The organism is Microbacterium limosum (assembly GCF_036324365.1).
Lineage (GTDB): Bacteria > Actinomycetota > Actinomycetes > Actinomycetales > Microbacteriaceae > Microbacterium > Microbacterium limosum.
The window spans coordinates 395,328-506,033 of the sequence record NZ_CP137080.1; the positions used below are offsets into that span (position 1 = coordinate 395,328).

At 71.2% G+C, this 110,706-nt stretch carries 112 protein-coding genes and 3 pseudogenes (2 of these 115 running past the window's edge); 80 read left to right on the forward strand and 35 right to left on the reverse strand.

All coding sequences use genetic code 11. The annotated features are described in order from the left end of the window. Positions 1-840, reverse strand: the 5' portion of a protein-coding gene (locus RYJ27_RS01935) for a DegT/DnrJ/EryC1/StrS family aminotransferase (protein WP_330171110.1). The gene continues 285 nt to the left of window position 1, outside the view; 840 of the gene's 1,125 nt are visible here — the first part of the coding sequence; its start codon is at positions 838-840; the stop codon falls past the left edge of the window. A gap of 3 nt (positions 841-843) precedes the next feature. Next, positions 844-1,833 (reverse strand): UDP-N-acetylglucosamine 4,6-dehydratase (inverting), encoded by a 990-nt coding sequence (gene pseB / locus RYJ27_RS01940; protein WP_330171111.1) that lies wholly within the window; start codon positions 1,831-1,833, stop codon positions 844-846. A 454-nt stretch (positions 1,834-2,287) separates the two neighbouring features. On the opposite strand from pseB, the gene RYJ27_RS01945 reads away from it, so the two are divergent. Further along, positions 2,288-3,478 (forward strand): bifunctional UDP-2,4-diacetamido-2,4,6-trideoxy-beta-L-altropyranose hydrolase/GNAT family N-acetyltransferase, encoded by a 1,191-nt coding sequence (locus RYJ27_RS01945; protein ID WP_330171954.1) that lies wholly within the window; start codon positions 2,288-2,290, stop codon positions 3,476-3,478. Here RYJ27_RS01945 and pseI read toward each other — a convergent pair. After that, the gene (pseI, locus tag RYJ27_RS01950) at positions 3,459-4,520 is read right to left on the reverse strand and encodes a pseudaminic acid synthase (protein ID WP_330171112.1); all 1,062 of its coding nucleotides are present in this window, start codon (positions 4,518-4,520) and stop codon (positions 3,459-3,461) included. The two genes, RYJ27_RS01945 and pseI, sit on opposite strands and share 20 nt — an antisense overlap. A gap of 223 nt (positions 4,521-4,743) precedes the next feature. Next, positions 4,744-6,291: a sugar transferase gene (locus tag RYJ27_RS01955; protein WP_330171113.1), complete on the reverse strand. Its 1,548-nt coding sequence runs from the start codon at positions 6,289-6,291 to the stop codon at positions 4,744-4,746. Positions 6,292-6,524: 233 nt separating this feature from the next. Here RYJ27_RS01955 and RYJ27_RS01960 point away from each other — a divergent pair, with 233 nt between their 5' ends. Next, positions 6,525-6,848, forward strand: coding sequence for a putative quinol monooxygenase (locus tag RYJ27_RS01960; RefSeq protein WP_330171114.1), 324 nt, complete (start codon positions 6,525-6,527; stop codon positions 6,846-6,848). A 65-nt stretch (positions 6,849-6,913) separates the two neighbouring features. Here the strand turns inward: RYJ27_RS01960 and RYJ27_RS01965 are convergent, their stop codons facing one another. Genes RYJ27_RS01965 through RYJ27_RS01975 form a run of 3 tightly spaced genes read right to left on the reverse strand, consistent with a single transcriptional unit; the run spans position 6,914 to position 8,051 of the window. After that, positions 6,914-7,348, reverse strand: a complete 435-nt coding sequence (locus tag RYJ27_RS01965) for a type II toxin-antitoxin system VapC family toxin (protein ID WP_330171115.1) — start codon at positions 7,346-7,348, stop codon at positions 6,914-6,916. Further along, positions 7,345-7,590, reverse strand: coding sequence for a hypothetical protein (locus RYJ27_RS01970; RefSeq protein WP_330171116.1), 246 nt, complete (start codon positions 7,588-7,590; stop codon positions 7,345-7,347). Before RYJ27_RS01970 ends, RYJ27_RS01965 begins: the two co-directional genes overlap by 4 nt. Positions 7,591-7,631: 41 nt before the next feature. Next, the gene (locus RYJ27_RS01975) at positions 7,632-8,051 is read right to left on the reverse strand and encodes a hypothetical protein (RefSeq protein ID WP_330171117.1); all 420 of its coding nucleotides are present in this window, start codon (positions 8,049-8,051) and stop codon (positions 7,632-7,634) included. Positions 8,052-8,302: 251 nt separating this feature from the next. Between RYJ27_RS01975 and RYJ27_RS01980 the strand changes: the two genes are divergently transcribed. Together RYJ27_RS01980 and RYJ27_RS01985 are read left to right on the forward strand one after the other, a co-directional pair. Beyond that, a complete protein-coding gene (locus RYJ27_RS01980; RefSeq protein WP_330171118.1) occupies positions 8,303-9,136 on the forward strand; it encodes an aldo/keto reductase in 834 nt (277 codons plus the stop codon). Between the two features lie 72 nt (positions 9,137-9,208). Continuing rightward, positions 9,209-9,448 carry a PQQ-dependent sugar dehydrogenase gene (locus RYJ27_RS01985; protein WP_479691275.1) on the forward strand — a complete coding sequence of 80 codons (240 nt, stop codon included), beginning with the start codon at positions 9,209-9,211 and terminating at the stop codon, positions 9,446-9,448. A 58-nt stretch (positions 9,449-9,506) separates the two neighbouring features. Here RYJ27_RS01985 and RYJ27_RS01990 read toward each other — a convergent pair whose 3' ends face one another. Next, on the reverse strand, positions 9,507-10,292 hold the full coding sequence (locus tag RYJ27_RS01990) for a siderophore-interacting protein (protein WP_330171119.1): 786 nt from the start codon (positions 10,290-10,292) through the stop codon (positions 9,507-9,509). A gap of 75 nt (positions 10,293-10,367) precedes the next feature. On the opposite strand from RYJ27_RS01990, the gene RYJ27_RS01995 reads away from it, so the two are divergent. The 4 genes from RYJ27_RS01995 to RYJ27_RS02010 are packed head-to-tail and all read left to right on the forward strand — an operon-like array spanning position 10,368 to position 14,128. Continuing rightward, on the forward strand, positions 10,368-11,318 hold the full coding sequence (locus RYJ27_RS01995) for a siderophore ABC transporter substrate-binding protein (protein ID WP_330171120.1): 951 nt from the start codon (positions 10,368-10,370) through the stop codon (positions 11,316-11,318). Positions 11,319-11,323: 5 nt separating this feature from the next. Then, positions 11,324-12,328 carry an ABC transporter permease gene (locus RYJ27_RS02000; RefSeq protein WP_330171121.1) on the forward strand — a complete coding sequence of 335 codons (1,005 nt, stop codon included), beginning with the start codon at positions 11,324-11,326 and terminating at the stop codon, positions 12,326-12,328. After that, on the forward strand, positions 12,318-13,373 hold the full coding sequence (locus RYJ27_RS02005; RefSeq protein WP_330171122.1) for an iron chelate uptake ABC transporter family permease subunit: 1,056 nt from the start codon (positions 12,318-12,320) through the stop codon (positions 13,371-13,373). The genes RYJ27_RS02000 and RYJ27_RS02005 overlap by 11 nt, the downstream gene beginning before the upstream one ends. Then, the gene (locus RYJ27_RS02010) at positions 13,370-14,128 is read left to right on the forward strand and encodes an iron ABC transporter ATP-binding protein (protein ID WP_330171123.1); all 759 of its coding nucleotides are present in this window, start codon (positions 13,370-13,372) and stop codon (positions 14,126-14,128) included. Before RYJ27_RS02005 ends, RYJ27_RS02010 begins: the two co-directional genes overlap by 4 nt. Positions 14,129-14,150: 22 nt before the next feature. Here RYJ27_RS02010 and RYJ27_RS02015 read toward each other — a convergent pair whose 3' ends face one another. From RYJ27_RS02015 to RYJ27_RS02030, 4 genes are all read right to left on the reverse strand, one after another. Next, positions 14,151-14,369, reverse strand: a complete 219-nt coding sequence (locus tag RYJ27_RS02015) for a hypothetical protein (RefSeq protein WP_330171124.1) — start codon at positions 14,367-14,369, stop codon at positions 14,151-14,153. 504 nt (positions 14,370-14,873) lie between these two features. Then, entirely contained in the window at positions 14,874-15,824 is a 951-nt protein-coding gene (locus RYJ27_RS02020; RefSeq protein ID WP_422732876.1) for a DNA-3-methyladenine glycosylase family protein, read from the reverse strand. 113 nt (positions 15,825-15,937) lie between these two features. Further along, positions 15,938-16,702 (reverse strand): winged helix-turn-helix domain-containing protein, encoded by a 765-nt coding sequence (locus tag RYJ27_RS02025; RefSeq protein WP_330171126.1) that lies wholly within the window; start codon positions 16,700-16,702, stop codon positions 15,938-15,940. Positions 16,703-17,066: 364 nt separating this feature from the next. Next, positions 17,067-18,047: an acetylxylan esterase gene (locus RYJ27_RS02030; RefSeq protein WP_330171127.1), complete on the reverse strand. Its 981-nt coding sequence runs from the start codon at positions 18,045-18,047 to the stop codon at positions 17,067-17,069. 185 nt (positions 18,048-18,232) lie between these two features. On the opposite strand from RYJ27_RS02030, the gene RYJ27_RS02035 reads away from it, so the two are divergent. Next, a complete protein-coding gene (locus RYJ27_RS02035) occupies positions 18,233-19,666 on the forward strand; it encodes a GH1 family beta-glucosidase (RefSeq protein ID WP_330171955.1) in 1,434 nt (477 codons plus the stop codon). A 56-nt stretch (positions 19,667-19,722) separates the two neighbouring features. After that, positions 19,723-20,022 carry a GNAT family N-acetyltransferase gene (locus RYJ27_RS02040; RefSeq protein ID WP_330171128.1) on the forward strand — a complete coding sequence of 100 codons (300 nt, stop codon included), beginning with the start codon at positions 19,723-19,725 and terminating at the stop codon, positions 20,020-20,022. 305 nt (positions 20,023-20,327) lie between these two features. Here RYJ27_RS02040 and RYJ27_RS02045 read toward each other — a convergent pair whose 3' ends face one another. Beyond that, entirely contained in the window at positions 20,328-21,410 is a 1,083-nt protein-coding gene (locus tag RYJ27_RS02045; protein WP_330170536.1) for an IS110 family RNA-guided transposase, read from the reverse strand. Between the two features lie 125 nt (positions 21,411-21,535). Beyond that, entirely contained in the window at positions 21,536-22,759 is a 1,224-nt protein-coding gene (locus tag RYJ27_RS02050; protein WP_330171956.1) for an IS110 family RNA-guided transposase, read from the reverse strand. A 252-nt stretch (positions 22,760-23,011) separates the two neighbouring features. Between RYJ27_RS02050 and RYJ27_RS02055 the strand changes: the two genes are divergently transcribed. The 3 genes from RYJ27_RS02055 to RYJ27_RS02065 all read left to right on the forward strand — a co-directional run bounded on the left by RYJ27_RS02055 (position 23,012) and on the right by RYJ27_RS02065 (position 23,992). Next, complete coding sequence (locus RYJ27_RS02055; protein ID WP_330171957.1) at positions 23,012-23,440, forward strand: DUF1622 domain-containing protein; 429 nt, start codon at positions 23,012-23,014, stop codon at positions 23,438-23,440. A 79-nt stretch (positions 23,441-23,519) separates the two neighbouring features. After that, positions 23,520-23,750 (forward strand): hypothetical protein, encoded by a 231-nt coding sequence (locus RYJ27_RS02060; protein WP_330171129.1) that lies wholly within the window; start codon positions 23,520-23,522, stop codon positions 23,748-23,750. Continuing rightward, positions 23,747-23,992, forward strand: coding sequence for a hypothetical protein (locus RYJ27_RS02065; RefSeq protein WP_330171130.1), 246 nt, complete (start codon positions 23,747-23,749; stop codon positions 23,990-23,992). The genes RYJ27_RS02060 and RYJ27_RS02065 overlap by 4 nt, the downstream gene beginning before the upstream one ends. A gap of 24 nt (positions 23,993-24,016) precedes the next feature. Here the strand turns inward: RYJ27_RS02065 and RYJ27_RS02070 are convergent, their stop codons facing one another. Then, positions 24,017-24,829 carry an alpha/beta fold hydrolase gene (locus RYJ27_RS02070; protein ID WP_330171131.1) on the reverse strand — a complete coding sequence of 271 codons (813 nt, stop codon included), beginning with the start codon at positions 24,827-24,829 and terminating at the stop codon, positions 24,017-24,019. A 68-nt stretch (positions 24,830-24,897) separates the two neighbouring features. On the opposite strand from RYJ27_RS02070, the gene RYJ27_RS02075 reads away from it, so the two are divergent. Further along, on the forward strand, positions 24,898-26,415 hold the full coding sequence (locus RYJ27_RS02075) for an MFS transporter (protein ID WP_330171132.1): 1,518 nt from the start codon (positions 24,898-24,900) through the stop codon (positions 26,413-26,415). Here RYJ27_RS02075 and RYJ27_RS02080 read toward each other — a convergent pair whose 3' ends face one another. Beyond that, entirely contained in the window at positions 26,416-26,904 is a 489-nt protein-coding gene (locus RYJ27_RS02080; RefSeq protein ID WP_330171133.1) for an 8-oxo-dGTP diphosphatase, read from the reverse strand. Positions 26,905-27,023: 119 nt separating this feature from the next. On the opposite strand from RYJ27_RS02080, the gene RYJ27_RS02085 reads away from it, so the two are divergent. The 3 genes from RYJ27_RS02085 to RYJ27_RS02095 are packed head-to-tail and all read left to right on the forward strand — an operon-like array spanning position 27,024 to position 31,380. Beyond that, a complete protein-coding gene (locus RYJ27_RS02085) occupies positions 27,024-28,181 on the forward strand; it encodes an exonuclease SbcCD subunit D (RefSeq protein WP_330171958.1) in 1,158 nt (385 codons plus the stop codon). After that, a complete protein-coding gene (locus tag RYJ27_RS02090; RefSeq protein ID WP_330171134.1) occupies positions 28,178-31,204 on the forward strand; it encodes an SMC family ATPase in 3,027 nt (1,008 codons plus the stop codon). The genes RYJ27_RS02085 and RYJ27_RS02090 overlap by 4 nt, the downstream gene beginning before the upstream one ends. Beyond that, positions 31,201-31,380 carry a hypothetical protein gene (locus RYJ27_RS02095; RefSeq protein WP_330171135.1) on the forward strand — a complete coding sequence of 60 codons (180 nt, stop codon included), beginning with the start codon at positions 31,201-31,203 and terminating at the stop codon, positions 31,378-31,380. The genes RYJ27_RS02090 and RYJ27_RS02095 overlap by 4 nt, the downstream gene beginning before the upstream one ends. 30 nt (positions 31,381-31,410) lie before the next feature. On the opposite strand, the gene RYJ27_RS02100 is transcribed toward RYJ27_RS02095, so the two are convergent. Continuing rightward, entirely contained in the window at positions 31,411-31,968 is a 558-nt protein-coding gene (locus RYJ27_RS02100; RefSeq protein ID WP_330171136.1) for a phosphorylase family protein, read from the reverse strand. Positions 31,969-32,031: 63 nt separating this feature from the next. On the opposite strand from RYJ27_RS02100, the gene RYJ27_RS02105 reads away from it, so the two are divergent. From RYJ27_RS02105 to RYJ27_RS02115, 3 genes are all read left to right on the forward strand, one after another. Next, on the forward strand, positions 32,032-32,643 hold the full coding sequence (locus tag RYJ27_RS02105) for a nucleoside deaminase (protein WP_330171137.1): 612 nt from the start codon (positions 32,032-32,034) through the stop codon (positions 32,641-32,643). Positions 32,644-32,729: 86 nt separating this feature from the next. Further along, a complete protein-coding gene (locus tag RYJ27_RS02110) occupies positions 32,730-33,308 on the forward strand; it encodes a hypothetical protein (protein ID WP_330171138.1) in 579 nt (192 codons plus the stop codon). A gap of 25 nt (positions 33,309-33,333) precedes the next feature. Beyond that, positions 33,334-34,755: a dihydrolipoyl dehydrogenase family protein gene (locus RYJ27_RS02115; RefSeq protein ID WP_330171139.1), complete on the forward strand. Its 1,422-nt coding sequence runs from the start codon at positions 33,334-33,336 to the stop codon at positions 34,753-34,755. 19 nt (positions 34,756-34,774) lie between these two features. On the opposite strand, the gene RYJ27_RS02120 is transcribed toward RYJ27_RS02115, so the two are convergent. Beyond that, a complete protein-coding gene (locus RYJ27_RS02120; protein ID WP_330171140.1) occupies positions 34,775-36,853 on the reverse strand; it encodes an NAD(+) synthase in 2,079 nt (692 codons plus the stop codon). 62 nt (positions 36,854-36,915) lie between these two features. On the opposite strand from RYJ27_RS02120, the gene RYJ27_RS02125 reads away from it, so the two are divergent. Continuing rightward, positions 36,916-40,413, forward strand: coding sequence for a TM0106 family RecB-like putative nuclease (locus RYJ27_RS02125; RefSeq protein ID WP_330171141.1), 3,498 nt, complete (start codon positions 36,916-36,918; stop codon positions 40,411-40,413). Here the strand turns inward: RYJ27_RS02125 and upp are convergent. Beyond that, positions 40,398-41,030 carry a uracil phosphoribosyltransferase gene (gene upp, locus RYJ27_RS02130; RefSeq protein WP_330171142.1) on the reverse strand — a complete coding sequence of 211 codons (633 nt, stop codon included), beginning with the start codon at positions 41,028-41,030 and terminating at the stop codon, positions 40,398-40,400. The two genes, RYJ27_RS02125 and upp, sit on opposite strands and share 16 nt — an antisense overlap. A gap of 34 nt (positions 41,031-41,064) precedes the next feature. On the opposite strand from upp, the gene RYJ27_RS02135 reads away from it, so the two are divergent. Then, on the forward strand, positions 41,065-41,532 hold the full coding sequence (locus RYJ27_RS02135; protein WP_330171143.1) for a nucleoside deaminase: 468 nt from the start codon (positions 41,065-41,067) through the stop codon (positions 41,530-41,532). A 6-nt stretch (positions 41,533-41,538) separates the two neighbouring features. Here RYJ27_RS02135 and RYJ27_RS02140 read toward each other — a convergent pair whose 3' ends face one another. Then, a complete protein-coding gene (locus RYJ27_RS02140) occupies positions 41,539-42,651 on the reverse strand; it encodes an alpha/beta fold hydrolase (RefSeq protein ID WP_330171959.1) in 1,113 nt (370 codons plus the stop codon). Between the two features lie 84 nt (positions 42,652-42,735). On the opposite strand from RYJ27_RS02140, the gene proC reads away from it, so the two are divergent. The 21 genes from proC to RYJ27_RS02245 all read left to right on the forward strand — a co-directional run bounded on the left by proC (position 42,736) and on the right by RYJ27_RS02245 (position 61,778). Then, a complete protein-coding gene (gene proC, locus RYJ27_RS02145; RefSeq protein WP_330171144.1) occupies positions 42,736-43,578 on the forward strand; it encodes a pyrroline-5-carboxylate reductase in 843 nt (280 codons plus the stop codon). 51 nt (positions 43,579-43,629) lie between these two features. Next, positions 43,630-43,995, forward strand: a complete 366-nt coding sequence (locus RYJ27_RS02150; RefSeq protein WP_330171145.1) for an A24 family peptidase — start codon at positions 43,630-43,632, stop codon at positions 43,993-43,995. Between the two features lie 67 nt (positions 43,996-44,062). Beyond that, positions 44,063-44,212: a hypothetical protein gene (locus RYJ27_RS02155; protein ID WP_330171146.1), complete on the forward strand. Its 150-nt coding sequence runs from the start codon at positions 44,063-44,065 to the stop codon at positions 44,210-44,212. Positions 44,213-44,281: 69 nt separating this feature from the next. Beyond that, positions 44,282-45,373: a LacI family DNA-binding transcriptional regulator gene (locus tag RYJ27_RS02160; RefSeq protein ID WP_330171147.1), complete on the forward strand. Its 1,092-nt coding sequence runs from the start codon at positions 44,282-44,284 to the stop codon at positions 45,371-45,373. Between the two features lie 115 nt (positions 45,374-45,488). Then, a complete protein-coding gene (locus RYJ27_RS02165) occupies positions 45,489-46,565 on the forward strand; it encodes a sugar ABC transporter substrate-binding protein (RefSeq protein ID WP_330171148.1) in 1,077 nt (358 codons plus the stop codon). A gap of 55 nt (positions 46,566-46,620) precedes the next feature. Further along, the gene (locus tag RYJ27_RS02170; protein WP_330171149.1) at positions 46,621-48,102 is read left to right on the forward strand and encodes a sugar ABC transporter ATP-binding protein; all 1,482 of its coding nucleotides are present in this window, start codon (positions 46,621-46,623) and stop codon (positions 48,100-48,102) included. Positions 48,103-48,109: 7 nt separating this feature from the next. Continuing rightward, positions 48,110-49,120 (forward strand): ABC transporter permease, encoded by a 1,011-nt coding sequence (locus RYJ27_RS02175; RefSeq protein ID WP_330171150.1) that lies wholly within the window; start codon positions 48,110-48,112, stop codon positions 49,118-49,120. Next, complete coding sequence (locus RYJ27_RS02180; protein ID WP_330171151.1) at positions 49,117-49,911, forward strand: enoyl-CoA hydratase/isomerase family protein; 795 nt, start codon at positions 49,117-49,119, stop codon at positions 49,909-49,911. The genes RYJ27_RS02175 and RYJ27_RS02180 overlap by 4 nt, the downstream gene beginning before the upstream one ends. Further along, positions 49,908-51,446, forward strand: a complete 1,539-nt coding sequence (locus tag RYJ27_RS02185) for an aldehyde dehydrogenase family protein (RefSeq protein ID WP_330171152.1) — start codon at positions 49,908-49,910, stop codon at positions 51,444-51,446. Before RYJ27_RS02180 ends, RYJ27_RS02185 begins: the two co-directional genes overlap by 4 nt. After that, positions 51,443-52,228 carry an SDR family NAD(P)-dependent oxidoreductase gene (locus RYJ27_RS02190; protein ID WP_330171153.1) on the forward strand — a complete coding sequence of 262 codons (786 nt, stop codon included), beginning with the start codon at positions 51,443-51,445 and terminating at the stop codon, positions 52,226-52,228. The genes RYJ27_RS02185 and RYJ27_RS02190 overlap by 4 nt, the downstream gene beginning before the upstream one ends. After that, positions 52,225-53,823: an acyl CoA:acetate/3-ketoacid CoA transferase gene (locus tag RYJ27_RS02195; RefSeq protein WP_330171154.1), complete on the forward strand. Its 1,599-nt coding sequence runs from the start codon at positions 52,225-52,227 to the stop codon at positions 53,821-53,823. The genes RYJ27_RS02190 and RYJ27_RS02195 overlap by 4 nt, the downstream gene beginning before the upstream one ends. After that, positions 53,820-55,439, forward strand: a complete 1,620-nt coding sequence (locus RYJ27_RS02200) for a GMC family oxidoreductase (RefSeq protein ID WP_330171155.1) — start codon at positions 53,820-53,822, stop codon at positions 55,437-55,439. Before RYJ27_RS02195 ends, RYJ27_RS02200 begins: the two co-directional genes overlap by 4 nt. Continuing rightward, positions 55,436-56,587 (forward strand): dihydrodipicolinate synthase family protein, encoded by a 1,152-nt coding sequence (locus RYJ27_RS02205; RefSeq protein WP_330171156.1) that lies wholly within the window; start codon positions 55,436-55,438, stop codon positions 56,585-56,587. Before RYJ27_RS02200 ends, RYJ27_RS02205 begins: the two co-directional genes overlap by 4 nt. Further along, positions 56,584-57,474 carry a sugar phosphate isomerase/epimerase family protein gene (locus RYJ27_RS02210; protein ID WP_330171157.1) on the forward strand — a complete coding sequence of 297 codons (891 nt, stop codon included), beginning with the start codon at positions 56,584-56,586 and terminating at the stop codon, positions 57,472-57,474. The genes RYJ27_RS02205 and RYJ27_RS02210 overlap by 4 nt, the downstream gene beginning before the upstream one ends. Next, positions 57,471-58,475: a glycerate kinase gene (locus RYJ27_RS02215; RefSeq protein ID WP_330171158.1), complete on the forward strand. Its 1,005-nt coding sequence runs from the start codon at positions 57,471-57,473 to the stop codon at positions 58,473-58,475. The genes RYJ27_RS02210 and RYJ27_RS02215 overlap by 4 nt, the downstream gene beginning before the upstream one ends. A 210-nt stretch (positions 58,476-58,685) precedes the next feature. Further along, on the forward strand, positions 58,686-58,829 hold the full coding sequence (locus RYJ27_RS02220) for a hypothetical protein (protein WP_330171159.1): 144 nt from the start codon (positions 58,686-58,688) through the stop codon (positions 58,827-58,829). An 11-nt stretch (positions 58,830-58,840) separates the two neighbouring features. Then, complete coding sequence (locus RYJ27_RS02225; protein ID WP_330171160.1) at positions 58,841-59,413, forward strand: type II toxin-antitoxin system HicA family toxin; 573 nt, start codon at positions 58,841-58,843, stop codon at positions 59,411-59,413. Positions 59,414-59,444: 31 nt separating this feature from the next. Further along, positions 59,445-59,762 (forward strand): transposase, encoded by a 318-nt coding sequence (locus RYJ27_RS02230; RefSeq protein WP_330170253.1) that lies wholly within the window; start codon positions 59,445-59,447, stop codon positions 59,760-59,762. Further along, positions 59,759-60,709 carry an integrase core domain-containing protein gene (locus RYJ27_RS02235; protein ID WP_330170254.1) on the forward strand — a complete coding sequence of 317 codons (951 nt, stop codon included), beginning with the start codon at positions 59,759-59,761 and terminating at the stop codon, positions 60,707-60,709. Before RYJ27_RS02230 ends, RYJ27_RS02235 begins: the two co-directional genes overlap by 4 nt. Beyond that, on the forward strand, positions 60,706-61,035 hold the full coding sequence (locus RYJ27_RS02240) for a transposase (protein WP_330171161.1): 330 nt from the start codon (positions 60,706-60,708) through the stop codon (positions 61,033-61,035). Before RYJ27_RS02235 ends, RYJ27_RS02240 begins: the two co-directional genes overlap by 4 nt. A gap of 8 nt (positions 61,036-61,043) precedes the next feature. Further along, positions 61,044-61,778 (forward strand): IS3 family transposase, encoded by a 735-nt coding sequence (locus RYJ27_RS02245; RefSeq protein WP_330171960.1) that lies wholly within the window; start codon positions 61,044-61,046, stop codon positions 61,776-61,778. Here RYJ27_RS02245 and RYJ27_RS02250 read toward each other — a convergent pair. Then, the gene (locus tag RYJ27_RS02250; protein WP_422732878.1) at positions 61,675-63,051 is read right to left on the reverse strand and encodes an IS30 family transposase; all 1,377 of its coding nucleotides are present in this window, start codon (positions 63,049-63,051) and stop codon (positions 61,675-61,677) included. The two genes, RYJ27_RS02245 and RYJ27_RS02250, sit on opposite strands and share 104 nt — an antisense overlap. A 37-nt stretch (positions 63,052-63,088) precedes the next feature. Here RYJ27_RS02250 and RYJ27_RS02255 point away from each other — a divergent pair, with 37 nt between their 5' ends. Beyond that, on the forward strand, positions 63,089-63,415 hold the full coding sequence (locus RYJ27_RS02255) for an integrase core domain-containing protein (protein ID WP_422732854.1): 327 nt from the start codon (positions 63,089-63,091) through the stop codon (positions 63,413-63,415). Between the two features lie 430 nt (positions 63,416-63,845). Here RYJ27_RS02255 and RYJ27_RS02260 read toward each other — a convergent pair whose 3' ends face one another. Next, positions 63,846-64,109, reverse strand: coding sequence for a YHS domain-containing protein (locus tag RYJ27_RS02260; RefSeq protein WP_330171162.1), 264 nt, complete (start codon positions 64,107-64,109; stop codon positions 63,846-63,848). Between the two features lie 18 nt (positions 64,110-64,127). After that, positions 64,128-65,687: pseudogene (locus RYJ27_RS02265) on the reverse strand (heavy metal translocating P-type ATPase); the annotation flags it as partial. Between the two features lie 12 nt (positions 65,688-65,699). On the opposite strand from RYJ27_RS02265, the gene RYJ27_RS02270 reads away from it, so the two are divergent. The 7 genes and pseudogenes from RYJ27_RS02270 to RYJ27_RS02300 all read left to right on the forward strand — a co-directional run. After that, positions 65,700-66,221, forward strand: a complete 522-nt coding sequence (locus RYJ27_RS02270; RefSeq protein WP_422732855.1) for an FAD-dependent oxidoreductase — start codon at positions 65,700-65,702, stop codon at positions 66,219-66,221. 139 nt (positions 66,222-66,360) lie between these two features. Further along, positions 66,361-66,597, forward strand: a complete 237-nt coding sequence (locus RYJ27_RS02275; protein ID WP_146222129.1) for a hypothetical protein — start codon at positions 66,361-66,363, stop codon at positions 66,595-66,597. A gap of 59 nt (positions 66,598-66,656) precedes the next feature. Further along, entirely contained in the window at positions 66,657-67,115 is a 459-nt protein-coding gene (locus tag RYJ27_RS02280) for a DUF6153 family protein (RefSeq protein WP_330171164.1), read from the forward strand. Positions 67,116-67,206: 91 nt separating this feature from the next. After that, positions 67,207-67,812 (forward strand): DUF305 domain-containing protein, encoded by a 606-nt coding sequence (locus tag RYJ27_RS02285; RefSeq protein ID WP_422732856.1) that lies wholly within the window; start codon positions 67,207-67,209, stop codon positions 67,810-67,812. A gap of 161 nt (positions 67,813-67,973) precedes the next feature. After that, positions 67,974-68,819, forward strand: a complete 846-nt coding sequence (locus tag RYJ27_RS02290) for a F510_1955 family glycosylhydrolase (RefSeq protein WP_330171165.1) — start codon at positions 67,974-67,976, stop codon at positions 68,817-68,819. A 657-nt stretch (positions 68,820-69,476) separates the two neighbouring features. Further along, positions 69,477-70,193 (forward strand): annotated as a pseudogene (locus RYJ27_RS02295) (potassium transporter TrkG); the annotation flags it as partial. Beyond that, positions 70,186-70,299, forward strand: a pseudogene (locus tag RYJ27_RS02300) (TrkA family potassium uptake protein); the annotation flags it as partial. The pseudogenes RYJ27_RS02295 and RYJ27_RS02300, both read left to right, overlap by 8 nt. A gap of 39 nt (positions 70,300-70,338) precedes the next feature. Here RYJ27_RS02300 and RYJ27_RS02305 read toward each other — a convergent pair. After that, complete coding sequence (locus RYJ27_RS02305; protein WP_330171166.1) at positions 70,339-71,283, reverse strand: helix-turn-helix transcriptional regulator; 945 nt, start codon at positions 71,281-71,283, stop codon at positions 70,339-70,341. 114 nt (positions 71,284-71,397) lie between these two features. Between RYJ27_RS02305 and RYJ27_RS02310 the strand changes: the two genes are divergently transcribed. After that, positions 71,398-72,096, forward strand: a complete 699-nt coding sequence (locus RYJ27_RS02310; RefSeq protein ID WP_330171167.1) for an alpha/beta hydrolase — start codon at positions 71,398-71,400, stop codon at positions 72,094-72,096. A gap of 18 nt (positions 72,097-72,114) precedes the next feature. Here RYJ27_RS02310 and RYJ27_RS02315 read toward each other — a convergent pair whose 3' ends face one another. Then, positions 72,115-72,786 (reverse strand): potassium channel family protein, encoded by a 672-nt coding sequence (locus tag RYJ27_RS02315; RefSeq protein WP_330171168.1) that lies wholly within the window; start codon positions 72,784-72,786, stop codon positions 72,115-72,117. Continuing rightward, a complete protein-coding gene (locus RYJ27_RS02320; RefSeq protein ID WP_330171169.1) occupies positions 72,779-74,218 on the reverse strand; it encodes a TrkH family potassium uptake protein in 1,440 nt (479 codons plus the stop codon). Before RYJ27_RS02320 ends, RYJ27_RS02315 begins: the two co-directional genes overlap by 8 nt. A gap of 67 nt (positions 74,219-74,285) precedes the next feature. On the opposite strand from RYJ27_RS02320, the gene RYJ27_RS02325 reads away from it, so the two are divergent. The 6 genes from RYJ27_RS02325 (at position 74,286) to RYJ27_RS02350 (ending at position 77,564) form a co-directional block, all read left to right on the forward strand. Continuing rightward, complete coding sequence (locus RYJ27_RS02325) at positions 74,286-74,696, forward strand: ArsR/SmtB family transcription factor (RefSeq protein ID WP_330171170.1); 411 nt, start codon at positions 74,286-74,288, stop codon at positions 74,694-74,696. A 117-nt stretch (positions 74,697-74,813) separates the two neighbouring features. Then, a complete protein-coding gene (locus RYJ27_RS02330) occupies positions 74,814-75,005 on the forward strand; it encodes a helix-turn-helix domain-containing protein (protein WP_330171171.1) in 192 nt (63 codons plus the stop codon). 93 nt (positions 75,006-75,098) lie between these two features. Then, complete coding sequence (locus RYJ27_RS02335) at positions 75,099-75,197, forward strand: 30S ribosomal protein bS22 (protein ID WP_003792170.1); 99 nt, start codon at positions 75,099-75,101, stop codon at positions 75,195-75,197. Between the two features lie 109 nt (positions 75,198-75,306). After that, positions 75,307-75,588 carry a metal-sensitive transcriptional regulator gene (locus tag RYJ27_RS02340; protein ID WP_330171172.1) on the forward strand — a complete coding sequence of 94 codons (282 nt, stop codon included), beginning with the start codon at positions 75,307-75,309 and terminating at the stop codon, positions 75,586-75,588. Further along, entirely contained in the window at positions 75,575-77,302 is a 1,728-nt protein-coding gene (locus RYJ27_RS02345; protein WP_330171173.1) for an FAD-dependent oxidoreductase, read from the forward strand. Before RYJ27_RS02340 ends, RYJ27_RS02345 begins: the two co-directional genes overlap by 14 nt. Further along, positions 77,271-77,564, forward strand: a complete 294-nt coding sequence (locus RYJ27_RS02350) for a rhodanese-like domain-containing protein (protein WP_330171174.1) — start codon at positions 77,271-77,273, stop codon at positions 77,562-77,564. The genes RYJ27_RS02345 and RYJ27_RS02350 overlap by 32 nt, the downstream gene beginning before the upstream one ends. On the opposite strand, the gene RYJ27_RS02355 is transcribed toward RYJ27_RS02350, so the two are convergent. Then, on the reverse strand, positions 77,546-78,754 hold the full coding sequence (locus RYJ27_RS02355) for a mechanosensitive ion channel family protein (protein WP_330171175.1): 1,209 nt from the start codon (positions 78,752-78,754) through the stop codon (positions 77,546-77,548). The genes RYJ27_RS02350 and RYJ27_RS02355 overlap by 19 nt on opposite strands. Positions 78,755-78,846: 92 nt before the next feature. On the opposite strand from RYJ27_RS02355, the gene RYJ27_RS02360 reads away from it, so the two are divergent. Next, complete coding sequence (locus RYJ27_RS02360; RefSeq protein WP_330171176.1) at positions 78,847-79,131, forward strand: glutaredoxin family protein; 285 nt, start codon at positions 78,847-78,849, stop codon at positions 79,129-79,131. After that, the gene (locus RYJ27_RS02365; protein WP_330171177.1) at positions 79,128-79,430 is read left to right on the forward strand and encodes a Dabb family protein; all 303 of its coding nucleotides are present in this window, start codon (positions 79,128-79,130) and stop codon (positions 79,428-79,430) included. The genes RYJ27_RS02360 and RYJ27_RS02365 overlap by 4 nt, the downstream gene beginning before the upstream one ends. A gap of 14 nt (positions 79,431-79,444) precedes the next feature. Here the strand turns inward: RYJ27_RS02365 and aspS are convergent, their stop codons facing one another. Next, positions 79,445-80,788, reverse strand: coding sequence for an aspartate--tRNA(Asn) ligase (aspS, locus tag RYJ27_RS02370; protein ID WP_330171178.1), 1,344 nt, complete (start codon positions 80,786-80,788; stop codon positions 79,445-79,447). 120 nt (positions 80,789-80,908) lie between these two features. Here aspS and RYJ27_RS02375 point away from each other — a divergent pair, with 120 nt between their 5' ends. Genes RYJ27_RS02375 through ccsB form a run of 6 tightly spaced genes read left to right on the forward strand, consistent with a single transcriptional unit; the run spans position 80,909 to position 86,576 of the window. Further along, positions 80,909-81,886: a DUF368 domain-containing protein gene (locus RYJ27_RS02375; protein WP_330171179.1), complete on the forward strand. Its 978-nt coding sequence runs from the start codon at positions 80,909-80,911 to the stop codon at positions 81,884-81,886. Positions 81,887-81,895: 9 nt separating this feature from the next. Next, positions 81,896-82,525, forward strand: a complete 630-nt coding sequence (locus RYJ27_RS02380; RefSeq protein WP_330171180.1) for a histidine phosphatase family protein — start codon at positions 81,896-81,898, stop codon at positions 82,523-82,525. An 8-nt stretch (positions 82,526-82,533) separates the two neighbouring features. After that, positions 82,534-83,115, forward strand: coding sequence for a TlpA family protein disulfide reductase (locus tag RYJ27_RS02385; RefSeq protein ID WP_330171181.1), 582 nt, complete (start codon positions 82,534-82,536; stop codon positions 83,113-83,115). Beyond that, complete coding sequence (locus RYJ27_RS02390; RefSeq protein ID WP_330171182.1) at positions 83,112-83,861, forward strand: cytochrome c biogenesis CcdA family protein; 750 nt, start codon at positions 83,112-83,114, stop codon at positions 83,859-83,861. Before RYJ27_RS02385 ends, RYJ27_RS02390 begins: the two co-directional genes overlap by 4 nt. A 4-nt stretch (positions 83,862-83,865) precedes the next feature. Further along, the gene (gene resB / locus RYJ27_RS02395) at positions 83,866-85,533 is read left to right on the forward strand and encodes a cytochrome c biogenesis protein ResB (protein WP_330171183.1); all 1,668 of its coding nucleotides are present in this window, start codon (positions 83,866-83,868) and stop codon (positions 85,531-85,533) included. Positions 85,534-85,556: 23 nt separating this feature from the next. Continuing rightward, the gene (gene ccsB, locus RYJ27_RS02400) at positions 85,557-86,576 is read left to right on the forward strand and encodes a c-type cytochrome biogenesis protein CcsB (RefSeq protein ID WP_330171184.1); all 1,020 of its coding nucleotides are present in this window, start codon (positions 85,557-85,559) and stop codon (positions 86,574-86,576) included. 36 nt (positions 86,577-86,612) lie between these two features. On the opposite strand, the gene RYJ27_RS02405 is transcribed toward ccsB, so the two are convergent. Together RYJ27_RS02405 and RYJ27_RS02410 are read right to left on the reverse strand one after the other, a co-directional pair. After that, entirely contained in the window at positions 86,613-88,613 is a 2,001-nt protein-coding gene (locus tag RYJ27_RS02405) for an ABC transporter permease (protein ID WP_330171185.1), read from the reverse strand. After that, entirely contained in the window at positions 88,610-91,408 is a 2,799-nt protein-coding gene (locus RYJ27_RS02410; RefSeq protein ID WP_330171186.1) for an efflux RND transporter permease subunit, read from the reverse strand. The genes RYJ27_RS02405 and RYJ27_RS02410 overlap by 4 nt, the downstream gene beginning before the upstream one ends. A gap of 118 nt (positions 91,409-91,526) precedes the next feature. On the opposite strand from RYJ27_RS02410, the gene RYJ27_RS02415 reads away from it, so the two are divergent. Next, on the forward strand, positions 91,527-92,171 hold the full coding sequence (locus RYJ27_RS02415; RefSeq protein WP_330171187.1) for a TetR/AcrR family transcriptional regulator: 645 nt from the start codon (positions 91,527-91,529) through the stop codon (positions 92,169-92,171). Here RYJ27_RS02415 and RYJ27_RS02420 read toward each other — a convergent pair. Next, positions 92,149-93,159 carry an o-succinylbenzoate synthase gene (locus RYJ27_RS02420; RefSeq protein ID WP_330171188.1) on the reverse strand — a complete coding sequence of 337 codons (1,011 nt, stop codon included), beginning with the start codon at positions 93,157-93,159 and terminating at the stop codon, positions 92,149-92,151. The genes RYJ27_RS02415 and RYJ27_RS02420 overlap by 23 nt on opposite strands. Before the next feature lie 34 nt (positions 93,160-93,193). Here RYJ27_RS02420 and RYJ27_RS02425 point away from each other — a divergent pair, with 34 nt between their 5' ends. From RYJ27_RS02425 to RYJ27_RS02435, 3 genes are read left to right on the forward strand one after another with little or no spacing between them, the layout of a single operon-like run. Then, positions 93,194-94,000 carry an LLM class F420-dependent oxidoreductase gene (locus tag RYJ27_RS02425; protein WP_330171189.1) on the forward strand — a complete coding sequence of 269 codons (807 nt, stop codon included), beginning with the start codon at positions 93,194-93,196 and terminating at the stop codon, positions 93,998-94,000. Further along, complete coding sequence (locus tag RYJ27_RS02430; protein WP_330171190.1) at positions 93,997-94,902, forward strand: 1,4-dihydroxy-2-naphthoyl-CoA synthase; 906 nt, start codon at positions 93,997-93,999, stop codon at positions 94,900-94,902. The genes RYJ27_RS02425 and RYJ27_RS02430 overlap by 4 nt, the downstream gene beginning before the upstream one ends. Continuing rightward, entirely contained in the window at positions 94,890-96,005 is a 1,116-nt protein-coding gene (locus tag RYJ27_RS02435; protein WP_330171191.1) for an AMP-binding protein, read from the forward strand. Before RYJ27_RS02430 ends, RYJ27_RS02435 begins: the two co-directional genes overlap by 13 nt. 57 nt (positions 96,006-96,062) lie before the next feature. On the opposite strand, the gene RYJ27_RS02440 is transcribed toward RYJ27_RS02435, so the two are convergent. Next, positions 96,063-97,391, reverse strand: coding sequence for an HNH endonuclease signature motif containing protein (locus tag RYJ27_RS02440; protein WP_330171192.1), 1,329 nt, complete (start codon positions 97,389-97,391; stop codon positions 96,063-96,065). A 187-nt stretch (positions 97,392-97,578) separates the two neighbouring features. Here RYJ27_RS02440 and RYJ27_RS02445 point away from each other — a divergent pair, with 187 nt between their 5' ends. Next, positions 97,579-98,556, forward strand: a complete 978-nt coding sequence (locus tag RYJ27_RS02445) for a 1,4-dihydroxy-2-naphthoate polyprenyltransferase (protein WP_330171193.1) — start codon at positions 97,579-97,581, stop codon at positions 98,554-98,556. On the opposite strand, the gene RYJ27_RS02450 is transcribed toward RYJ27_RS02445, so the two are convergent. Then, the gene (locus RYJ27_RS02450) at positions 98,503-98,829 is read right to left on the reverse strand and encodes a DUF4229 domain-containing protein (RefSeq protein ID WP_330171194.1); all 327 of its coding nucleotides are present in this window, start codon (positions 98,827-98,829) and stop codon (positions 98,503-98,505) included. The two genes, RYJ27_RS02445 and RYJ27_RS02450, sit on opposite strands and share 54 nt — an antisense overlap. Positions 98,830-98,919: 90 nt before the next feature. Here RYJ27_RS02450 and RYJ27_RS02455 point away from each other — a divergent pair, with 90 nt between their 5' ends. From RYJ27_RS02455 to RYJ27_RS02465, 3 genes are all read left to right on the forward strand, one after another. Then, positions 98,920-99,339, forward strand: a complete 420-nt coding sequence (locus tag RYJ27_RS02455) for a PLD nuclease N-terminal domain-containing protein (protein ID WP_330171195.1) — start codon at positions 98,920-98,922, stop codon at positions 99,337-99,339. Positions 99,340-99,350: 11 nt separating this feature from the next. Then, a complete protein-coding gene (gene menD, locus RYJ27_RS02460) occupies positions 99,351-101,111 on the forward strand; it encodes a 2-succinyl-5-enolpyruvyl-6-hydroxy-3-cyclohexene-1-carboxylic-acid synthase (protein WP_330171196.1) in 1,761 nt (586 codons plus the stop codon). A gap of 63 nt (positions 101,112-101,174) precedes the next feature. Continuing rightward, positions 101,175-102,035 (forward strand): polyphosphate kinase 2 family protein, encoded by an 861-nt coding sequence (locus RYJ27_RS02465; RefSeq protein WP_330171197.1) that lies wholly within the window; start codon positions 101,175-101,177, stop codon positions 102,033-102,035. A gap of 104 nt (positions 102,036-102,139) precedes the next feature. Here RYJ27_RS02465 and RYJ27_RS02470 read toward each other — a convergent pair whose 3' ends face one another. After that, the gene (locus RYJ27_RS02470; RefSeq protein WP_422732857.1) at positions 102,140-103,450 is read right to left on the reverse strand and encodes an isochorismate synthase; all 1,311 of its coding nucleotides are present in this window, start codon (positions 103,448-103,450) and stop codon (positions 102,140-102,142) included. 25 nt (positions 103,451-103,475) lie between these two features. On the opposite strand from RYJ27_RS02470, the gene RYJ27_RS02475 reads away from it, so the two are divergent. The 5 genes from RYJ27_RS02475 to RYJ27_RS02495 are packed head-to-tail and all read left to right on the forward strand — an operon-like array spanning position 103,476 to position 108,469. Further along, complete coding sequence (locus RYJ27_RS02475) at positions 103,476-104,018, forward strand: DUF402 domain-containing protein (RefSeq protein ID WP_330171964.1); 543 nt, start codon at positions 103,476-103,478, stop codon at positions 104,016-104,018. Further along, positions 104,015-104,758 carry a demethylmenaquinone methyltransferase gene (locus RYJ27_RS02480; RefSeq protein ID WP_330171198.1) on the forward strand — a complete coding sequence of 248 codons (744 nt, stop codon included), beginning with the start codon at positions 104,015-104,017 and terminating at the stop codon, positions 104,756-104,758. Before RYJ27_RS02475 ends, RYJ27_RS02480 begins: the two co-directional genes overlap by 4 nt. After that, positions 104,755-105,816 carry a polyprenyl synthetase family protein gene (locus tag RYJ27_RS02485; RefSeq protein ID WP_330171199.1) on the forward strand — a complete coding sequence of 354 codons (1,062 nt, stop codon included), beginning with the start codon at positions 104,755-104,757 and terminating at the stop codon, positions 105,814-105,816. Before RYJ27_RS02480 ends, RYJ27_RS02485 begins: the two co-directional genes overlap by 4 nt. A 41-nt stretch (positions 105,817-105,857) precedes the next feature. Then, the gene (locus RYJ27_RS02490) at positions 105,858-107,276 is read left to right on the forward strand and encodes an FAD-dependent oxidoreductase (protein ID WP_330171200.1); all 1,419 of its coding nucleotides are present in this window, start codon (positions 105,858-105,860) and stop codon (positions 107,274-107,276) included. Continuing rightward, complete coding sequence (locus RYJ27_RS02495; RefSeq protein WP_330171201.1) at positions 107,273-108,469, forward strand: multidrug effflux MFS transporter; 1,197 nt, start codon at positions 107,273-107,275, stop codon at positions 108,467-108,469. Before RYJ27_RS02490 ends, RYJ27_RS02495 begins: the two co-directional genes overlap by 4 nt. Positions 108,470-108,569: 100 nt before the next feature. Here RYJ27_RS02495 and RYJ27_RS02500 read toward each other — a convergent pair whose 3' ends face one another. Continuing rightward, entirely contained in the window at positions 108,570-109,472 is a 903-nt protein-coding gene (locus tag RYJ27_RS02500; RefSeq protein ID WP_330171202.1) for a LysR family transcriptional regulator, read from the reverse strand. Positions 109,473-109,596: 124 nt separating this feature from the next. Between RYJ27_RS02500 and RYJ27_RS02505 the strand changes: the two genes are divergently transcribed. Beyond that, a protein-coding gene (locus RYJ27_RS02505) for a thiamine pyrophosphate-binding protein (RefSeq protein WP_330171203.1) crosses the window boundary here: on the forward strand, positions 109,597-110,706 show its 5' portion. Its footprint extends 534 nt past the window's final position; only the first 1,110 of its 1,644 coding nucleotides appear in the window; its start codon is at positions 109,597-109,599; its stop codon lies beyond the right edge, outside the window.

The following is a 110,706-nucleotide window of genomic DNA, read 5'->3' on the forward strand; positions in this document are numbered from 1 at the left end:
CGCCGGGGTGATAACCCCTTCGACACTTGAGAGAAGATCGTTGTACATACTCGTGATCTCAGCGCGGCGTCGCTTGAAATCCGACAGCCGCGTTAGCTGAGCCAACCCGAGCGCGCTCGCGATGTCAGTCAGTCTGTAGTTGAGCCCGAACTCTTGCACTTCTTGATGCCAGGGACCCTCGTCGCGGATCTGGAAACGCGTGGGGTCACGAACTAGTCCAATGAAGTGGAACTCATGTGCTCGCTGCGCCAGAAGTGCATCCTTCGCAACGAGAGCGCCGCCCTCACCTGTCGTGAGGTTCTTGGTTGGGAAGAACGAGAAGGTTGTCAGATCGGCGAGGCTGCCGACGGGCCGACCCTGGAACGATCCGCCGATTGAATGCGCTGCGTCGGCAAGCGTAAGCGCTCCTACCGCTGCGGCGATCTCGTTTAGGGTGTCGTAGTCTGCTGGTTGCCCCGCATAGTCTACGGCGGCGATTACTCTTGTCCGTTCCGTAGCCAGGGCGCTGACGGCAGCAGGATTGATTAGAGCAGTATCTTCGTCAACGTCGGCGAACCGGACCTTCGCTCCCAACATTGACGCTCCCGACGCGGTCGCGATGAACGTCATCGGCGTGGTGATTACCTCATCACCGTGTCCGATTCCTGCCGCGGCATAGGCCATGTGAAGAGCAGCCGTGCCAGAGGTGGCAGAAACCGCATGGTGGCCGCCCGAGAGCCTCCCGATCGCGTCTTCGAAGGCTGCAACGAATGGCCCCGTCGTCAGCCAGTCACCGCGCATCACATCAGCGACAGCCTCGATGTCCTGAGCAGAGATGGACTGGCGTCCATACGGGAGCATGGGTCAGACTCCGGTCTCGATGATTTGGGCGATCTCCTCTTGCGTATACCAGGCGTCGTTGAGATCCGACCGATAGGCGAACCCGCGCTCGACCGGCGTCGAACCCTCGGGTGCCTGATATCCCCACGTGGCGAGGTCGGGCTGAATGATGAAGTACGCACCGTCCTGCACCATCACAGCACGGCGCCCCTCTTCAGGGCTGATCATCTCTTCGTGCAGCTTCTCGCCGGGGCGCAAGCCGACATCCACCAGGTCGGCCCCGGGGACGATGGCGTGCGCAAGGTCGGTAACCTTCATCGAAGGTATCCGTGGAACCAGCAGCTCACCACCCTGCATAAGACCAAATGCATCGACTACCATCCGAACGGCCTGTGGCAGCGTGATGAAGAATCGGGTGCAGCGCAGATCCGTAACAGGGAGGGGCTTTCCCTCCGCGCCGAGCCTCTTAAAGAACGGAATTACAGAGCCGCGGGACCCCATGACGTTGCCATAGCGCACCACTGCAAACCGAGTATCGTACGCCGCTGCGTAGTGGTTACCGGTGATGAACAGCTTGTCGGCGGTCAGTTTTGTAGCGCCATACAAGTTGATGGGGCTCGATGCCTTGTCGGTCGACAAGGCCACGACCTTCTTTACTCCGGCATCAATTGAGGCTTCGATGACGTTCTGGCTGCCCAGTACGTTCGTCTTGACAAACTCGAAGGGGTTGTATTCGGCGGTATCGACCTGCTTCAGGGCCGCAGCATGCACTACGTAGTCGACACCGTGCAGGGCTCGCGCCAGCCTTCGCTCGTCGCGGATGTCGCCAATAAACCAACGAAGGCGGGAATCGTCCCCGAACTGATGGCGAACCTCATACTGTTTGAGTTCATCCCTAGAGAAGACCACGAGCCTGCGCGGGTTCAGGTTGTCGAGCGCGTATCGGATGAAAGCCTTCCCAAAGGACCCCGTTCCGCCGGTGATGAGAATGTTAGATCCCGTCAGGATGGTCACGTTGAGGGGCCCCCGATGCCGTCGTGGATTGTTGTTGCCGCGATCTGGTCGCCGTCCTCGCGGATGTGGCAACTCTCCGAAGTATCTTACTGAAGTGCCTCCCATTCCTGGATCTGCCTCCGACCGAGCAGAGAAGACCCTTCCTCGCTCTGTCTTGATCCATCTCAACGCTGGTGAACGGTTCGGCATGGGGCACTGCATGCGTGGCGTCGCCCTTGCTGAGGAGGCAGCGCGCCGCGGGTGGACCGTTGCGGTGGCGGGCGACATGAGCCCCGGGGCCGTGGCGATGCTTCGCGCGGTACCGGGAGACGTGCGCGTGGAGGCGGGGCCATTAGCTCAGGGTTCGGATCGGGTCCTGAGGCTGGCCAATTTGATGCGTCCTGATGTCGTGCATCTCGATACGTATTGGGGTGAGTTCGAAGCCCTAACGGGAGCCTCGTGGCTGCTCAGCAACATGCAGGATGGCCGTTACGGGGCTCGACACGCTGACCTCGCGATCGACGCGAACATCGGCGGTGAGGCGGCGTTTGCATCTCCGCACTTGAGCCGATTTCAAGCTGCCGGTGGACGAGTTGCACTTACTAGGGCCGCAGTCCGGCGTCACCGCCGTGTCTGGGAGCCTCGCCAGGCTCGGCGTGTCCTTGTTGTGATCGGGGGGACGGATCCGTTTAACGTCACACCTCGGGTCATTGATGCGCTTGAAGTGACGTCGGGGCGACTTGAGGTGACTGTGGTCAGCCCCGCCGGCAACCCAAATGTGGCTCAGGCAGCGGCAAGAAGTAGGCATGACGTGACCGTGAAGCCGTTCGTTGATGACTTGCCCGACTTGGCCGCGAAACACGACCTCGTCATCAGTGCGGCCGGCACCTCCATCCTGGACTTTGCGTGCATGGGGCTGCCGATGGCGCTCGTCAGCGTCACGGACAACCAAGCGGCCGGCTATCGCCAGGCGACCGCGTCGGGCCTCGGCGTGCCGCTCGGCGAGCCACCGCACGCAGACCTTGAGAACCGCATGCAATTCCTAGATGGGATTCTGGCCGACGCCGAACGGCTACGAAGGATGTCGGAAGCCGGCCGACAGTCTGTCGATGGACTTGGTGCGTGGCGAATCGTTTCCGCCTGGGAATGCCAAACCCCTGCGGCCCGCCCCATCCAGCGGGACGTGAGGCCGATTGGGGTGCGCCCGGCGCGCATGTCGGACGCCGAGCAGTTGTTGAGTTGGCGGAATGACCCGCAGACGCGCCTGCGGTCGCGACAAACCGACGAAATCACGATGGGCTCCCACCGCAGCTGGCTGCAAGCCACGCTCGAATCCCGTGCGCAACTCCTGCTCGTCGCAGAGGATGGCCAAAACCCGGTAGGGACGGTGCGCTGGGACGCCGTCGGCCGATCTCGGTGGGAAGTTTCGATCAATGTTGCCCCGACTGCGAGAGGCCGCGGTATCGCGGCTAGTGCGCTGCGTGCAGCCGAACGGGCTTTGCTCGACGAGTATCCGGAAGCTCCCCTTGCCATGGTCGCTTGGGTCCATCCGGACAACGAGCCCTCGCTGCGGCTGTTTAGCGCTGCGGGCTACCTGCCGGACAAGCCAGCGGAATCGGGCTTCCTCTCCTTCGTCAAGCAAAGGATCAAATCAGATCCCATGTGAGTGGCGTACCGCGCTCTACGTCGGTAACGAATGGTCTTCCAAGCACAACATCAATTGCGTCGGCAGGCAGCCCGCCCGCTGGTCGGATTGACCGCACGTTGGACGGAGTAACAAGGTCGCCCTTCTTCACGTCGGAAACCACAAACAGCGATCGGCGCAGTGCGAGAACCGCGCGCTCCTCCGGCGTCGGCCCGAATCCGGTACCCGACTGCGTCGCTATCCTTGCTTGCTCCGCCGACACGACGAGGGACGTGAGCTCGGCAGGCGACAGCGAGAAGTCCGAGTCGACGCCGCCGTCCGAACGGTCCAAAGTCACATGCTTCTCGATGACCACAGCGCCCAGAGCGACCGCGGCAACAGACACACCAATCCCGAGTGTGTGGTCCGATAGACCAACAGGAACGCCGAAAGCGCGCCGGAGTGCGTCGATGTTTCCGAGCCGTGCTTCTTGTGGCGTTGCTGGGTATGCCGCGGTGCATGCCAGAAGAACTAGTTGGCGGCAACCAGCGTCGTGAGCGGCAGAAACCGCGGCGTCGATCTCGGCGAGGGTCGCCATTCCTGTCGACATGATGATGGGCTTTCCCGTCCGCGCGATCTCGCGAATCAACGGGAGGTCAACGATTTCAGCTGACGCAGTCTTGTAGAGCTCGACACCGAGGCCCTCAAGCAACTCGACGGAGGAGGGATCAAATGGGGTCGAAAACGGGATGAGTCCGCGGGATCGAGCGCGTTCGAAAATGGGAGCATGCCAGTCCCACGGGGTGTGCGCCTCCTCATACAGTTCGTATAGCGTGCGTCCACCCCACAAACCATGGCTGTCCGCGATTCGAAACCCGGGCTTGTCCGATCGGATCGTCAGAGTGTCCGCGGTATACGTTTGGATCTTTAGCGCCTGCGCACCGCTCTCTGCCACGGCGTCCACGATCGCGAACGCTCGATCGAGGTCGCCGTTGTGGTTGCCCGACATTTCCGCGATGACAAAGGGCGGTGCTTGCGTAGCGATTGTCGCCTTGCCAACTGGGATCACCTGGGATGAGGTCACTCACTGAGCTTAGGGTCGAGACTCAGTCGAAGCACATCGACGGGTGGTTGAGGGCCTTCGCGCTTCGGACGCTCCAGCGAACGGTAATCGGCGGTCGATTAGGGCGCGGATGGGGCCTCTGCGCAAATGCCGAGGCGCCATGTCCCGCTCCCTGGGATAGCCAAGGGCAGCAGGCCTGAACGGCACGGCTGCGCCCTGAGCTCGCCGGGCGGAGCGAATACGTTCAATAAGCCGACGGGCCGGGGGCGAGTGCGGCACGCAGAGTCTTGACCAAGATCAGCAGGTCACCGAGCATGGTCCAATTCTCGACGTAGGAGAGGTCTAGCCTGACGGACTCTTCCCACGACAGAGTCGACCGCCCACTCACCTGCCAGAGCCCCGTCACGCCAGGCTTCACGAGGAACCGCCGATGCACGTGGTCCGCATACCGCTCAACCTCCGAAGGCAGGGGCGGCCGCGGCCCGACGAGAGACATCGAGCCCGCGAAGACGTTGAACAGCTGGGGCAGCTCGTCGAGGCTGTACTTGCGCATGAACCGACCCACGCGGGTAGCCCGCGGATCGTTGGTCATCTTGAAGAGGATCTCGTTGCCGGCATCCCGCTTCGCCTGAAGCGCCGGTAGCAGCGCCTCGGCGTTTTGCACCATGGAGCGGAACTTGAGCATGCGGAAGGTCTTGCCCGCGTAGCCGACGCGCGTCTGCATGAAGAGCACGGGGCCGGGGCTCGAGAACTTCACGATCATCGCCAACACGAGCAGCAATGGGCTCAGCACGATGATGCCGATGGTGCTGAGCGCGAGGTCGGTCGCACGCTTCGCGACGCGCTGCCCGCGGCTGAAACGCGGGGTCTCCACGTGGATGAGCGGCAGCCCCGCGACCGGCCTGGTATGGATGCGGGGGCCGGCGACGTCGGCGATGCTGGGCGCCAGCACGAGGTGCTGCTGGCCCTGCTCGAGGCTCCACGAGATGTGCTTCACCTTGTCGGGCGGCAGGTCGTCGGTGCTCGTCACGACGACCGTGTCGGCCTGCGTGGCCTGCAGGGCGCGGTCGATCGAATTGACGTTGCCCATGATCGGGATGTCGGTGCCCTCGATCGTGTCGGCGACGCGGCCGGTGGGCACGCAGCATCCCACCACTCGGTAACCGGCGCTCCGCGCGCGGGAGAGCTCGCGGGCTACCTGGGCCACCGAAGCCTCGGAGCCGACGAGCAGCACCTTTGCGGAGTACTCGCCCTGGGCGCGCTTTACCACGAGCCACTGGCGCCACATCCAGCGCGAGAGGAGGAGGAAGAGCACGCCCATGGGCAGTGAGACGAGCAGGAACCCTCGGGCCACATCAATCTGCGCGAGGAACGCGATGATGGCGATGCAGCCGAACAGCACGAAACTGGCGTCGAAGATGCGCTTGTACTCCTGCGAGCCGCTGCCGATGACGCGGTAGTTGCGGGTGTCGTTGAGCATCAGAGCGCCCATCCAGAGCACGACGAGCAGGGTGGAGAAGATCCAGTAGTCGACCGCCGGGATGGGCGATCCCTCGCGGACGACCACGTTGGCTTCGAGACCGAGCCACGCGATCTGCGTGCCGAAGACGACCCACACGATGACGATGAAGTCGGTGACGGCGACGCGGCGGGCGTAGCGGCTACGCCAGTCGCCGCGGGCTGGACGCGTGGAGGGGGCGCCGGCGGTGAAGGCGGGGGAGAGGGAGCGCTGGTACTGCGCGCCGGTGGGCGCAGCGCCGGCGCGCGGTGTCGCATCGGGCGGCAGGGCCACGGCAGGTACGTCGGTTCGCGGTGCCGCGATGGGCTCCGGTGTCGTTCCGATGTTCTGCGAATTCACGTGGCTGGGGACTTCCGCGCGAGGGTGAAGCCTCTCCTGGGGAGGAGAGGATTTCATCACGGTATCAGCGGTATATGACGCCTCGGTAAACCCAGGGGTGTTTTGGGGGCGTGGGGGGTGATGTTGGCGGAGGCGATGGGCAAACCGCACACGCTACGGTCGTGGTCATGGACAAGAACGAACCCGTCGTCGTGACCGCCGCCTTCCGTCCGCTCCCCGGGCACCGCGAGCAGGTGATGGATGCTCTGCGGACCGCGATCCCGCGGGTGCACGAGGAGCCGGGCTGCGAGCTCTATGCGATCGTCGCGGCATCCGACGACGACATCCTCATGCTCGAGAAGTGGACGCGCGTCGCCGACCTCGACATCCACAGCGAGGGCGAGGCGGTCGCCGACCTGAAGCAGGCCATCGAGGGGCACCTGCGCGAGCCCATCGACGTCGCGTGGTACTCGCCCATCCCTCTCGGCCAGGCCGCCAAGGGTCAGCTGTAGGCCTGTCCGGCCGGAACGGCCGTGACTAGCCGCGGGTTTCGCGCGAGATGAGCAGCCCGGGGCCCTCAGATACCCCGAGCGGCCATTGCCTCCGGGGAGCCGGGATCGAGGTGGTCGAGGCCCTCGACGCCGGCGAACGCGCGGTCAGCCGATGCGAGGGCCGTCACGTGTTCGCGTCGCATCGCCGCGGCGGCCAGCACCGCATCGAAGGCGCCCAGACGCTCGTGCGTGCGGAAGAGTCGCAGGCCGTCGGCGAGGTCTGCTGCGTCGATCGAGACAAGCGGCGCCAGGAGTGTGGCGTAGTGGGCGGTGAGCTCTGCGGCATCCTGTCGCCCCCGGCGACGCGCGCGGACGTGGGCGAACTCTTGCAGCACCTCGACCGTGCTGGTGGCGGCCAGGCGCCCGTCGCCCACCGCCGCGATGATCGAGCGGCACGGATCGCGGAGGGGATGATCGGTGCCGACGGCGTAGAGCAGCACCGTCGTGTCGAGCAGGATCACGCGCGACGCCCGCGCACATCGTCGAGTTCGGAGAGAAGATCGGCGACGCTCGGGGCCGGAGCCGGATCCGCCCCGAGCACGGCCTCGGCGGCCGCGGCGCGGGAGGTTGCGCGCGGCGGGTAGACGACGTCGATCGCTGTGCGCACGAGAGACGCCACAGACACGCCCCGTTCCGCCGCCGCCCGCTCGAGCCTCTCGCGCTGGGCCTTATCGACGAGCACCTGCAGTCGCTCCGTCTTCATGTGCATACATTAGCATGTGCATGTTTGCGGGCGTGCCTGCGTCAAGCCGTCTCCAAGGGGGCGATGCCGCCGTCGCGAAACGCGCCCCTGACCGCGCGGGCGAGCGCCGGGGCATCCGCGGTGTCGTTGTGCACGCACACCGTCTCGACCGCGTCGAACGCGGGGTCGGTCAGCATTCGGGACACGCGCGCCGCCGCCCCCTGCACGTGCGGGAGGCCTGGAGCGAGAAGTTGAAGCCGGTCTTGGCGCCGAGGCCCGAGAGCAGCCCGACGTAGACGAACAGCAGCGCGTGGAGGGTCGTGCAGCCAATACGTCAGCGAGCGCGCCCAGCCGGCGCCGACGGGACCCGTGGGCATGCGGCCGAACCAGCCGAGCCTGCCCGCGGCGACGGTGCGTGCGGCGCGGGCCGGCGGGGCGACGAGGGATGCCGCGAGGCTGCGCCGCCACAGCAGCCAGAGCACGGCGAGGGTCGCCCCCTCAGGGCCTCCTTCGGGAGATTCCTCTGCCGAGCAGAGGGTGGATGCCGGGGAGAGGGCGCATTCGGCGGATTCGCTCCTCTGCCGGGCAATAAACCTCTGCCGAGCAGAGGAACGGCGACGGGGACCAGCGCATGCCAACCGTCGCACGCGCGCGGGGGCGGGCGGCCGAACCGCGGCGTGCGGAAGTGTCAAGGGCGTTCGCCGCGGGGGGCGTTCGGGGGGAGGATGGAGGCATGGTCAGCATCCCTCAGGTCACGCTCAACGACGGCACGTGGTTTCCCCAGCTCGGGCTCGGCACGTACAATCTGCGCGGAGAGGAGGGGATCGAGGCGATGGTCGCCGCGATCGAGGGCGGGTACCGCCTGCTCGACTCCGCCGTCAACTACGAGAACGAGGTCGAGGTCGGCGAGGCCGTGCGCCGGTCGGGACTCGACCGCGACGAGCTGCTCGTGACGACGAAGGTGCCGGGCCGCCACCACGGCCGCGACGAGGTCGCCGCGAGCGCCGCGGAATCGCTCGAGCGCCTGGGGCTGGATCGCATCGACCTCTACCTCATCCACTGGCCGAACCCGCGGGTGGACCGCTACGTCGAGACGTTCCGCGGGATGCTCGACCTGCAGGAGCGAGGCCTCGTGCGGTCGGTGGGCGTCTCCAACTTCACGATCCCGATGCTCGAGCGGGTCGCCGCCGAGACGGGCGTCACGCCCGCCGTCAACCAGGTGGAGCTGCACCCGTACTTCCCGCAGACGCAGCTGCGCGAGTTCCACGAGGCCCACGGCATCCGCACGGAGAGCTGGAGCCCGCTCGCCCGGCGCAGCGAGCTGCTCTCGGAGCCCCTCGTGCAGGACCTCGCAGAGGCCTACCGCGTCACCCCCACGCAGGTCGTGCTGCGCTGGCACGTGCAGGGCGGGAGCACGCCGATCCCGAAGTCGGCCGACCCGGACCGGCAGCGCGAGAACGCCGACGTGTTCGGGTTCGAGCTCGACGCAGACGCCGTCTCGGCGCTGACGGGGCTGGAGCGCGGCCGGCTGTGGGACGGCGACCCCGACACGCACGAGGAGTTCTGAGCGAGACCATCACGCGGATGCCGGGGGCCCGCGGCTGCTCGCGGCCACGCTCGGCGTGGCGAGGGCGGCCTGCTGGGCCTCGCGGTCTCCGCCGACGAGAGCGCGCTCTTGCTCTACGTCACGACGGGAGACGCAGGCCAACCCGGCGCGGCGCAGCACCGCGACACGCTCGCGGGGAAGATACTCCGGCTCACGTCGGAGGGGGACATCCCCTCCGACAACCCCTTCCCCGGCTCGGCGGTCTACAGCCTGGGGCACCGCAACGTGCAGGGGATCGCGTGGTCGGCGGACGGGCGGTGTCGCGGAAGCTGAGGTAGGGGTTCATGCGGCTCAGTGTCCTCGCGGCCCCCGGCGTCCGCAAGGGGGCCGGTCAGTGCGGCGCGTGGTACTCCGCGGTGTCGCGCTTCCAGTACCCCTTCACGACGATCTGCTCGGCGTCGAGACCCCAGCGATCGAGGAGCAGCGCGCGGCCGGAGCGCACGACGGACTGCTCGGCCGCGACGAACCCGAACACGTCGCCGGCGGGGCGCTCCGCGGCGCCGACGGCCTCGAGCCGCTCGATGAGGGCCGACCCCGGCAGCTCCGCACCGCGGTGCACGTACTCGACGGCGACGCCCGCGGGGGCCTCGATCGACACCTCGTGGGCGGCGTCGGGCACCTCGAGGACGACGCGGCCCGCGGCATCCTCGTCCATCTGCGCGCAGAAGCGGCGGATCGCGGGGATCGCGGTCTCGTCGCCGGCGAGAAACCACGCGTCGGGCCGCCCCTCGATCACCATCGAGCCGCGGGGTCCGCCGATCCCGGCCTCCGACCCGAGGGGCGCCGTGTCGGCCCACACCCCCGCGACGCCGTGGGGGCCGTGCACGACGAACTCAAGGTCGAGCCAGTCGTCGCCCCATGCGAGGGGCGTGTACTCGCGGCTCGGAGAGGCGCGCATCTCCTCGACCGTCTCGACCGGCGCGGCGGGGAAGAACACCCGGATGTGGTCGTCGGCGCCGAGCGAGACGAAGTCGCGCAGCTGCTCGCCCTGCAGGCGCACCCGCACGTAGTGGGGGGCGAGGCGCTCGCGCGACACGAGCGCCGCGCGCCGGAAGCGCAGGTCGAGCGGGAGGCGGGCCAGCGAGAAGGCGGCGGTCGCGGGGTTGGACGTGCTCATGGAAGTTAGGCTAACCTACCCACGGCTTCATTAGGTAAGCCTTACCTGCATCCGAGAGAACCCTGGAGACAATCGATGAGAACCTCGCGCGCCCTGATCGCGACCTCGTTCACCCTCGCCGCCGGCGTCGCGCTGGCCGGCTGCGCAAGCGGCACCCCCGGTGCATCCGAGAGCCCCGCCGCGGAGGACGAGATCCTCACGATCGAGCACGCGCAGGGCGAGACCGAGGTCGCCGCCGACCCCGAGACCGTCATCGTGCTCGACCTGGCGAGCCTCGACACGCTCGACGCCCTCGGGGTCGACGTCGCGGGTGTCGCCAAGGGCAACCTGCCGAGCTACCTCGACGACTACGAGGGGGACGAGTACCTCAACGCGGGCACCCTCTTCGAGCCCGACTTCGCCGAGATCGAGGCGGCATCGCCCGACCTGATCATCGTCGCCAACCGCTCGAGCGAGGCGTACCCCGAGCTGGCCGAGATCGCCCCGACGATCGACCTCACGCTCGACTGGACCGACTACCTCGGCAGCTTCGAGGCGAACACGCGCGCGCTCGGCGAGATCTTCGGCAAGCAGGACGAGGTCGACGCCGCGCTCGCCGAGATCGAGGACAAGATCGCCCAGACGCAGGATGCCGCGGCCGACGCCGGCACGGGCCTCATCGTGCTCACGAGCGGCGGCGAGGTCACCGCGTTCGGCCCCGGGTCGCGCTTCGGCTGGCTTCACGACGAGCTGGGCGTCACCCCCGCCATCGAGGACGTGGAGGCGGCCACGCACGGCGACCCCGTCTCGTTCGAGTTCCTGCTCGAGACCGACCCCGACTGGCTCTTCGTCATCGACCGCGACGCCGCCACCGGCGAGGGCACGCAGAGCGCCGAGCAGATCCTCGACAACGAGATCGTCGCGCAGACCACCGCATGGTTGGCGGGCCAGGTCGTCTACCTCGACCCCGCCCCCTGGTACATCGTGATGAGCGGCCTGACCTCGGTCAACACGATGATCGACCAGATCCAGGGCGGCCTGTCCTGACGCAGGTGCTCGACCCCGTCACCCCCGCCCCGGCGCGTGCCCGTCGCCGCGGGGCGGGGGTGGCGGCCGTGCTGGTCGTCGCAGCCCTCGCCGCCCTGAGCGTGTTCGTCGGGGTCGCCGACGTCTCGCCCGCGGCGCTGTTCGCCGGCGGGCCCGACTCGGATGCCGCGCTGCTGCTGTTCGCCAGCCGCATCCCGCGCACCCTGGCGGTGCTGCTCGCGGGGGCGGCGATGGCGATCGCGGGGCTCATCATGCAGATGATCGTGCGCAACAGGTTCGTCGAGCCGGGAACGGCCGGCACGGGGGAGTCGGCGGCCCTCGGCATCCTGGCCGTCACGCTCCTCGCCCCCGGGATGCCGCTCGTCGGCAAGATGGCCGTCGCCGCCGTCTTCGCCCTCGCGGGCACCGCGCTGTTCCTCGCGATCCTGCGCCGCGTGCCGAGCCGCCAGATCATGCTCGTGCCGCTCGTGGGCATCATGCTCGGCGGGATCATCGGCGCGGTCACGACCTTCCTCGCCTACCGCTTCGACCTGCTGCAGACGCTCGGCACGTGGATGACGGGCGACTTCTCCGGCGTCATGCGCGGCCGCTACGAGTTTCTCTGGATCGCCGCCGCCATGGTGGTCGTCGCGTGGATCGCCGCCGACCGCTTCAGCGTCGCGGGGCTCGGGGAGGAGTTCACCACCAACCTCGGCCTGAACTACGGCAGGGTCGTCGCGACCGGACTCGTCATCATCGCGGTGATCACCTCGGCCGTCATCGTCACGGCCGGCATGATCCCGTTCCTGGGGCTCGTCGTGCCCAACATCGTCAGCCTCGTGCGGGGCGACAACGTGCGCCGGTCGCTGCCGTGGGTCGCCCTGCTGGGCGCCGGCTTCATCCTGGTGTGCGACCTCATCGGCCGGCTCGTGCGCTTCCCCTACGAGATCCCGCTCGGCGTCGTCGTCCGAACGGTGGGTGCCGCGCTCTTCCTGTGGCTGCTGCTTCGGAGGGGATCCCGTGCGCACTGACCTCGCCCCCGCCCGCGCCGGCGCGCTCGCCGGCGAGCGGATGCCGCGGCGCCTGGCCGCCCGCGCCGGCGCGCTCTGGCGGCATCCGTGGGCACGCATCGCGCTCGCCGGGGCGATCGTCGTCGTGCTCGTCGGGCTGTACCTGTTCACCGACGTCCCCGGATCGCTCGACTACGCGCTGAAGATCCGCGGGCGCACGGTGCTCGCGATGCTCGTCGTCGCGGCCGCGATCGGCGCCTCGACCGTCGTGTTCCAGACGATCACCGACAACCGCATCCTCACGCCCGGGATCATGGGCTTCGACGCGCTCTACATCCTCATCCAGACGGTCGTCGTGTTCGTCTTCGGGTCGATGGCGCTCGCGACCGCAGACCCCGCGACGATGTGGATCGTCGAGATGGCCGTCATGACGGGCTTCGCGATGCTGCTGTTCCGATGGCTGTTCGGGGGGCGCCGGCGCGCGGGCGGCGCGGTGCGCAGCATCCACCTCATGCTGCTGGTGGGGATCGTGTTCGGGGTGTTCTTCCGCAGCCTCTCGCAATGGCTGCAGCGCATGATCGACCCCGCCGAGTTCGCCGTGCTGCAGGATGCGTTCTTCGCGAGCTTCTCCCGCCCCGACCCGCAGCTGCTGGTGTTCACCCTCGTGATCGTCGCGCTCGCGCTCGCCGCCCTCGTGCCGCTGCTGCACGTCCTCGACGTGCTCGCCCTGGGCGAGGCGACGGCGATCGGGCTCGGCGTGCGGCACCGGGCCGTGGTCACCGCGCTGTTCGGGCTCGTCGCGGTCATGGTCGCGGCATCCACCGCGCTCGTCGGCCCGATCATGTTCTTCGGCCTGATCGTCGCGAACCTCGCCTACGGTCTCGCCGGGTCGTTCCGGCACCGGCACGTGCTGCCCCTCGCGATCCTGCTCGGGCTCGTGTGCCTCGTCGGCGGGCAGCTCGTGCTCGAGCACCTCTTCGCGCTGCAGACCACGCTGAGCGTCATCATCGAGTTCGCCGGCGGCATCCTCTTCCTCTTCCTCGTCCTCCGAAAGGGAGCCCGATGATCGAGCTGACCTCCGTGACCAAGCGCTACGGCGCCACCGCCGTCGTCGACGAGGTGACGCTCGCACTCGGCGACGTCGGCGTCACGTCGATCATCGGGCCCAACGGCGCGGGCAAATCGACGCTCTTCGGGATCGTCGGGCGGCTGCTCGCCCCGGATGCCGGGCACGTCACGATCGACGGCCTGCCCGCGGCATCCGCCCCGCCCGGCGAGCTCGCCCGCCGGATCGCCCTGCTGCGGCAGGACAACCACCTGACCGCGCGGCTGAGCGTCGCCGACCTCGTGGAGTTCGGCCGCTACCCGCACTCGCGGGGGCGGCTCGGGCCCGCCGACCGCGACGCCGTGGAGCGCGCGATCGCGTACCTCGACCTCGATGCGCTGCGCGGCCGGTTCCTCGACGAGCTCTCGGGCGGCCAGCGCCAGCGGGCGTTCATCGCCATGGTGCTCGCGCAGGACACCCGCTACGTGCTGCTCGACGAGCCGCTCAACAACCTCGACCTCAAGCACGCCGTCGAGATCATGCGGCTGCTGCGGCGCATGGCCGACGACCTCGACAAGCGCGTCATCGTCGTGCTGCACGACATCAACTTCGCCGCGACGCACTCCGACCGCATCGTCGCGATGCGAAACGGGCGCGTCGTGGCGGATGCCGCGGCATCCGCCGTCATGACGCCCGAGCTGCTCTCGGACATCTACGACCTGCCGGTGGACGTGCGCGAGATCGACGGCCGTCCCGTCGCGCTGTACTACGCCTGAGCGCGGGGATCGTGCGACCCGGCTAGAGCTGGATGCCCTTGTCGTCGTCGTTGACGCCGACGTTGCGCCCGCGCCACGACTCGTAGGCGATCAGCCAGCCGAGTGAGACGACCACTCCGAGCGCGAGCCCGAGCACCCAGTTCTGCAGCAGCACCCCGACGACGAGGCCGGCGACGAGGAGGCCGGCCGTGCCCAGGAGCCAGGTGCGGCGGCCGCGGGGCCAGGGGGAGCGCTGCGTCATCCCGCCAGCCTACGTCCCCCCGCCCACCCCGCCCACGCCGCCCCCGCCCCCCGCCCCGCCGAAACACCACGTCTGCGCCGACGCGCCGTCCGACGGATGGGGTTTCGCCGCAGACGTGGTGTCTCGGCGTGGGACGAGGGCTTGTCCGCCGGCGTGCGGAGGGGTTGAGTGGGATGCGGAGAGTGATGCCATGACACGCCACCTTCTGCTGCTCTCGTGCGGACTCGGCGCTCTGCCCGACTTCGTGCACTCGCGCGTGCGCAAGCATCCCGGCGCCGTGCGCGTCGCCTACGTGCCGACGGCGGCGCGGGCGCTCGCCGATCCGAGCGCATCCGGGCACGGTACCGCCGTGACTTCCACCTCGAGATGCTCGCCGACGACCAGGCGATCATCGTCGAGGACGACGCCGCGGCCGTCGTGGAATCGGCCCTCGTGGACCTCGAATCGGTGAACGGGTGACGCCGGGTCCCCCACGACGGGCCGAGCCGGAGCTCCGCCTCCGGGTCAGCGCGAGCGGTGATCCTCCGGGTGCAGGCGGGGCCCCCGCCGCGGCTCGCGCACGCCCGAGGCGCCGATGAGGCGGATGACGCGCTGACGCTGCCCGGCCCACGGCGAGAGCAGCTCGAGCATCCCGGCGTCGTCCGTGCGGCGACCCGCCAGGGCGTATCCGACCTCGTGCGCGAGGTGGTAGTCGCCGACGCTCACGGCATCCGGGTCGCCCAGGGCCCGGATGCGCGTTTCGGCGGCCGTCCAGACGCCCACCCCGCGGACGCTCGTGAGCACCCGCTCCACCGCCTCCCCGTCGGAGCCCTCGCCCACCGCCCGCACGAGGGAGCGGCCCACGCGGGCCGCCTCGACGATCGTGCGCGCCTGCGGAGGCTCGAGCCCGGCGCGGTGGAACCCCCACGAGGGGATGCCGCGCCAGCCCTCGATCGGAGGCGGGGCGAACATCGGGATGGGCGTCGGCCCGGGGGCACGCTCTCCGAACCACGTGACGAGCCGGCGCCAGGCCGCGAACGCCTGCATGCCCGTGACCTTCTGCTCGATGATCGCGCACACGAGCGAGTCGAACAGGATGCCGGTGCGACCGAGCCGGAGTGCGGGGTTGCGCCGATGGGCCTCCGCGACGAGCGGGTGCGCGCCCGGGTCGAAGCGCTCGGGGCGGTCGTCGGCGCCGCACAGGGCGGGGAGCTGGCCGAGCGCCCACTCGGCGCCCGGCCCCCACGCCGCCGCACGCACGGCGCCGCCGCCCACCGGCCGCATCGCGAGGGTCGCGATCCCCTCGGGGGTGCGGCTGGCCCGCCAGATGACCGGACCGTCGGCGACCATCGTGGGGTCGTTGCGCCCCCGGCGCTGGAACAGCACCGCGCGGGCGATGTCGACCGGATGCCGCGGGCGGTACTCGCTCTCGCGCGCCGGCATGCGCGCGGACGCGGGAGCGGCATCCGCGGTCATCGTCATGCCGACACCCTACGTGGGGCCGGCGACAGGCGAGTCGGCCCGCGCGCGGACCGCCTCCGGGCCGGGCGCTCCGCGCGGGTGCGATGCCCGGCCGTCCGGCTTCGGGATCAGAAGCGGTCGGGCGAGGGCGTGCCGTGGCCGTAGCGGATGGAGACGTCGGCGTGACGATCGAAGCGGTAGCCGACGCCGCGCACCGTGCGCACGATGTCCTCGTAGCGGCCGAGCTTGGCGCGCAGGCGCCGCACGTGCACGTCGATCGTGCGCTCGCCGGGAGCCTCCTCGTCGGCGCCCGCCGCCCACAGCGACGACACCAGCTCGGTGCGCTCGATCGTGCGACCCTCGCGCAGCACCAGGTACTGCAGCAGCTCGAACTCCTTGTAGGTGAACGCGGCGGACTCGCCGTCGAGGAGGACCTTCTTGCGCGAGATGTCGACGACCACGCCCACGGGGGCGCGGCTGGCGTCGTCGGCGTCGGACTTGTGGCGGGCGACGGCGCTCGGCTCGTGCAGGGCGAGACGCACGACATCCACGTCGCGACCGCCGGCGCCGATCGGGGCGAGGGCGACCGTCGCGTAGGTCTCGGCGCCGGGAGCGAGGTCGGCGAGGGTGCGGCGCAGCGCGTCGACGAGGGCGCCGAGGCTGACGCCGGCCGCCTGGGCCTTCGCCTCGTCGAGGCCGACGTAGAGCGCGAAGCCGCGCGGCGAGGTGCCGGCGGGGACGGCACGCGCGGGGGCGGCGTCCGCCGCCGCTGCTGCGGGCGGATCGGGGATCGCGGCGCCGGCGGCGGCGGGCGAGGCGGGTCCGGCGACCGGGGGGACGGCGCGGAGGGCGGGGCGGGAGACGGGGCGCTCGAGAAGGGCGGAGTTCGACATGATGGCGGTGTCCTCGGAAGGAAGGGAACCCATGGGGTTCGGGGGTGCTGCGATGTGCCGGTGTGCGGCCGGGGACGAGGCATCGTGCTCTGCGCCGTGCGGCGACGGGAGCGATGCTCGGGGGCTCATGCGGGCTCGCTCAGATGCGGGCGGTGAGCCGGACGGGGGTCACGTAGCGTCAGCGACACATTCGACAACACAGGACAACACGGCCGGCCATCATGGAGCCGGCACTCCCGTTCGCCTCCCAGGCGGACAGAGGGCGTGCGTTGTCGGTCATGGGGCCGATTATGACCGAATGCGTCCGAATGTGTCAAACCGCACGGATGCCGCGGCATCCGTGGGCGGTGAACGAACAGATTGCTCAGGCGGCGCCGAATCGCTCCGCCAGCCACGCGACCTGCCGCAGCCACTGGTGATGCCCGCCGCCCTCGTGGCCGTTGTACTGGTAGACCTCGATGCTCTTGTCGGCGGAGCGCAGCGCGTTGTACGCCGCGAAGACGCTGCCGGGCAGCACGATCTCGTCCATCAGCGCCACGGAGAACAGGGCGGGGGCGGTGACGCGCCGCGCGAGGATCGCGCCGTCGAAGTGCGACAGCGTGCGCAGCACCTGGTCGGAGGCGTCGCGATGGATCGACAGGTACCGCGTGATCTCGGTGAACGGCGCCCCGGGTGTCTTGACGATGGAGCGGGGGAAGTCGCAGAGGAACGGCACATCGGGCATGACGGCGGAGACGAGGGGCGACAGCGCGGCCGCGGCGATCGCGGTGCCGCCGCCCTGGCTGCCGCCGGTGACGGCGATGCGCTCGCGGTCGACGCCCTCCAGCCCCGCGGCGGTCTCGACGAGCCGCACCGCGTCGGTGAACATGCGCCGGTAGTAGTACTGCGCCGGATCGAGGATGCCGCGCGTCATCACGCCGGGCACGGCGCCGTCGCTGCCGTGCGGATCCGGGGTGTGGCCGCCCGAGCCCCACGTACTGCCCTGGCCGCGGGTGTCCATCAGGATGTGGACGTAGCCGGAGGCCGCCCACTTCAGGTGCTCGCCGGGGAGCCCCCGCCCGCCCCCGTAGCCGACGTACTCGATCACGGCGGGGCGCGGCTCGCCCGTGCGAGGGCGGGAGATCCACGCGCGGATCGGATCGCCCGCGAACCCCGAGAACTCCAGGTCCTCGATGACGATCTCGAAGATCGGGCTCGAGGCCGGCGCGATGACGGGTGCGAATGCCGCGGCGCGCGCCTGCTCGAGCGTCTCGCTCCAGAAGGCATCCAGGCCCTCGGGCTCGACGAGCGCGGGGGAGTACGCCCGCAGCTCCTCCAGGGGCAGGTCGGTGAACATGAGCGCCATCGGGTCCTCTGTCCGTTCAGGGTGTGCCCCCACCCTAGGGGAGCCCGGCGAGCCCCCGCCTGATAAGTTGTGTTCGTATGCAAATTCGGGCGGTGGGCGCGAGCGGGCAGACTGGGGTGACCGCGACGACGCCCGGCGGGCGCGCCCAGGCTCGCGGCCGACCGGACGAGGGTGACGGAGAGAGCATGGCGAACCAGGGCAACGGCGACTACCGCGACGCGGGTCTCGTCTTCCCCGACGCGTTCACGTTCGGGTCGGCGACGGCGTCGTACCAGGTGGAGGGCGCGTTCGACGAGGACGGCCGCGGGCCCTCGATCTGGGACACCTTCAGCAAGACCCCGGGTAAGGTGTGGAACGGCGACACCGGGGACGTCGCCTGCGATCACTACCACCGCACGGGCGAAGACCTCGACCTCATGAGGGACCTGGGCCTCGGCGCTTACCGGTTCTCGATCGCCTGGCCGCGCATCCAGCCCACCGGCACGGGCGAGGTCAACCGGGCGGGCGTCGACTTCTACTCGCGCCTCGTCGACGGGCTGCTGGAGCGCGGCATCCGCCCCGTCGCGACGCTCTACCACTGGGACCTGCCGCAGCCGCTCGAGGATGCCGGGGGCTGGGCCGCGCGCGCGACCACCGACGCGTTCGAGCGCTACGCCGAGATCATGGGGGCTGCGCTCGGCGACCGCGTGCACACCTGGACGACGCTCAACGAGCCGTGGTGCTCCGCCTACCTCGGCTACAGCCAGGGCGGCCACGCGCCGGGCCGTCACGAGCCGGCCGCGGCGCTCGCGGCGGTGCACCACCTCAACCTCGGCCACGGCCGCGCCGTGCAGGCGCTGCGGGCCACGTCGACGGGCGACCCCGACTACTCCGTGACCCTCAACTTCCACGTGCTCCGCGGGCAGGGCGACGGGGCCGCCGAGGCGATGCGCCGCGTCGACGCGCTCGCGAACCGCGCCTTCACGGGACCCATGCTGCGCGGGGAATACCCCGCCGACCTGCTCGAGGACACGGCATCCGTCACCGACTGGTCGTTCGTGCGGGAGGGCGACCTGCAGACGATCCACCAGCCGATCGACGTGCTGGGCGTCAACTACTACTCCACGGCGACCGTGCGCCTGTGGGACGGCGTCTCGCCCAAGCAGACCCACGACGGCCACAAGGGAGCGGAGGGCGGCACCGCGTGGCCCGGCAGCAGCGAGATCGTCGAGTTCGTCGAGCAGCCCGGCCCGTACACGGCGATGGGCTGGAACATCGCTCCGGAGGCGCTCGAGGAGCTGCTGCTGTCGCTGCGCGACCAGTTCCCCGACCAGCCGCTCATGGTGACCGAGAACGGGGCCGCCTTCGACGACGTCGTCGCCGAGGACGGGTCGGTGCCCGACACCGAGCGCCTCGACTACCTGCGCCGGCATCTCACCGCCGCGCACCGGGCGATGCAGGCCGGGGTCGACTTGCGCGGATACTTCGTGTGGTCGCTGCTGGACAACTTCGAGTGGGGATACGGCTACGCCAAGCGGTTCGGCATCGTGCGGGTCGACTTCGACTCGCTCGAGCGCACCGTCAAGGACTCCGGCCTCTGGTACCGCGACCTCGCGACAACCCGGGTGCTGCCGGAGTGACGCGCTCACAGCGCGCTCGCAGGCCCGATCCGCCGGCGGGGGCTTAGTCTTCCGGGGTGACAACCCTGACCTTCGAGAAGGAGCCCGACGCCTCGCGCTGGACGCTGCGCCGCGGCGACGACCTCGTCAGCGTGCTCGACTACCGCGACGACGGCCGCACGGTCGCGATGACCCGGGCCTACACCGTCCCCACGTTCCGCGGCCACGGCTACGCCGGCGAGGTCGTCGAGAGAGCCGTCGCCGAACTGGAGGCGGCGGGCGACCGCAGCGTCAGCCCCGTGTGCTGGTACGTCGCGGAGTGGTTCGACGCGCACCCGGAGCGCCGCGGCATCCTCGCGCGGCGGCGCTCGGCCTGACGCCCGCACGGCCCTGATATGGGGGTGGGGTTTGTCAAGGGGCAGGGGTGAGCGGACGCCGTGCCCGTCGGCTTCGGCGTCCGCTCGTTCCGGTCGTGTCGGGTGGTGACGCGCGGGTCGTGTTCGACGCGTTGTCACTCTGATATGCGCGGGTTGGTTACCGCATGACGGCTTGTTCGGCGGGGCGTTCACGCGAGTCTAGAGATCGAGCGTGGCCAGCCTGGGCGGGTTGCTCATAGGGCGTGTCGCGAGTCGCCCGGACGCTGCCGTCACCACCGTCGAGGACCGGAAGCAGGGGGGGCGGGTCAGGTCATGACGGCCAGGGACCAGCACCAGCCGGCGAGCTCGCGAGCGATCGCGGCGTTGGCGACGACGCTGCGCTTCCGGCGCGCCTGGAACCCGGCCCAGCGCTCGTGGAGACGCTGGTTGCCGGCGTGGCCTCGCGCCCGGGCTGCGGCGCTGGCGCGGTCCCATCGGGCGCGCATGATCGGCGAGGTGGGCCGGTAGATCGGCCGGTGGTGCCAAGCCGCTTCGATCAGTAGCCGTCGGGCGTGGCCGTTGCCGGTCTTGGTGATCCCGCCCAGTGCGCGTGACGCCCCGGATGAGGACTCCGACGGGGTCAGGCCGACATAGGCGCCGATGCGGTGCCCGTCCAGCCGGGTCCAGTCGCCGATCTCGACCGCGAGCCCGAACCCGGTCAGCGTCGAGACTCCTCGCAGGCAGCAGAGCCGGTTCACGACGTCGGTGAACTCGCTGTCCGCGGCCATGCGGATGATCGCCGCGTCAAGACGGTCCCGCCGGTCGACGGCCTGGATCATCGCCTCGTAGGCGGCATCGAACGCGGCCTGCAGCCCGACCAGCTCGAACCGCTGCGATCGCAGCCAGGTGTCGTGCGCGACCGTCCATGCCTTCCCGCCCGCGTACTGGATGCCCTGCCGCAGCAACAGCTTGCTGACCCGGTGACGGGCGGACATCAGATCGCCGCGCGCATCCTCGCGGGCGCGCACCAGATCCCTGGCGGCCTCAGACTCGACGCTCGGGACGACCACCTCGACGATCTCCCCGAGCCGCAGCAGCCGGGCCAGATGCACCGCGTCACGCGCGTCCGTCTTCACCCTGTCACCAACCGGGCGCTGCAGCTTCGATGGCGCCGCGACCACGCATCGCACTCCGGAGGCCGTCAACGCGCGCGCCAGCCCGAATCCCGTCGGACCGGCCTCATACGTCGCTGCGACCGGGCCCGGCAGGCCCGTCACCCAGGCGACGATCTCCTCGGTGCTGGAGCCCATGCGCCGCTGCACGAGCTCCCCGGTTTGTTCGTCGATCGCGGCCGCGACCACGCTCCGCGCGTGCACATCCAGCCCGACACTCGTACGCTCAGATATCACTGGGGCCTCCCTCACGTATGTGGATAGGCGAAGCCGGGATACCGGCCCGCAACCCACGGTCTACGCGAGCGGAGGCCTCAGGCTCAACCACTCATAGCGTCTAGATATCCCAGGGTCGTAGGTTGTCAAGCGGCGAGGGTGTGGCGGTGTGCCCAGGCGATGGTTTCGTCGTAGCGGGTGTGGTGGCGGAGGCAGCCGTCGAGGATCCCGACGAGCCGGTTCGAGAGGGCTCGTAGCGCAGCGTGGTGGGTGTTTCCCGCGGCGCGGTGGGCGTCGTAGAACGCTCGAGCGCCGGGTGACGTGCTGAGTGCGCAGAACGCCTGTTGGTGCATGGTGTCTGCGAGGCGTCTGTTGCGGGCGTAGCGGGCGAGCACGACCCGTCGGGTGCCGGACGCGCGGGTGATGGGGCTGGTGCCGGCGTAGTTCCGGCGTGCTTTCGCGTCGGCGAAGCGGTCGGGGTCGTCTCCGAACTCGGCGAGCACCCTCGCGCCGAGGACCTTCCCCAGGCCGGGTTGGCTGGTGATGATCTCAGCGTCCGGGTGCCGGCCAAAACACGACTCGACCTCGGCTTCCAGCGCAGCGACCTGACCGGTCATCGCGGTCAGCACTGTCGCGATCGCGGTGACCCCGGCGCCGTAGGCGGCCGCGACTGGTCCGGACAGTTCGAGCTGCTCGGACCGGAGAGCGGTGAGGATCTCGATCGCGCGGTGTTCGAGGTTGCGTCGCCGTCCCGCCCGGCGCAGCACTGAGACCAGCCGGGTCCGGGTCAGTGCCCGTCCGGCGGCCGGGGTCGGCGCGGCGGCGAGGACGGCGAGGGCGTCTCGTCCGGCGAGGTCGTCGCTGAACGCGGTCAACGCGGCAGGGTAGAACTCTCGCAGCATCGACCGCAGCTGATTGGCCTGCCGCTGCTTCGACCAGATCATCGTCTGATGGGTCCGCGCCAGCACCTTCACGGCCTCGGCGAGGTCGCTGTCGCCGGTCGCGGGCCGGTGATGATCACGGTCGGTGCGGACGATCTCCGCGAGCACGTGCGCATCCCCGGGGTCGCTCTTCGCGCCCGACGTCGAGTGCCGCTGACGGTACCGGGCCGACTGCTGCGGGTTGATCGGATACACCGAGTACCCGGCCGCGATCAGAGCCTGCACCCACCCGCCCCGATCCGTCTCGATCCCCACGAACACCACGCTCGGATCGTCGGCGTCGTCGAGATGATCCGCGATCAGCGCGTGCAACCGCGCCAACCCCGTCACCCCCTCCGGCAGTCGACGCCGAACCAGCACTGCGCCCTGCTCGTCCTGCAGTTCGATGTCGTGGTGGGCTTCCGCCCAGTCATCACCGAGGAACAACATCGTCCCCGCTCCCTTCGCGAACCTGATCATTGCTCGTCCCGGAGAAAGCTCGCAGCGTCCTAATGGTTCAGTGCTCGAAGCACGTCATCCCAGCAGCCATCACGGCCTCCTCACCAACCAGCGAGGGCACGATCTAGGCCTAGACCTCATGACGGCGTCAGGCTGGAGGAGTGCTCACTCGCTGGTGGACTCGGACACCACACTGGCCCCCCGGGCCACGCGATGCACCCCCATTAGGCTGGCCGGGTGGACATGGAGCACGTCTTCACGGCGATCGCGGTCGGCTTCGAGGCGGCGGGGGCCGCCGCGATGATCATCGGGGCGATCATCGCCCTCGTGCTCGGCGCCCGTTCGCTCTCCCGCCGGGACGGCGGGCGCGCGGCGTTCCAGACGCTGCGCAACACGCTCGGCTCGGCGATCCTGCTGGGCCTGGAGATCCTCGTCGCCGCCGACCTGATCCGCACGATCACCTCCAAGCCCTCGATCGAGGACGCCGTCATCCTGGGGCTCATCGTCCTTATCCGGACGGTGCTGTCGATGTCGATCCAGATCGAGATCGAGGGCGTCGTCCCCTGGCGCCGCGCGCTGCTGACCAGCGGCGGCCAGCTCCTCGCGCAGAATATCCGCGACGACGCCCGCGCGGCGCGCGCCGCCGACGCCGGCGCCGCCGACGCGCGATAGTCCGCGGCATCCGCCCCGTCAACCCCCTGCGGAGTGCGCCCGGGGCGCGAGATGCTGGGGCCGACGAAAGGGGTGCGCCATGACCGCGGACCACGACCGAGACCTTCCCGAGGGCGTCATCGACGCCGACCCGCCCGGCGGCTGGGAGAGCGGCGAGACCGCCGACCAGGAGAGCGCGGAGCAGAACGCCGGCGCCATCGGCTCGCCGCGCCTGACCGAGGCGGGGGTGCCCGTCGAGGGCCCCGAGGCGACGCAGAACAGCGATCCCGACCTCATCCGGGACGACGACCTCTCCGAAGACGAGTCATGAGCGAGAACACGCAGGACGAGCCCTCGATGGCCCAGCACGACACGACGGATGCCGCGCGCCTGGCCGGCGTCGTCGATCAGACCCGTGCCGACGTCGGCGGCAAGGACGCGGATGCCGTCGAGCACGTGCTGCGCGAGCGCCTCGCGCAGACCGGGATCGAGCTCCCCGACGCCGACGTGCACGACATCGCCGGGCGCCTCTCGCGAGGCGAGCGGTGGACGCCCGCTCAGACCAGCTCCTGACCCCTCACGCCGGAGTCGGTCGGTTCACCGCCCCAGCCACTCCCGGATGAGGCGGTGGGCGGGTGCCGCGTCCTTGATCATCGTCTCGTGACCGTGACCGGGCACCTCCGCGTAGCTGCCCTGCGGCAGGGCCGCCACGACGCGGCGGCACCACGGCTCCGGCGAGACGGGGTCCTCCGCCCCACGGACGACGAGGGCGGGCACCGCCACGCGCGGGTAGGCGTCCTCGGGCCGGTGGACGATCATCGCGCGCGTCTTCCGGATCAGGTGCGGCCTCGCGCGCAGATACTCGCGAGCCCCGAGCAGGAGGACCTTCGGGCTCTCGTCGAGCAGATCCGCCGCGAGGCGGCGCAGCTGGGTCCGCGCCCTGCGCGCGGAGTCGTCGATCGTGGGTCCGACGAGGACGACGCGTGATCCGAGCCCGTGGCGGGCGGCGACCTCGACCACGACCTGCGTTCCCATCGAGTGGCCGATGAGCACGGCATCCGTCGCTCCCTCGGCGCGCAGCAGGGCCGCGACGGCGTCGGCCATGCGCTCGATCGTCGGCGTGCGAGGCGGCTCCGGGGCCTCGCCGTACCCCGGCAGATCCACCGCCAGCACACGGGCGTCGCGGGAGAGGCGCACCGCGAGATCGCCGAAGACCTTGCGCCCCATGCCGATGCCGTGGACGAGGACGAACGTGAGCTCCCCCTGGCCGCGCTCACCGATGACGAGCGTCGACCCGTCGTGATCGAAGCGGCGCGGGGGGCGCTCCGGTGCGGGCACGCCCGTCGCATCGTCGATGGCCCGGTCGATCTCCTCGACCATCCGCTCGAGGGGTTCGATGTCGCTCGCCACCCGACGAGATTACCGACAGGTGGGACATCCCCGCCCCGGTGCGGGCGGGGGGCGATATCGTTGGCGGAATGCCGTCATCGACCCCGCGACCGCCCGACGAGCCGGGGGAGCCGACGAGCACCCGCAGCATCCCGCTCGACCCGAGCCAGCGGTGGCGCGCGTTCTGGGTCTGCGTCGCCGTCGCGGCCATCACGATCCTCGACCTGTCGAAGGTCAACGTCGCCCTGCCCTCCATCGAGACGGCGCTCGGATCGGGGCCGACCGAGCTCCAGCTCATCGTCTCCGGCTTCGTCCTGACCTTCGGCCTCGTGCTCGTGCCGATGGGGCGCCTGGGCGACCAGCGCTCGCGCCGGGCGCTGTTCATCGTCGGCCTGACGCTGTTCACGCTCACGAGCCTCGTCTGCGCGCTCGCCCCGAACTCCGAGGTGCTGCTCGCCGGGCGACTCCTGCAGGGCGTCGCGGCGGGAACGCAGATGCCGCAGGTGCTGGGCATGATCCAGCAGCTCTTCCAGGGCAGGGAGCGGGGCCGCGCGTTCGGTCTCTTCGGCGCCACGATCGGCGTCGCGACGGCTTTCGGGCCGACCCTCGGCGGGCTCCTGATCGCGATCGGCGGCCCCACCGACGGCTGGCGCCTGATCTTCTGGATGAACGTCCCCCTCGGGGTCGTCGCGATCGCGCTCGCGGCCTGGGTGCTGCCCAGCACGCGTCTCTCCGCCCCCGGGCGGCTCCAGCTCGATCCCGTGGGCGTCGTGCTGTTCGGGCTCACGGTGCTCGCGCTCATGTGGCCGTTCCTCTTCACGACGGGCTCGCCGGAGGACGACCCGGCCCGCTGGTGGCTGCTCGTGGTCTTCGCCGTCTTCGGTCTCGCGTTCGTGCTGTGGGAGCGGCGGTACGCCTCGCTCGGGCGGGCGCCCCTCATCCCGTTCTCGCTCTTCGCCATCACGTCGTTCCGAAACGGCACCCTCATCTCCACCGCGTACTTCGCGGCCCTTCCGGCGCTCTTCCTGCTCACGACGCTCTTCCTGCAGAGCGGGGTGGGGCTCGAGCCGGTCTTCGCCGGGATGGTCTCGATCGGATTCGCGCTGGCCAGCGCCGCGGCATCCTGGGCCGGCGGGCTCCTCGTCGCGCGTTTCGGGCGGCGCCTCGTCGTGATCGGCCTGGCGGTGATGCTCGCGGGGGTCATCGGGCTCGTGCTCGCGGCTGTCTTCGTGCCGCCGGGCGTCGTCGTCTACGTCATGGCGGCGATCATGGCCGTCGCGGGGGTGGGCGGCGGCCTCGTGGTCTCGCCCAACCAGACCCTCGCGCTGGCGGATGTCCCCGTGCGCGGGGGCGGACTCGCCGGCTCGGTCGGCCAGCTCGGGCAGCGGATCGGCACCGCCGTGGGCACCGCGGTGGGGCTGTCGCTGTTCTACGCCGCCGTGTACCGGGAGGACGGCTCTGGGCCGACCGACGTGATCTACCACGACGCCTACATGTACGGGATGGCCGCTGTCGGCCTCTTCCTCGCGGGGGCGTTCCTCGTGTCGGTCATCGACCTCTTCGGCCGCCGCCGCGGCGAGATCCCCGCGTTCGACCCCGTGGACTGATCAGGCGAGCGCGCAGCGCTCCTCCTCGACCACGGTCGCAAGGTCGGCGCCGAACGTGTATCGGGCCGCGACCGTGCCGCCGCGCAGGACGTCGGGGAGCCACCGGGCCGCGTCATCCCACATCCGGCCGTACGGCACGTCGTCGAGGGAGAACCACCGCGGCACGATCTCGTCGGTCTCGACAGGCTCCCCGTGCCACCGGGTGCAGGTGAAGACGTGCGAGCGCTGCGAGAGGGCGGGCTGCGCGGGGAAGAGGTAGTCCAGCACGCCCGCGGGAACGAGGTCGCCGGGAGCGAGGTGCAGACCGGTCTCCTCGTGCACCTCCCGCACGGCCCCGTCGCGGACGCTCTCGCCCGGCTCGATCTTGCCGCCGATCCCCACGACGCGACCCAGGCGGGGGCCCTGGCGCTTGTAGCCGAGCAGGACGTCGGTGCCGCCGGCGGCGCCGGGCCGGAGCAGGTAGACGGCGCTGACATCGGGCAGGGACATGCCCGCAGGCTACCCGGGCCGTGTTTCGCGGGCGTGTCGCGGATGCCGCGGCATCCGCTCTCGGCGAACCGCCCGTCCGCCTCACGGGCGATGTCCGGGGCCCGATCTACCGTGTGAGCATGCGCATCCTGCACACCTCGGACTGGCACATCGGACGCACCTTCCACGGGCATTCGACGCTGCCGGCGCTGCGCACCGTGCTGGGCGCGCTGGCCGAGCAGGTGCGCAGCCACCACGTCGACGTCGTGATCGTCGCGGGCGACGTGTTCGACTCCGCCGCGCCCGCCGCCAACTGCTATACGCTCCTCGCCGACACGCTCGCCGAGCTGCGCGACGCCGGCGCCCAGGTGGTGCTCACGAGCGGCAACCACGACTCCGCCGCACGGCTGGGCTTCCTGTCCCGGTTCGTCGCGCTCGCCGGCATCCACGTGCGCACCCAGCCGCTCGAGGCCGCCGACCCCGTCACGATCCACGACGAGCACGGACCCGTGCATCTATACGGCATCCCCTTCCTCGAGCCCGCGCTCGTGCGGCACCTGTGGCCCGACACGACCCTGCGCACGCAGGCGCAGACGCTCGCGCACGTCATGGACCTGGTCGCCGCCGACCGTGCCCTGCGGGGTGGCCGCTCCGTCGCGATCGCCCACTGCTTCGCCGCCGACGTCGAGCCCACGCCCGGCGTCGAGCGCGAGATCCGGCAGGGCACGCTCGACGTCGTGCCGCTGTCGGTCTTCGGCGGCCACGACTACGTCGCGCTCGGCCACATCCACGGCCGCAACACCCTCGCCGAGGGCGTCCGCTACGCCGGGGCGCCCCTGCACTACTCGTTCGGCGAGCAGCACAAACCGCGCGGCTCGTGGCTGGTCGACCTCGACGAGTCGGGGCTCGCGGGCACCCGGTGGCTCCCCCTCCCCGTGCCGCGCCGGCTCGTCACCCTCACCGGCACGCTCGACGACCTGCTCTCCGACGCCCGCTTCGACGCCGAGACGGATGCCTGGGTCTGCGCCCAGTACACCGACACCACACCCCAGCCCGACCCCATGCGCCGGCTGCTCGCGCGCTTTCCGCACTGCGCGGCCGTCGTGCATCAGCCCGCCGAGCGCCGCGAGCGCGACGGGGTCAGCTACGCCGCGCGCGTGGGGGCGACCCGCACCGACGAGGAGCTCGTGGACGCCTTCCTCGCCCACGTGCGCGAGGGCGAGGGCGCGAGCGCCGCCGAGGCCGAGATCATCGCCGAGACCGTCCGCGGCCGCGTCGCCGCCGAGGTGCGGGTGTGAGAATCCACCGCATCGAGGTCGAGGGCTTCGGTCCGTTCCGGCAGCGACAGATCGTCGACATCGACGAGTACGCCGACGACGGCATCTTCCTCATCTCGGGGCGCACGGGCGCGGGCAAGTCGAGCCTTCTGGATGCGATCTGCTTCGCGCTGTACGGGGGCGTGCCGCGCTACGACGGAGGCGAGAAGCGCCTGCGCAGCGACCACTGCGCGCCCGCCGACGCGACGGAGGTCGCCCTCGAGTTCACGGCCGGCGACGCGCGCTGGCGCGTCGAGCGCTCGCCGGAGTACCAGAGGGCGAAGAAGAACGGCACGGGGATGACCACGGCGGCGCCCCAGGCGCGCTTGTTCCGGTGGGAGGACGGCGGCTGGCAGGGGGTCGCCGCGCGTCCGCGCGACGTCGGCGAGGCGCTGCACGAGATCCTGCCGCTCACGCAGGGGCAGTTCCTCCAGGTGATCCTGCTCGCGCAGAACCGCTTCGCCCGCTTCCTCCTCGCCGGCGGCGGCGAGCGCCAGGCCCTGCTGCGCTCGCTCTTCGACAGCGAGCGCTTCGAGCAGTACGAGGCCGACCTCGACGAGCGGCGCAGGCGTTCCGAGGCCCGCTCGAGCGAGAGCGTCGCCCTCCTCGATCGCGTGCTCGCCGAGGCCGAGCGGGTGTCCGCCGACCTCGCCGACGATGCCGAGGTCGATCCCGAGGGCGGCGCCGTCGCGGGTGCGGCCGGTGTCGCCACCGATCCGGCGTCGCGCATCGCGGCGCTCGAGCGGGCGGTGGACCGCGCGCGGTACCGCGCCGAGACCACCGACAACGCCGTGGATGCCGCGGCCGCCGCCCGCGAGGCCGCCGAGACCGTCCACACCCGCGCCGAGCGGGCGCGCGAGAAGCAGGAGCGACGCGGCGCCGCCCGCGCGCGGCTGCGCGGGCTCGAGGAGCGGGACGGCAGCATCGACGAGGCCCGGGCGGAGCTCGCGGCCGCCCTCCGCGCCGAACCCGTCCGCACGGCGGCGACGGCGGCAGACCAGGCGCGCGACGCGGCGATCCGCGCCGACGCGGCGGCGGAGGCGGCACTCCGCGAGGCCTCGGGGGCCGCGATCGGCATCGACCTCGACGCCGATCCCGTGGCGCTTCGAGCGGCCGCCGACGAGCGTGCCGGTGCGCTGCCCGCCCTGCGCGAGGCGGCCGAGGCCGAGCAGGCGCTCCCACGTCGCCGCGACGAGCGCGACCGCCTGCGCGCCGAGGACGCCGACCGCGCGCGGGACGAGGCCGCCGCGGTGCGGCGCGCCGCGGAGCTCGACGCGCGCATCGCCGAGATCGACGCCCTGCTGCCCGCTCTGGGCGAGGCGGCGGCGCTGGCCGCCGCGGCGCGAGCAGACCTCGTCGATGCCGGCGAACGCCTCGCCGCGTGCGCCGAAGCGGAGGAGTGCGAGGCCCTCCGGGCGCAGGCCGACGCCCGGGCGCTGGCGCGTTCCGCCGAGCTCGACGCCGCCAACCGGGAGCTGCGCACCCTGCGCGAGCACCGGCTGCGCGGCAACGCGGCCGACCTCGCCGCGCAGCTGGTGCCGGGGGAGCCCTGCGCGGTCTGCGGGGCGACCGAGCACCCGCAACCGGCCGCGGCGGCAGACGATGCCGTGTCCGACGAGCAGATCGATGGCGCCGAGCAGCGCCTGGATGCCGCGATGGCGGCCCTGCGCGAGGCGAACCAGGCCGCCGCGGCGCTGGCGGAGAACGCCGCTCGCGCGCGCGGGCGCGCCGGCGGCGAGACGGCAGATGCGATCCGCGCCCGCCGGGCGGAGGCCCTGACGCGCGTCGAGGCCGCCGAGGACGCCGCGCGCCGGCGGGACGCGCTGACGGCGGAGAAGGCGAGTGCGCTCGACGAGCGGCGGCGACTGCGCGAGCTGACGGACGCCTTCTCGGCCGAGCGCGCCGACCGCGCGAGCCGCATCGCGGTGCTCGACGCGTCGATCCGCGAGCAGGAACGCGCGGTCGAGGCCGCGCGGGGCTCCGCCGCCTCCGCCGCCCTGCGGATGGCCGAGAGCGAATCCGCCGTGCGGCACCTGCGTGTTCTCGCCGACGCGCGCGCCGAGCGGGAGGCGCGCGCCGCCCTGCACGGGGAGGCGCTCGCGCGGCTCGCCGACGCGCTGGAGACGGCGGGGTTCGAGAGCGCGGATGCCGCGGCATCCGCGCTGCGGAGCGAGCAGGAGCGGGAGGCGCTGGCCGCTCGCGTGCGCGGCCACGAGGCGGCCCTCGCGGCGGAGAAGGCGACGCTGCTGGAGCTGGAGCTGGAGGCGCTGCCGGAGGAGCCGGTCGACACGTCCGAGACGGAGCGGGCCCGGGACGACGCGAGGGCGGCGTGGGCCGCGGCGGTGCAGGCCGCCCTCGCGGCAGAGCAGCTGGTGACGCGTCTGTCGCAGCTGCTGACCGACGCGCGCGCCGCGCACGCGACGCTCGGGGCGCTCGCGGAGGAGCACGCCGTCATCGTGCGGCTCGCCGACACCATCGCCGGGCGCGCCCCCAACACGCACCGCATGAAGCTCGAGACCTTCGTGCTCGCGGCCGAGCTCGAGCAGATCATCGCGGCCGCGAACCTGCGGCTGGCCGACATGTCCGACGGGCGCTACCGCCTGCGGCACAGCGACGCGCTGGCCGCGCGCGGCGCCGCCTCGGGGCTGTCGATCGAGGTGTTCGACGCCTATACGGGGCTCTCGCGACCCGCGCAGTCGCTCTCCGGGGGCGAGACGTTCCTCGCCTCCCTCGCCCTCGCCCTCGGTCTTGCCGAAGTGGTCACCGCGCGGGCGGGCGGCGTGCGGCTGGACACCCTCTTCATCGACGAGGGCTTCGGCTCGCTCGACGCGGAGACCCTCGAGACGGCGATGCGCACGCTCGACGAGCTGCGCCAGGGGGGCCGCACCGTGGGCCTCATCAGCCACGTCGAGGCGATGCGCGAGCAGATCCCCGCGCAGCTGAGGGTCGAGGCGCTCCCCGGCGGCCCGAGTCTCGTGCACCAGACGGTTAGGCTTGAGGCATGAAAAGCGGCACGATCTGGACCGTCCTCGGCGTCATCGTCGCCATCGTCATCGCCTGGTGGCTCGTGAACATCCTGTTCTCGGTGCTGGCGTTCATCGTCAAGCTCATCGTCGTCGCGGTGGTCGCGGTGATCGTGTTCTTCGTCCTGCGCGCCGTCTTCTCGCGCTCGCGCGACTGAGCCGGCCCCGCAGAAGGGAGGCCCCGATCCTCAGGCGGCGAACTCCCGGGCGAAGCGGTCCCACAGCTGCGCGCTGCACGCCGCGACCGTGGTGCGCCAGTCGGTGATCGCGTCGCCCTGCGCCCGATCGGAGACGGACTTCAGGATGCGGATGGGCACGCCGTACTCCTGGGCCACCCAGATGTAGGCGTAGGTCTCCATGTCGACCATGCCCGCCCCGAGCGAGCGGATGCCGGCGACGGCGAGGGCGTCGTCGACGAAGTGGTCGCCCGTCGCGATCACGATGCCCTCGCCGGGAACGTCGACGCGCGCCGGCAGGGAGACGTGCTGCCCGACGATCCCATCGATGTCGGTGACGTCGTGCTGGATCGCGCCGGTCACCTCGTACACCTCGGCCTCGAGCACGGGGTCGATGCCACCGCCCGTTCCCACCACGACGATCTCCTCGTACGTCCCGCGCTCGAGCGCGCGGGTGAGGGCGACGGCCGCCTGGAGCTTGCCGGGGCCGGTGACGAGGCGGTCGAAGCCGTCGAGTTCGGCGGGGAAGGCGACGAGTTCGGCGTCCAGCGCCGCCACGAGGAGTCTCACGAGGGACCATTCTCCCCCACCCGCCGTTACGGGCGGGAAACATGGGTGCGCCAGGGTGGAGGGATGGACCTGGCCTACTTCGCCACCGGGTACGACGTGCAGCTTCCCGAGTGGATCTCCGACGAGCTCGCCGGCGTGCCCGACATCATCCCCGACGTCGCCGAGCGCATGGCGCTCGTGCACCGCCTCGCCGATCGCAACTGGCGCGAGGGCAACGGAGGCCCGTTCGCGGCGCTCGTGGCCGAGACGGAGACCGGTCGGATCGTCTCCGTCGGCGTCAACGTCGTGCTCGGCAGCGGGGTCTCCTCGGCCCACGCCGAGGTCACCGCCCTCGGCACGGCGCAGCGCCGTGCCGGCTCGTGGGACCTGGGCGGCGACGACCAGCCCGAGCACGAGCTCGTGGTCAACTGGCGCCCCTGCGTGCAGTGCTACGGCGCGACGATGTGGTCCGGCGTCCGCTCGCTCGTCGTGGCGGGCTCGGGACCGGAGCTCGAGGAGATCACGACGTTCGACGAGGGCCCCATGGTGACCGACTGGGCCGAGCAGTTCGAGGCCCGCGGCATCCGCGTCACGCAGGACGTGCTGCGAGACGAGGCCCTGGCCGTCTTCCGCGCCTACCGCGCGGCGGTGGATGCCGCCGAGGTGACCGTCTACAACGCCCGGGCCGGCGACTGACCCGGGAGCCGGCATCCGCGTGTCACGACACGGGAACGATCGACCGCGGTCACCCGCCGGCAACACGCCCCGACGTACGCTGGATCATGGCGCACAGCATCGACACCGACCCCTCGGGAACGGTCCTCGCGATCGTCGGAGCGGCCGCGGAGGAGGCGATCGCCTCCCTGGAAGGGCTCGACGGCGTCGAGTCGCTCTCGTTGCGGGACACCGATCCGCAGCTGGCCTCCCGCCGCATCGCGGCCTGCCGCACACCCTGGATCGTGCACGACGCCGATCCGCTCGAGCACGTCGCCGCAGCGTGGGTGGAGCTGTTCGAGGAACGCGCGACGCTCGGCACCCTCGAGATCGAGGTGGACGTCGCCCTCGCGCACTTCCGCGACGACGGGGCGCTGATGCCGGACTACTACGTCGTGCTCGACCCGGACGGCGCGGAGGGCACCTGGCGGCACTGGTGGTGCGGGGCGCTCGGCCATCGCGCGCCCCGGCGGGTGCTGCCGGCGGCCCTGCCCGCGGGCGGCTCCGGCGAGGCGATGGGCGCCGCCCTGCGCCGGCTCCTCACGGCGCTGCCGACGTCGCGGCCATGGCCCGACCCGGGCACGTGGCTTCCGGGTCTCGCCTTCGAGATCCCCGACCGGGTGGGTCTGCGCGACCGGCCCGCGTAGGCGGAACCCGCACTAGCGTGGGTGGATGAGCGCACGCGAATACGACGTCATCGTGATCGGTGCCGGCGCCGTCGGCGAGAACGTCGCCGACAGCGCCGTGCAGGGCGGCCTGTCGACGGTCATCGTCGAGGCGGAGCTGGTCGGCGGCGAGTGCTCCTACTGGGCCTGCATGCCCTCGAAGGTGCTCCTGCGCAGCGCCGCCGCCCTCCGAGCCGCACGCGCGGTGGACGGTGCCGCTCAGGCCGTGACGGGAGACGTCGACGTCGCCGCCGTGCTGCGGCGCCGCGACAGCTTCACCCACGACTGGAACGACTCCTCGCAGGTCGAATGGCTGAACGGCGCGGGCATCGATCTCGTCCGCGGTCACGGGCGCCTGACGGGCGAGCGAACGGTGCGGGTCGAGCAGGAGGACGGCTCGGTCGATCTCTCCGCCCGGCACGCCGTCGTCGTCGCGACGGGGTCCGCCGCGCTGCTCCCCTCGATCCCGGGCCTCATCGACGTCGCCCCCTGGACCAGCCGCGACGCGACGAGCGTGAGCGCGCCCCCGGCATCCCTCGCGATCCTGGGGGCCGGCGTCGTGGGCGTCGAGATGGCCACGGCGTTCGCCGGATTCGGCACGCGCGTGACCCTGATCGCGCGGTCGGGGCTGCTCGGCGCCGTGGAGCCGTTCGCGGGGGAGCTCGTGGCGGAGGCGCTCCGCGAGCAGGGCGTCGAGATCCGCACCGGCGCCGGGGTGGACGCGGCGCGCCGCGACGAGGCGGGCGTCGTGCTCTCCCTCTCGGACGGCGGCGAGGTGCGCGCGGACGAGGTGCTCGTCGCGACCGGTCGCGTTCCGCACACGGGCGACCTGGGCCTGGAGAGCGTCGGCCTCGAGGCCGGCGACTGGCTCACGACCGACGACACCCTGCGCGTCGGGGGATTCGAATGGCTCTACGCGGTGGGGGATGTCACCCACCGCGCGCTCCTGACCCACCAGGGCAAGTACCAGGCTCGCGCCGCGGGCGATGTCATCGCGGCGCGGGCACGCGGGGGAGCCGTCGACGACGCGCCCTGGGGGGCGCACGTCGCGACGGCGGACCACGCGGCCGTGCCGCAGGTGGTCTTCAGCGATCCCGAGGTCGCCTCGGTCGGGATGACGCTGGCCCAGGCCGAGGAGGCCGGCATCCGGGTGCGCGCGCTCGACTACGATCTCTCCGCGGTCGCCGGCGCCTCGACGCGCAGCGACGACTACCGGGGCCGCGCGCTCGCGGTCGTCGACGACGACCGCGGGGTGCTCGTGGGCGCCACATTCGTCGGCCCGGACGTCGCCGAACTGCTGCACGCCGCCACGATCGCGATCGTCGGGGAGGTGCCGATCGACCGGCTGTGGCACGCCGTCCCCGCCTACCCCACCGTCAGCGAGGTGTGGCTGCGGTGGCTCGAGGCCTACGGGCGGCCCACCCGCTGACCCGGGGCAACGGGCCGGGTCATTCCGACACGAGGTCGGGCAGCGCGCTGCGCAGCTCGTCGAGCCATGCCCGCGCGTTGCCGTCCGAGGGCGCGCGCCAGTCGCCGCGCGGCGAGAGGGAGCCCGCGGGCGACACCTTGGGGCCGTTGGGGATCGCGGAGCGCTTGAACTGCGCGAACGCGAAGTATCGGCGCAGGAACACCTCGAGCCACCGCACGATCGTCGGCAGGTCGTAGCTGTAGCGCTCGTCGTCCGGGAAGCCGGGCGGCCATGCCCCGGCATCCGCGTCGCGCCACGCCTCGTGCGCGATGAACGCGATCTTCGAGGGCCGCATCCCGTAGCGCAGGATGTGGAAGAGGGTGACGTCGTGCAGCGCGTACGGGCCGATCTTGTCCTGGGTCGACTGCACCTTGCCGTCCTCGCCGGCCGGGACCAGCTCGGGCGAGATCTCGGTGTCGAGGACCGACTGCAGCACGGCCGCCTCCGCGGCATCCACGCCCTCACCCGCCGAGATCACCCAGCGGATGAGGTGCTGCACGAGCGTCTTGGGCACGCCGGTGTTGACGGCGTAGTGGCTCATCTGGTCGCCGACGCCGTAGGTGGCCCAGCCGAGGGCGAGCTCCGACAGGTCGGACGTGCCGATGACCATGCCGCCATTCTGGTTGGCCAGACGGAAGAGGAAGTCGGTGCGCAGCCCGGCCTGCACGTTCTCGAAGGTCACGTCGTACACGGGCTCGCCGCCCGAGAACGGGTGGCCGATCTCCGCGAGCATGAGGGCGGCGCTCTCGCGGATGTCGATCGTCTCGATGCTCGCGCCCACCGACTCCGCCAGCGCGATCGCGTTCGACTTCGTGTGGTCGCTCGTGGCGAACCCCGGCATCGTGTAGGCCAGGATGTCGGAGCGCGGGCGCCCCATCCGGTCCATCGCCCGCGCGACGACGAGCAGGGCGTGGGTGGAGTCGAGCCCGCCGCTCACGCCGATGACCGGCTTGGGATCGCCGATGGAGCGCATGCGCTGCACGAGGCCCGAGACCTGGATGTTGAACGCCTCGTAGCAGTCCTGGGCGAGGCGCGCGGGGTCGTCGGGCACGAACGGGAAGCGGTCGATCGGCCGCCGCAGGCCGGTCGCGGAGCGGGGCACCCCCAGCGTGAACGGCACCGTGAAGAACTCGTCGGTGCGCGCGGCGTGCGTGCGCCGGTTGTCGTCGAAGGTGCCCTGCCGGGCGCGGTCCTGCCGCAGCCGGTCGAGGTCGACGTCGGCGATCGAGTGGCGCGGCCCGTCGGGGAAGCGCTCGGTCTCGGCCAGCAGGTTGCCCGCCTCGTAGATCATCGTCTGCCCGTCCCACGAGACGTCGTTCGTCGATTCGCCCGCGCCGGCCGCGGCGTACGCATAGGCGGCGAGGCAGCGCAGCGACTGCGACTGGCAGAGGTCGGCGCGGTCCTCGGCCCGCGCGATCGTGATGGGGCTTCCCGAGAGGTTCAGCAGCACGGTCGCGCCCGCGAGCGCCGCCTCCGCGGAGGGCGGGATGGGAACCCACACGTCCTCGCAGACCTCGGCGTGCACGACGAGGCCCGGCACATCCGTGGCGGAGAACAGCAGCTTGGGCCCGAACGGCGCCTCGAGCCCCGCGACGCGGATCCACCGGGCATGCGGCCCGTCGAGGTCGTCGCCGGGGGCGAACCAGCGGCGCTCGTAGAACTCCCGGTAGGTGGGCAGGTACGACTTGGGGGCGACCCCGAGCAGCTGACCGCCCTGGATCGCGACGGCGCAGTTGTACACGCGGTTGCGGTGCCGCAGCGGCGCGCCGACGACGAAGAGCGGCGCGAGGTCGGCGGATGCCTCGACGAGCGTCTGGACGGCGGCCTCCACGGCATCCAGCACGGCGTCCTGCAGCACGAGGTCCTCGATGCTGTAGCCGCTGAGGCACAGCTCGGGGAACACCGCGACGGCGACGCCCTCGGCGGCGCACTCGCGCACGGACGCGAGCACCGTCTGCGCGTTCGTGCGCGGGTCGGCCAGGGCGAGCGGGATCGTGCAGGCGGCGACGCGGGCAAACCCGTGCCGATACGGGTTGTCGAACGGCAGGCTCTCGGTCACCCGCCCAGTCTTGCATCGATGCCCCGCCGGAGATGTCGGATGCCGCGGCTAGCCTCGAAGCGATGCGATACACACCTCCCACCGCCACGTCGCCCGCCCGCCTGGTCACGAGCGCGAGCGATCTCAAGGCGGCGTCGGAGTGCGAGTTCGCGTGGCTGCGGGCGATCGACGCGAAGCTCGGGCGCACCGCCGCCGTCGAGGACCCCGACGACCCCACGCTCGAGCGCGCCGCGCGCCTCGGAGACCGGCACGAGGAGCGGATGCTCGAGGCCTACCGCGAGCGCTTCGGTGCGTCGGGCGTCGCCGAGATCGAGCGCGCCTCCTCGGCCGACGCGGCGGCGCTCGCCGAGGCCGTCGCCGCCACGGGGCGGGCCCTGCGCTCCGACGCCCGCGTGGTGTTCCAGGCGGCCTTCGCCACCGACGACTTCGTGGGCTTCGCCGACTTCCTCCTCCGCGACCCCGACGGCCGGTGGGTCGTGCAGGACACCAAGCTCGCCCGCCGTGCACGGGTGACCGCGCTCATGCAGCTCGCGGCATACGTCGATCAGCTCGATCGACTCGGGGCGCCGCGCGCCGACCGCGTCGAGCTGCTCCTCGGCGACGGCACCACGAGCATCCACGCCGTCGACGACGTGCTTCCCGTCTACCGGCTCCGCCGCGCGCGGCTGGGCGAGCTCATCGCCGACCGCCGCATCGATCTCGGCGCCGGCGCGGCGGCCGTCGCGTGGGGCGATGACCGCTTCAGCGCGTGCGGGCGCTGCGCGACGTGTCAGATCGAGGTGGAGGCATCCCACGATCTGCTGCTCGTCGCGGGAATGCGGCCGCTGCAGCGGCGGCGCCTGCGCGCGGCGGGGATCGAGACGATCGATCGGCTCGCCGCGGCGGAGGCCGCGCCGGCCGGGATGAACCCCGAGGTCTTCGCCCTGCTGGCGACGCAGGCGCGGCTGCAGCTCGAGGCCGATCCCGAGGCCGCGCCGCCGTATCGCGTCGTCGAGCCGCGCGCCCTCGCGGCGCTGCCGCCCGCCGACCCCGGCGACCTCTTCTTCGACTTCGAGGGCGACCCGCTCTACACCGAGGGAGCGGGCTCGCAGTGGGGCCTCGACTACCTCTTCGGCTGGGTCGACGACCGCGAGGTGTTCTCCTCGCTGTGGGCGCACTCCTTCGAGGCCGAGAAGGCCGCGCTCGTGCGGTTCCTCGAGATCGTCGCCGCGCAGCGCGCCGCCCACCCCGGCATGCACATCTACCACTACGCCCCGTACGAGACGAGCCACCTGCTCGCGATGGCCGCGCGCTACGGCGTGGGCGAGGCCGAGGTCGACACCCTCCTGCGCGACGGGGTCTTCGTCGACCTCTACCCCATCGTGCGGCGCGCGCTCCGGGTCGGGTCGCGTTCGTACTCGATCAAGAAGCTCGAGCCGCTCTACATGGGCGACGAGCACCGCTCGAGCGATGTGCAGCGCGGCGACGAGTCGATCGTGCGGTACGTCGAGGCGCGGGCGCTCGACGATGGGGGGGACGACGCGGGCGCCGCGCGCATCCTCGACGACATCGCCGACTACAACCGCTACGACTGCGTCTCCACGAGACGCCTGCGCGACTGGCTGCGCGAGCGAGCGGCCGAGAACGGCATCGTCGCCGCCGCCGACCCCGAGGTCGAGGGGGCGGGTTACGCGCCGTCGGTACGGGCGGAGGCGCTGCTGCGTCGCGCCGAGGCGATCGCGGCGGGGCCGGTGCCGTCGGCGGATGCCGCCGCCGACGAGCGCGCGCTGCGCCTGGCCGCAGCGGCGATCGACTACTACCCGCGCGAGGCGAAGTCGTTCTGGGCGGCCCACTTCCTCCGGCTGCGGGAGCCGGTGACGGTGTGGGAGCACACGCGCGACGTCGTCGCCCTCGACCGGGCGCGCAGCGAGGTCGTCGAGGACTGGCACCGCCCCGAGCGGGCGCGCGTGGATCGCCGCGTGCTGCGACTGCGCGGCGAGCCCGCCCCGGGCACGCGGCTCAAGGCCGGCACCGACCCGTTCGCGGTCTACGAGCTCCCCGCCCCCTTCCCGTTCGAGGCGTCACCGCGGTGGATCCACGCCGACCACCGCGTTCGGGTGATCGAGGAGACCGACGACGGGGCGATCGTGGAGGAGAGCGCGGTCGACGGGATGACGTGGGCCGAGCTCCCCGTCGCCCTCACCCCCGCAGCCCCTCCGCGCGCCGGCAACCAGCAGGCTGCGATCGACGCCTGGGCCGATCGGGTGCTCGAGGAGGGCGACGGCCTGCCGCCGGGGCCAGCCGCCGACATCCTGTGCCGCCGCGCGCCTCGCGGCGTCGGGGGCCTCCCCGAGCCGGGCGCACCGGTGGATGCGGCCGAGATCGCGCGGGCTCTGCGCGCGCTCGATCGCAGCTACCTGGCCGTGCAGGGCCCGCCGGGCACCGGCAAGACCTACATCGGCTCGCACGTCGTCGAGGCCCTCGTGCGCGAGCACGGGTGGCGCGTGGGCGTCGTGGCCCAGTCGCACGCGGTCGTCGAGCACATGCTCGATCGCATCGTGGATGCCGGGGTCCCCGCCCGGCTCGTCGGCAAGGCCCCCAAAGACGACGCGTCCGAGGTGGCGTTCACGGCGCTGCCGAAGAACGGCGTCGCGGCGTTCGCCGCCGAGAACGCCGCGACCGGCTACGTCCTCGGCGGCACCGCGTGGGACTTCAGCCACGAGGGGCGCGTGCCGCGGGGATCGCTCGATCTCCTCGTCATCGACGAGGCCGGTCAGTTCTCGCTCGCCTCGACGATCGCGGTCTCGCTCGCGGCATCCCGGCTGCTCCTCCTCGGCGACCCGCAGCAGCTGCCGCAGGTGAGCCAGGGCACGCATCCCGAGCCCGTGGACACGTCGGCGCTCGGGTGGCTCATGGACGGCGAGGCGGTGCTGCCGGCCGGGCGCGGCTTCTTCCTGCCCGAGAGCAGGCGGATGCATCCCGCCGTCGCGGAACCCGTGTCGCACCTCGCCTACGCGGGGCGCCTGGCCTCGCATCCCTCGGCCGCCCGCCGCCGCATCGACGGGGTCGAGCCGGGCCTGCACGTCGTCCCGGTCGTGCACCACGAGAACACGACGGCGTCGATCGAGGAGGCCGCCGAGGTCGTGCGCCTCGCGAGGTCGGTGATTGGTCGCCCCTACGACGACGGCGCGGGGGAGCGTCCGCTCGCGCCGGAGGACGTCATCGTCGTGGCGCCGTACAACGCCCAGGTCGCGGAGATCCGCCGCGCGCTCGACGCGGCCGGGCTCCGCGGCATCCCCGTCGGCACGGTCGATCTCTTCCAGGGGCAGGAGGCGGCCGTGTCGATCCTCAGCCTCGCGGCCTCGAGCGCGCGCGACGCCCCTCGCGGTATCGACTTCCTCCTGCTGGCCAATCGCCTCAACGTGGCGATCTCCCGCGCGAAGGTCGCGGCGTACCTCGTGCACTCCCCTGGTCTGCTCGACGACCTGCCGCATACGCCCGAGGGGGTGGCGCGCCTCAGCGCGTTCAGCCGGCTGGTCGGCGGCGGGCGTGGGCCCGCGGCCCGTCAGACCGTGCCGTAGAGGCGGTCGCCGGCGTCGCCGAGGCCCGGGACGATGTAGCCCCTCTCGTTCAGGCGCTCGTCGATCGCGCCGAGCACGAGGGTCACGTCGCGGCCGTCCACCTGCCTCTCGATCGCGGCGACCCCCTCGGGTGCGCCGAGCAGGCAGATGGCGGTCACGTCCTGCGCACCGCGGCGGAAGAGGAACTCGATCGCGGCACCGAGCGAGCCGCCCGTGGCGAGCATCGGGTCGAGCACGAAGCACTGGCGGTCGCTGAGGTCCTCGGGGAGACGCTCGGCGTACGTCTGCGGCTCGAAGGTCTCCTCGTTGCGCACCATGCCGAGGAATCCGACCTCGGCGGTGGGCAGCAGTGTCACCATGCCCTCGAGCATGCCGAGTCCCGCGCGAAGGATCGGCACGACGATCGGGCGCGGATCGGCGATCCGCACACCCGTCGTCGTCGTGACGGGGGTCTGGATCTCGATCGGCTCGACCCGCACCTGACGGGTCGCCTCGTACGCGAGCAGGGTGACCAGCTCCGAGGTCAGCTGACGGAACACCGGCGACGAGGTGCGCGCATCGCGCAGCACCGTCAGCTTGTGGGTGATGAGGGGGTGGTCGGCGACGTGCACACGCATAGGCTCAATCTAACCGTTCCCCTCAGGAGTGCCGATGCCCGCCTTCCCGCCCGACGCCGACGATCGCGGGCTGCGGCGCGCGCTCAAGCTCGCCGGCGAGGCCGCCGCGGCGGGGGAGGTGCCCGTCGGAGCCGTCGTGATGGATGCCGCCGGCCGCGTCGTCGGTGAGGGCCGCAACGAGCGGGAGGGCACGAGCGACCCCACGGCGCACGCGGAGGTGCTCGCGCTGCGCCGGGCCGCGGCATCCACCGGGTCGTGGAACCTCGAGGGCGCGACGCTCGTCGTGACGCTCGAGCCCTGCGTCATGTGCGCCGGCGCCCTGCTCCAGGCCCGCGTCTCGCGCCTCGTCTTCGCCGCGTGGGACGAGAAGGCGGGGGCCGCCGGATCGCAGTACGACCTCGTGCGCGATCGGCGGCTGCCGTACCGTGCCGAGGTCGTCGCGGGTGGGCGCGAGGAGGAGTCGCGCGCGCTGCTGCAGCGGTTCTTCGCGCCGAAGCGCTGAGCGGCCTCAGTCGGCCGATCGGAGGATGATCGCCTCGGTCGGCGGGGCCGGGTCGGCCGGCATGTCGACGTACCCGATGATCTGCAGGAGTGCCCGGCGCACCTCGGCGGGACGCTCCAGGTGAGGGGAATGGCCGACCCCGTCGAGCGCGAGCTCGCGCACGACGCCGCCGTTCGCGGCGTACCGCGCGAGCACGTCCCGCGTCTGCGAGACCATCGGCTGCGCGGGGGCGACCTCCTCGCCCGGCCATTCGGGAACCACGCCGAGGGCGCCCAGGTGGTTCAGATCGAAGAACGACGCGTCGGAGACGATCGCGTCGACCGTGCCGTGCACCCACAGGACGGGGGGCTTGTCGGGGAGGTCGGCGATGCCCGAGACGTCGAAGTGCTTCGGCGCCATCGTGTTGAGCACGCCGATGCCGCCGGGCGCGAAGCCCGGCCAGTTCTCGCTCGAGACGGAGTCGCCGGGGTAGTTGCCCGTCGCCGTCGAGGTGGTGAGCATCGACTCCACCCAGACGTCCTCGTGGTCGCTCGTGTAGCCGGGCGCGACGTAGGAGGTGCGGAACACGCTGCGGGGCGAGGTCTGCGCCTCGTCGGTGGTGTCCTTCGCCGTGAGGCGATCGACGAAGTCGGGGTTGGCGCTGCCGGCGCCGGTGCCCGCGTCGTCGTCGGTGAGGCGGGTGCCGTCGCGCCGGGTGCCGCCGAATCCGTACGGGGAGACCGGCGACTGCAGCGTGAGGCTCAGCGCGGGGTGCTCGAGGGCGTACTGCATGATGACGCCGCCTCCCATCGCCCAGCCGACGAGGTGCGCGGCCGGGATGCCGAGGGCCGTGAGCGTCGCATGCAGGTCGTCGCTGTAGTCCCGCAGCCCGCGGGTGGCGTCGACGGGGGCGTTCTCGGTGCCGCCGAATCCGCGCAGATCCACGGCGATGACGCGCAGGTCGCCCGGCAGGTCCTGCATGATCTCCTGCCAGAGGAGGCTCGAGGCGAGGTTCCCGTGCACGAACACCACGGTGCGCTCGGGCGAGGTCTCGGGGTCGTCGGCCGTGCGCTCGAGGATGTTCACCGCGAGGCTCGGGGTCTCGACCGTGCGAGCGGCGATTCCGTCGAAGAGGGTCATGCGTTCCTCCCGTTCCTGGGGCTGCGGCACCCACACCTGCCGATCCTAGACCCGCGCGGTGAGCCCTTCCTTAGGATGGGGCGCATGAGCGTTCCCGATGCCATCCCGCCGTCCGTCGCGATCCTCGGGGCGGGGTCGATGGGGGGAGCGATCCTCCAGGGCGTCGTCGCCGCGGGCGGTGCGCGCGAGGTCGTCGTGACCAACCGCACCGCCGCCAAGGCGCGCGCGCTCGCGGGGATGCCGGGGGTCACGAGCCTCGCGCTCGAGGACGACCCCACCGCCAACGTCCGGGCCGCCGCCTCCGCCGACATCGTGCTGGTGGGGGTGAAGCCGGCGATGGTGCCCGACCTGCTGCGAGAAATCGCGCCGGCGCTTCGTGCGGGCGCCGTCGTCGTGAGCCTCGCGGCGGGGGTCACGCTGGCGACCTTCGCCCGCGAGCTCGGACCCGACCGTGCCGTCGTGCGCTCGATGCCGAACACCCCCGCGCTCGTCGGCAAGGCCGTCACGGGCCTCGCGCCGGGCGATCGCGTGAGCGCGACGCAGCGGGCGCAGGTGCGCGCCCTCTTCGACACCTGCGGCTCGGTCATCGAGGTGCCCGAATCCGGCATCGATGCGCTCTCGACGATCTCCGGTTCCGGTCCCGCGTACGTCTTCCTGCTCGTCGAGGCGCTCACCTCCGCCGCCGAGGAGAAGGGCTTCGTGCGGGAGGACGCGAGGAGGATGGCGGAGCAGACGTTCATCGGCGCCGCGGCGCTGCTCGAGGCATCCGGGGAGGACCCGGCCGAGCTGCGCCGACGCGTCACGAGCCCCAAGGGAACGACGGAGCGGGCCGTGACGGTGCTGCAGGAGGCGGACCTCCCGCGCCTGTTCGGCCGCGCCACCGACGCCGCCCTCGCGCGAGCCAGGGAGCTCGCCGCGGGCGGCTGAGCGACGCGCTGCGCGCGCCGTCGCGGGGGCTTGCGCGCCGCCGCGGCAGGCGTGATGTACTCGTTCCTGCCGGGGTACTGGGCGGGCCTGGCCACCACGACGGGGCAGTGGCAGCTGCTGGCGCAGGCGGCGATCACCGCGGCGGGGATCTTCGCCATCGCCGCGGTGATCGCGCTGATCGGCACGCTGGCCGCCGGCGACATCAAGCTGTTCCTCGCGATCGGGCTGCTCACCGGGTGGTTCAGCTGGCTGCTGCTGGTGTACGCGCTCGTCATGGCGTACGTCCTCGCCATCCCGCACGCCGGCGTCCTGCTCGCTCGTCGACGGCGAACCCCGGGTGCCGACACGCATCTGCCGTTCGGTCCCTACCTGGTCGCGGCGACGCTGCTGGTCACTGTCGCCGCCATCACCCTCTGAGCGCCCCCCGCTACCCGCCCCAGATCGTCGGCCCGGTGAACACCGGCGCGGGCGCGGCCTCACGACGGTGGCGCTCCCCCACGAGGCGATGGGCCGCCGCGCGGTCGAGATCCTGCTCGACGAGGGGTCGCACGGCGAGACGCTCATCGAGATGCCCGCGGTCGTGCGTGCGTCCGTCGCTCCCGCGCGGTCCGACGCCACGCGCACTCGAGGCTGAAGCACGAGACGACCGCGGGACCGGGTCTACGCTGGTCGGGCGCGAGGACGCGCCTCAGGAGGTGCGACGGTGGCAGACAGCCGAGGCAGGAGTGGATCGCGCGAGACCGCGCCGCGAACGGCGAAGAAGTCGACGCGCTCGACCATCCAGGACGTCGCCGAGCGCGCAGGCGTGACGAAGAGCACCGTGTCGAAGTACCTCAACGCGGGCTCCGGCGGCTACTACGTGTCGGCGCAGACTCGTGAGCGCATCGAGGCGGCGATCGAGAGCCTGCGGTTCGAGCCGAGCCTGATCGCGCAGGGGCTGACGCACAACCGCACGATGACGATCGGGCTCATCGCCCCCGACATCCGTAACCCCTTCTACCCCGACCTCGTCGCGGGAGTGCAGGACGTGCTCGAGGATGCGGGATACACGCTGCTTCTGGGCAGCTCGAACTCCGACCCCGAACGCGAGATGGCGATCGCGCGCTCGATGATCCGTCGGCAGGTGGACGGCGTGATCCTCGGCTCGGCCCGCATGCAGGCCGAGGACATCGAGTCGCTCATGGAGTCGGGGATGCGCTTCGTCCTCGCCAGCCGCGATCTTCCTCATCTCGTGACCGACTCGGTCACCGTCGACAACAGGGCGGGCGCCGAGCTCGCCGTCGATCACCTCGTCGAGCTCGGGCACCGGCGGATCGCCCACGTCGCGGGACCGCAGGACGTCGTTCCCTTCCGTAACCGACTGTGGGGATACCGGCACGCGCTCATCCGTCACGGCATCGACCCCGTCGACGATCTCGTCGTGATCGCCGCGTCGTCCGCGCCCGAAGCCGGAGCCGCGGCCGCACGCGAGCTGCTCGACCGCGAGGCGCGGCCCACGGCGATCTTCATGGGCAACGACAACATGGCGCTCGGGGCGATGGACGCTGCCCGTCAGCGCGGGCTCCGCATCCCTGAAGACGTCTCGATCGTCGGATTCGACAACATCGCCCTCACCGCCAACTCGTTCATCTCGCTGACGACGGTCGACAGTCGCGCGGCCGAGCTCGGTGCGGAAGCCGCGTCGCTGCTGCTCGGGCGTCTCGCCGCGAGCGACGACCCGCCGTACGACGATGTGCGCACTGTCGTCGAGCGGCCGATCCTGCGCGTTCGGGGCACGACCTCACCCCCTCCCTGACGCTTGCGTACGCCCGATCCGGGCGCGGGGGACATTCTCCGCTTGCGTTTCAGATACCGGTATCCTAATCTCATCTACACAACGGCGAAGGAGCCGCTGAGAGTGGAGCACAGTCATGAAACAGAGCAGTTTCGGTGCAGGGGCCGCGGTCGTCGTCGCAACTCTGCTTCTCGCCGGGTGCACCGGCGCGGGGGCGACCGGAGGAGGAGGCGAGTCGGGTGACGACTGCGCCTTCACGTACGGGAGCGACCAAGAGGGGATCGCGAGCGTCGACGGCGTCGACATCGCCGCAGACGGCCCCGTCCCGGACGGATCGGGCGAGCGTATCGGCGTCGTCCTGAAGGCCCTGTCCAACCAGTACTGGCAGGGCATCGAGCTGGGGGTCGAAGCCGCCGCCGAAGACTTCGACGTCGAGATCACGCTGCAGGCGGCGAGCTCCGAGAGCGCGCAGAACGAGCAGCTCACGATCGCGCAGACGATGGTCAACCAGGGCTACGACGCCTACATCCTCGCGCCCGAGAGCACGTCCAACCTGAACCCGGCGATCGAGACGATCGTCTCGCAGTGCGCCCCGATCGTGAACGTCGACGACGCCCGCATCGCCGCGACGGTCTACGTCGGACCCGACCACGAGTCCAACGGCACGCAGGCGGCCGACTTCATCGCGCAGGCCAACCCGAACGGCGGCAAGGTCGCGCAGATCGAGGGTCAGGCCGGCTCGAGCGCGGCCATCCTGCGCATCGCAGGCTTCGAGGAGGGTGTCGCCTCGCACGACAACCTCGACCTCGTCGCGAGCGTACCGGGCAACTGGGACGCCAACGAGGCGTTCGCCGCGACCACCCAGATCCTCCAGCAGCACCCCGATCTGGTCGGCATCTACGCCAACAACGACACGATGGCCATCGGCGTCGCGCAGGCCGTGGCCGAGGCCGGCAAGACCGAGCAGGTCACGATCGTCGGGACCGACGGCGTGCCCGAGGCGATCAGCGGTATCCGCAACGGCAGCATGGCGGCCACCGTCAGCCCGCTCCCCTACTACGAGGGCTACTGGGCCGTCGAAGCGGCCGTGCGGCTGCTCCGCGGCGAGGCCGTCGCGCCGTGGGTCGTCGCGCCCGCGCAGCTGATCGACCAGAACAACGTCGACGAGTTCTACACCGACAGCGGTCTCGTCATCGAGGGCCTCTACGAGTGATCACTCTGCGGGGCGCGGTCAGTCCGCGCCCCGCACTGATCGAAAGGCAGACACCATGAGCGAAGCGATGCCGCTCCTCGAAGCCCGGGACCTCGTCAAGACGTTCCCCGGCGTCCGAGCGCTCGACGGCGTCTCGCTGCGCGCATACCGCGGCGAGGTGCACGCCCTCCTGGGCGAGAACGGCGCGGGCAAGTCCACGCTGCTCAAAGCCCTGTTCGGGGCCCACCGGCCCGACAGCGGCACGATCCTGGTCGACGGCGAGCCGGTCGCCTTCGCCGCTCCGTCGGACGCGATCCAGCGCGGTATCGCCATGGTTCATCAGGAGCTCAGCCTCGTCCCGCAGCTCGACGCGGTGCACAACGTGGTCCTCGGTCGCGAGGACGCACGCGCGGGCGTCATCAGCTGGCGCAAAGCGCGCAAAGAGGCGCTGCCCGCCCTCGCGAAGCTCGGCTTCACCGCCTCTCCGTCCACCCCGGTCGGACGCCTGAGTGTCGCCCAGCAGCAGCTCGTCGAGCTCGCCCGCGCGGTCGCCACGGGCGCTCGGCTCATCATCATGGACGAGCCGACCGCGTCGCTCACGACCCACGAGTCCGACCAGCTCTTCGCCGTCATCCGCCAGCTGCGCGATCAGGGTGTGGCGATCGTCTACGTGTCACACCGCCTCCCCGAGGTCCTCGACCTCGCCGACCGCGTGACCGTCCTGCGGGACGGCTCGACGGTCGCCGAGCTCGAGCGGTCGGCCGTCGACGGTGAGAGCCACCTCGTGCGCCTCATGGTGGGTCGCGAACTCGACGCCATCGGCCTCCCGCGGACGCGTGAGCCGGGCGAGGTATACCTCGAGGTCGATGAGCTGAGCGTTCCGGGGATGGTGCACGACGTGTCGCTCGCCGTGCGACGGGGCGAGATCGTCGGCATGGCGGGCATGGTGGGCGCGGGGCGGTCGGAGTTCGCGCTCGGGCTCATCGGCGCGCTTCCGTCGCACGCGCGGGGCGTCCGCATCGGCGGACGTCCGCGCGTGATCCGCAACCCCGGCCAGGCGATCGCGGCCGGCATCGCCTACCTGCCCGAGGACCGCAAGCATCAGGGCCTCGACCTCAAGCTCTCGATCGCGTCGAACGTCACGCTGCCCGATCCGCCCGGAGTCCTCGGTCTGCTCGACCGCAGGAAGCAGCGCGAGGTCGCCGCCCGCGTCATGGCCGATCTCGGCAGCAAGACCGCCGTCAGAGCGGCGGCGGGCTCGCTGAGCGGCGGCAACCAGCAGAAGATCGTCGTGGGCCGCTGGCTTCTCCGCGACAGCGACGTCTACATCTTCGACGAGCCCACGCGCGGCATCGACGTCGGCGCGAAGGGCGAGATCCACCGCCTCATGCGCGGACTCGCCGACCAGGGCAAAGCGATCATCATGATCTCCTCCGACCTCCCCGAAGTCCTCGGCATGAGCGACCGCATCCTCGTGATGCGCCGGGGGTGCATCGTCGCCGATGTGTCCCGCGCCGATGCGACGGAAGAAGTGATCGTCGCGCACGCGGCGGGTTAGGACCACCATGTCGACCAACACCCAGACCCCTCCGCGGCTCGACACCAAGGCGCTCAGCCTGCTCGGGGGCACGAGCTGGCCCGACCGGCTGCGCGCCGCGGCACGCGGAGCCGGCCTCGTCGCCGTCATCATCGCCCTGTTCGTCGCGTTCGGGGTGGCGAGCCCGTCGTTCGTCTCGGGCAACAACGTCATCGCGATCCTGTTGCAGGCGTCGGTCGTCGGCGTCCTCGCGATCGGACAGACGTACGTCCTCATCACGGGGGGCATCGACCTGTCGATCGGATCCATCGTCGCGGTGTCGGCCATCAGCGCGGGCATGTTCTCGCTCGTCGTGCCGCCTGTCCTCGCCATCCTCGGCGGGATCGCGGTCGGCGCCCTCGCGGGTCTCGTCAACGGACTGCTCATCACCCTCACGGGGATCACGCCGTTCATCATCACGCTCGGCACGATGAGCATCTACTCGGGACTCGCGCTCATCATCTCGGGCGGACGCGCCATCTACGAGATCCCGCAGGGTTTCAAAGACATCCTGGCCGGTCGCATCGCGGGAATCCCGATGCCGATCATCATCGTCATCGTCCTGACCGTCGCGAGCGCCCTGATCCTCAAGTTCACGACGTTCGGCGAATACCTGATCGCGGTCGGCGGCGCGGCCGAGACCGCGCGCCTGGCGGGCATCAAGGTCAAGACCATCACCGCCGGGTCGTACGTCGTGTCGGGTGCCGCCGCCGGACTCGCGGGGGCGATCCTCGTCGCGCGGCTCGGCGCCGCCGATCCGACGATCGGCGCCGACCTTCTGCTCATCGCCATCGCCGCCACCGTCATGGGCGGCACGAAGCTCACCGGCGGCGAGGGCAGCATGTTCGGAGCACTCTTCGGAGCCATCCTGATCGCCACGCTGACCGCCGGGCTCACGTCCCTCAACGTCCAGGCGTTCTACCAGCAGGTCGCCGTCGGCGCCGCGATCATCATCGCCCTGCTCATCGATCAGGTCGCACGACGGGCGCGCCGCGCATGATCTCGGTCAGCACGCGAGACGACGTGGGCTTCGTCGTCCTGGATCGCCCTCGCAAACTGAATGCGCTGACGACCGACATGCTCGTTACCCTCGAATCGGCCGTGCGCGAGCTCGACTCCGCGGGGCTCCGAGCGGTGGTCGTGTCATCCAGCGGCGCACACTTCTCGGCCGGAGCCGACCTCGCCGAGTGGGCAACCCCCGGGGCGACGGACGCTCAGCGCATGTCGCAGGCGGGAGCGCGGGCGTTCGACGCTCTCGCGGGCATCGCCGTGCCCACGATCGCGGTCATTCGAGGGGTCGCCGCCGGCGGCGGGCTCGAGCTGGCTCTCGCCTGCGATCTGCGCATCGCCGGGACGAGCGCCCGTCTCGGTCTCCCCGAGACGGGGCTGGCGAACCTGCCCGCTTACGGAGGGGTCGACCGCCTCGTCGCGCTCGTCGGCCGATCACGCGCCCGCGAGCTGCTCTACACCGCTGAGCTCGTCGACGCCGGACGGGCGGCCGAGATCGGCCTCGTCAACCGCGTCGTCGACGACGCCGCGCTCGACGACGAGGTGGCGCGCGTGATCGAGCAGGTCACCGCGGCGGATCCCCGCGCGAACGCGCTCGCCAAAGCGCTCACCGGTGGCACGCGCATCGACGGCCTGCTGGCGTCGTTCACGTCGCAGACCCCCGAGTCGCGCGAGCGCAAGAGCGCCTTCTTGGAGTCGCGATCGGCCGGCAAACGTGCCACCACCGCGACCGACATCGGAACACAGCCCACCACGAACGACGACCGAGGAGCCCGCGCATGACCGCGCCGACGACACCCCTGCACGACCTGATCGGACCGGGCGCCGCGACCACACCCGACGGCATCCTCGTCGCGAGCCTCGTCGACGGCCGACGCATCGTCGGCGACGCGCCGCCGTCCGCCCGCACGAGCCCGAGCGACAGCGGCCTGAGCTTCGGCGCGGCTCCTCTGACCGGCACGCAGGCGCAGTCGGCGATCGCCGCCGTCCGCCGCGGGTTCGACGATGGATCGTGGGGCCGCGCGACGGGCCGCGAACGCTCGCGGGTGCTCTGGAGGGCCGCCGAGCTGGCAGCCGACGCGACCGACCGGCTCGCCGAGCTGCTCGTCGTCGAGGCGGGCAAGCCGATTCGCGAGGCGCGCGGCGAGGTCGCCGCCTTCGTGAACTCGCTCGAGTACTTCGCCGGCCTCGCCCGGACGATCGGCGGTCGCACCGAGAACGACATCGACCGCTCGCTTCTGGCGATGACCGTCCGCGAGCCCGCCGGGGTCGCGGGACTCATCATCCCCTGGAACTTCCCCCTCGGCATCCTCGGCCAGAAGCTGCCGCCCGCCCTCGCCGCCGGCAACACGGTCGTCGTGAAGCCGAGCCCTCTCACGCCCCTGACCGCACTCGCCGTCGCCGAGATCCTGTTCGCCGCGGGTCTTCCGACCGATGCGCTGAGCGTCGTGATCGGCGACGGCGAGGCCGGCGCCGCGATCGTCGAGTCCGCCGACACCGACGTCGTGAGCTTCACCGGCTCGACCGGAGTCGGACGCATCATCGCGCGGAGCGCCGGCGCCAACCGCCTGAAGCCCGTCGCGATCGAGGCCGGCGGCAAGACTCCCGTCGTGGTCCTCGACAGCGCCGACCTCGAATCCACCGTCGAGGGCATCCTCTTCTCGGCCTACTTCAACCAGGGCCAGGTGTGCGTCGCCGGCTCGCGGATCCTCGCTCAGCGGGGCATCGCGGCCGACCTCGCCGCCCTTCTCGCCGAGCGCGCGGCAGGCATCCGACTCGGCGCACCGCGCGACGAGACGACCGAACTCGGACCCCTCATCTCGCGGGAGCACTTCGATCAGGTGACGGCACGCCTCAGAGCGAGCGTCGCGGCGGGCGCCGAGATCGTGGCGGGCGGCGACGGGGCGCTCGCGGACGCCGACGCGGGACCTTATCTGCAGCCCACGATCGTCCGGTCGGACGACGACGCGAACCCGGCCATCGCCGACGAGATCTTCGGTCCCGTCACGGCGGTGCAGACCTTCGACGCCCCCGGCGAGGCCGTCGCGCGCGCGAACGCCCAGGCGTTCGGCCTCGCCGCCTCGGTGTGGGGCCGCGACACCGACGAGGCGTTCGCGCTCGCTCGCGCCCTGCGGGTGGGCACGGTGTGGATCAACGGATCCACCGATGCGCACCCCGAGCTGCCGCTCGGCGGTCGACGCGACAGCGGATTCTCGCCCGAGTTCGGCCGCGAGGGCCTTGAGTTCTTCACCGCTCTCAAGACCGTCATGGTGCGCACCGGCGGCCCGGCGGCCCCCTGGTACGGGGGTGCGCGATGAGCCGCGGCTGGACGCTCGCCGAGGGCTGGGATCCTCGCCCGCTTCGTGGCGAGGTCGCCCTCGTCACCGGCACGCTCGGCGGCCTGGGACGCGCGATCGCCGACGGCATCGCTGCGGCGGGGGCGAAGGTCGCCGTGCACCACCTGCGTCAACCGGACGAGGCTGCCGCGTACGCCGACGAGCTGCGCGCTGGCGGGATCGAGGCGACCGTCGTCGAGGCGGACCTGACCGACTGGCACGAGGTCGAGCGCATGCTCGCCGCGATCGCCGATGACCTCGGACCCGTCTCGCTGCTCGTCAACAACGCCGGGATGATGCGCAAGAAGGCCTTCGCCGAATCGACGTTCGCGGAATGGCGCGAGACGATCGAGATCGACCTCGACGCCGTCTTCACCGTCACGCGCCTCGCGCTGCCGGCCATGCTCGAGGCGGGGCGGGGCACCGTCGTCAATGTGTCGTCTCAGCTCGCCTTCAAGGGCGCTCACGACTACGTGAGTTACAGCGCCGCGAAGGGCGGGGTCGTGGGCCTCACGCGCGCCCTGGCTCGCGAGGTCGGCCCCGGCATCCGCGTCAACGCGATCGCACCCGGCCCGATCGAGACGCCGATGACCGCCGAGTACTCGACGCCCGAGTGGGTCGCCGAACGCACAGCCGGCGCCGTTCTCCAGCGGCTGGGCACACCCGACGAGGTCGTCGGCGCGGTCGTCTTCCTCGCGTCGCCCGCGGCGAGCCTCATCCACGGGCAGGTCATCCACCTCAACGGCGGCGGGGTGATGGCATGACCCGCGGCGGAACGGCCACGGGGCCCCGCTTCATCTCCGCGACGCAGGCGGCCGAGCTCGTCGGGGACGGCGCGACGCTCGCAATCGGAGGATCCGGCGGCGGTCTCGTCGAGCCCGACCAGCTGCTGGCCGCCGTCGGCGAGCGCTACCGCCAGTCCGCGCACCCCGCGGGGATCACGCTCGTGCACACGACCGGGATCGGCGATCGCGCCGGCGCCGGCATGGATCACTTCGCCCAGCGAGGACTCGCCGACCGGGTCATCGCGGGCAACTGGGGCATGGCCCCCCAGATGAGCAGGATGGCCGCCGAAGGCGACTTCGAGGCCTACAACTTTCCGCAGGGCGTCATGAGCCAGCTCTGGCGCGACATCGCCGCGGGCCGCCCCGGGCTCGTCACCCACGTGGGTCTCGGCACCTTCTGCGACCCGAGGGTCGAGGGCGGTCGTCTCAATCCCCGAAGCACCGGAACGTTCGTCGAGGTGGTCGAGCTCGCAGGACGCGAATGGCTCTTCTACCCGTCGTTCGACGTCGACGTGTGCTTCATCCGAGGAACCACGGCCGATGAAGACGGTAACATCTCGATGGAGGAGGAGGCCGCGCGGCTCGAGATGCTCGCGATGGCCCAGGCGACGCACAACCGGGGCGGGATCGTCGTCGCGCAGGTCAAGTACGTCGCCCGCTCCGGAGCCCTCGACCCGCGGACCGTCGAGATCCCGGGGATCCTCGTCGACTACGTCGTCCACCACCCCGCCCAGAAGCAGGTCGTCACCCACGACTACAACCCGGGGTTCTCCGGCGCCGTGCGCGTCGCGCTCTCGACCCTGCCGCCCTTCCCGCTGGACGAGCGCAAGGTCGTCGCGCGGCGCGCGATCAGCGAGGTGCGTCCGGGCGACATCGTCAACCTCGGGGTCGGCATCGCCGACGGGATCGCCTCGGTCGCCGCCGAGGAAGGTGTCGACGACCGGTTCACCCTCACGATCGAGCAGGGCCTCGTCGGCGGGATCCCCGCGCGCGGCGTCATCTTCGGGGTGTCGACGAATCCCGCCGCGATCCTCGACCAACCGGCGCAGTTCGACTTCTACGACGGCGGCGGGCTCGACATCACCTTCCTCGGCTTCGCTCAGATCGACGCCGACGGAAACGTCAACGTCTCGAAGTTCGGCGGCCGCGTGGTCGGCACGGGCGGGTTCGTCAACATCAGCCAGAACGCCTCGACCGTCGTGTTCTGCGGCACCTTCACCGCGGGCGGACTCGTCGCGGTCGCCGACGAGGGACAACTGACGATCGAACAGGAAGGGCGCCACCGCAAGTTCGTCGATCGGGTCGAGCAGATCACCTTCAGCGGCGCCGAGGCGCTGCGGCGCGGGCAGCGCGTGCTCTACGTGACCGAGCGGGCGGTGTTCCGCCTCGAACCCGGCGGGCTCCGCCTCATCGAGCTCGCGCCCGGCGTCGACCTGCAGCGCGACGTGCTCGACCACCTGCCCTTCGAGGTCGCCCACGACGACCTCACGACCATGGCGACGGCTCTTTTCGTGCCCGAGCCGCTCCACCTCTCCCGTTCACCCCAGTTCTCCGAAGCGGAAGCACTCTCATGACGACTCAGACATTCGACTACGTGATCATCGGCGCCGGTGCCGCCGGATGCGTCCTCGCCAACCGGCTCAGCGCGGATCCCTCGGTGAACGTCCTCCTGCTCGAGGCCGGGGGCGCCGACTCGTCGATGCTCGTGAAGATCCCGGCGGGGTTCGGCAAGGTCATGGGCACGGCGGTCAACTGGATCTTCGACACGGCTCCGCAGAAGCATCTGCACGATCGGACGATGTTCCTCCCGCAGGGCAAGGTGCTCGGCGGGTCGACCTCGATCAACGCCATGCTCTATGTCCGCGGCAACCGCGACGACTATGACGGCTGGCGCGACAAGGGCAACGTCGGGTGGGGCTACGACGACGTCCTGCCCTACTTCACCGTGCACGAGCGCAACGAGCGGATCGCCGACGGGTTCCACGGGACGACGGGCGAGCTCAACGTCGCCGATCAGGTGCAGACGAACCCGCTGTCGAAGGCGTTCGTGCGAGCATCGCAGCAGGCGGGGATCCCCTACACGAGCGACCCCAACGGCGCGGAGCAGACGGGCGTGTTTTACCACCAGGTCACGCAGCGCGGCGCCAAGCGCGAGAGCGCCTCGACGGCCTTCCTGCGACCGGTCGCCCAGCGCCGCAACCTCACGATCCTGACGGGGGCCGAGGTCACCCGGATCGTCGTCGAGGACGGCGTCGCTACCGGTGCGACCTACACGCACGGCCGCGAGACGACGACCGTCCGCGCCCGGCGCGAGGTGATCGTCAGCGCCGGAGCGATCAACTCGCCGCGTCTGCTGCTGCTCTCGGGCATCGGTCCGGCGGACGAGCTGCGCGAGGCCGGCATCGAGCCCGTCCACGATCTGCCGGGCGTCGGCAAGAACCTGCACGATCAGCTCGAGGTCTACATCACGGTCGAGTCGCAGCAGCCGATCAGCTACACGGGCGAGGATCGCGCGCTGCGCATGCTCGGCCACGGGATCCAGTACACGCTCTACAAGACGGGCCCGGCGACGGCGACCGTCACCGAGGCGGGCGCCTTCGTGCGGAGCGATCCCGCGCTCGCGCAGCCCGACATCCAGCTGCACATGCTCCCCGTGATCGTGAAGTGGAAGGACGGAGCCCGCACGGCCGAGAAGGTCACGGGTCACGGCTTCACGATCCTGGCGTGCGCCATCCGGCCGCGGAGCCGAGGAGAGGTGCGCGTCACCTCCGCCGACCCGAGCGTTCCGCCGATCGTGGATCCGAACTACATGGCCGACGAAGAGGACTGGAAGACCTCGGTCGCGGGCCTCCGGATCATCCGCGACATCCTGTCGCAGCCGGCCTTCGCCCCCTACGTCAAGAGCGAGACGATGCCGGGGTCCGACGTCACGACCGATGCGGATCTGCGCGCGTACATCACGGAATGGGGCAAGACCGACTACCACCCGGTCGGCAGCTGCCGGATGGGTGTCGACGACCTCGCCGTCGTCGATCCCGAGCTGCGTGTCCGCGGACTGAAGAACCTGCGCGTCATCGACTCGTCGATCATGCCCGACATCATCAGCGGCAACACCCAGGCGCCAGCCATGATGATCGGCGAGAAGGGCGCCGCCCTCATCCTCGGGACGAAGGCACCGGTCGCCCGATGAGCGACCTGCGCCTGCTCGAGGGCGACGGAACGGTGAGCGCGGTCGAGCTTGGACCGGGCCTCACCGTCTCGAGACCCGCCGAGCCGCCCCGATCGCGCACGGTCTATGCTGCGGCTCACGTCGTGCCGGTCGCCTGGGCCGAGAACGTCCCCGGGCACCCCGCCGTCGTCGACTGGGACCACACCCTCGCGTTCCGCCACCACATCTGGTCGTGGGGCCTTGGCGTCGCCGACGCGATGGACACGGCGCAGCGCAACATGGGCCTCGGCTGGTCGGCGACCGCCGAGCTCATCCGACGGAGCGCGCACGAGGCGAGCACCGTCGGCGGCCGGCTGGTCGCCGGGGTCAACACCGACCACCTCCCGAACGACGCCGCGACTCTCGCCGAGATCATCGACGCCTATGCGATGCAGCTCGAGGTCGTCGAGGACAGCGGCGCCGAAGCGGTGCTGATGGCGTCTCGCCACCTCGCCCGCGCCGCCGAATCCCCCGCCGACTACGAACGCGTGTACGCGGCGGTCCTCGGGCGGGCCTCGCGACCGGTCGTCCTGCACTGGCTCGGTGAGCCGTTCGACCCGATTCTGCGGGGATACTTCGGTCCCGACGTCGAGACGGCGATGCAGACGGTCGTCCGCATCATCGACGACCACCGCGACACCGTGTCGGGCATCAAGATGTCACTCCTCGATCCTCGGCACGAGATCACCCTGCGACGACGTCTCCCCTCCGGCGTCACGATGTTCACGGGCGACGACGACAACTACGTGTCGCTCATCGCGGGCGACGACGCCGGACACTCGGACGCCCTGCTCGGAGCGTTCGCGGCCTTCCCGCCCGCCGCGGCGCTGGCGGTCGCCGCACTCGACCGAGGCGACACCGAGGAGTACCACCGCGTCCTGGGGCCGACACAGCCCCTCGCGCGGCAGATCTTCAGCGCCCCGACTCCGTTCTACAAGACCGGGGTGGCATTCCTCAGCTGGCTCAACGGACACCAGCCGTCGTTCACGATGGTCGGGGGGCTCCACGCCGGCCGCAGCCTGCGGCACCTCAGCGAGATCATCCGACTGGCCAACGTCGCCGACGTGCTCGAGCAGCCCGAACTCGCTCGCGAGCGCTGGCACCGGATGCTCGAGCTGCACGGCGTATGACCGCGTCCGCCGAGCTCTCCCGGTGCTCGCTCAACCAGGCCACGATCAACGACGCCGATCTGGTGACTGCCATCGAGGCGTGCGTCCGCGCCGGCATCCCCTCGATCGGGGTGTGGCGCCGACAGCTCGCGCAACGGGGAGCACTCGAAGCCTCGCGCGCGCTGCGCGCTGCGGGACTGCGGGTGTCGAGCCTGTGCCGAGGAGGCTTCTTCACGTCGGACGACGACTCCGGGTGGCGACGCGAGCTCGACGACAACCGTCGGGCGATCGACGACGCCCACACCCTCGGAAGCCCCGTGCTGGTCCTCGTGCCCGGAGGGATCCCCGACGGCGGCTCGCTCGCCCGGGCGCACGCGCGCGTTCGTGAAGCAATCGAGGCGCTCGTCCCCCACGCCGCCTCCGCCGGCATCACGCTCGCGCTCGAGCCGATGCACCCGGTGTTCGCCGCCGACCGCGGAGTCGTCTCGACGATCGCCCACGCGCTCGAGATCGTCGACGGCCTGCCGGCCGAGATCGTCGGGATCGCGGTCGACTCGTACCACGTGTGGTGGGATCCCCGGATGACGGAGCAGATCACCCGAGCGGGCGCCTCGGGACGACTCGCCCTCGTCCAGGTCGCGGACTGGCTGCCGCCCACGGGCGATCCGCTCGTGGCACGGGCGTTCCCCGGAGAAGGTCGCATCGACTTCGCCTCGTTCGCGACCGCGGTCGAAGCCGCCGGGTACACCGGATCGATAGAGTGGGAAATCTTCAACGCCTCGCTCTGGAAGGACGATCCGCTCCGCGTGGCCGCTCGAGTCGCCGAAGCACACCGTCTCCTGCTGGCACCCGCTCTCTCGCACGGGAATCCGCCGTCGCAGCACGTCGCCGACGAGGAAGCGCCATGACGCGCGCGGTCGTCATCGCCCCCGATTCGTTCAAGGGCACTCTCGCCGCGGACGATGTGGCCCGGGCGATGGCCGCAGGCTGGTCCAGCGTGCATCCCGACGATCGCATCGAGCTGCGCCCGCAAGCCGACGGCGGCGAGGGGACCCTCGACGCGGTCGAGGCGAGTGTCCCCGGAGCTCGCCGCCACCGCGTCCCCGGCGTGACGGGTCCGGACGGTCGTCCGGTCGTCGGCGAATGGGTCGAGCTGCCCGACGGCACAGGAGTCGTCGAGCTCGCTCAGATGTCGGGGCTTCCGCTGATGCGCGAGCTCGATCCGCTCGGTGCCACCTCGCGCGGTCTCGGCGAGGTGATCGCGGCCGTCATCGACGCGGGCGCGTCGCGCCTGCTCATCGGGCTGGGCGGCTCGGCCTCGACCGACGGCGGTCTGCCCGCTCTCGAGGCGATCGGCGACCGGCGGCCGCCCGAGGGCGGCGCACTGCTGCTCGCCGACGTCACCGCTCCCCTGCTCGGCCCCGCCGGCGCTGCCGCCGTCTTCGGACCGCAGAAGGGCGCGAGCCCCGAGCAGATCGCGCTGCTCGAAGAACGACTGTCGCTCATCGCCGAGCGCCTGACGGCCGATCCCGAAGAGCCGGGCACGGGCGCGGCAGGAGGCGTCGCCTACGGGCTGCGCCACTGGGGCGCGACCCTCGCGAGCGGATCCGTCTACATCGCCGAGGCGACGGGTCTCGGCGCGGCGATCGTCGGCGCCGACGTCGTGCTCACCGGCGAGGGCCGCTTCGACAGCCAGTCACTCACCGGCAAGGTCGTCGGGACCGTGATCGGCCGGGCCGCGGCGGCAGGAGTCGCCTGCGGCGTCATCGCGGGGGCCGCCGCCGAGGATCCGCCCTGCTGGATCGCGACGCTCGTCGACGAGGCCGGATCCCTTCGGGCTGCGATGGACGAGCCCGCCCGGTGGCTCACGGCAGCCGCTCGACGCGCCGCACGGGAGCTCGTCTCATGACGATGCCGATGGTCGCACTGAACGACGGGAACGCGATTCCGCGCATCGGGTTCGGTGCCTACCGGGTGGTCGACGATCTCACCGTCCTGACCCTGCTGACAGCCCTCGAGATCGGGTACCGCAGCATCGACACCGCCTCGATCTACGGCAACGAGGTCGGGATCGGTCGGGCAATCGCCGAGTCCGATCTGCCGCGCCACGGCCGGATCTGTGCTCCCGGCCGTCGCGACGTTCGCCTGGTACTTCATCGTCCGCGCGATCGCGCACCGGGTGATCATGCGGTTCGAGCCCGTTGACGCCGACCTGCGTAACGAGCGGATCCGGGAGCAACGGCTGGCGGAGATCTACGGCTGAACCGCTGCCCCATGACCGTCCCGACCCCAGCCCAGATCGCCGCCCGCGTCGCCCCTCGAAGAGGCGCTGCCGCGGCCGCGCGCAGCACCCCCGGCGGGCGCCGGATCTCCCGCAAAGCGGCGCAGCAGATCCAGGAGCTCGCCACCACACCCGCCGACGTCGACGCGGCGATCGCGCACCCGCACTCGACCGAACGCACCCACCAGGACAACGGCACCTTGTACGTGCAGGGAGATCTCGGCGTGATCGTCCCCGATGACGACCGGACCCTCATCGTCGGCCTCGTCCGGGTCGACCCCGACACGGGACCGCTACGCCGCGGCCGCCGCGCGGGTGGCGGACCCGCACGCCGGATGCCCACGACCGCGACCGAAATCGAGCAGTCCCTTCACGCGCACGGCTTCCAGACCCTCCCCACGCGCGGCGGGCATCGCAAGGCGACACATCCTGCCCATCCCGGTGTGGTTATCACTGTGCCCCTGACTCGCCCCGGCGTGTCCGGAGACATGATTCCTTGGAAGGATCTGTCTCATGGGACGTCCTGTCGCGCGTCAGGCTTAGTGGCAGGGGTTGTTAGTTGCTGAGGCAGCGCCCCTACTGGAAGGTCTAAGAACTATGAGTCATCCCCCGGTGATCCCGGCGGAGAAGAAGATCCGCATTGTGTTGAGCGTGCTTCAGGGTGAGATCTCGATCGCGGAAGCCGCGCGTCGGGAGAAGGTGTCCGAGCAGGCGATCGGGAACTGGAAGCGCCAGTTCCTCGAGGGCGGGAAGGCGGGGATTGAGGCGGGCAAGTCGAAGCCCACGTCCCGCGAGCAGCAGCTCGAGGACGAGGTCGCCGAGCTCACCCAAGCGCTGGGTGAGGCCGCGGTCGAGATCCGGGTGTGGAAGAAGTCAGCTGAGGGCCGGCTGGGCCCTTCGAGGACCTCGAGGTGATCCGCACCGAGGCGGGCATGCCGACCGCGAGGTTCGTGGACATGATCGGCGTGCCCGAGCGGTCGTATCGGCGGTGGCAGGCCAAGGCCCGTGCCAACCGCCCGCCGAAGGGTCCGTGGCCGCAGCCGGCGCGCACCGCGGTCCGCGACGCGGTCGTCGCTCACGCGAAAGCGCACCCGGCCTGGGGACACCGGAAGGTCTGGGCGATGACCCGTCACGACGGGCACCCGGTGTCGCAGGCGACCGTGTTGCGGCTACTGCGCGATGAGGGTCTGATCCTGGGCGCGAACTACCAGCGGGAGCGGCGCCGCCTCGCCGAGCGGCGCAAGGCCGCCTTCGCGAAGGAGCCGACGGGCCCGAATCAGGTCTGGCAGCTCGACTTCTCCGAGTACGAGACCACGACCGGCGGCACCTGGCGGATCGCGTCGTGCCGGGACTACTGGGCGAAGTACGAGTTCGACGCGCACGTGTCCCCGACCGCGAACATGCACGACGCCGTCGCCGCCGTCGAGCTCGCCCTCGCCGAAGCAGAAGCGCTCCTCGGTCACCCGCTGATCGACGAGTGTCAGATCGACGAGGCGACCGGCGAGATCCTCCCGGTCCTGACGATCGTGACCGACAACGGCGGCCCGTTCCGCTCGTTCACGTTCGAAGCGTTCATCGCGACGCGCCCCGAGCTGCGGCACGTCCGGACGCGGGTTCGAACGCCCGGGCAGAACGGATCACGCGAACGCGGGTTCGGGACGATGAAGTACGAGTGGCTGTTCCGAGAAGAGATCGACGACGGCCTCCAGCTCGTCGAGCACGTGAACGCCTACCGGCACGACTACAACCACGTCCGACCGCACGAAGCGATCGCCTGGAACCGACCCGCTGACGTCTACGCCGGCACCGCCGACCCCACCATCCCCAACTTCGAAACCAAAGAAATCCTGCCAACTACTTGACGCGGGACAGTCCCAGTAAGTATCCGCGCGAGCTTCGTGAGCGCGCTGTCCGCATGGTCGCCGAAGTGCGGTCCGATTACCCGAGCGAGTACGCCGCGATCACTGCGGTGGCGCAGATGCTCGGGATCGGGTCTCCCGAGACCATCCGGACATGGATCCGACGGCAGCAGGTCGATGCCGGCGACCGGCCCGGCGTCACGACTGACGCGGCCGAGGAGATCAAGCGACTCAAGCGGGAGAACGCCGAGCTGCGGCGCGCGAACGAGATCTTGAAGGCGGCTTCGGCTTTCTTCGCGGCCGAACTCGACCGGCCACTGAAGCGATAGTCGCGTTCATCGAGGACCACAAGGACCGCCGTGATGGTGGGTTGCGGTGGGGTGTCGAGTCGATTTGCGCCGTGCTCACCCAGCACGGCTGCAAGATCGCCCCATCGACCTACTACGACGCCCGCGGGCGGGGACCGTCCTCACGGGAGTTGTCCGATGAGCGGTGGAAGCCGATCGTCCTCGCGACCTGGCAGGGCCAGCGGAAGGTGCTCGGCGCCCGCAAACTCTGGCTCCGGCTCCGCCGCGACGGGCACGAGATCGCTCGCTGCACGGTCGAACGCCTCATGCGAGACCTCGGTATCGCCGGCGTCGTGCGTGGGAAGCGGAAGCGGCCGATCGACACGGATCTGCGGGAGACCAGGCCCGCCGACCTCGTCGACCGGCACTTCGCCCGGTTCCGCACGAACCAGCTCTGGGTGGCCGACTTCACCTACGTCTGGACGTGGTCGGGGTGGGTCTACGTCGCGTTCGTGTTCGACGCGCACTCCCGTCGCATCCTCGGCTGGCGCGCCGCGACGAGCATGACCACACCGCTCGTGCTGGACTGCCTCGACATGGCCCTCTGGACCCGGCGGCGTGAAGGCGTCGCCGGGTTCGGCGGCCTCACGCATCACACCGACGCGGGCAGCGTCGGCGAATTCAACTGGTCGTCGCAACACCGCCTGTTTGCAGCAAGTGTAGGTGTTCGTCGAGCGCTTCGGCGGGGGTGCGCCACCCGAGTCGCTTTCGGGGTCGCGTGTTGAGGGCGTGGGCGACAGCGGCGAGGTCGTCCGGGGACCAGCGTGAGAGATCTGTGCCCTTCGGAAAGTACTGCCGGAGCAACCCGTTCGTGTTTTCGTTGGTGCCACGCTGCCAGGGGCTGTGAGGGTCTGCGAAGTAGACCGTCAGGCCGGTGTCGATGGCGAACTGGGCATGAGCGGACATCTCCTTCCCGCGGTCCCAGGTCAGCGAGCGTTTCAGTTCCGCCGGCAAGGTGCTCATCGCTGCCGCCAGCGCCCTGTTCATCGAGAGTGCCCCGTAGCCGGATAGCGCCGGCCCGTTCTTCGGGATCGGCTGTTCCCGCCACCCGTCCTCGCGAGGCAGATGAACGAGCGTAGTGAAGCCGGTGGTGCGTTCGACGACGGTGCCGATCGCGGACCTGTTGATGCCGATGATGAGGTCGCCCTCGTGGTGACCAGGGATCGCGCGGTCTTCCGCCTCGGCGGGCCGCTCGCTGATCAGGACGTCGGCGGTGACGTGAGCCCACGGCACCCGCTTCGAGCGTGCTCGCGGCATGCGCAGTGCTCGGCCGGTGCGCAGACACAGGATGAGCTCGCGCTTCAGGGCACCGCGACTCTCGATGAACAGCGCCTGGTAGATGGCCTCGTGGCTGATGCGCATGCTGTCATCATCCGGGAAGTCGAGCTTGATCCGGTTCGCGATCTGCTCCGGACTCCACCCCGTGACCCACCGGCGATCCTTCCGGTGAGGCTTGTTCCTCCCGATCCACTGCGGCGACACCGGCCCAGCGACAACACTCCCGTCAGGCCGTCGGATCTGGCCGGAGAGCCGCTCCTGAACATACTCACGCAGCCGAGGGTTCGCGGCGAGCTTGGCGACCTTCGGTCTTCGTGCGAACAGCTCCGCCTTCCACTGCGCGACCGAGGCGCGATAGTCCAGCTTCCCACCTCGCGTCGCGGCGTTGCGGCGCAGTTCCCGCGAGATCGTCGACGGGCTGCGGCCCAGTGCCCTGGCGATCGCCCGGACCCCGGTCTCCTTCGCCTTGAGAATCGCGATCTCCTCGCGTTCAGCCAACGACAGATACCGGCCCGACGGCGCCGGCCACGAATACGGTGACATACCGCCTGATTGTCGGAACCACCGCGAGCCGACAACGGGAGCCACGCCGATCGCGACGCCAGCTTCGGCCGGGAGCAGCCCGGTGCTGATCTTCGTCCAGAACTCGCGCTCGCGCGCACGCGGGTGCCCTGGGTGCCCGGGAGAACGCATCGGCGCCCGCCCGGTCACTTCCCTCATCCAATCCGATGGTCGTCCCACAACACCCTCCGATCAGGTGTTGCTTCCACCGGTTGAATCCGCCGTCTACACGTCGATCGCGTTCACCGACCGGCTCGTAGAGGAAGGAATCGACCCCTCGGTCGGGTCCGTGGGCGACGCGTACGACAACTCGCTCGCGGAGTCGCAGATCGGGCTCTACAAGTCCGAGCTCATCCATCACGAAGGCCCCTGGCGAGACGTCGACGAGGTCGAAGCGGCGACCGCGTCCTGGGTGCTGTGGTTCAACACCGAGCGCACCCACGGCTCGATCGACGACCTCACACCGCTCGAGGTCGAGCAGCTCGACTACGCTCGCAACGAACCGGTCGGAAGAGCCGGCTGACACCAGCAAAACGCTCTCCGGACATGCCGGGGCGAGTCACTGATCCATGTGGCCGGAACCGTGCGCCTCGCCGACGTGTCCGCTGTCCTCGGACCGTGGATCCGTCACCGCCGGTGTTCCATGTCCGGCGTGGGCCATGTTGTGGTCGTGTGTGTGCGCTTCGCCGTGGGGGGTGGCGTCGGCAGGTCCGTGGTGATGGTGGGCGTGCGGATCAGTCATTGCTGGCGTACCTCGTTCGGATCAGGGCGCTCTTTGTCCCGGCCTCGTTTGGCCTGATGAGCGTAACGATATACCCCAGGAGGGTATTCCGCTACGGTTTGCTCCGTCTATGCGTGGAACCCGTAGCGCCCCGCGGATCGATTACTGGTCGGGATTCCCTTGCCTACGGTGGGGCCACAGTCAAACGCCGTGGCCCCACCGCGGTGGACTCTTACGCCGGGGTGGCCGCGTACTTCGCCGGGTCGGCGTCGAAGAGCGGGCCGCAAGCTGCGCAGCAGAAGTAGTAGCGGGTGCCTTCGTAGTCGCGGAACAGGCCGGCGGCTTCGGCATCTGCCTTGACCACGGTGCTTCCGGTCATCACGGGGCATTCAGCGAGGTCTTCTGCGGACGGGGCGAGGAGGTCCTTGCGTCCCTCTGCGTCGACGGCGGCGTGGTGGTTGTGGCTGCAGCAGGAGCCGGTGGAGTTCTCTGACATGGTGTTTCTCTTTCGGTATCAGTGGTGTGTTCCGACGGTGACTGCCGTGGTCACGGTTTCCCGCGTTTGGCTGGCCCTCGTCGGAGAGGGGTCCGCCGCCTGGCTGCGGAACGAGCGCAGGCGGAGGCTGTTGCCGACGACGAAGACGCTGGAGAACGCCATCGCCGCGCCGGCGAGCATCGGGTTGAGCAGTCCGAGCGCGGCGAGCGGAATCGCCGCCACGTTGTATGCGAATGCCCAGAACAGGTTTCCCTTGATCGTGCCCAACGTCTTACGTGACAGGCGGATCGCGTCCGCTGCGCTGCGCAGGTCGCCGCGCACCAGCGTGATGTCGCTGGCTTCGATGGCGACATCCGTGCCGGTGCCCATCGCGAGCCCAAGGTCGGCTTGGGCGAGCGCGGCGGCGTCGTTGACGCCATCACCGACCATCGCCACGGTCTTCCCCCCTGTCTGCAGGCGTGTGACGACGTCGACCTTGTCCTTGGGCAGCACTTCGGCGATGACTTCGGTGATTCCGACCTCCGCGCCGATCTGCTCCGCCACAGCGCGGTTGTCGCCGGTGAGCAACACGGGGGTCAGGCCCAGGCGTCGGAGCTCGGCGATGGCTTCTGCACTGGTGGGCTTGACCGTGTCGGCGACGACGAGGATCCCGCGGGCCTGCCCGTCCCAGCCGATCGCGACAGCGGTCTTGCCCCGGCGCTCCGCTTCCGCTTTCGCCGCGGCGAGGTCTGCGGGGAGGTGCTGTGACCAGTCCGAGAGGAGCGATTCCCGTCCGACGAGCACTGCGTGCCCATCGACGACCCCTTGCACGCCCTTGCCTTCGATGTTCGCAAAGTCCTCCGGAGTCGGGAGCGGGCCGACTGTTTGGGTGGCCGCCTTGGCGATGGCCTGGGCGATGGGGTGCTCGGAGGCGTCCTCGAGGGCCCCCGCCAGACGCAGCACGTCTTCACGGTCAACGCCGTCAGCTGTGTACACGTCGGTGAGAGTCATTTTCCCGGTGGTGACGGTGCCGGTCTTGTCCAGCACGACGGTGTCGATCTGGCGGGTGGATTCGAGGACCTCGGGGCCCTTGATCAGGATGCCCATCTGCGCGCCGCGTCCGGTGCCTACCAGCAGCGCGGTCGGGGTGGCGAGTCCGAGTGCGCAGGGGCAGGCGATGATGAGCACGGCCACCGCCGCGGTGAATGCGGCGGCCGCGGGGTACCCTGCGCCCAGCCAGACTCCGAGAGTTGCCACGGCGATGGCGATCACGATCGGGACGAAGATCCCGGAGACGCGGTCGGCGAGTCGCTGAACTTCGGCCTTGCCGGATTGGGCGTCCTCGACGAGTTTCGCCATCTGGGCGAGCTGTGTGCCGGCGCCGACTCTCGTGGCGCGTACGACCAGCCGCCCGCCGGCGTTCACGGTCGCGCCGGTGACGGCGTCGCCTTCGCCGACCTCGACCGGCACGGACTCGCCGGTGAGCATGGACGCATCCACAGCAGAGGTGCCGGAGAGGATGATGCCGTCGGTGGCGATCTTCTCGCCGGGGCGCACGACGAATTCGTCACCGGCCTTCAACTCGCTGGTCGGTACCCGGCTGAGCGGTCGGTGCGGCTGGAGGATGGACGCGAGCTCGGCTTCCGGCAGTGCCTACTCGCTGTGGGGAGTGCACCGCGATCCGCCCCGGATTCGCCATTGAATGGCGTCTTCCCGTTGCATCGTGCTGCCGACGCACTGCGCATCCGCGATCATGTCGCCGGCGACTTCGCTGGTCGATCCGTGACGGTGCTCGGCGCGGGTCTGATCGGCACGGAAGCGGCGAGCTTCTTCGTCGCCGCGGGAGCGGAGGTGCACCTGGTCGCGCGATCGGACCTTCCACTGGTGGCGACGCTCGGCATCCCGATCGCCACCCGACTGCGGGACCTGCACCGCGAACACACGACCTTCCACGGTGGACGGGCGGTGACCTCGCTGCGCCGCGCCAGCAACGGCGGCGTCGAGGTGCGCCTCGACAGGCATCACATGGGAGTCCGACCTCGTCGTCACCTCTCACGGCACGACACCGGCGACGGGGTGGGTATCAGCGGGAAGCACCGCCGGCATCGGCGTCGACAGGTCGCTTCGAGCTGACGCGCTTCCCCGCATGTATGCGGCCGGCGGCGCGGTGTTGTATCCGTGGGGAGACGGAACTCGGGTCCGAGTTGACCACTGGGACGATGCTGTCGCACAAGGTGCTCACGTCGCCCGGAGCATGCTCCACGATCTGAGCATGGGCGAAGATCCGGGGCCCTACCGCCCGGTCAGCGGCTACTCGGTGAGCATGTACGGTTCTTCGCTCACAGGCGTCGGCATTCGTGCACCGGGGACCCGTGCCCGAACGGAGACGGCCGCGGAGGGCGGCCTGGTCACGACGTTCGCCGAGTCCACCGGCGGCGTGACGGGCGCTGTCGGCTGGAAAGCAACGCGGGCGATCCAGGCACTCCGCCAGGGCATCATCGGCGCATAAGTGTTCCCAGCGGCGTGCTAAAGGAGGATGCTACGGTGTGCACCGGACGGAGGTAGAGCATGAATGTCGCGCGCCGCGGCTTGCGCCCGCAGATCTCGCTGCGTGGAGCGCTCCTGCTCGCGACGGCTGCTCTGACAATCATCGTCGGGCTCTTGGGCATGCACACCTTCACCGCCGACGCGGCCGGTCACCGAACCGCCGCACCTGCGCACGCGGTTTCCGAGAACAGCATGCACTCGTCCGGGAACGCGCAAAGCGATGGGACGGCGGCCCCCGCCACGTCGGGGCTCGCCGTATGCGATGACGCCTGCATGTCCGGCCCCGCGGGTGGGCACGCGGACATGATCACCGCATGCGTTCTTGCTCTTCTTGCTGGCCTTGTGCTGCTTCTGCGTCCCGGGTTCTCGTACCGACTCGGGCCTCCCCTGATGTCGATCCTCCCCAGGCTCCGGCCGGGCGCCGCGCGCACACTGAGCCGCGCCCCGTCACTGACCCTTCTTTCGATCAGTCGTACCTGAGCGGTCGACGTCGGCGCCGTGCCGACATGCAGCACCGTCCCGGACGGGCGGCAGCTGCGTCGACCCTTTCTCGGACTGAATCGAAGGAACGATGATGAAGAAGCTCCCCCTTGCGCTGAGCACAGGCGTGCTCAGCCTCGCCCTGGTCCTTACTGGCTGCACGGACGCGTCCGCCCCCACCGGAGAGGCAACCTCGTCGTCCGAGGCACCGAACGCGGCGGCGACTGAAGCGGACGAGATGTTCGTCACCATGATGATCCCGCATCACCAGCAAGCCGTTGAGATGTCGGACATGGTCCTCGCGAAGGACGGCCTGGATCCGCGCGTCGCGGATCTCGCCGAGCAGATCAAACAGGCCCAGGGCCCCGAGATCGACCGGATGCGCGGCTGGCTTGAGGATTGGGGCGTCGAGTACGACCCTGACGCCACCGAAGACATGGATCACGGGTCCATGGGCGGTTCGATGGACGGGATGATGTCCGAGGAGGACATGGCCGCGCTGGAGAGCGCAGACGCTGCCGAGGCCAGCCGTCTGTTCCTCGAGCAGATGATCAAGCATCACGAGGGCGCCGTCGACATGGCAGAGACGGCCCTCGAGGACGCGAAGAATCCGGATGTCCTCGAGCTCGCTCAGCAGGTGATCGACGACCAGACGGCCGAGATCTCCACCATGCAGGCACTCCTCAGCGAGCTCTGAGACCGCGGGGTGGGTCGGGCCCGAACCGACCCACCCCGCTCTCACGCCCCTGACGCGCACACCTCATCTCAGCCGCCCGTCACTCTCCTGACGCTGAACCCACGCGTTCGAGTGTTCCGAGATTGACCACGTCGGCGACCATCCGCCCCACGGAGCCCCTCATGAATCGCCCCATCCTCTCCCTGACAGCCCTCTGCATCACGGGCGTCGCACTCACCATCACCGGCTGCACTGCGCAAGCTGACGAGCCCGCCGCCGTCCCGCCGACCATCGGCCATATTCACGGCGTCGCTGCAGACCCGCGAGGCGAGGAACTCTTCATCGCCACGCACACCGGCATCTTCACCCTCACCCCGTCCGGGACAGTCGCTGGACCTATCGGCGGTCACGACTTCGATGCCATGGGATTCACGGTCCTGGACGACAGCTTGTTCGCCTCCGGCCACCCCGGGATGGAAACGTCCGCTGAGCTCGGGGCCCCAAACCTGGGGATCATTCGCAGCGACGATTTCGGTGAAACCTGGTCACCTGTAGCGCTCAATGGCAGCGCGGACTTCCACGTCCTCACCGCGGGCCCCGATGGGACGCTCTACGGATTCGCGTCGACCGAGGTGGAACTGCTGATCAGCGTGGATGAGGGCCGCACCTGGACCCCTGGCGCTTCGTTCGCCGCCGCAGACCTCGCCGCCACCGATGACGGTCTCTACGCCGCCACCGAAGCGGGCCTGCAGGTCAGCACGGACCAGGGCCGGACATTCACCCCGGCCACGGGTGCGCCGGTGCTCTACACACTGGATGCGGCCGCGGACGGCTCGCTCGCCGGTGTCGGCACCGACGGCTCCGTGTGGTCGCAGGGCCCGGACGGGGCCTGGCAGAGTCTGGATACCGTCCAGGGTGCCGCGCAGGCGTTCAGCGTTATCGGGGAAGACAGGTTCATCCTCGTCGACGATCGCGGCGTGGTGGAGATCACCCCCGATTCGGCTCGCGTTCTCTCCCCGGCCCGCTAACCCACTTACGAGTCCGAGTCAGGAGATGCACATGGACCGTCCCACAAGTCTTCTCAAGAATCCGGCGTTCTTCATCACGGCCGGCACGCTCCTGGTCATCGTGCTGACGATCGCCAGCTACTTCCTGATCGGGGGCATGTTCGGATGAACCGCCTTCCCGTGTGCCAGACATGTTCACCACACGCCGACGACCATGCCCCATCGACGCCCCACCCTGCGAATCGCGGGCACCGAAGGCTCGTGCGTCTCGGGTGGGCGCTGTTGTTCATCGGCCCCGCGTTGACCGTGATGCACCTGATCATCGACGCTCAGCGCGGTGGCGCTGGCACCGTCTGGACGTACACGATCCTCAGTGGCGAGGTGGGGGTCATCGCCACGATCATCGGTGTCGCTCTCGTGTTCCGGGAACCTCGAGGGGCGCGGCATGATTCTCGATGACCTCTGGATCGACGCCCTCTGGTCGATCATCCCGACTCTCGCGATCAGTGCCGTGTTCTGGTTCGTCTTGCGGGGGATCCTCCGCGCCGATCGCAACGAACGAGCAGCGTACGCACGAATTGAGAAAGACCTCCGCGCGGAACGAGCAGCCCAGGCCGCCGCCGCACACAGCGGTATGGCTCCCGGCTCCGACACGGGTGCGCTCACGGCTGAACGCGGCTCGGCTACGGGTACGACATGGGCGAGGCAGTCTGGCACGCGCTGTTCCACGCCGTGTCCTCGTTCAACAACGCCGGTTTCGCGCTCTACAGCGACAACCTCATGGGCTTCGCCGCCGACCCCTGGATCTGCCTGCCCATCTGCGCCGCGGTCATCCTCAGCGGCCTGGGCTTCCTCGGGTTCTTCCGTTCCGTGCAGACCCGCACGGCGGGGTTCAACTCGGTCGACATAGGTCTCATGCACGACGAGACGTGGGTCGGCATGGACGTCCTCATGATGATCGGCGGGGGCCCGGCGGGCACGGCCGGCGGCATCAAGGTGACGACGTTCGCCGTCCTCTTCTTCATCCTCGTCGCGGAGCTGCGCGGCGAGGGGGCCGTGTCGATCTTCGGCAAGCGGCTCTCCCGCGCCGTGCACCGCGAGGCGATCACGGTCGTGCTCATCGCGCTCCCGGCGGGCACGGCCGGCACCGTATCGCTGATGCTCATCACAGGACAGGCCCTCGACCGCGCCCTGTTCGAGGCGGTGTCCGCGTTCGGCACCGTCGGGCTCTCCACGGGCATCACGTTCGACCTGCCCCCCCCCGCCGCCGAGGTGGTCCTCGTCCTGCTCATGTTCCTCGGCCGCATCGGGCCGCTCACCCTGGGTTCCGCCCTCGCCCTGCGCACGCGCCGCGTTCTCTACGAATACCCCAAGGAAAGGCCCGCCATTGGCTAGGTTCACGATCTTCGGCGACACGTCCCGGCGCATCGCCGAGGCGGACTCCGTGGCCGTCATCGGCCTCGGACGCTTCGGCACCTCGCTGGCTCTCGAGCTGATGGCCACCGATCGCGTCGAGGCGTTCGCGCAGCTGCGCTAGGGATCAGCGGTCGGCGCCCGGCGTCGATCCGAACCGGGCGCGGTACGCGCGGTGGAAGGTGCCCACGTCCCGGAACCCCGACGTGCGGGCGACCCATGCGACCGACCGTGCGGCGTGCGAGGGCGCACTCAGGAGCTCGCGCGCGCGGTCGAGCCGCTCGTCACGCAGCCACGCGGAGAACGTCTGACCCTCTCCCGCGAATGCCGACTGGATCGTGCGCGTCGTGCGCGCGAAGGCGCGCGCGACGGCACCCACGTCGAGCGCGGGATCGCCCAGCCGGGAGCGGGCGTACGCGCGATACGAATCGACCCGTGCCGGCGGGGGAGCGTCCGGGTCGTCCGCGGCGATCGCATCGAGCAGCTCGACCGCCGCGGAGGCCATGGATCGCGCCGCAGCCGTCACCCCGGATCGCAGCGCCCGGGAGAGCAGTCCCATCTGGGCGCCGAGCAGCGCACCCGACCGGCTCGCGGCGAGCCGGTCGTCGAGGTCGGGCAGCAGGCTGACCGTCTTCGGGGCCAGCATCCCGCGCGGCACCCGCAGGGACAGCAGGTCGAGTCGCCGTCGAGGATCGACGACGACGCTGAACGGGCGGGCGTTGTCGAGCACGACCGCGGACCCGCCGGCCACCCGGTGCTCGCGCCGGTGCTGGCGCAGGGCCCAGGAGCGAGGGCTGTAGTTGACGAAGAGACCGTCATCGGCGACGCGCGCGAGCGAGCCGCGGTCGCGGTGGGCGCTCACTCCCGGGGTGGAGATGATCCCCACCGCGAGGTCGTCGAGTGCGTAGAGGGCGAAATCGGCCGCGAAGGCCCCGCCCGCGGGTCGCTCCGGACGCACGCCGACATACACGTCGGCGATGCTCTCGCAGAAGTGCTCGTAGTCGGGGCCCGGCAGCAGCCCGCGGGTCGTGCCCCGGACGACGGGACCGAGTGGAGCTTCACCGATTGACATGGGATTTCATCGAGCGCCGGTGCTCGATCCTTTCGCGTGTTCCTATCGTGGTGCTCTCAGGGGCGGGATTCAACCGCGACCCGCGCGAGCGCGCATCGATGAAGGAGGACGACGATGTCTGATCGGACCACGATCCTGTTGGTTCACGGAGCATGGCACGGGGCATGGTGCTGGGGGCCCGTGCGGGAGCGTCTCGAGGCGAAGGGGTGGGACGTCGTCGCCATCGACCTGCCCACCGTGCACGCCGCGGACAAGGCGGAGCTGGGCATGGCCGACGACGCCGCCGCCGTCGCCGAGGCGATCGCTTCGATCGAGGGAGGGGTCACGGTCGTCGCCCACTCGTACGGCGGTGTACCCACGACGCAGGGTGCGCTGGATCCCTCCGTGCACCACATCGTCTACATCGCCGCGTTCGCGCTGGACGAGGGGGAGACGCTCCTGGCGAGCGTGGGAGGGGTCGAGCCGGATTGGTGGCACATCGAGGGGCCGCTCGCGACGGCGGGCGACGAGTCCCACCCGCCTCGCGAGCTGTTCTTCGGCGATCTCGATCCCGCGCAGGCCGCGTGGGCGAGCGCGCAGCTCGCCTCGCAGTCGGCGAGGGCGTTCCGAGAGCCCCTCACGCGGGTCGCGTGGAGGGACACGCCGAGCACCTACGTCATCACCGAGCAGGACGCGATCTTCCCGGTCGTCGCCCAGGAGGCCCTCGCGGCGCGGTCGGGTTCCGAGGCCCACCGGCTGGCGACGAGCCATTCGCCGTTCCTGTCGCAGCCCGACGCCGTCGTCGACATCATCGAGCGTGCCGCCCGGGTGTGATCCCGGGCGGCCGCCCGCTCAGCGATCGAGGGCGGCGAAGCGCTCGACGTCCTGATTCGTGCCCGAGACGATGATGAGGTCGTGGTTGGTCACGACGGTGTTGGCCTCGGCGTAGCGGAACGGCTTGCCGGGGCTCTTCACCCCGACGACCGTGACGCTGTACTTCGAGCGCACGCCCGATTCGTTCAGGCCCACGCCCCGGATGAACTTCGGCGGGTACATCTTGGCGAGCACGAAGTCGTCGTCGAAGCGGATGAAGTCCAGCATCCGCCCGCTGACGAGGTGGGCGACGCGCTCGCCCGCCTCTCGCTCGGGGTAGATCACGTGGTTGGCGCCCACACGGGCGAGGATCTTGCCGTGCGACTGCGACACGGCCTTGGCCCAGATCTGCGGCACCTTGAGGTCGACGAGGTTCGCGGTGATGAGCACGGATGCCTCGATGCTCGACCCGACCGCCACGACCGCTACCTGGAAGTCGGCCGCACCGATCTGCGTGAGGGCGTCGACGTTGCGCGCATCGGCCTGCACCGTGTGGGTGACCCGTTCCGACCACTTCTGCACGAGGTCGAGGCTCTCGTCGATCGCGAGCACCTCGCGGTCGAGGCGGTCGAGCTCCCCGGCGCACGCGGCGCCGAACCGACCGAGTCCGATCACCAGGACGGGTGCGTCGCCGCGGATCTGCTCAACCAACGATGGGCCTTTCCACGGGCAGCGAGTACAGCTGCGAACGGGATGTCGCGGCCACCGCCGCGGCGAGAGTCACTGTACCAATGCGGCCCATGAAGATCGTCAGCGCCATGACATAGGCGGCGGGGTCGGGCAGCTCGGCGGTGAGTCCGGTCGAGAGCCCGACCGTGCCGAACGCCGAGATGACATCGAACAGGACCTCCTGGATGGGCGCCTTCGTCATCTGCGAGATGGTGATCGTCGACAGCGCGACGATCGTCGCGCCCCACGCGACGACGGAGAGCGCGACCCGCTGCACGTCGCTCGGGATGCGGCGGCCGAAGGCCTCGACCGAGGCGCGCCCCTTCGCCTCGGACCAGACGGCGAGGGCGAGGATGGCGAGCGTCGTGACCTTGATCCCCCCGGCGGTCGAGGCCGAGCCGCCGCCGACGAACATGAGCATCGATCCGACGACGAGGGACGATCCGTACAGCTCGCCGACGTCGACGACGGAGAATCCGCCCGAACGCGTCATCGCCGACAGGAAGAACGCCTGGAACGTGGTGTCCCATGCGTCAAGCGATCCGAAGGTGCCGGGATTGTCGTATTCGAGCCCGAGGAAGGCGAGCGCGCCGGCGACGAACAGCAGCATCGTCGTGATGAGCGTGAGCTTGGTGTGCAGCGACCACTTGCCGACGTGCCACAGGTGCCTCGAGAGCGTGTAGATGACGGGGAAGCCGATGCTGCCCAGGAACACGCCGATCATGAGCACGGTCAGCAGGAAGTAGTCGTCGGCGAAGGGGGCGAGGCCACCAGGGTTGGGGGTGAACCCCGTGTTCGTGAAGGCCATCGCCGCGTAGAAGGGGGCCTCCCAGAGCGCCTCGAGCGCGCCGATGCCCGCCATCAGCAGGGAGGGGTAGAGGAGCAGGGCGAGCGCGCCCTCGATCACGAGCGTCGACAGCGCGACGGTCCGGAGGAGCTGGCCGACCTCTCCGAGGCGCACCGTCTGCCCCTCGTTCACGGGGCCGCCGTGGGCGCGCAGGGGGTTCGAGTCGCCGGCGGCGATCAGCTTCGCGCGGAGTCCGAGCCGTTTGGAGATGATCAGCCCGAGGATCGACGCGAGGGTGAGTACACCCATGCCGCCGATGTTGACGCCGACGAAGATGATGACCTTGCCCAGCGGCGACCAGAACGTCGCGATGTCCACGGTCGTCAGCCCCGTCACGCAGATCGTCGAGACGGCGGTGAAGAGGGCGTCGGCGAGGGGAGCCCGTGTGCCGGAGGCGGATGCCGCGGGCAGCGAGAGCAGCGCCGTGAAGATCAGGATGAGGCTCGTGAAGACCACGATCGCGAATCGCGCGGGGGACGACGTCGTGAAGTCCCGGAAGAAGTGCCCGAGCTCGCGAAGGCGCCTGCGCCACGCCTCGGCGCGCGCCGAGCGGCGGCTGGTCGCCATGTACCGCCCCCTCACGCCGAAGACGACCTCATGGTACTCCGCGCATGGCGGGGCTAACCTATGGGGCATGGCCGACATCTTCGACGTCATCGCGGACGGCACGCGGCGCGAGATCCTCTCGATCCTCCTCGCGCGTTCGTCGTCAGGGGGGTCCGGCACGTCGGTATCCCAGATCGTGCATGAGTTGGGCGTCAGCCAGCCCACGGTCTCGAAGCACTTGAAGGTGCTGCGCGAGGCGGAGCTCGTGACGGTGCGCGAGGAGGGTCAGCACCGCTACTACAGCCTTCACCGCGAGCCGCTCGAACAGGTCGACGATTGGCTGATGCCCTTCCTCGTGCAGGATTCCACCGCCGGCATCCTTTCGGAGCTGGACGCGGCGTTGCCCGAGCCGGCCGCGCAGGCTGCCGACTTCGTCGGACGCGCCGCGGCATCCGCGAAGCACGCCGTGACCTCGGCGCTGCGCAAGTTCGGCAGCTGACGCGCGGCGTCTCACCGGCCCCAGGATTCACAGCGGTTTACACGAGGCTCGGCCAGCCCCTAGAGTGAGGCAGCGGCCGCCGTGGGGATCGGCCCACGACGAATGGGGACCGAAATCATGGCCGACCTTCCCGAGGTGCGCTTTCTGACCGTCGCTGAGGTCGCCGACATCATGCGCGTGTCGAAGATGACCGTGTACCGCCTCGTGCACTCGGGCGAGCTGCCCGCCGTGCGCTTCGGGCGGTCGTATCGCGTGCCCGAGCAGGCGGTCACCCAGGCACTGCAACGGCCGATCGCCGACGTCGGCTAGACTGTCCCGAGGCATTTTCCGCTTTTGCCCGTTCCCGGGCGTGTTCGCGCATGCGCGCGAGGGCGCCCAGACCCCGACTTAGTGAGGTTTTCCGTGGGTTCAGTCATCAAGAAGCGCCGCAAGCGCATGGCGAAGAAGAAGCACCGCAAGCTGCTTCGCAAGACTCGCCACCAGCGCCGCAACAAGAAGTAGCGGCCGGCCCCTCGGGGCCATCCACACCGAGCGCCTGTCCGAAGGACGGGCGCTTCGTGTTGTCGGCGGTGAGTTGCCGTGGTACCCCCGGGGGTATATGATCCTCGTCATGACCACAGAGAAGAAAGCGTCGGACGAGCTCCACGTCGACATGACGGGTGTGCTCCCGCGCCTCAAGCGCGCCCATGGCCAGCTGGCGGGCGTCATGGCGATGATCGAGTCGGGCCGCGACTGCAAGGACGTTCTGACGCAGCTCGCCGCCGTGTCGAAGGCGATCGACGGTGCCGGCTTCACCGTGATCTCGAGCGGGCTGGAGCAGTGCATCGCCCGCGGCGAGGCCGGGCAGGCCGACCGTGCGCGGCTCGAGAGGCTGTTCCATGCCTTCGCGTGAGGCGACCGGGGCCCCGCGCCGCATCGTCGTGGTGGGTGGGGTCGCCGCGGGGATGAGCTTCGCCGCGCGTGCGCGCCGGCTCGATGAGCGCGCCTCCATCGTCGTGCTCGAGCGCGGCGAGCACGTCTCGTTCGCCAACTGCGGCCTGCCCTACTTCGTGGGCGACGAGATCACCGAACGGTCGGCTCTGCTCGTGCAGACGCCCGAGAGCCTGCGCGCCGCGCTCGATCTGGACGTGCGCACGGGTCACGACGTGACGGCGATCGACGCGGAGCGGAAGATCGTCGTGGCAACCGCCGCCGGCGAGCGGGCCGAGTTCGAGTACGACGAGCTCATGCTCGCGCCCGGGGCCTTCGCGCTCCGCCCGCCGATCCCCGGTCTCGACGATCCGCGCGTGCGCACTCTGCGCACGGTGGGCGACGCCGCGTGGATGAAGGATGCCGCCGGCTCCGCCCGCCGGGCGGTCGTGCTCGGGGCGGGCTTCATCGGGGTCGAGGCGGCCGAGGCGCTGCGGCACCGGGGTCTCGAGGTCGACATCGTCGAGTTCGCACCGCACGTGCTGCCGCCGCTCGAGACGGAGATGGCGAGCCTCGTCACCGCCGAGCTCCGGCAGCACGGCGTGCGCGTGAACGCGGGCGTCGCGGCATCCGCCGTCGAGGGCGCGGGAGACCACGCCATCGTCCGGCTCTCGGACGGACGGGGACTTCCCGCCGATCTCGTGGTGCTCTCGGTCGGGGTGCGCCCCGACACCGCCTTCGCCGAGGCCGCCGGGGTCGCGACCGAGCGCGGTGCGATCGTCGTCGACGAGCACGGCCGCACGAGCGTTCCGCACATCTGGGCCGCCGGCGACGCCGTCGCGAAGACCGACCCCGTCACCGGGGCCCGCCGCCCCGTCGCGCTCGCGGGCCCGGCCAACCGCGAGGGGCGGCTCATCGCCGACGCCATGCTGGGCGAACGAGCGCCCCGCCCCATGGCGGCTCCGCTGGGCACCGCGATCGTGCGCGTGTTCGGTCTGACGGCGGCCCTCACGGGCGCGAACCGGCGGGCGCTGGATGACGCGGGCATCGACCACGAGACGATGCATCTTCACCCCGGCTCGCACGCGGGCTACTTCCCGGGCGCCGAGACGATCCACCTCGTCGTGCACTTCGCTCCGGCGACCGCCGACGAGCCCGGACGGATCTACGGGGCGCAGGCGGTCGGAGCCGACGGCGTCGACAAGCGCATCGACGTGATCGCCACCGCGATGCGCGCGGGCCTCGGCGTGGCCGACCTCATCGATCTCGACCTCTCGTATGCGCCGCCGTACGGCTCGGCCAAGGACCCCGTCAACATGGCGGGCCTGCTCGGGCAGAACGTCGTGGAGGGCGTCACGCGCCTCTGGCAGCCGCAGGATCTGCCCGATGTGCTCGCGAACGCCCTCGTGCTCGACGTGCGGCGCCGGGACGAGTGGGAGACCGGCTTCCTGCCGGGCGCCCTGCACATCCCGCACACCGAGCTGCGCGACCGCCTCGACGAGGTGCGCGAGGCCGCCGCCGGACGCCCCGTGCGCATCCACTGCGCGTCGGGCGTGCGCTCCTACCTCGCCCACCGTCAGCTCGCCGCGGCGGGCTTCGATTCCGCCACACTGTCCGGGGGGATGCAGACGCTTCTCGCCTACCACGGAAAGGACATCCTGACGTATGAAGTCGATCACCGTTCAGCAGCTGCGTGACCGCGAGGGCGTGCCGCTCATCGATGTCCGCGAGGAGGACGAGTTCGCCGCCGGCCACGTGCCGGGCGCGGTGAACCTGCCGATGTCGCGCATCGGCGACCTGCTCGACCGGCTCCCCGAGGGGCCCTTCGACGTCATCTGCCAGGTGGGCGGCCGCTCGGCGCGTGTCGTGGAGGCACTCGAGGCGCGCGGCCACGACGCCACGAATGTCGAGGGCGGCACCGGGGCGTGGGTCTCCGCCGGCTACGCCGTGGAGCGCTGATCCCCGGCATCCTCGGCGTCCACTGACCGATCCCCGTCGTCGCGACCACCCGCGACGACGGGGATCGCCTGCGTGAAGCTGCTGCGGCGCTCCTCCGCCTCGGCGCTGCCGGTGAACAGGCCGTCGTTGTCGCCGCGGGGCTCCTCGAGCTGCGGCTCGGTGGACTCGGCCGTCATCATCACGCGCTGCACGGGCAGGGCGGCGGGCATCGTGCGCTGCACCCAGGAGACCATCGCCTCGCGCACGTAGCAGCGCAGGTCGAACAGCGTGCCGGCGTCGGCGGCGGAGACGAGGATGCGGACGCGGACGAGACCCCCCGTCGCCTCCGTCACCTGCAGCACCGACGCACGGCTGTCCCACAGAGCCGTCTCCGCGAGCACCTCGGCGAGGTGCTCCCGCATGCGCGACGGGGAGACCCGCCAGTCCAGATCCAACTCGATCGCGCCCAGCAGCTCGCTGCCCTGCCGGGTCCAGTTCTGGAAGGGCTGCGTCGTGAAGTAGGTGCAGGGAAGCACGAGTCGCCGGTCGTCCCACAGGTCGAGCACGACGTAGCTGAGCGTGATCTCGCCGACGCGGCCCCACTCGCCCTCGACGACGACCACGTCATCCACGCGGAGGGCGTCGCTGAAGACCAGCTGTACCCCCGCGAACATGTTCGCCAGCACCGACTGCGCGGCGAGGCCGGCGACGATGGAGGCGATGCCCGCCGACGCCAGCAGGCTCGCGCCGACGGTGCGCACGGCGGGGAAGGTCAGCAGTGCGGCGCCGATCGCGATGACGACGATGACGGCGATCGCGAGGCGGCGCAGGATGAGCGTCTGGGTGCGGATGCGGCGGGCGACCCGGTTGTCGGGCACGTCGATCCGGTAACGGCCGATGGCCAGGTCGGTGCCGAAGCGCACGAGCGCGACGGCGAGCCACGCGCCGGCGGCGATGGCGACCATCGTGAAGATCTGGTCGATCGTGTCGAGCCAGTCGCGGTCGGGGAAGGCGAGGCTGAAGGCGATCCACAGCGAGACCAGCAGCAGAAGCGCGCGGAAGGGCCGGCGCGCGTAGCCGACGAGCCGGCTGGGCCAGGACTTCTTGCGCGCGACCAGCCGTACGGCGAGCGAGACGGCGGCGGTGATGACGATCGCGACGACGATGCAGGCGGCGACGGTGATGGCGAAGCCGAGCCACGGATCGAGCATGGGTCTCCCTTCTGAGGCGGGCGGGTCTGACACGATACGGTGCCCGCCTGAACGTCGGCGCCGCGTGGATATGCCGCGCCTAGAATGGGAGGGTGCCCACGCTCACGCTGATCGGGAAACCCGACTGTCACCTCTGCGATGTCGCGGAGGGCGTGATCGAGCGCGTCCTCGCCGAGCTTCCCGACGAAGCCGCCGACCGCGTCCAGCTGGTGCAGTCGTCGATCCTCGACGATCCTGCCCTGTACGCGCAGTGGTGGGAGAAGATTCCCGTCGTCCTCATCGACGGCGACCTGCACGCCCATTGGCGTGTCGCCCCCGACCGGCTGCGCGATGCATTGCTCGCCGCCGACGACCGACCGAAGGAAGCCACCGCATGAGCCTGCGCCACATCGTCATGTTGACCCTCTCGGCGCAGGACGAGCAGCAACGCGCTGCCGATGCCGCGGAGATCAAGACGCAGCTCGAGGCCCTCGTGGGCCTGGTCCCCTCCCTCCGGGCGATGTCCGTGGGCGTGAACTCGCTCTACCCCGAGGAGAACTGGGACGTCGTGCTCATCGCCGACTTCGACGACGCCGAGGGGCTCGCCGCCTACGTCACGCATCCCGCCCACGTCGCGGCGGCAGAGGTCATCGCCCGCGTGCGCCGGGACCGCGCCGCCGTCGACTTCGAGGTCTGAGACCCGCTCGACGCCTACGGGGCGAGGCGCGTCGGACCGCGGAAGAGGTACGTGACCTCGCGGATCGACGACTCGCCGAGCAGCAGCATGAGCAGTCGTGCCAGACCCATGCCGAAGCCGCCGTGCGGCGGGGCACCGTACCGGAAGAAGTCGAGGTAGAAGTCGAGGTGCTCGGGGTCGAGCCCCTTCTCCTTCGCCTGCTCGACGAGCACGTCGACGCGGTGCTCGCGCTGCGCGCCCGTCGTGATCTCGACGCCCTTGAACAGCAGGTCGTAGCTCTTGGTGAGGCCGGTCTCGGCGTCGCGCATGTGGTAGAACGCGCGGATCTCGGGGTGGTAGTCGGTGATGAAGACGAACTGGTGGCCGTAGGTCTCCTCGACGTGGGCGGAGATCTGGCGCTCGCCCTCGGGGTCGAGGTCGCCGTCGGTGCGGGGGATCTCGTAGCCGCGGGCCGCCACGATCTCGCGCGCCTCGGCGAGCGGGATGCGCGGGAACGGGATGGCGGGGACCTGCACCTCGATGCCGAACAGCTCCGCGATCTCGTCGCCGTGCTTGTCCTTGACCGCCTGGATCGCGGTCTGCAGCAGCTCCTCCTGCATCCGGGCGACGTCCTCGTGGGAGTCGATCCAGCTGATCTCGGCGTCGATCGAGGTGAACTCGGTCGCGTGGCGGCTCGTGAACGACGGGTCGGCGCGGAAGGCGGGCGCGATCTCGAACACCTTGCCGAAGCCGGCGGACTGCGCCATCTGCTTGAAGAACTGAGGGCTCTGCGCGAGGTACGCCGTCTTGTCCTCGAAGTACTCGAGCGAGAACAGCTCGGCGTTGGACTCCGACGGGCTCGCCATGAGCTTGGGGGAGTGCATCTCGATGTAGTCTCGCTCGACCCAGTAGGAGCGCATCGCGTGCTCGAGGGTCGTCTGCACGCGGAAGATGAGGTTGTTGCGGGCCTGGCGCAGGTCGAGGAAGCGCCAGTCCATGCGCTTGTCCATCGAGGAGTCCGCCGCGATCGGGGTCTCGGGCAGCGCCTCCGCGGCGATCTCGAGCCCGGCGATCTTCACCTCGACGCCGCCGAGCTTGACGCGCTCGTCGTGCTTGAGGTGCCCCCGTACCGTCAGGAAGGTGCCGGTCGCGAGGGCCGAGATGGTCTCGGTCAGCGCGAGCGCGGCGGATGCCCCGGCATCCGCGCCCTCGGCCAGCTCGCGCGTGGCGGGGTTGACCAGCTGCACCGCGCCCGTCTCGTCGCGCAGGATCACGAACTGCACCTTCTTCTGATCCCGGACGGTCTCGACCCACCCGGACACCTCGACGGGGCCGTCGGGAAGGGACTGAAGCTGCTTGACCAGGACGCGTTCGCTCACGAGCGCCCAGTCTACGTGCGCCCCCGCCACGCCCGATGCGGCGGGCGCTCAGATCGACTGGGTGGTCTCGCTCACGGGCCATCGCGGGTCCGCGACCCCCGACCCGCGTAGCCTGAAGGCATGACGACGCCCGCTGCGCCGCCCCGCCGCTCCCCGCTCCTGATCCTCGCCAACGCCCTGCGCGGTGCCCTCATCGGCACGGCCGAGCTGCTGCCGGGCATCTCCGGCGGCACCATCGCCCTCATCACGGGTGTGTACGAGCGGCTCATCGGCTCCGCCGCCGCCGTCGTCTCCGCCGTGAAGGCGCTGCTGTGGGGGCCGGGCCGGCTGGCGGGCTTCCGTGCCGAGATCCGCCGGGTGGACGGCTGGCTGATCGTGCCCCTCCTCGTGGGCATGGCGACGATCGTGCTCACGCTCGCCGGCCCGATCGAGGGTCTCGTCGCGGCGTACCCCGAGGAATCCCGCGGGCTGTTCTTCGGGCTCGTCGCCGCGAGCATCGCCGTGCCGATCGGTCTCGTGCCGCGCGTGGTGCGCAGCCGCTCGTCGCGGGCGGCGGGCCTGCTCGTCTTCCTCGCGGCGGCCGCGGGCGCCTTCCTGCTCGTCGGGCTCGCGGGCGGAGGCACGGCGGTCGAGCCGCCGCTGTGGTTCGTCTTCGTGGCCGCCGCGATCGCCGTGTGCGCGCTCGTCGTCCCGGGCGTCTCGGGGTCTTTCTTCCTCCTCGCGGTCGGGCTGTACTCGCCGACGCTCGTCGCCGTCGACCAGCGCGATCTCGGCTACATCTCCGTCTTCGCCGCCGGCGCGCTCCTGGGTCTCGTGACGATCGTGCGGGTCATGAAGTGGCTGCTGGACGCACACCGGCGCCTCACCCTGCTGGCGATGGCGGGCCTCATGCTCGGCTCGCTGCGGGCCCTGTGGCCCTGGCAGGTCGGCGAGTCCGGCGAATCCTCGGCGACGGGGGTGCCCGTCCTGCCCACCGAGCCCGTGCTAGCGCCGATCCTTTTCGCGGTGCTCGGGGCGGGCGTCGTGGTGGCGCTCATCCTCGTCGAACGCGCCTACGCGCGGCGGCTCTCAGAGGCCGTCCAGATCCCGGCCCCGTAAACTGTGCGGGTGCCCGCCGATCGCCTCCATCTCGTTCGCCACGGTGAGGTCGACAACCCGCGGCGCATCCTCTACGGCCGCATTCCCGGTTACCGACTGAGCGCCGATGGCCGCGACATGGCGCGCCGCGCCGCCGAGCACGTCGAGCAGCAGGGGCGCCCCGTCGCGGCGCTGGTGTCGTCGCCGCTCGAGCGCGCCCGCGAGTCGAGTGAGCCGTTCACCGAGATCTTCGGGCTCGAGCCCGTCATCGACGACCGGGTGATCGAGCCGACCAACGTCTTCGAGGGCCGGCGCATGAGCCGCGCCCTCGCGAATCCGCTCAACTGGCGACACCTGCGCGATCGCGACCTGCCCAGCTGGGGCGAGCCCTACGCGCACGTCGTGTCGCGCATGCGGCAGGCGATGAACGCCGCCTGGGATGCCGCGGCATCCGGCGACGTCGTCGTCGTCTCCCACCAGCTGCCGATCTGGGTCACGCACCTGGCCGTCGCGGGCGAGCCGCTGCGTCATGATCCGCGCAGACGCCGGTGCGCGCTCTCGAGCGTCACAAGCTTCGCGCGCGAGGACGGCCGCTGGAGAGAGGTCTCCTACGCCGAGCCCTCCGACCTGGCCGGCGCCGTGGACGTGGGGGCGGTATGAGGCGGGTCATGGCGGCCGCGACGGCGGCCCTGCTCGCGCTCGGCCTGACCGCGTGCTCGGTCAACGACGATCTCGCGCAGCAGTACCGCGAGGGCAACGACAAGGGCTTCATCGCGGGCGAGTTCCAGGTGGTCGAGATCGCCGAGGCCGATCGCGGCGAGCCGGTGGTGTTCGAGGGCGTCACCGAGCACGGCGACGCCGTCTCGAGCGACGATCTCGCGGGCGAGGTCACGGTGGTGAACTTCTGGTACGCCGCATGCGGGCCGTGCATCGCCGAGGCGCCGCTGCTGGAACAGGTGTGGCAGGAGCACGAGGGCCAGGGTGTCCAGTTCCTCGGCGTCAACATCTACGACCAGCCCGCGACCGCCCGCTCGTTCGCCGTGGAGAACGGCATCAGCTACCCGAGCGTGATCGACATCGAAGAAAAGGCCGTCTCGTTCGCGTTCGCGCAGGCGACGCCCATCCAGGCGACGCCCACGACTCTCGTGCTGGATGCCGAGGGCCGAGTCGCCGCGCGCATCATCGGACAGCTCGAGTCGGCGTCGATCCTCGACACGCTCGTCGCCGGCGTCGTCGCGGAGAGCGCGTGAACCCGGGCCTGGCCGTCGTCGACGGCGCGCTGTGGCTCGCCCTGCCGATCGCCCTCGCCGCGGGCCTGGTCTCCTTTCTCTCCCCCTGCGTGCTGCCTCTCGTGCCGGGATACCTGGGGTTCATCGGCGGGGCGGTCGCGCCGCGCCGCTCGGGCACCGCGACCGTCGGGCGCGGACGGCTGCTGGGCGGCGTGCTGCTGTTCATCGCGGGATTCACCCTGGTGTTCATGACGGTCAACGTGCTCGGGGGCACCGTCGGCGGCTTCTTCATCCGATACGCCGATCCGATCATCCGCGTCATGGGGGTCGTGATCATCCTCCTCGGCCTCGTCTTCATCGGGCTCTTCGGCATCGCCCAGCGCACCTCGCGCCCTCGCGTGTCCTCCCGCGTGGGCCTCGTGGGCGCGCCTCTGCTCGGCATCGCGATGGGCATCGGCTGGACGCCCTGCATCGGGCCCACGCTCGCGGCGATCTTCTCCATCTCGTGGAACCTCGGCGACCCGGGGCGCGCGGCGCTGCTGGGCCTCGCCTACTCCGCCGGCCTCGGCATCCCGTTCGTGCTGCTGGCGCTCGGGCTCGGCTGGGCGACGCGGTCGGTGGGGTTCCTGCGCCGCCACATCCGCGTCGTGAACATCATCGGAGGCGCCCTGCTGATCGCCCTGGGCCTGCTCATGGTCACGGGCGTGTGGGGTCGACTCATGTCGCAGCTGGGGGCGGTGATCGGCGGTGTCGAACTCCCGCTCTGACCAGATGACATCCGACCCGCTGCGGCCGTCGGATCACGCCGACGGCACCGACGTCGAACAGCCCCGGCTCGGGCTCTCCGGCTGGGTGCGGTGGGGGTGGCGGCAGCTGACGAGCATGCGCACCGCCCTGCTGCTCCTGCTGCTGCTCGCGATCGCGGCGATCCCCGGATCCCTCGTGCCGCAGCGCAGCGCCGACCCCAACGGCGTGACGCAGTACTTCCGCGACCACCCCGAGCTCGCGCCCGTGCTCGACGGTATCCAGATGTTCGACGTCTACACGTCGGCGTGGTTCTCGGCCATCTACCTGCTGCTGTTCATCTCGCTCATCGGCTGCGTCATCCCCCGCACGCAGCACCACGCGAAGGCCCTGCGCTCCCGCCCGCCCCGCACGCCCGTGCGCCTGTCGCGGCTCGCCGACCACGAGGAACACCGCGTGCCGGTGCCCGCGGGCACCGATCCGGAGGCCGCGGCATCCCGCGCCATCGACGACGCCACGGCCCAGCTTCGCCGCGGCGGGTACCGCGTCGAGCGCTATGACGACCGCGGCACGTGGTCGGTGTCGGCCGAGCGCGGATACCTGCGCGAGACCGGCAACCTCGTCTTCCACGCCTCGCTCGTCGGCGTGCTCATCGCCGTCGGCTTCGGCGGCGGGTTCGCCTACACCGGTCAGCGGGTCGTCGTGGAGGGCACCACCTTCGTGAACACGCTGGGCGAGTACTCGTCCTTCAACCCGGGTCGCTTCGTCGACGGCACGAACCTGTCGCCCTACGCCCTCACCCTCGACGAGTTCGAGGTCACCTACGAGGCGCCCGGCACCACCGCGGCGGGCCAGGCGGGCGACTTCGCCGCCGTCGTCACGACCCGCGTCGCCGGCGAGGATCCCCGCCCGGACGAGGTGCGGGTGAACCATCCGCTGCGCATCAACGGCGACCAGGTGTACCTGCTGGGCAACGGGTACGCACCGACGATCACGGTGCGCAATGCCGAGGGCGAGGTCGTCTTCAGCGAGTCGCAGCCGTTCCTGCCGCAGGATGCCAACATGACCTCGCTGGGGATCCTGAAGATCCCCGACGGCATGCCCGAGCAGCTGGGGCTGGTCGGCTTCCTGTATCCGACGCAGGGCACGCTCGCCTCGGGGGCGTACACCTCGATCTTCCCCGACCTGATCAACCCGGTCATCACCCTCAACGTCTTCGCGGGCGACCTCGGCATCGACGACGGCACCCCGCGATCGGTGTACGCGCTCTCCACCGATGGCATGGAGCAGCTCACCGGCGGCGACACGGGCACGGAGTCGATCGAGCTCGCCCCCGGGCAGACGGCCGACCTGCCCAACGGCTGGGGGACCGTCACGTTCGAGAACCAGGCCGCAGGCGCCGAGGACGACACCGTCAAGCGCTTCGCGTCGTTGCAGGTGCACCGGGACGTCTCGGCGCCGTGGGTGCTGGCGTTCGCCGTGCTGGCCCTGCTCGGCCTGCTGACGGCCCTGTTCGTGCCGCGCCGGCGCATGTGGGTGAAGGCGAGGGTGGATGCCGACGGCGCCGCCGGTCCCGAGCTCGTCCTGGAGTACGCCGGTCTGGCCCGAGGCGAGGACCCGGGGCTCGCCGTCGCCGTCTCGCAGCTGGCGGGTCGGCACCTGCGCGCACGTGCGGGCGCCCCGGCTGACGCATAATCCCGCGACATAGACTGGAAGACATGCCCGCCACCGAGTCCCTCTCGCTCGACGCCGTCTCGATCCTCAGCATCTGGACGGCGATCGCGATCTACGCCCTGGCGTTCGTCGCCTACGCGTTCGACCTCGCCAGGCGCTCCGCCGACGCCGCGACGGCCAAGGACGCGGCGCGGGTGGCCGAACGCGAGCTCGTGGGGGCGTCGGTCGGCGGCTCTTCGGCGCGCCCCGCGGCATCCGGCGCCTCGGCTTCGGGGCCGATCCGTCGCCCCCGGCAGGTCTGGGCGCGCATCGGCACGTCGCTGACCGTGCTGGCCTTCCTCTTCCACCTCGTCGCCACGGTGCTGCGCGGCATCGAGGCGGAGCGCGTGCCCTGGTCGAACATGTACGAGTTCGCGATGACGGGCACGCTCCTCATCGTGGCGGTGTATCTCGGGGTGCTCTTCCGCTACGACCTGCGCTTCCTCGGCACGTTCGTCACGGGGCTCATCGTCGTGCTGCTCGCGGGGGTCATGCTCGGCGGCCTCTACGTCGAGGTCGTGCCGCTCATGGACCCGCTGAAGTCGGTGTGGCTCGTCATCCACGTCTTCGTCGCCTCGCTCGCGACGGCCTTCTTCGCCCTCGCCTTCGCGCTCAGCGTGCTGCAGCTCATGCAGGCGCGTCGCGAGGCGAACGCCGTCGCCGACGCCGAGGCGGGCCGCGACCGCATGCGCTTCCTCCGCACGCTGCCCACCGCCGAGAGCCTCGAGAGCCTCGCGTACCGCTTCGCGATCATCGGCTTCATCTTCTGGACCTTCACCCTCATCGCGGGCTCGATCTGGGCGCAGGACGCGTGGGGCCGCTACTGGGGCTTCGACACCAAGGAAGTGTGGACCTTCGTCATCTGGGTGCTCTACGCCGGCTACATCCACGCGCGGGCGACCCGCGGGTGGCGCGGCAACCGTTCGGCGTGGCTGTCGATCATCGGCTTCGCGGCCGTGATGTTCAACTTCACCGTCGTGAACATCTTCTTCAAGGGTCTGCACTCGTACTCCGGCCTCAACTGAGCCGCAGCACCCGCCCTCCGGGGCGCCCGGGCGGGATCAGGCGGATGCCGCGAGCGCCGCGCGTGCGGAGGTCGTGCGTCGCCGGGCCACCGCCAGGGTCGTCGCGACGAGCGCGAGCAGCGACCAGATGAGCAGCGCCGCGACCCCCGCGCCCACACCCTCGATGCCCGCGAGGGCGCCGAGCATCGCGTGGTAGGCGGGTGAGGTGGGCATGAGCCCCGCGACCGTGGCGAGCACGCCCGGCACGGTCGAGACGACGCCGGTGGCCATCGCGAGCACGCCCACGATCGCGGCGATCCACCGGCCGGCGCCGCCGAAGACCGCGACGAGCGCCTGGTTGACGGCAGCGAACGCCACGCCGGCGAGCACGGCGACGCCGGCGAAGCCGAACCATTCGCCCCACGTGTACGTGGCTGCCAGCTGCACGACCGCGGCGACGAGAACGCCCTGCACGGCGCCGATGAGGGCGGCGGGGGCGAACGAGCGCAGCGCGAGCACCGCCGACGGCCTCCGGGCAGTCAGGGCCCGCGTTGTCAGCGCGCCGAGCGCCACGAAGGTAGCCAGGGCGCCGAACCACAGCACGAGCATCGACAGCAGCGGGATCGCCGACGCCCCGAACAGCGAGGTGCCCACCCCGTCGGCCGCGACGGGATCGCTCACGACCTCGGCGAGATTCTGCGCCTCGGTGTCGGTGTAGGAGGGCAGCGACGAGGATGCCTCGGCGAGGCCGTCCGCGAGCTCCCGCGAGCCCCCGGCGAGCTCGCCCAGGCCGGTCGCGAGCTCCTCGGTGCCCGTCTGCAGCTCGGCGAGCCCGCCCGCGAGCTGGTTCGCGCCGGACTGCAGCTGCGCCGCGCCGGAGGCCGACTGGTCGACGCCGCCCGCGAGCTGGTCGAGCCCGCCGGCGATCTGACCGACGCCCGAGCCGAGCTGGCGGAACTGGCCCGCGATCTGCGACGTCGCGCCGGCATCGAACTGCTCGAGCCCGATGCGCGTCGACGACGCGCCGGTGGCGACGGCTCCGACGGCCTGAGAGGCGATCTCCGTCTGCTGCGCGGCCTGCGCGAGCTCGGCGCAGAAGTCGGGGTCGTCGACGGGGTTCTCGCAGCGAGCCACGAGGCCCGTCACGGTCGTGGCGGCGCCGCCGGCAGCCTGGGCGGCACCGAGGGCGCCCTGCTCCAGCTCGGTCGTGCCGTCGATCAGCTGCTGCGGCACGAGGCCCTGAGCTTCCAGCTGGGCGGCGCCGGCGTTCGCGCCGTCAGCGATCTGCCGCGCGCCGTCGCCCGCCCCGCGGGTCTCGTCCGCGATCGTGCGGAGACCGCCCGCGAGCGAGCCCGCCCCCGAGGCGAGGCCGGATGCCCCCTCGCCGAGCTGCGCGACGCCGCCCGGCAGCTCCGCAGCGCCCGCCGCAGCCTCCTCCGTGCCCGTCGCGAGCTGCGATGCGCCGAGGGCGGCCTCGCCGAGCTGGTCTCCGATCGTCGTGAAGCCGAGGAAGACGTTCTCGAGCGTGAGGGACGACAGCTGCTCGCCGAGCACGGCGGCGGCGGTCTGCGTGATCTGCGCCGTGATGGCGTCGTCGACGATGAGGGCATCGGGCGGGGTGGAGACCTCGATCACGGCGCGCTGGGCCGTGACGCTCGCGGCATCCGCCCCCGTCGCCGCGAGGGACTGCCCCGACGAGGTCGCCGCGGCGGAGAAGTTCGCGGGGATCGTCACGACCGCCTGGTAGGCGCCGTCCTCGAGGCCCTCGGCGGCGTCGTCGGCGTTGGAGAGCACCCACGTCAGGTTCGACTCGACGTCGTCGGAGCCCTCGACCAGTCCCGCCGAGAGCTGGCGGCCGAGGGGCGTGAACTGCCCGTCGATCTCGACCGCCTCGTCCTCGTTCACGATCGCCGCGGTCATGGCGTCGAGCCGCTCGGTGGGATTGTACAGGGCCGAGACGAGGATGCCGCCGAGCACCGCCGGCAGCAGGAGGACCCCCAGCACGGTCAGCCACGTGACGGGCTTGCGAGAACGCGCGCGTTCGATGGGCAGGGTCATGCGATCACCTCGGTGGAGGTCGTGGGGAAGGGGGATGCGGGAGCCGCGGCGGCGGGAGGGGCCGCGGAGGGTGGGTCGGCCGCGAGGGTCAGCCCGGCCACGTCCCTGCGTCGAGCGTCGCTCAGGAGGGCGAGCGCGGGCGCCTCGCGCCGGGCCGACGCGACGAGCGTCACATCGCCCGCGTCGCGCAGCAGCGCCGCCGCCTGGTCGCGCAGGCCCGGTTCGAAGAGGGCGTCGAGCCCGTCGACGACGACCGTGCGCGGCGAGCCCGCGAGGGCGGCGCGCAGCTCGGCGAGCGGGGCGTCGGAGCCGCCCAGCAGGGCCACTCCCACGTGGGCGCGCACCCACGCCGCCCGGCCGGGCAGCAGGTGGCCGCCGACCTTCAGCAGGCCCTCGCTCGGGGGGATGCGCCCCGCGAGCGTGAGCAGGAAGACACGGCATGCCGCGGCATCCGCCCCCGACACCAGCAGGGTGCCCGCCGGCTCGACGCGGAAGGTCGCACCCGAGAAGACGGTTCGCTCGTCGTCACGCACCGCGACGCCCTCGCCCACGACGGCGGCGGTGGAGCCGGGCTCGGGCCAGTCGGCGAGCTCGAGCTCGCGGCGCACGGCGTCGCCCTCGACATCGAGCACGGGCAGGGTGCGCTCGAGCCACCGCGGCATCCACCACGCCTTGTCTCCGAGCAGCGCCATGAGGGCGGGGATGAGGGTCATGCGCACGAGGAAGGCGTCGACGGCGATGCCGACCGCGAGTCCCAGGGCGATGGGTTTGATGGAGGAGTCGCCCTCGGGCACGAACGCGGCGAACACGCCGAACATGATGAGCGCGGCCGCCGTGACGACGCGGGCCGACGCCGTGAAGCCCGACCGGACGGCGTCGACGGCGATCCGGCGCGCCGTGCGGCCGTCGCGGCGGGCGTGGACGAAGTCCTCGCGCATGCGCGTGACGAGGAACACCTGGTAGTCCATCGCGAGCCCGAAGAGCACGCCCATCAGCACGATCGGCATGAAGCTGATCACGGGGCCCACGCGGGCGACGTGCAGGAGGTCGGCGAACCAGCCCCACTCGAACACCGCCGCGACGACGCCGAACGCGGCGGCGACCGAGAGGAGGTAGCCGAGGGCCGCGGTCAGCGGCACCGCGATCGAGCGGAAGACGATCATCAGCAGCAGGAAGGACAGGCCCACGACGAAGACGCCGAAGGGGATCAGCGCCTCGCCGAGCCTGTCGGAGATGTCGATGCCCACGGCAGTGAACCCTGTGACGACGAGGTCGATGCCGTACTCGTCCGAGATGCGCTCCGCCTCGGCGCGGAGGTCGCGCACCAGCTGGGCGGTCTCGGGCGAATCCGGCGCGGTCTCGGGGATGATCTGGATGATGCCGGTGTCGGCCGTCTCGTTCGGGGTCGCCAGGGCGATCTCCTCGACGCCCGGCACGCGCTCGATCTCGGCGGCGAGGTCCTCCATGAGCCCGAGCGGGTCGGTCGAGGTCACGATCGTGCCGGTCATCACGAGGGGGCCGTTGAACCCGGGGCCGAACTCCTCGGCCGTCAGGTCGTAGTTGACGCGCGCCTGCGAGGACTCCGGCAGCACACCGGCGTTGGGGAGGGCGAGCGCGAGACTCCCCGACGGGATCGCGACGACCCCGAGACCGATGACGACGGCGAGCGTCGTCACGAGCGGATGCCGTGTCACCGTGCGCACCCAGCGGTTCTCGCGCGGGGCGGATGCCGGGGCCGCCCGACCGCCCCCCGCCTTCGGGGCCTGCGGCATCCGCCCGCGCACGCGGGAGCCTATGAAGCCCAGCATCGCGGGGGTGAGGGTTATCGCGACGGCGACGGCGATCGCGACGGCCACGGCGGCGGCGATTCCCATCGTGGTGAGGAACGGGATGTTCGCGAACGAGAGCCCGACGAGCGCGATCAGGACGGTGATGCCGGCGAAGACGACCGCGGAGCCCGCCGTCCCGGTGGCGCGGGCGACCGACTCCTCGGGATCGACGCCGGCCCGCACCTGGTCCTGGTGGCGCGCGACGATGAACAGGGCGTAGTCGATGCCGACCGCGAGCCCGAGCATGAGGGCCAGCAACGGTGTCGTGGAGGAGATCGGGGCGAACACCGTCGCGAAGAAGATGAGGGCCATCGACAGCGCGACGCCGATGAGCGCCGTCAGGAGCGGCAGGCCCGCCACGACGAAAGAGCGGAACGTCACGATCAGCACGAGCAGGGCGATGATGAGGCCCACGACCTCGGTGATCGTCACGCCCGGCACCGACGTCGAGAACAGGTCGCCTCCGAGGGCCGCCTGCGATCCTTCGGGCAGGGCGTCCTCCAGCACGGCCACCTCGTCCTCGAGGGCCGTCTTGGCGGCCGCGGGCACGTCGGTCGCCTGTCCGTCGAACTGCAGCCGCACGATCGCCGCGGAGGCATCCTCCGTGACGAGCCCCGAGACCATCTCGTCGAACGGGTCCGTGACGGCGAGTACTCCGTCGATGTCCTCGAGTGCCGCGATGGCATCGGCGATGGCGCCCGAGTAGGGCTCCTCGTCGACCCGGTCGCCCTCGGCGGCGACGACGATGAACTGCGCGCTCGTGCCGGAGGCCTGGGGGAAGGTGCGGCTCAGCTGCTCGAGGCCCTCCTGCGCCTCCGTGCCGGGGATCGAGAAGGAGTTGTCGGTGCCCTGCCCCAACAGCACCGCGCCGCCGCCCGCGAGCCCCACGACGAGCAGCCAGCCGATGAGCACGCGCCACGCGTGGCGGAAGGACCAGCGGCCGAGCGAATAGAGGAGAGTGGACACGGAGCCTCCTGTGAGACGGATGCATCGAGGACGATACGGCGCTGTATCCGATACACAGGTGTATCGTATGGGTCGGTCGCCCCGCAAGGCTGGGCGCGCGGTGTGAATCGAGGGAACGATGAGCGACGAGACGGTGGCCCCGACGCGGCGGCGCGAGAACACGCGCCAGCGCCTGCTGGATGCCGCGGCGCAGGTGTTCGCCGAGGTGGGGCTGGACGCGGCATCCGTCGAGGCGGTGTGCGAGCGCGCGGGGTTCACTCGCGGCGCCTTCTACTCCAACTTCGACTCCAAGGAGGAGATGTTCCTCGAGCTCGCCGGCCGTGTGGCCGACGAGCGCGTGCTCGCCGTGCGGGCGCGGGTGGCCGAGCTCGAGTCCCAGGGTGCGTTCCCCTCCGCCGCGACCGACGCGCTGGCGATCGTGCAGCGCGTCATCGACATGTCGGCCGAGGACCGGCTGGGCGTCCTGCTCATGAGCGAGATCCGCATCCACGCGCTGCGCTCGCCGGCGCTCGCCGAGGCGTACCTCACGCAGGAGGAGCAGATGCGCGAGAGCGTCGCGCAGATCATCGACGACATCGCGCGCGCGGGACAGATCAGTTTCCGGGTGCCCGCGCGGGAGGCGGCGGACCTCATGCTCATGGTGTGGGAATCTGCCTCCGTGCGGGCCGTGATGTCGGGCGAGGGTCAGGCGGGCGCGGTCCGGCGCACGAGCGAGAAGCTCGCGGCCGTGGCCCGGCTGATCATCGAGCCGCGCGAGCCGTGAGCACCTCGTAGCACCGCTCCAGGCGCGCGATCCACCACGCGCGGCGGTCGGCGGCCACGGCATACGCGTCGAGCAGAGCGGGATCGGGCACGACCCGGCGCACGGGGATCGAGCCGCCGACGGGGCGCAGGGGCTCGGCGGTGACGTCTGCGGCGAGCAGCGCCGCGGTGCCGAGGCCGCAGTCGTAGTCGAGCGTCGGCAGGGCCGCGGCGAGGGCCGCGCCCATCGCGAGCCCGACGGAGGAGTCGAGGGCGCTCGAGACAACGGCCGGCAGGCCCGCGGCGGCGACGATGGCAGCCGCGCGACGCGGTCCGCCGAGCGGCTGCGCCTTGATCACGAGCAGGTCGGCCGCGCCGGCGCGGGCGACCGCGAGGGGGTCGTCGGCCTTGCGCACCGATTCGTCGGCCGCGACGGGGATGCCGAGGTACCGGATGCGCCGGCGCAGCTCCGCGAGCTCGTCGAGTCCGGCGCAGGGCTGCTCCACGTACTCGAGGTCGAACTCCGCGAGGGCGTGGACGGCGTGCTCGGCCTCGTCGAGGTTCCAGGCTCCGTTCGCGTCGAGGCGGATCCGGCCCTCCGGCCCCATGATCTCGCGCACGGCCCGCACGCGCGCGACGTCGTCGGCCAGGCGCTGGCCGGGCTCGGCGACCTTCACCTTCGCCGTCCGGCAGCCCTCGAAACGCTCCAGCACCCCCGCGGCGGCGTCCGCCGCGACGGCCGGCACGGTCGCGTTGACGGGGATCGAGTCGCGCAGGGGCTCGGGCGCCGGGTGCCACCCGAAGTCGATCGCGGCCTCGAGCCACGCGGATGCCTCGGCATCCCCGTACTCGGGGAAGGGCGAGAACTCGGTCGCCCCCTCGGGGCCCTCCAGGATCATCACCTCCCGCACGTCGATCCCGCGGAAGTGCGTGCGCATCGGCAGGGCGACCACCTGCGCGCGCTCGCGCAGCTCGGACAGGGGGGGCGGGGGAGGGGTGTCGCCAGTCACGCCTCCATCCTGCACCCGGCTCTAGGCTGGCCGCATGCTTCTCGAGACCCCCGTCACACTCGGCGTGCAGCTGCAGCCTCAGCACACCCCCTACCCGGCGATCCGCGAGGCGGTCGCGCGCGCCGAGGGGATGGGGGTGGACATCCTCTTCAACTGGGACCATTTCTTCCCGCTCTCGGGGGATCCCGACGGCATGCATTTCGAATCCTGGACCGAGCTGGCGGCGTGGGCGGAGCAGACCGAGCGGGTGCAGTTCGGTGCGCTGGTCAACTGCAACAGCTACCGCAATCCCGACCTGCAGGCGGACATGGCCCGAACGATCGATCACATCAGCGCCAAGGGCGGCGAGACGGGCCGCTTCATCTTCGGCACCGGATCGGGCTGGTTCGAGCGCGACTACACCGAGTACGGCTACGAGTTCGGCACGGCGGGTTCGCGGCTCGACGATCTCGCCGCGGGGCTCTCGCGCATCGAGGCGCGGTGGGAGGTGCTCAACCCCGCCCCCACGCGGCGCATCCCCGTGCTCATCGGCGGCGCGGGCGAGAAGAAGACGCTGCGCATCGTCGCACGGCACGCCGACTACTGGCACAGCTTCGTCGGGCCCGACGACCTCCCCCGCAAGATCTCGATCATCGAGGACTGGGCCGCCCGCGACGGCGGCGACGCGAGCCGCCTCGTCGTCTCCAACGAGATCGCCCGCCGCAGCGACGAGGAGGTCGACGCCCTGTACGACAGCGGCGTGCGCCTGTTCACGCTCGCGCTGCGAGGGCCCGACTTCGACTGGGCATCGGTCGAGCGCTGGCTCCGCTGGCGCGACGAGCGAAACGCCGCCGGCGCATGACCATGGTCTCCGAGCTCTTCGACGCCGACGCGTGGGCCACCGCGCCCGGTGCCGACGCCTACACCGACATCACGGCGCACCTCTCCCTCGACGGGCGGATCGCCCGCATCGCGTTCGATCGTCCCGAGGTGCGCAACGCCTTCCGTCCCCGCACGGTGGACGAGCTGTACGACGCGCTCGACCGCGTGCGACAGGACCCGCGGGTGGGTGTCGTGCTGCTCACGGGCAACGGGCCGAGCCCCAAGGACGGGGGATGGGCGTTCTGCTCGGGCGGCGACCAGCGCATCCGGGGCCGCGACGGATACACCTACGCGGCCGACGAGGCGACCGCCCCCGACCCCGCGCGGGCGGGGCGGCTGCACATCCTCGAGGTGCAGCGCCTCATCCGCTTCATGCCCAAGGTCGTCATCGGCGTGATCCCCGGCTGGGCCGCGGGCGGCGGACACAGCCTCCACGTCGTGTGCGACCTGTCGATCGCGAGCGCCGAGCACGGCCGCTTCAAGCAGACCGATGCCGATGTCGGCTCCTTCGACGCCGGGTACGGCAGCGCCTACTTCGCGCGCCAGATCGGGCAGAAGTTCGCGCGGGAGGTGTTCTTCCTGGCAGAGGAGTACTCGGCCGAGCGGGCCTACGAGATGGGCGCCGTCAACCGCGTCGTGCCCCACGCCGAGCTCGAGCGCGAGGCGATCGCGATGGCGCGCACGATCCTCACGAAATCGCCGACCGCCATCCGCATGCTGAAGTTCGCCTTCAACGCCGTCGACGACGGCATGGTGGGCCAGCAGGTGTTCGCGGGGGAGGCGACCCGCCTGGCGTACGGCACCGACGAGGCCGTCGAGGGGCGCGACTCCTTCCTGCACAAGCGCGACCCGGACTGGTCGCCGTACCCGTGGCACTACTGACCCCGGGCGACCCGGCCGATCCGCTCGCCCTGCAGGGGGCTCTCCTGCAGGCGATGGATGCCGGGGGCCCCGCCGTCGTCGTGGGGGTCGATCCCGCGCGACTCGACCGGGACGCCCTGCCCGCGGGCACCGCCCTCGTGCTCGCGACGAGCGGATCGACGGGCGTGCCCAAGCGGGTCGCGCTCTCGGCGGCGGCCCTGCGGGCGAGCGCCGCCGCCACGGCCGCGCGCATCGGCGAGGGCGCGTGGGTGCTGGCGCTCCCCGCGTCGCGCATCGCCGGCATCCAGGTGCTCGTGCGCGCGGCGCTCGCGGGCGCCCCCGTGCAGCCGGCCGCGTCGGGCGGAGCCGCCGACGTGGCGGCTGCCGCCGCGGCGCTCCCCGCCGGCGCGCCGGCCTACACGTCCCTCGTCCCCGCACAGCTGCGCGCCCTCCTGCGCGACGCCCCCGACGCCCTCGCCCGCTTCGAGGCGGTGCTGGTGGGCGGTCAGCGCACACCGCCCGACCTGCTCGAGGAGGCGGCGGAGCGGGGCATCCGGGTCGTGCGCACCTACGGCTCCACCGAGACCGCGGGAGGTTGCGTCTACGACGGGGCCCCGCTGCCCGGGGTGATGCTGCGCATCGAGGCGGGGGAGGTGCTCGTCGCGGGCGAGATGCTCGCGGACGGGTACGTCGGCGAGCCGGCCGCGACGGCGGCCGCCTTCCCCGTGCGGGACGGGCGGCGTTGGTACCGCACGGGCGATCGCGGCGCGCTCGCGGCGGACGGAGCGCTGCAGGTCACCGGACGGGCCGACAACGTCATCGTCTCGGGCGGCGTGAACGTCAGCCTCGACCTCGTCGAGGCCGCCGTGCACACGGTGCCCGCGCTGCGCGACGCCGTCGTGATCGGGGTGGCCGACGAGACGTGGGGCGAGGCATCCGTCGTCGTGACGGCCCAGGGGGACGCGCGCGACCTGGCCGACGCCCGTGCCGCGGTCGAGCGTGCGCTCGGGGCGGCGGCGCGCCCGCGGGAGGTCGTGCGGGTCGGGGCCGTTCCGCTGCTGGCCTCCGGCAAGCCCGACCGGGTGGCCCTGCGCGAGCGATTCGGCGGGCGCCGCCTGGGATGATCCCTCGTCGCAGGGCGGGCGCTTACCGGTCGGGGTCGACGCCGCCCGGGGTGGGGGTCAGAAGGGCGCGTCTTCGAGGTCGGGGACGAAGCCGACGGTGACCGGTGGCGGGGTGTCGGTGTAGCTGACTCCGCCGGGTGAGGTCCATTCGATGACGCCGCCGGGATGGTGTCTCACCCGCCAGGGTGTTTCCCCCTTCACGGTGTGATGTCGTCGGCAGAGCGCAGCGAGATTTCGATGGTCGGTCTGCCCGCCGAGCGCGTAGTCGTGGCCATGGTCGATGTCGCACCGGTGGGTGGGCATGCGACACCCGGGGAATCTGCAATGTGGATCTCGGACCCGAAGGTATCGGGTCAGATCCGCGGTTCTGGTGTATCGATCGACGGCGAGGACGCCTCCGGTGATGGGGTCGGCGAGCACCCGCTCCCATCCCGGCGCAGTCACGGCGAGTAGTCGGGCCGTGTCGAGGTCGATCGGTGTGCGCCCGACGAGTTCGGCGGGGTCTTCGGTGACTCCGGCCAGTGCGAGGGCGGGGACGGTGACGTTGACGGTCGCGCGGATGGATGCGAGTCCGCCGTGTCCGTCGCCGAGGCCCTCACCCGACTCCACGTCGATGCGGTGGGTGAGGACGAGCTCGGTGAGCACGTCGGCACGCACCTGATCCATCGTTCGGGAGTCGGCGGCATCCATCGCACCGGTGTTCGTGTGGCCGTCGTTGAGGACCTCGCGGGCGATCTGGCTGATCAGGGCGTGGATGCCGTGCACCGGCACGGCCGGGCCGCGCAGCAAGAGTTCGGTCATGCCGTCGGCGACATCCCGCACCCACACTCCCCGACCCTCCCGTGCGGCTTGGTGCCGTTCGGCGAAGGTGGTGGGTTGCACCTGCTCGACCAGCCGCGCGAGCTGCGCGCCGAGGCGTCCGGGCGTCGTCGAAACCGCCCGCTCGAGCGCTTCGCCCTCGAACGCGGCCCGGATGTCGGGGTCGGTGAGCTTCACCCCGTGCTCCACGATCGCCCGCACATGGCCGACCGATACCCGCCCTGCGGCCAATGCCTCCCATGTGGCCGCGAACCGGGTGACAACCGTATGGGCGTCATCCATCCGGCGTTGCACCGAGCGGTCGGGCTGTCGGGCATGCGCCCCGAGCTCAGCGGCGAGTGCCCGCAGCGGCAGGTCGACCTCCCGGCCCGCGGTGCGGGGGATCTCCGCCATCCGCTCCAGTCCCACCGTCTGCGTTTCGGCCAGCACCGCCATCGCGTGCGCTTCGGCCGCAGCGATCGCCGCGACCGCCGCCGCGTACCTCGCCGCCAACGCCGCCGCCACGGCATCCACACCGTCGACATCGGCGACGTCGTCGTCGTGCGTGTCACCGTCGTTCGTCTTCACGTTCGAGACTGTACGCGGGGCCTCCGACATCGACATTCGAAGATTGGCCCCGCAGGTCCCGGTTCGAGACTTTCCGGGTGAGACATCTCCCATCCTCGAAAGCCCCGCCCCAGCCCCACCCGCTGACGCCCCCGCCCGCTCTCCCCGCCCGCAACCTCCGTGGGAAGAACACCTAGGATGATGCCTCGTGGCAGGCACCCCCTCGAAGAAGCGCAAGAACCACGGCACCCGTCCCCGCACGGGCGGGCACCCGGCGGGGCGCCGACCCGCGAAGGGCCCCGCGAAGCCGGCGCCCGCGACGGCGCGTGACTGGATCGGCGCGGCGCGGCTGCGCACGCTCCCCCTCGCGATCGCGCCGGTCGTCGTCGGCACGGGAGCCGCCGTGCTGGCGGGGGGGCTGTTCCACTGGGTCATCGCGCTCGCGTGCCTCGCGGTCGCCGTCTTCCTGCAGATCGGCGTCAACTACGCCAACGACTACTCCGACGGCGTGCGCGGCACCGACGACCACCGCGTTGGCCCCGCCCGGCTGACCGCCTCCGGCAGGGTCGCACCGCGCGCGGTGCTCACGGTGTCGCTCGTCTTCTTCGCGCTCGCCGCCCTCGCGGGCCTCGCCATCGTCGTGCGCACGCAGCAGTGGTGGCTCCTGCTCGTGGGCGCCGCCTGCATCGTCGCGGCGTGGTTCTACACCGGCGGCAAGCGGCCCTACGGCTACATGGCGCTCGGCGAGGTGTTCGTCTTCGTGTTCTTCGGCCTCGTCGCCACCGTGGGAACCACGTGGGTGCAGGCGGGTGCGATCCCGCAGGAGGCCTGGTTCGCCGCGGTCGCCGTCGGTGTGCTGGCCGTCGCGGTGCTGCTGGCCAACAATCTGCGCGACATCGATCAGGACCGCCTCGCCGGCAAGCGCACGCTCAGCGTCCTCGTCGGGCGGCGCGCGACCCAGGTGCTCTTCACGGTCTTCGTGCTGGTCCCGTTCGCGATCTCCGCCTATCTCGCGCTGTTCTACCCGATCGCGTGGCTGACGCTCCTGGCGCTGCTGGCCGGGCTGCCCGCCATCCTCATCGTGTGGACGTACCGGATGCCTCGGGAGCTCGTCACCGCGCTCGCGCTGACGTCACTGACCTCGCTCGGCTACGCCGCCCTGCTCGCCTGGGCCTTCGTCGGCTGAGGCGTCGCCGGCGGGTGTCGCATCGGCCTCGGCATCCTCTGCGTCCTCGTCGCGTTCCGCTCGGCGGCGGCGCCGCGCCTGGATCTCGGTGCTCACCTGCTCGAGCGGGCGGCGCAGGAAGATGAGCGAGAGGCTCAAGCCGATGAGGGCCGCGAAGACCACCGCCAGCAGCCAGTTCTGGCGGAAGATCGGCAGCAGCAACAGCAGACCCAGGGGGACCAGGAACGCCAGCAGCCGCAGGATCGTGTAGACGAGGACGGGCGGCAGTTTCACCGTCTCATCCTAGGTCGGCCCCTCCTGGATGCTCGCCCACAGTTGTGCGGGCGCGAACCCCGGCGACGCGCTCGCGCCTAGGATGGGGGCATGCCCCGCGTGCTGCTGATCCTGGCGGTCCTTGCGCTCGTGTTCTACGTCGTGAGCATCGTCGACTGCGCGGTGCAGCCCCCCAACCGGCACCGCGGAGTGCCGAAGTCGGCGTGGCTGGCGATCATCGTCGTGCTGCCGGTGCTCGGCGGCATCCTCTGGTTCGTCATCGGGCGCGGTCGCAGGCAGACGGCGGCGGCCCGACGGGCGCCGGACGACGACCCGGTCTTCCTCGGCAGCATCGGCTCGATCAGCGACCAGGACGAGCGCATCCGGCGCCTGGAGGAGGAGCTGGCCCAGCTCGACGCCGAGGGCGTCGACCCCGACGGTCCCGCCGCGGAGCCCACCGACACGACGGCGCCCCCCGCGGGCAAGGCCGATCCCGACTCCGACGACCCGCGCCGCGGGTCGGCCGGCTGATCGCCCGTGTCATGACGCGCGCTTCGGCGAGCCCGGCGACCGATGCGATGGCCGCCCTCCTGGCGGAACTGGTCGGCCGCGGGCTGACCGACATCGTGCTGAGCCCCGGCTCCCGCTCGCAGGCCCTCGCCCTGGCAGCGGCGGCATTGGAGCGCGCGGGCAGGACCTCCCTGCACGTGCGCATCGACGAGCGCGTCGCGGGTTTCACGGCGCTCGGGATCGCCCGGGAGACCCGCCGGCCGGTGGCCGTCGTCTGCACGTCGGGCACCGCCGTCGCCAATCTGCTGCCGGCGGCGCTCGAGGCGCACCACGCCGGGGTTCCGCTGCTGCTGCTGACCGCCGACCGTCCCGGCGAGCTGCGCGGCGTCGGAGCCAACCAGACCACGCGTCAGCCGGGGCTGTTCGGCCCGGCGGCGAGGTATGCCATCGACGCGCCGGTGCCCGACGAGACGGACGACACCGGCGCGTCCGCGCAATCCGCGACCTTTCGGGCCATCGCGGCGGATGCGTGGGATGCCGCGGCCGGCCGCGGATCCCGCACTCCCGGGCCCGCGCACGTGAACCTGCCCGTGCGCGAGCCCCTCGCGGGCGCCCTGCCGGGATGGTTCGGCCGCCCCGACCGTCAGTCCGGCGAGGAGCCCGTCGACGAGGCATCCGGAGCGCTGTACCAGGGCGGCGGGGGCATCGGCGACGCCGGTGCGGCCGGGTCCGTGGCGGATCCCGTCGTCCTCGAGCGAGGGCCGCGCACCGTCGTCGTCGCGGGCGCCGATCCGGGAGCGGACGCCGAGCTGATCGCGCACGAGGGCGGCTGGCCGCTCATCGCCGAGGTCGTCAGCGGTGCGCGCTACGGTCGCCATCTCGTGCACGGGTACCGTGCCCTCCTGCGCGACGAGACGCTCGGGGGCCGCATCGAGCGGGTCGTCCTGGTGGGGCGGCCGACCCTCAGCCGCGAGGTGACGGCACTGCTCTCCCGTGAGGACATCGAGGTCGTCGCCGTGCGCGGGCCCGCGGAGCGGGTCACGTTCAGCTCCCGCACGCAGAGCGTGGATGCCGTCACCGTCGCCGCCGGGCAGCCCGACCGCGAGTGGCTCGGGGCATGGCTCTCCGCATCCCGCGACGCGGCCGTCGACCTCGCGCCCGCCGCGCCGGACGCGCAGGCCCTGGCATCCCCCGACGCCCTGACGCGGCGCGCGGCGGTCGATGCCGAACTCGCGGCCGTGCGGCGCCCGCTCGATCGTGCCGCGCTCGTCGACGCCGTCTGGAGGGCGACGTGGCCGCACGACCGGATCGTCTTCGGGTCCTCGCGGCTGGTGCGCGTGGCGGATCAGGTGCTCGGGGGCAAGAAGGTGCCGGTGCACGCCAACCGCGGGGTCGCGGGCATCGACGGCACGGTCGCGACGGCCACGGGGATCGCGCTGGCGAGCCAACGGGGCGGCGGACCGGGCGTGACGCGGCTCGTCCTCGGCGATCTCGCCCTGCTCCACGACGTCGGGGCGCTCCACCTCCCGGGCGCCGAGCGGGAGCCGCGCCTGCAGGTCGTCGTCGGCAACGACGGCGGGGGCACGATCTTCGACGGCCTCGAGGTGGCCGCCGCCGCGGATGCCGCGGACATGACGCGCGTGCTCTACACGCCCCACGACGCTCGGCTCGAGCACCTCGCGCTCGCCTATGGCTGGGAGTACCACCGGGTCACGACGCGGGCGGCGCTCGACCAGCTGCTGACGGCGCCCGGGGGCGGCCGTCAGCTCATCGAGGTTCCGCTGGAGCGCTGACGCGGCGCGTCGCGGCGGGTGCCCACCTGCCCGGCGACGACGCCGGTGCGGCAGGATGAGCGCATGACCGCGAAAAGCCAGCACAACTGGACCGCCGACCCCGCTCACGTGCTCAGGGTCGGCTCGGGCTTCGTGCTCTCGGGAAGGGATCCGCAGTCGACCCCGGGCTACGAGGGCATGAAGGACGACGGACGCGCCGACCTCGAGTCGGGGCTCGAGGAGCTCGCGGAGTATCAGGAACGGCTGTTCGCGGCCAGCAGGGGAGGCGCGCAGGATGCCGTGCTGCTCGTGCTGCAGGCGATGGACACCGCCGGCAAGGGCGGCATCGTCCGCCACGTGGTCGGCGGCGTCGACCCGCAGGGCGTGCAGCTGGCCGCCTTCAAAAAGCCCACGGAGGAGGAGCTCGCGCACGACTTCCTCTGGCGGATCCAGAAGCGGGTCCCGGAGCCCGGGATGCTCGGCGTCTTCGACCGCTCCCACTACGAGGACGTGCTCGTCGCGCGGGTGCACCGCCTCGCCGACGAGGCCGAGATCGAGCGTCGGTTCGACGCGATCAACGAGTTCGAGGCGGGGCTCGTGGCCCGCGGCATCCGCATCGTCAAGGTCATGCTGCACATCTCCTACGAGGAGCAGGCGTCCCGGTTGCGCGAGCGGCTGGACCGGCCGGACAAGCACTGGAAGTACAACCCGGGCGACGTCGACGAGCGCCTGCGCTGGCCCCACTACATGTCGGCGTACCAGAGCGTGTTCGAGCGCACCGCCACGGAGGCGGCGCCGTGGTTCGTCGTGCCGGCCGACCGGAAGTGGTACGCGCGGCTCGCGGTGCAGGCGCTGCTGCTCGACGCGCTCGAGGGGATCGACCCGCAGTGGCCGGCGCCCACCTACGACGTCGAGGCGGAGAAGAAGCGCCTAGCGGCGACGTAGCCCTCCCCATCCCCGCCGAGACACCACATCCGCAGCGAACCACCATCGGACGTGTGGTGCGTCGACGCGAATGTGGTGTCTCGGCGTGGGGAAGGGGCGGGGGGTCAGGCTAGGGCGTCGACGATCGGGCGGAACTTCACCCTCGTCTCGAGCAGCTCGGACTCCGGGTCGCTGCCGGCGACGATTCCCGCACCCGCGTGGGCGATGACCTGCCGGGTCTTCTCGAGCTGCCACGAGTGGCCGTCGGTCTGGGCGGAGGGGCCGAACTGCGCGCAGCGCAGCGCGATGGCCCACTCGCCGTCACCGGAGGCGTCGATCCAGCCTACGGGGCCCGCGTAGCGGCCCCGGTCGAACGGCTCCAGGCGCTCGATGGCCGCGAGGGCCGCGGGCGTGGGGCTGCCGGCCACTGCCGCCGTGGGGTGCAGCGCGCCGACGAGCTCGAGCGCGGATGCCCCGTGCGAGAGCTCGCCCTCGATGTCGGTCGCGAGGTGCCACACGTTCGGGAGCTTCAGCGTGAACGGCGTCTCGCCCGACGCGAGGGCGGTGGTGTGGGGCCGGAGGGAAGCCAGCACGCTGCGCACGGCGTACTGATGCTCGTCCTGATCCTTGGCGCTCGTGGCCAGATCCAGCGAGGCGCGCGTATCCGCGTCGGCGTCGGCGCCCCGCGAGGCCGTCCCGGCGAGCACGCGGGCCGTGACGGTGCCGCCCGTGACGGTCACGAGGGTCTCGGGGCTCGCGCCCACGAGCCCGTCGACCGCGAAGGTCCAGACGTCCGGGTAGCCGCTCGCGAGCGCCCGCACGAGGCGCCGCACGTCGGCGCCCGCGGGCACCGTGCCGACGAGGTCCCGCGCGAGGACGACCTTGGAGACCTCGCCCTCCCCGATCGCCGCGAGGGCGGCGCGGACGGCCGCCTGGTAGCCCGGAGCGTCGAGGACGCCGGGTCCGAGTGTCGCCGACCAGTAGGGCCCGAACGCGCGGGGCTCGGGCGCGGTCGCGGGCTCCGCGGCATCCGCCCAGCGCACGGTCGTGACCCAGGAGCGGCCGTCGCGCCGGCCGACGACGGCCCGCGGGACGATGATGGTGCTGGTGGATGCCGAGCCGTCGGCGAAGGCGAGGGCTCCGAACCCGATCAGACCCGTGCCCGGGAGGCCCACCTCGTCGCGGACGTCGGCGGCGTCGGCCACCGCACGCCACGCCTCAGCGAGGGCGGCGGCGCGGGTGCCCTCCTCCGGCTCGGGGCGGCGCCCTCCCACCTCGAGGGCCGTGATCATGCCGATGCCGACGAAGCCGTCGCCGCGGCGCTGCCAGACCAGTGGATGCGCCGGATCGGCGTAGGCGAGCACGTCTTCGATGTGCGGGGTCTCGCGGGTGTGGACCACCAGCCTGCGCGCACGCGGGGAGGCGGGGTCGGTCACCCCTCCAGCCTAGACTCGCACCGTGATGGCTCGGCCCGCCGCGGGGAAGCGGCTCTCCTTTCGGTGGCGGAAGTGGGACGGTGGCGTGCACTGGGTGCACGAGTGCGTCTACCTCGGGTCGGACGAGCACGGCGACTGGTTCGGGCAGCGGGCGGGGTGGCAGAGCGTGCGACCCGGCCGGGACGTGCTGGCGCCGCAGGACAACGTGACGCTGATGCCGCCCTCGGGCGACCACGCCCTGACGATGAACGCCCCGCCGCACCGCACGCGCGTCTACATCGACCTCGCGTGGGATGTGCGCTGGTCGCCAGAAGGCGAGCCCTCGGGGATCGACATGGACCTCGACGTCGTGGACCACTCGGAGCGCGGCGTGTACATCGACGACGTCGACGAGTGGGAGGAGCACCGGGCGCGCTACGGCTATCCCCGCGACGTCGTCGATCGGCTGGAGGCGCTCGCCACCGATCTGGAGCGGCGGGTGCGCGCCCACGAGGCCCCGTACGAGGCCTCGACGGCCGCCCGCTGGCTCGCCGTGCTGGCGGAACTCGCGCCTAGACTCGACGGGTGACCGCCGCATCCGAACCCGACCGCACGCGCGCCGACCTCGCGAAGGATCCGCGTGCCGTCAGCGGCATGTTCGACGGCGTCGCGCGCGGATACGACCGCACCAACACCGTCCTCAGCATCGGGAACGACCGCCTGTGGCGGGTCGCGACGACGCGCGCCGTCGGGCCGCGGGCGGGGGAGCGCGTGCTCGACCTCGCCGCGGGAACCGGGGCATCCTCTGTCTCCCTCGCCCGCAACGGCGCCGACGTCGTCGCGGCGGACTTCTCGCCCGGGATGATCGCGGAGGGCCGGCGGCGGCACTCCGGCGTGCCGAACCTGGAGTTCGTGGAGGCGGACGCCACCGACCTGCCGTTCGCCGACGACGAGTTCGACGCCGTCACGATGTCGTTCGGGCTGCGCAACGTCAACGAGCCGAGGAAGGCTCTCGCCGAGCTCTGGCGGGTCACCAAGCCGGGCGGCCGGATCGTGGTCTGCGAGTTCTCGCACCCGCCTTCGCCCGCCTTCGCCGGGCTCTACCGCTTCTACAACGATCGGGTGCTGCCGATCGTGGCGCGAGCGGTCAGCTCGAACGCCGACGCCTACGACTACCTGAACGAATCGATCCGCGACTGGCCCGACCAGACGACCCTCGCCCGCTGGATGCGCGAGGCCGGATGGGCGCAGGTGGAGTACCGCAATCTCTCCTTCGGGATCGTCGCCCTGCACCGGGGGGTCAAGCCCGCCGGTAGGCTGAACGGGTGACCCCGAGCCCCTCCGCCCCGGGCTCGCGCCTTGCGAGCCGCCTCGGCATGACCGAGCGCGTCTTTGCCGGTCCCCGCTCGCGCAAGCTGTTGCGCACGATCGAGGAGGGCCTCGATCTCGTGGAGGCCGCCCTCGCCGATGAGCTCCGCGTGTCGGACGCGCTGGCCGACACCACCAGCCGCTACCTCTACGAGGCCGGCGGCAAGCGCATCCGCCCCATGCTCGCCCTCCTGAGCGCCCAGCTGGGCGAGGGGACGACGCAGGATGTCGTGGAGGCCGCTGCCGCGCTGGAACTCACCCACCTCGGCTCGCTCTACCACGACGACGTCATGGACGGCGCCGATGTGCGGCGCGGGGTCCCGAGCGCGCACGCCGTGTGGGGCAACAACGTCGCGATCCTCACCGGCGACCTCCTCTTCTCCCGGGCCAGCCAGATCATGGCGCGGTACGGCGAGCGGGCCATCAAGCTGCAGGCCGACACGTTCGAGCGACTCGTCCTCGGGCAGATGCACGAGACCGTGGGGCCGCAGTCCGGCGACGACCCCGTCGACTTCTACCTGCAGGTGCTCTCGGACAAGACGGGCTCCCTCATCGCCGCGTCGGCGCAGTCCGGCATCGTGTTCTCCCACGGCCCCGCCGAGCTGGAGGAGCCGATGGCTCTGTTCGGCGAGAAGGCGGGCGTGGCGTTCCAGCTCCTCGACGACGTGATCGACCTCTCCGCGGATCCCGACGAGACGGGGAAGGTGCCCGGCACCGACCTTCGCGCCGGGGTGCCGACGATGCCCTACCTGCTGCTCGGCCGGATGTCGGATGACGCGTCGGTCGCGCTCCGCGCCCGGATCGACGAGGGTGTGGCGAGGATCGCCGACGGCGCGGACCCCGGCATCCTGGATGCCGACCTGGCGGCGCTTCGCGACCACCCCGCGACGGCGGACACGCTCGCGCTGGCCCACGAGTACTCGCGCGCCGCGATCGACGCGCTCGAGCCCCTGCCCGCCGGGGCGGTGCGGGAGGCGCTCACGCGCTTCGCGCAGGCCGTCGCCGACCGCAGCAGCTGAGCCGGCTCGCCCGTCTCCTCCTCACCCGAAAGGACCCCCACGTGGCGGACACTCACGCGACGAACACCCACGCGCCGGCCTCCCACGACACCAAGCTCCGGCTCGCCATCGTCGGCGCCGGGCCGGCGGGCATCTACGCGGCGGACATCCTGCTGAAGGCCGAGCGCAGGTTCGACGTCTCGATCGACCTCTTCGAGCAGCTCCCCGCGCCCTACGGGCTCGTCCGCTACGGCGTCGCCCCCGATCATCCGCGCATCAAGGGCATCATCACCGCCCTGCGCGAGGTGCTCGACCGCGGCGACATCCGCATCTTCGGCAACGTGCGCTTCGGCGAGGACATCACCCTCGACGACCTCAAGCGGCACTACCACGCGGTCATCTTCGCGACGGGTGCGATCCGGGACACCTCGCTCGACATCCCCGGCATCGACGCGGCCGGCTCCTACGGCGCCGCCGACTTCGTCAGCTGGTTCGACGGCCACCCCGACGTGCCGCGCACGTGGCCCCTCGAGGCGGAGTCCGTCGCCGTGATCGGCAACGGAAACGTCGCGCTCGACGTCTCGCGCATGCTGGCCAAGCACGCCGACGACCTCCTGCCCACCGAGGTGCCCGAGAACGTCTACCAGGGTCTGAAGGCATCGCCCGTGACCGACGTGCACGTCTTCGGTCGCCGCGGCCCCGCTCAGGTGAAGTTCACTCCGCTGGAGCTGCGCGAGCTCGGCGAGCTGCGCGATGTCGACATGGTCGTCTACGACGAGGACTTCGACTACGACGACGCATCCCGCGCGGCGATCGCCAGCAACAAGCAGGTCATGGTCATCGACCGGGTGCTGCAGGCCTGGCGCAAGCGCCCGTCCGTCAACAATGCAGGCGGCGAGGCGTCGCGACGGCTCCACCTTCACTTCTGGGCGAGGCCCGTCGAGGTCAGAAAGGATGCCGACGGCCGCGTGTCCTCGTTCGTGTACGAGCGCACCCGCCCCGACGGGCAGGGCGGCGTGACCGGCACGGGAGAGCTGCGCGAGGTGCCGATCCAGGCGCTGTACCGCGCCGTCGGGTACTTCGGCTCCCCGCTTCCCGGGGTGCCGTTCGACAAGCGTCACGGCGTCATCCCCAATCACGAGGGCCAGGTGCTTCACAAGGATTCCAACGAGCGCGTGCCGGGCGTCTACGCGACGGGCTGGATCAAGCGGGGCCCCGTCGGGCTCATCGGTCACACGAAGTCCGACGCGATGGAGACCGTGCGTCACCTCATCAACGACCAGGCGTCGTGGTGGCAGCCCGCCGACCCCTCGGAGTCGGCGATCCCCGATCTCCTCGCGTCCCGGGGCGTGGCCTGGACCGACCTCGAGGGCTGGCACCGCCTCGACGAGCACGAGGTCGCCCTCGGCAGGCCGCACGAGCGTGCCCGCATCAAGGTGGTGCCGCGCGAGGAGATGGTGCGCATCTCCCGCGGCGAGTGAGGCGCGAGCCTCGGCTCACCCCGGCGCTGCTGACGGCGCTGGGGTTCATCACCGCGGTCGGCCCCGTGGCGGTCGACTTCTACCTGCCGTCGTTCACCGACATCGGTTCGGACCTCGGGGCGGGCGCCTCTGCGGTGCAGCTGACGCTGACGGGCTTCCTCGTCGGCGTCGCCTGCGGGCAGCTGCTGCTCGGTCCGCTGTCGGATCGGCTCGGCCGCAGGCGGGTGCTCGTCGCGGGCATGGCCGTGTTCGCGCTGGCATCCGCCGCGATGGTCTTCTCGCCGTCGATCGAGGTGTTCGTGGCCCTGCGGGCCGTGCAGGGGTTCGCCGGCGCCGTCGGGATGGTGCTCGGCCGCGCGATCGCGGTGGATCTCGCGGGCCCGGCGAAGGCGGTGCGACCGCTCAGCCTCATCATGACGCTCGTGGGTCTCGGTCCCATCGTCGGTCCTCCCGTGGGTGGGATCCTCGCGGGGGTATGGGGCTGGCGGGGCACCCTCGGGGCGATGGCGGTCTTCGCCGCGATGATGTTCGTCCTCGCGCTCGTCGTGATCCCCGAGTCGCTGCCGCCCGACCGGCGCGCGCGGGGCGGCGTGGGCGCGGTGGTGCGCGGCCTCGGCGGGCTGCTGCGCGAGCCGGGCTTCCGCGGCTATCTCGTCGCGTTCGCGCTCGGGTTCGGCGCGCTCATGGCCTACCTCTCGGCATCCCCGTTCGTCGCCCAGGTGGTGCTGGGCCTCGACCCCGTCGAGTATGGGCTGACCTTCGCGATCGGGGCGTCCGGCATGGTCGTGGCCAACCTCGTCAACGCCGCGATCGCGCCCCGCGTGGGCCCGCGCCGGATGCTCGCGGTGGGCCAGGGGATGCTCCTCGGCGCCGGGATCGTCCTGGTCGTCCTCTCGGCCGCCGGCATCCTGCAGGTGTGGTCGTTCCTGGCTCTCGTCATCCCGCTCTGTGCGGGCACGGGGCTGATCATGTCGAACGCCACGGCCCTCGCTCTCGCCCGCGCCGACGGGCGCCGGGGTGCCGGCTCGGCCCTCCTCGGGGCGGGGCAGTTCACGACCGCGGCCGCGCTCTCCCCGCTGGTGGGGCTCGCGGGGGAGGGGACGGCTGTCCCCATGGCCGTGATCGTCGTGACCTGCGGGGCGATCGGCATCCTCGCGGCGGCCCGCGCCGCGCGCCCGCGTCCGCCCGCTTGACGCCCCCTCGCCCTTCCCTCCCGGCGAACGGTCGCGACACGCCGCGCGGCACACTCCCGTTGCGGCGTGTCGCGACCGTTCGCGGCCGGCGAGGCGCCGTTCACGCGGCCAGCGCCGAGCGCATCGTGTCGAGAAGCCACGCGGTCGACGACGTCGCGCCCGCGTCGTTGTGGGAGATGAGGTGCACGGAGGTGGTCGGGGAGGGGAACGGGAGCTCGAGCAGCCTCACCCCCGCGGGCAGGGCGAGCGCGGCAAAGGCATCGATGGGAACGATCGCGACGTATCCGCAGCGTGCGACGATCCACGGCAAGGACGTGAAACGCGGCACTTCGACCTGGGGGACGCTGGACATCACGCCCGCGCCGAGCGTGGTGACCGCCTCCGTGATGGCCCGGTGCCCCGCCGCCGCCCCGACCCTCGCTTCGGGCAGCCTGCGCAGATCCTCGACCCGTATCCGCCCGTCATCGTGGTCGAGATCCGACGGGGCCAGGCAGGCGTAGCGATCCTGGAACAGGATCTCCTGGTGCACGGGGCCGATCACCGGCGAACTCGTGATGGCCGCGTCGATGTCGCCCGACAGCACGTCGTGGGCGACGGATTCTATGTCGAGCGGCACCACCTCGATGGAGATCCCCGGCGCCACCTCCGCCGTTGCGAGCAGGATGCGCGGCAGCAGCCCCGCCTCCCCGAGGTCGGTGAGCGCGATGCGGAATCGGCGGCGGGATGACGAGGGGTCGAAGCGGGTGCCGTCCTCGGTCCGCGCCACGATTCGCGAGAGCGGACCGCTGACGTCGGCGTACAGGTCCACCGCCAATCGCGTCGGGCGCACCCCCGTGCCGGTGCGGACGAAGAGCGGATCGTCGAAGTGGGTGCGCAGACGCTTCAGGGCGTGGCTGACGGCGGGCTGGGAGACCCGCAGCGTCTCGGCGGCCGAGGTGAGGTTCCTCGCTCGATACACCTCGACGAAGGTCCGGAGCAGGTTCAGATCGATGGTGGCGAGCATGGTCCATTATTACATTGGCGAATATCGCAGATGTTGATCATTCATTGGACGAAGATCGGGCGCGAACCTAGCGTGGAGGAAGGTCGCCGATGACCTGAGAAACGGAATCAGTGCAGTGACGCAGATGATGAAGGTTGCCGACGCCGTCGGCCGGATGCTCGCCGAGTTGGGCGTATCGCAGGTGTTCGGGGTGGTGGGAAGCGGGAACTTCCGGGTGACGAACGCGCTCATCGCGTCGGGCGCATCCTTCGTCGCGGCAAGACACGAAGCCGGTGCGGCATCCATGGCCGACGCCTACTCTCGGATTACCGGCGACGTCAGCGCCCTCAGCCTGCACCAGGGCTGCGGGCTCACCAACGCGCTCACCGGCATCACCGAGGCCGCGAAATGCCACACCCCGCTGCTGGTCCTCGCCGCCGACACCGCCGTGGGAGACGTCACGTCGAACTTCCACATCGACCAGGATGCCGCGGCACGCTCCGTCGGCGCGACGCCGATGCGCATCCACTCGGCCCGCACCGCGCTCGCCGATGCCGCTCGCGCATTCCGGGTCGCCCAGGTCGAGCGCACCACCGTCGTGCTGTCGCTCCCCGTCGACCTGCAGGAGCGCGAGATCGCGTATCCCGGCCCGCGGCCCGCGTCCAATCTCCGTGTGCCGACGCCGATCGTGGCGACCGCCGATGCGTCCGAGCTAGGCGAGATGCTCGCGAGGGCGGATCGCCCCGTGATCATCGGCGGCCGGGGTGCGCGTGTCGCCAAGCGAGACCTGCGTGAGCTCGCCGCGGTGACGGGCGCGCTGCTGATCGCCTCGGGCGGTGGGCGGGGCGTCTTCGAGGGCGACGAATGGGCGCTCGATGTCGTAGGCGGGTTCGCGACCGACAGTGCGGCAGAGCTCGTCCGCGACGCGGATCTGATCGTCGCTTTCGGCGTCGCTCTGAACAACTGGACGACGCGCGGGGGCACGCTGCTGGAGAAGGCGACGCTCGTGCAGGTCGACGACCGCGTCGAGGCCATCGGCAAGCACCGCCTGGTCGACCTTGGCATCGTCGGCGACACCGGCGCCGTCGCCCGAGCGGCCGTCGCCGCGCTGGCAGCCTCGGGGACGACGAACACCGGGTACCGCACCCCCGCCGTCGCGGAGCGGATCCGCGGGGCTCGCTACTGGTCGGACCAGGCGGTCGAAGCGGTGGATGAGGCGGGCTTCGTCGATCCCGCCGCCCTCATCAATGCGCTC

What these genes read in the sequence shown, in the direction of transcription:
- RYJ27_RS01945 (WP_330171954.1), top strand. Translation starts at nt 2,288, where the DNA reads ATGCAGGATGGCCGTTACGGGGCTCGACACGCTGACCTCGCGATCGAC.
- RYJ27_RS01960 (WP_330171114.1), top strand. Translation starts at nt 6,525, where the DNA reads ATGGACAAGAACGAACCCGTCGTCGTGACCGCCGCCTTCCGTCCGCTC.
- RYJ27_RS01970 (WP_330171116.1), bottom strand. Translation starts at nt 7,590, where the DNA reads ATGAAGACGGAGCGACTGCAGGTGCTCGTCGATAAGGCCCAGCGCGAG.
- RYJ27_RS01980 (WP_330171118.1), top strand. Translation starts at nt 8,303, where the DNA reads ATGGTCAGCATCCCTCAGGTCACGCTCAACGACGGCACGTGGTTTCCC.
- RYJ27_RS01990 (WP_330171119.1), bottom strand. Translation starts at nt 10,292, where the DNA reads ATGAGCACGTCCAACCCCGCGACCGCCGCCTTCTCGCTGGCCCGCCTC.
- RYJ27_RS01995 (WP_330171120.1), top strand. Translation starts at nt 10,368, where the DNA reads ATGAGAACCTCGCGCGCCCTGATCGCGACCTCGTTCACCCTCGCCGCC.
- RYJ27_RS02010 (WP_330171123.1), top strand. Translation starts at nt 13,370, where the DNA reads ATGATCGAGCTGACCTCCGTGACCAAGCGCTACGGCGCCACCGCCGTC.
- RYJ27_RS02015 (WP_330171124.1), bottom strand. Translation starts at nt 14,369, where the DNA reads ATGACGCAGCGCTCCCCCTGGCCCCGCGGCCGCCGCACCTGGCTCCTG.
- RYJ27_RS02020 (WP_422732876.1), bottom strand. Translation starts at nt 15,824, where the DNA reads ATGACCGCGGATGCCGCTCCCGCGTCCGCGCGCATGCCGGCGCGCGAG.
- RYJ27_RS02025 (WP_330171126.1), bottom strand. Translation starts at nt 16,702, where the DNA reads ATGTCGAACTCCGCCCTTCTCGAGCGCCCCGTCTCCCGCCCCGCCCTC.
- RYJ27_RS02030 (WP_330171127.1), bottom strand. Translation starts at nt 18,047, where the DNA reads ATGGCGCTCATGTTCACCGACCTGCCCCTGGAGGAGCTGCGGGCGTAC.
- RYJ27_RS02035 (WP_330171955.1), top strand. Translation starts at nt 18,233, where the DNA reads ATGGCGAACCAGGGCAACGGCGACTACCGCGACGCGGGTCTCGTCTTC.
- RYJ27_RS02050 (WP_330171956.1), bottom strand. Translation starts at nt 22,759, where the DNA reads ATGTTGTTCCTCGGTGATGACTGGGCGGAAGCCCACCACGACATCGAA.
- RYJ27_RS02055 (WP_330171957.1), top strand. Translation starts at nt 23,012, where the DNA reads ATGGAGCACGTCTTCACGGCGATCGCGGTCGGCTTCGAGGCGGCGGGG.
- RYJ27_RS02060 (WP_330171129.1), top strand. Translation starts at nt 23,520, where the DNA reads ATGACCGCGGACCACGACCGAGACCTTCCCGAGGGCGTCATCGACGCC.
- RYJ27_RS02065 (WP_330171130.1), top strand. Translation starts at nt 23,747, where the DNA reads ATGAGCGAGAACACGCAGGACGAGCCCTCGATGGCCCAGCACGACACG.
- RYJ27_RS02075 (WP_330171132.1), top strand. Translation starts at nt 24,898, where the DNA reads ATGCCGTCATCGACCCCGCGACCGCCCGACGAGCCGGGGGAGCCGACG.
- RYJ27_RS02080 (WP_330171133.1), bottom strand. Translation starts at nt 26,904, where the DNA reads ATGTCCCTGCCCGATGTCAGCGCCGTCTACCTGCTCCGGCCCGGCGCC.
- RYJ27_RS02085 (WP_330171958.1), top strand. Translation starts at nt 27,024, where the DNA reads ATGCGCATCCTGCACACCTCGGACTGGCACATCGGACGCACCTTCCAC.
- RYJ27_RS02095 (WP_330171135.1), top strand. Translation starts at nt 31,201, where the DNA reads ATGAAAAGCGGCACGATCTGGACCGTCCTCGGCGTCATCGTCGCCATC.
- RYJ27_RS02105 (WP_330171137.1), top strand. Translation starts at nt 32,032, where the DNA reads ATGGACCTGGCCTACTTCGCCACCGGGTACGACGTGCAGCTTCCCGAG.
- RYJ27_RS02110 (WP_330171138.1), top strand. Translation starts at nt 32,730, where the DNA reads ATGGCGCACAGCATCGACACCGACCCCTCGGGAACGGTCCTCGCGATC.
- RYJ27_RS02115 (WP_330171139.1), top strand. Translation starts at nt 33,334, where the DNA reads ATGAGCGCACGCGAATACGACGTCATCGTGATCGGTGCCGGCGCCGTC.
- RYJ27_RS02125 (WP_330171141.1), top strand. Translation starts at nt 36,916, where the DNA reads ATGCGATACACACCTCCCACCGCCACGTCGCCCGCCCGCCTGGTCACG.
- upp (WP_330171142.1), bottom strand. Translation starts at nt 41,030, where the DNA reads ATGCGTGTGCACGTCGCCGACCACCCCCTCATCACCCACAAGCTGACG.
- RYJ27_RS02135 (WP_330171143.1), top strand. Translation starts at nt 41,065, where the DNA reads ATGCCCGCCTTCCCGCCCGACGCCGACGATCGCGGGCTGCGGCGCGCG.
- RYJ27_RS02140 (WP_330171959.1), bottom strand. Translation starts at nt 42,651, where the DNA reads ATGACCCTCTTCGACGGAATCGCCGCTCGCACGGTCGAGACCCCGAGC.
- proC (WP_330171144.1), top strand. Translation starts at nt 42,736, where the DNA reads ATGAGCGTTCCCGATGCCATCCCGCCGTCCGTCGCGATCCTCGGGGCG.
- RYJ27_RS02165 (WP_330171148.1), top strand. Translation starts at nt 45,489, where the DNA reads ATGAAACAGAGCAGTTTCGGTGCAGGGGCCGCGGTCGTCGTCGCAACT.
- RYJ27_RS02170 (WP_330171149.1), top strand. Translation starts at nt 46,621, where the DNA reads ATGAGCGAAGCGATGCCGCTCCTCGAAGCCCGGGACCTCGTCAAGACG.
- RYJ27_RS02175 (WP_330171150.1), top strand. Translation starts at nt 48,110, where the DNA reads ATGTCGACCAACACCCAGACCCCTCCGCGGCTCGACACCAAGGCGCTC.
- RYJ27_RS02180 (WP_330171151.1), top strand. Translation starts at nt 49,117, where the DNA reads ATGATCTCGGTCAGCACGCGAGACGACGTGGGCTTCGTCGTCCTGGAT.
- RYJ27_RS02185 (WP_330171152.1), top strand. Translation starts at nt 49,908, where the DNA reads ATGACCGCGCCGACGACACCCCTGCACGACCTGATCGGACCGGGCGCC.
- RYJ27_RS02190 (WP_330171153.1), top strand. Translation starts at nt 51,443, where the DNA reads ATGAGCCGCGGCTGGACGCTCGCCGAGGGCTGGGATCCTCGCCCGCTT.
- RYJ27_RS02195 (WP_330171154.1), top strand. Translation starts at nt 52,225, where the DNA reads ATGACCCGCGGCGGAACGGCCACGGGGCCCCGCTTCATCTCCGCGACG.
- RYJ27_RS02200 (WP_330171155.1), top strand. Translation starts at nt 53,820, where the DNA reads ATGACGACTCAGACATTCGACTACGTGATCATCGGCGCCGGTGCCGCC.
- RYJ27_RS02205 (WP_330171156.1), top strand. Translation starts at nt 55,436, where the DNA reads ATGAGCGACCTGCGCCTGCTCGAGGGCGACGGAACGGTGAGCGCGGTC.
- RYJ27_RS02210 (WP_330171157.1), top strand. Translation starts at nt 56,584, where the DNA reads ATGACCGCGTCCGCCGAGCTCTCCCGGTGCTCGCTCAACCAGGCCACG.
- RYJ27_RS02215 (WP_330171158.1), top strand. Translation starts at nt 57,471, where the DNA reads ATGACGCGCGCGGTCGTCATCGCCCCCGATTCGTTCAAGGGCACTCTC.
- RYJ27_RS02225 (WP_330171160.1), top strand. Translation starts at nt 58,841, where the DNA reads ATGACCGTCCCGACCCCAGCCCAGATCGCCGCCCGCGTCGCCCCTCGA.
- RYJ27_RS02230 (WP_330170253.1), top strand. Translation starts at nt 59,445, where the DNA reads ATGAGTCATCCCCCGGTGATCCCGGCGGAGAAGAAGATCCGCATTGTG.
- RYJ27_RS02250 (WP_422732878.1), bottom strand. Translation starts at nt 63,051, where the DNA reads ATGAGGGAAGTGACCGGGCGGGCGCCGATGCGTTCTCCCGGGCACCCA.
- RYJ27_RS02260 (WP_330171162.1), bottom strand. Translation starts at nt 64,109, where the DNA reads ATGTCAGAGAACTCCACCGGCTCCTGCTGCAGCCACAACCACCACGCC.
- RYJ27_RS02275 (WP_146222129.1), top strand. Translation starts at nt 66,361, where the DNA reads ATGGGCGAAGATCCGGGGCCCTACCGCCCGGTCAGCGGCTACTCGGTG.
- RYJ27_RS02280 (WP_330171164.1), top strand. Translation starts at nt 66,657, where the DNA reads ATGAATGTCGCGCGCCGCGGCTTGCGCCCGCAGATCTCGCTGCGTGGA.
- RYJ27_RS02285 (WP_422732856.1), top strand. Translation starts at nt 67,207, where the DNA reads ATGATGAAGAAGCTCCCCCTTGCGCTGAGCACAGGCGTGCTCAGCCTC.
- RYJ27_RS02290 (WP_330171165.1), top strand. Translation starts at nt 67,974, where the DNA reads ATGAATCGCCCCATCCTCTCCCTGACAGCCCTCTGCATCACGGGCGTC.
- RYJ27_RS02305 (WP_330171166.1), bottom strand. Translation starts at nt 71,283, where the DNA reads ATGTCAATCGGTGAAGCTCCACTCGGTCCCGTCGTCCGGGGCACGACC.
- RYJ27_RS02310 (WP_330171167.1), top strand. Translation starts at nt 71,398, where the DNA reads ATGTCTGATCGGACCACGATCCTGTTGGTTCACGGAGCATGGCACGGG.
- RYJ27_RS02320 (WP_330171169.1), bottom strand. Translation starts at nt 74,218, where the DNA reads ATGGCGACCAGCCGCCGCTCGGCGCGCGCCGAGGCGTGGCGCAGGCGC.
- RYJ27_RS02325 (WP_330171170.1), top strand. Translation starts at nt 74,286, where the DNA reads ATGGCCGACATCTTCGACGTCATCGCGGACGGCACGCGGCGCGAGATC.
- RYJ27_RS02330 (WP_330171171.1), top strand. Translation starts at nt 74,814, where the DNA reads ATGGCCGACCTTCCCGAGGTGCGCTTTCTGACCGTCGCTGAGGTCGCC.
- RYJ27_RS02340 (WP_330171172.1), top strand. Translation starts at nt 75,307, where the DNA reads ATGACCACAGAGAAGAAAGCGTCGGACGAGCTCCACGTCGACATGACG.
- RYJ27_RS02345 (WP_330171173.1), top strand. Translation starts at nt 75,575, where the DNA reads ATGCCTTCGCGTGAGGCGACCGGGGCCCCGCGCCGCATCGTCGTGGTG.
- RYJ27_RS02350 (WP_330171174.1), top strand. Translation starts at nt 77,271, where the DNA reads ATGAAGTCGATCACCGTTCAGCAGCTGCGTGACCGCGAGGGCGTGCCG.
- RYJ27_RS02355 (WP_330171175.1), bottom strand. Translation starts at nt 78,754, where the DNA reads ATGCTCGATCCGTGGCTCGGCTTCGCCATCACCGTCGCCGCCTGCATC.
- RYJ27_RS02365 (WP_330171177.1), top strand. Translation starts at nt 79,128, where the DNA reads ATGAGCCTGCGCCACATCGTCATGTTGACCCTCTCGGCGCAGGACGAG.
- RYJ27_RS02375 (WP_330171179.1), top strand. Translation starts at nt 80,909, where the DNA reads ATGACGACGCCCGCTGCGCCGCCCCGCCGCTCCCCGCTCCTGATCCTC.
- RYJ27_RS02385 (WP_330171181.1), top strand. Translation starts at nt 82,534, where the DNA reads ATGGCGGCCGCGACGGCGGCCCTGCTCGCGCTCGGCCTGACCGCGTGC.
- resB (WP_330171183.1), top strand. Translation starts at nt 83,866, where the DNA reads ATGACATCCGACCCGCTGCGGCCGTCGGATCACGCCGACGGCACCGAC.
- ccsB (WP_330171184.1), top strand. Translation starts at nt 85,557, where the DNA reads ATGCCCGCCACCGAGTCCCTCTCGCTCGACGCCGTCTCGATCCTCAGC.
- RYJ27_RS02405 (WP_330171185.1), bottom strand. Translation starts at nt 88,613, where the DNA reads ATGACCCTGCCCATCGAACGCGCGCGTTCTCGCAAGCCCGTCACGTGG.
- RYJ27_RS02415 (WP_330171187.1), top strand. Translation starts at nt 91,527, where the DNA reads ATGAGCGACGAGACGGTGGCCCCGACGCGGCGGCGCGAGAACACGCGC.
- RYJ27_RS02425 (WP_330171189.1), top strand. Translation starts at nt 93,194, where the DNA reads ATGCTTCTCGAGACCCCCGTCACACTCGGCGTGCAGCTGCAGCCTCAG.
- RYJ27_RS02430 (WP_330171190.1), top strand. Translation starts at nt 93,997, where the DNA reads ATGACCATGGTCTCCGAGCTCTTCGACGCCGACGCGTGGGCCACCGCG.
- RYJ27_RS02455 (WP_330171195.1), top strand. Translation starts at nt 98,920, where the DNA reads ATGCCCCGCGTGCTGCTGATCCTGGCGGTCCTTGCGCTCGTGTTCTAC.
- menD (WP_330171196.1), top strand. Translation starts at nt 99,351, where the DNA reads ATGACGCGCGCTTCGGCGAGCCCGGCGACCGATGCGATGGCCGCCCTC.
- RYJ27_RS02465 (WP_330171197.1), top strand. Translation starts at nt 101,175, where the DNA reads ATGACCGCGAAAAGCCAGCACAACTGGACCGCCGACCCCGCTCACGTG.
- RYJ27_RS02475 (WP_330171964.1), top strand. Translation starts at nt 103,476, where the DNA reads ATGGCTCGGCCCGCCGCGGGGAAGCGGCTCTCCTTTCGGTGGCGGAAG.
- RYJ27_RS02500 (WP_330171202.1), bottom strand. Translation starts at nt 109,472, where the DNA reads ATGCTCGCCACCATCGATCTGAACCTGCTCCGGACCTTCGTCGAGGTG.